This is a genomic window from Pantoea sp. JK (assembly GCF_026130245.1).
Classification (GTDB): domain Bacteria; phylum Pseudomonadota; class Gammaproteobacteria; order Enterobacterales; family Enterobacteriaceae; genus Pantoea; species Pantoea trifolii.
The window spans coordinates 1-115056 of record NZ_JAINFN010000011.1 but is presented as its reverse complement, the minus strand read 5'-3'; the positions used below and the strand labels follow the sequence as shown (position 1 = coordinate 115056).

Here is a 115056-nt window from a genome sequence, read left to right as displayed (position 1 = left end):
TCTCACCTATTACGGCGAGAAACAGAAACAGCATCTCTACACCATCAGCGATGAGCAGTTGCGTCCGTACTTCCCGGAAGCGCGCGCGGTGAGCGGCTTGTTCGAGGTGGTTAAACGCATTTACGGCATCACCGCCAAAGAGCGCAAAGACGTCGATGTTTACCATCCAGACGTGCGCTTCTTCGACCTGTTCGACGAAAGCGGTGAACTGCGCGGCAGCTTCTATCTCGATCTCTATGCGCGCGAACACAAGCGTGGCGGCGCGTGGATGGACGATTGCGTCGGCCAGATGCGTAAAGCCGACGGCAGCCTGCAAAAGCCGGTGGCCTATCTCACCTGTAACTTTAACCGTCCGCTGCAGGGCAAACCGGCGCTGTTCACGCACGATGAAGTGATCACGCTGTTCCATGAATTCGGTCATGGTCTGCATCATATGCTGACGCGCATCGAAACGCCGGGCGTATCCGGTATCAGCGGTGTGCCGTGGGATGCCGTCGAGCTGCCAAGCCAGTTTATGGAAAACTGGTGCTGGGAGCCGGAAGCGCTGGCGTTTATCTCCGGCCACTACGAAACCGGCGAGCCGTTGCCGAAAGAACTGCTGGATAAAATGCTGGCGGCGAAAAACTATCAGGCGGCGCTGTTTATCCTGCGTCAGCTGGAGTTCGGCCTGTTCGATTTCCGTCTGCATACCGAGTTCGATCCTGCGCAAGGCGCACGCATCCTCGAAACCCTGCGTGAAGTGAAGAAGCAGGTTGCCGTGGTGCCAAGCCCGGAATGGGGCCGTTTCCCGCACGCTTTCAGCCATGTGTTTGCTGGTGGTTATGCGGCCGGTTATTACAGCTATCTGTGGGCCGACGTGCTGGCTGCCGATGCCTATTCGCGCTTCGAAGAAGAGGGCATTTTCAACCGTCAGACCGGTCAGTCGTTCCTCGATAACATCCTGACGCGTGGCGGTTCCGAAGAGCCAATGGAGCTGTTCAAACGCTTCCGTGGCCGTGAGCCGCAGCTCGATGCAATGCTGGAACACTACGGAATTCAGGGATAAGCCGGCTTGTGAAAATTGGTTTAATTGATGAAACAGGCGCCGGAGACGGCGCCTTATTACATTTAGCCGAGCGCTGGGGTTTGCAGCAGGACGATCAGGCAACGATGGCGCTGGTGTTAACCGCCGAGCACCTTGAGCTGCGTAAGCGGGATGAGCCGAAACTCGGCGGCATCTTCGTGGATTTCGTTTCGGGCGCGATGGCGCATCGGCGCAAGTTTGGCGGCGGTCGCGGCGAAGCGGTGGCGAAAGCGGTCGGCATCAAAAGCGGTTATCTGCCAGATGTGGTTGATGCGACGGCCGGTTTGGGGCGCGATGCGTTTGTGCTGGCGGCGCTGGGCTGTCGCGTGCGCATGCTGGAACGTCATCCGGTGGTCGCGGCCTTGCTGGACGATGGTTTGCGTCGCGGTTATCAGGATGCGGAGATTGGCGGCTGGCTGCGCGATCGGCTTACGCTGCTGCACGCCGTTAGCCAGCAAGCGCTGAGCGATATCACGCCAGCGCCGGATGTGGTTTATCTCGATCCGATGTATCCACATCGCCAGAAAAGCGCGATGGTGAAGAAAGAGATGCGCGTGTTTCAGTCTTTGGTCGGTGCGGATGACGATGCGGATGCGTTGCTGGAACCGGCGCGTCGGCTGGCGAAGAAGCGCATTGTGGTGAAGCGTCCGGATTATGCGCCGCCGTTAGCGGGCGTGGTGACGCAGGATGCAGTGGTGACCAAAAGCCATCGTTTTGATATTTATCCGCCGCTGAGGTAGAGCGAGTGGTTTTGAGGAGGGTCGCCATGAATGGCGACCCTACGGTTACTCTTCGTCTTCGTCGCGCAGCGGAACAATTAACATGTCGATATGCACGGTGTTAATCAACTGGCGCGCCGATGACATCAGCTTGCTCCAGAAGTCCTGATGGTGACCACACACCACCAAATCCACATCATATTTCTTAATCGCATCCACCAGCACCTGGCCAAGATCGCCGCTGCCGCTCAGGGTTTCACTGATCGGATAACCGGCGTTAATTGACAGCTCTTTCAGCGCGGTGTGCGTCTCTTCAGAAATACGCTTCTGCATGTCGCCCAGATTGACATCAATCAGCCCGGTGTAGAGGTCTGAATAGTTCACATCAACGTGGATCAGCGAGATTTTTGCATCATAAGGACGGGCCAGCGAAACGGCTTTATCAACCAGCAACTGGCTTTCCGGGGAAAGGTCTACTGCAATCAGGATGTGTTTATAAGCCATGATAAAACTCCTTTCTCAAGATTCGGGGCAATCTTCCTGCTTTCACGGTCGGCGATTCCTTTGCGCGAGACGGCGATGAAGCGCCACCAACCAACTATTTCAGCCTTGCAGGCGGTTTTTGTTATGTCCTGAGTATAGCCAGAGTTGTTAACAAATGCTGCAAGCGCAAGTTCGCTTGTGAGGAAGATCAAGCGTTATCGGCTTTTTCACTCGCCCTGAACGAAAATCATCGCTGGAAAAAAATTCAACAGATCTCCTACACTGAAAATAAGTGCCACTGCCATATGCGTTGCGCACTCAGGTTCGCATAACAACAATGCAATCGACATCATTCAGTGGCTGGTTTATTTCCCGTGCGGCGTCTACAGCAATTCCCCGCTGCGTTCGACGTCGTTGCGGCTCCAGCCGGGAGGGGAACATGATCAGCACTATCGCGCTTTTTTGGGCTCTGTGTGTGGTTTGTCTGGTGAATATGGCGCGCTATTTCTCTTCTTTGCGCTCACTTTTGGCCGTTTTGCGCGGTTGCGATCCGCTGTTATATCAATACGTGGATGGTGCGGGTTTCTTCACGTCGCACGGGCAGCCAAGTAAGCAGGTGCGGCTGGTGCGCTATATCTGGGAGAAGCGCTATCACGATCATCATGACGACGAGTTCATTCGCCGCTGTGAGCGCGTGCGCGGACAGTTTGTGCTGACCAGCGGGCTCTGTTTTTTGGTGGTGGTGAGTTTGATTGCGATGGCGATCTGGCAATAAAAAAGGGCGACATCGCGTCGCCCTCGAATATTTCTGCGCTTTGCTTAGATCAGTTTCAGTGCAATCCAGTAGAGCGAACCCGACAGCAAAATACATACCGGCAAGGTGAACACCCACGCCATAGCGATATTTTTGATGGTGCGACTCTGCAATCCACCGCCATCGACCAGCATAGTACCGGCCACCGACGACGACAGAATGTGCGTGGTAGAAACGGGCATACCGGTGTAACTGGCCACGCCAATCGATACTGCGGCCGTCACCTGCGCCGACATCCCTTGCGCATACGTCATGCCTTTCTTACCGATTTTCTCACCAATGGTGGTGGCAACACGACGCCAGCCAATCATGGTACCGATGCCGAGCGCCAGCGCCACAGCCACAATAATCCAGATCGGTGCGTACTCAACGGTGCCCAGCAAATCGCTTTTCAGCTTGTTGAGGAAGCGCTTATCTTCCGCGCTGGTTTCCGGCAGCTTGGCCACTTTATCCACGGTATCGGAAACGCACAGCAGCAGACGACGCATCTGGCTGCGTTGATCAACCGTCAGCTGATCATAGCTCTGCAGGTTGTTAAGCAGCAGCTGCGCACGATCGATAGCCTGCAGCGCACGGCTGCTGTCGCAATGGAACTCCTGCGGACCGCCAAGCGATTCATCCGGCGTTGGCACCACAGGCGGCGCCAGCTGCATCATGTGCGTCAGCGACTCGTTGTGCTGCTGATAATACTGCTCCAGATGATTGACGGCATCGCGGGTGCGGGTGATGTCATAACCTGATGCATTCAGGTTCACCACAAATCCCGCCGGCGCGACGCCGATCAGCACCAGCATAATCAAGCCAATGCCTTTCTGACCATCGTTAGCGCCGTGTGAGTAGCTCACGCCAATCGCGGAAACGATCAGGGCAATGCGCGTCCAGAACGGAGGCTTTTTCTTGCCATCAATCTTTTCACGGTCAGCAGGCGTCATATGGATGCGTGAACGTTTGGTGGTTCCGCTCCAGTAGCGACGCAGGATAAAGATCAGACCGCCTGCAATCACCAGACCTACAATCGGTGAAAGAATCAGGGACATGAAGATATTGATGACTTTCGGCAGGTTGAGCGCGTCAACCACCGAGGTGCCGGTCATCAGGGCGTTGGTGAGACCAATACCGATGATAGCGCCAATCAATGTGTGAGAACTGGAGGCGGGCAAACCCAAATACCAGGTGCCGAGGTTCCAGATAATCGCGGCCAGCAGCATGGAGAAGACCATAGCCAGGCCGTGGGCCGAACCGACATTCAACAGTAAATCGGTCGGAAGCATGTGAACGATGGCGTACGCCACGCTCAATCCACCAAGCAAAACACCTAAGAAGTTGAAAACACCCGCCATGACAACCGCCAGTTGCGCCCGCATCGCACGGGTATAAATGACAGTCGCGACCGCGTTAGCAGTGTCGTGAAAACCGTTGATTGCTTCGTAAAACAATACAAACAGCAGAGCAAGAATCAGTAACAGGCTGGTACTGAGGTCGAGACCAGCAAACAGATGTAGCATAAACGTTACGCCATTTTGGGAGGACATGAACGCGGCGCATTATCTGCGACAACGTGCGCGATATGAAAGAAAAATATAGCTCTTTATTGTCTTAAAATTGTAATGCAGCGTATAGATTTAGCTGAAAACGGCTAAAAATTAGTGAGTTACATTATGACACATTTACGGCATTTTTTTGAAGCTGGCGCTAAAAGCCGCAAATCCCTACAATCAGCGCCTTTCAGGCAAGGCGGATAAAAGCAGTGGAAAAGTTTGACGTTATCATTATTGGGGCAGGCGCAGCCGGCATGTTCTGCGCGGCGCAGGCGGGACAATTGGGTCGTCGCGTATTGCTGCTGGATAACGGCAAAAAAGCCGGTCGCAAGATATTGATGTCGGGTGGCGGTCGCTGCAACTTCACCAACATGCATACCGAGCCCGCTGCGTACCTGTCGCACAACCCGCATTTCTGTAAATCGGCGCTGGCGCGTTACAACCAGTGGGATTTCATCGATCTGGTCAATCGTCACGGCATTGCGTATCACGAGAAAACGCTCGGGCAATTATTCTGCGATGATTCCGCGCAGCAGATTGTCGATCTGCTGTTGAAAGAGTGTGATGCCGGGCAGGTGACGCTTCGCTTGCGCAGTGAAGTGCTGAGCGTCGAGCGCGACGACAGCGGCTATACCTTACAGCTGAACGGTAATTTGGTGCAGGCCGAAAAACTGGTGATCGCCAGCGGCGGGCTCTCGATGCCGGGCCTCGGCGCCACGCCGTTTGGCTACAAAGTGGCGGAGCAGTTCGGCCTGAAAGTGTTCCCGACGCGCGCGGCGTTGGTGCCGTTCACGCTGCATAAACCGCTGCTGGAACAGCTCAACACGCTGTCGGGCGTCGCGCTGCCCACCACCATCACCGCGCAGGATGGCACCTTATTTAAAGAGGCGATGCTGTTTACCCATCGCGGCTTATCGGGCCCTGCGGTGCTGCAAATCTCCAGCTACTGGCAGCCGGGAGAATTCGTCACCATTGATTTATCACCCGCCACCTCGCTGGATGATTTCATTCATGTGCAGCGCGAAGCGCATCCCAACCTCAGCCTGAAAAACAGCCTGGCGAAGATTCTGCCAAAACGGTTGGTTGAGGTGCTGCAGGAGCTGAAGCAGATTCCTGACGTCACGCTGAAGCAGCTGAACAGCAAGCAGCAGGGCGAGCTGGTTAATACGCTGCATCAGTGGCGCGTACAGCCGAACGGTACCGAAGGCTATCGCACCGCCGAAGTGACGCTGGGCGGCGTTGACACCACCCAGCTGTCATCAAAAACCATGGAAGCGCGCGATGTGCCTGGCTTATTCTTTATCGGCGAAGTGGTGGACGTTACCGGCTGGCTGGGCGGTTACAACTTCCAGTGGGCATGGAGCTCGGCCTGGGCGTGCGCGCAGGCACTTTAATTCACGTCGCTATCATGGCGCGCTTCACTCTTCAGCGGATAAACCTATTCATGTTAAAACTCAAATACATTGTGCCTTTGCTGATCGTCATCAGTGCTGTGGTTTGGTGGCTGATGCCGCACTACAGCGATGAGGATAAAGGTTATTACATCGCCATGTTCTGTACGCTGACTCACGATGGGCGCGGCAATGCTCCGCAAGATATGCAGCAGATTATTGAAGGCAGTAATTCCGATTACGCATTGCAGAAGGTGCATTTCCAGCAAGGCCTGGCAGAGCATCTGCAAACGGTTTGGCAGGATTTGTCGCCGCAACAGCAGCAGCAAGCGCGGCAGGAAAGTTTATCCTGCCGCCGGTTGATGTCTGAGAAATTGCTACCGGGCCAGCCGGTTCAGTGATCATTGCACTGGCAGCGTAAGCATCTACAGCTTTGCTGCCATTTCAAGAAGCAACTCAACACCTCCCCGCTGCAATATCGCAAAACTTTTCGCGGCAGATCCTGACGTCAATTTTGCGAGATGCCCGCATCCGTCTGAACGTTACTTGTTGTACTAATTGATATTTTTCGCAATGCCGCGCAAAATATCAACACTTACATGGCGCAACAATCGCTCGCTGAGGAAGATGTCGGCTTATGCCTCACCTCAAATCAAGAGCTTCACGGATGACACTCGCGATGATGAATACACACAAAGCTTTTAAAGCACTGCAGCTGGCCGGCGTCAGCGATCAGCAAGCCGAAGCCATGGTCGAGATCTTTACCGAAATGCAGCAGGACAATGCGTTATCTCGTGCCGATTTGATGAAGGCCGGAGAAGGCATTACAGGGAGTATTAAAGAACTGGATGTTCGACTTACTGGTGCTATTAAAGATCTCGATTTTCGCTTAAGTGGCGCGATTAAGGACATTGACGAACTAAAAGCTGACGTCAAACAACTCAAAGCGGATGTTGCCGCGCTGAAAACCGATATGCGCTGGATAAAGCGTTTGTTAATGGTGATGACCACTACGATGGTCATTGCAGCGATCAAATACATTTTCTCTTAAATTTCCTGATTCTGCGCTGCGAGTACAGCCGACTGTACTTGCAGCGCGGCGCGATTCACATTCCCGCACACGCGCTGCCGCCAAACGCACTGTGCGCCACGTAATTTGAAGCGGCGCACACTTCTCAGAGGTTAAAACCACAACACTGCGCTCCAGATCATCAGACTGGAGTCCAGCATGTTGGAAATTACGCCTGTCCCTGCGCTGACGCGCGCCATTGCGATTCTCGAATTTATTGCCCAGCACGGACCGTGCAGTGCCGCCGAGATCATTGAAACGCTGGCGCTTCCCAAAAGCAGCGCCTATCTGCTGTTCGCTGAACTGAAAAAACAGCGTCTGATCACCATCGATCGTAACAACAATTACTGCCTGTGGACACGGCTGGTGGAGTTTGCCGGTCACGCGTTGCAGCACATGGATATTCGCGATATCGCGCGTCCACGTTTGACGCGCTTAATGCAGCACACCAATCTGCTGTGCCACCTCGGCATCCTCGATGGCGGCCACGCCTGTTACATCCTCAAACTCGAATCTGCCGCCACCATCAGCGTGCGCTCGCACGAAGGGAAAAGCCTGTCGCTCTATCGCTCGGGCATTGGCAAATGTTTACTGGCCTGGCAACGGCCTGAAGAGCAGGAACGTATTATCAGCGGCCTGCGCTTTGTGGCGGTGACGCCAACCTCGCTGCGCAATGCCGACGCGCTGCGCACTGAGCTGGCACGCATTCGCCGTCAGGGCTGGAGCTTTGATAACGGCGAAGATTATCCCGATGTGCGCTGCGTTGCCGCGCCGATTTTCAATGCCCGCCAGCAGTTAGTCGCTGCCATTTCTCTGGTGGGTACCCGACTCGAGATTGACGACGACAAACGCGATTACCTTGCTGGTCAGGTGATTGCCTGCGCCCGCGATATTTCCCGTCTGCTGGGCTGGCGTAGCCCGGCGGAAAAGCACGCCTCATAACCAGGAGAAGAGCATGTCCCTACCTAAAATTAAAACTGTCCGCGCCTACTTTGCCGGTGGCGCTACCGCTGATAAAGCGGCGGCTGGCGGCGATTATCACGATCAAGGTGCCAATCACTGGATTGACGACCACGTCGCCACGCCAATGAGCAAATACAAACAGTATGAACAGTCACGTCAATCCTTTGGCATCAATGTGTTAGGCACGCTGATTGTTGAAGTTGAAGCCGATAACGGTCAAACCGGTTTCGCCATTACTACCGGTGGCGAAATGGGCTGTTTCATCGTGGAAAAGCATCTCAATCGTTTCCTCGAAGGGCGCTGCGTCAGCGACATCAAACTGATTCACGACCAGATGATGAACGCCACCATGTACTACGCCGGATCGGGTGGGTTGGTGATGAACACCATTTCATGTGTCGATTTGGCGCTGTGGGATCTGTTTGGCAAAGTCACCGATCTGCCGGTCTACAAACTGCTGGGCGGCGCGGTGCGCGATGAACTGCAGTTCTATGCCACCGGCGCGCGTCCGGATCTGGCGCAGAAGATGGGCTTTATCGGCGGCAAAATGGCGGTGCAGTGGGGACCGCATGATGGCGATGAAGGCATCCGTAAAGAGGTGGCACGCATCGCTCACTATCGCGAAACCTGCGGCCCGGATTTCTGGCTGATGCTCGATTGCTGGATGAGTCAGGACGTCAATTTCGCCACCAAACTGGCGCACGCCTGCGCACCTTATAACGTCAAGTGGCTGGAAGAGTGTTTGCCGCCGCAACAGTTCGAAGGTTACGCACAGCTGAAACAGCAAGCGCCGCAGGGCATGTTAATCACCAGCGGCGAACATCACGGCACGCTGCAATCGTTTCGCACGCTGGCAGAAACCGGCATCGATATTCTGCAGCCGGATGTGGGTTGGTGCGGCGGCCTGACAACGCTGGTTGAGGTAGCGGCGCTGGCGAAATCACGCGGCCAGCTAGTGGTGCCGCATGGCTCTTCGGTCTACTCGCATCACGCGGTGATCACCTTCACCAACAGCCCCTTCAGTGAATTCCTGATGACCAGCCCGGATTGCAGCACGCTGCGTCCACAGTTTGATCCGCTACTGATCAACGAACCGGTGCCGGTTAACGGTCGTATGCACAAATCGGTACTGGATAAACCGGGCTTCGGCGTGGAACTGAATCGCGATGGACTGAAGCGTCCTTATCAACACTAATCGCAGCGGCTGCGGCGACGCGTCGCAGCCGTGCGTGAGGGTTTTACCATGGATAATCTGGTGTTAAGCGCGGTTAAAAAGAACCGCGCACGTCTTATTCCTTTCATGTTGATGCTCTACGTGCTGGCGTTTCTGGATCGCGCCAACATCGGTTTTGCCAAAGAGGCGTATCAACTGGATACCGGCCTGAGTAATGAAGCTTACGCGTTAGGTGCCGGAATCTTCTTTGTGGTGTACGCGCTACTTGGCGTACCGGCTAATTTGTTAATGAAGCGATTCGGTGCACGCAGCTGGATTGGCGGCACCACGCTGCTGTGGGGATTTCTTTCTGCGGCGATGGCATTTGCAGATACCGAAGCCAAATTCCTGCTGGTGCGCACCTTGCTCGGCGCTGCTGAGGCGGGTTTCTTTCCCGGCATGATTTATCTCACCTCGCTGTGGTTCCCGCAGCAGCAGCGCGCCAGCGTTATGGGGCTGTTTTATATGGGCGCGCCGCTGGCGTTGACCCTGGGTTCACCGCTTTCTGGCGCACTGCTGGAAATGCACGGCGTGCTGGGCCATCCCGGCTGGTTCTGGATGTTTATCATTGAAGGATTGCTGGCGGTAGCGGCCGGTGTTTTCACCTTCAGCTATATCGACGATACGCCGGCAAAAGCGCGTTTTCTCAGCGCCGAGGAGAAACAGGCGCTGCAACGTCAGCTGGACAGTGAAGAGCAGCAAAAGCCGACGTCACATCTGCGTGATGCGCTGCGCAATGGTCGCGTCTGGCAACTCGCCATCATCTACATGACCATCCAGATTGCGGTATATGGACTGATCTTCTTCCTGCCATCGCAAGTGGCGGCGCTGTTGGGCACCAAAGTCGGTTTCCTCGCCTCGCTAGTGGCGGCGATTCCGTGGGTTGCCGCGCTGTTTGGCACCTGGCTGATTCCACGCTACTCCGACCGCAGCGGCGAGCGTCGCCGGGTGGCGGCGTTCACCTTGCTGGCGGCGGCGGCTGGGATTGGTTTGTCCGGATTGGTTTCACCGCTGTTGGCCATCATTGCGCTTAGCGTCGCGGCGGTGGGGTTTATTGCCGTGCAGCCGGTGTTCTGGACCATGCCGACGCAGCTGCTTTCTGGTACCGCGCTGGCGGCTGGCATCGGCTTCGTCAACTTGTTTGGCGCCGTGGGTGGCTTCCTCGCGCCGCTGATTCGCGTAAATGCCGAGATGCAATTTAACAGCAGCGCCGCCGGATTGCTGGCGCTGGCGCTGATTGCCGCCATCGGTTCACTCATTATCCTCAGCCTGAAAGTGGAGCGTCAGTTGCCGCACTCTCAGCAGGCAAGTCATTGAGTAAGGAGAAGCTATGCAGGACCCATTAAAAAATCCTTTCAAAGCCGGATTGGCCCAAGGTGAAACGCAGATAGGCTTGTGGCTGAGCAGCACCTCGTCGTATCTGGCCGAAATTGCTGCCACCAGCGGCTACGACTGGCTACTGATTGATGGCGAACACGCCCCGAATACCGTGCAGGATCTCTATCATCAATTGCAGGCGGTCGCGCCTTATCGCAGCCAGCCGGTGATTCGTCCGATTGAATTCCAGACCGCGCTGATTAAGCAGGTGCTGGATATCGGTGCGCGTACCTTGCTGGTACCGATGATCGATAGCGCCGAGCAGGCAAAAGCGCTGGTGCAGGCGACGCGTTATCCACCTTACGGTACGCGCGGCGTCGGCGCTGGCGTGGCGCGGGCGGCACGTTGGGGACGCGTGGAAAATTACATGGCGTGCGCCAATGAAGAGTTGTGCCTGTTGATTCAGGCCGAAAGCAAAACGGCGATTGATAATCTGGATGCGTTACTGGAAGTAGAAGGCGTTGACGGGATATTTATTGGCCCGGCAGATTTATCCGCTTCATTAGGTTATCCCGATAATGCCGCGCATCCTGAAGTGCAGAAGGTGATTGAGCACAGTATTAAACGCATCCGCAGCGCAGGAAAAGCGGCCGGTTTTCTGGCAGTGAATCTTGAAATGGCAGAACGCGCCATTAGTTGGGGGGCAAACTTTGTTGCTGTCGGTGTGGATACCATGCTTTATACCGATGCGCTGGATAATCGGCTCGCGCATTTTAAAAAGCGTTTAATCGCGCCGAATAAATCGAACTACTAAATGAGTAAACGGATGGTGCGCCATCCGTTTTTCATTGATGAAATAGCTCATTTAATTGAAATTAATAAGTCTGTTGACGTTAAAAGGCGTTAATAAAAGATCAGTTATTTATCAACGCATCACACAACCGATTCGGGGTGGAAATCTATCGTTGCGCGCTAGCGGCGTAACAATATCTTTAGCACGTTCTGTGGCATCAAAACCCGCTTGACGACACAGCATGCAGGGATCGTTACTTTCACGCATTGCTTGTTTGGTTTCATCATCGAGCTGGCGCTTGCGGCAATACAGCGGTGTGCAGCCTAATACATGCTTAAACGACCGGGTAAAGGATTGCTGACTTTCGAAATGATATTTGACCGCCAGACTGATAATCGGCACGTTGCTGGCTTTTAAGTCATTGATACAGTGAACCAGTTTCTTTTTGCGGATGTAGCGTGCCAGCGTTTCATTGTGATAGCGGGCGAAGAGTTTCTGCAAATACCATTTAGAATAGCCGGACTTTAGTGCGATATCATCGATGCTTAAACGTTGATCCAGATTAGCCATAATCCATTCGGTTACCGAATCAATTACCCCTTCATTGTATTTTTGCTGTGTCATCATAGTCCTCCATTAACACGCACAGAGTGTAATTTAATTAATCTTTCCAATCTGCAATTAATGTAAAGTTTTCTGATTATTGAGCTATTTTGTTATTTGTCATCAAGACCGGTCTTGGTTTTGGTGAATTTACAGCTTTTCTTGTTGTGATGGTGTTGAATATTTATCGTAATAACTGGCGTTATTATTAACTCAAATTTTTCATCACGTTGTGATGCTTAATAGTAAAAGGCGTGTTTTTTTGGCGGCACACTTCATCAATACTTAACGCGAATTAACGTGCCAGACTGAAGGTTTTCACTCTTGAGGAATGGCGCTATGGATTTTCGTTTCAAGCCAAAACAGTCACTTGCCGTTATTCTGGCATCAATCGCGCTCTGCGTTACCGCCCCGGCGCTCGCTGCCAATGTGTATGGCGAGCAGTTGGAGGGCTTCAACTATCCCTATCCTTTGCAGCACTTTAATTTCACCTCGCAGCAGCAAGCGCTGAGTATGGGCTATATGGATGTCAAACCTACGCAGCAGGCCAACGGCAAAACCGTGGTGCTGATGCACGGCAAGAACTTCTGTGGCGCAACCTGGGACGACACCATCAAAGCGCTGAGCCAGAAAGGGTATCGGGTGATTGCGCCGGATCAGATTGGCTTCTGCAGCTCAACCAAACCCGCTAACTATCAATACACTTTCCAGCAGCTGGCGCAGAACACCCATCAGCTGTTGCAGCAGCTGGGTATCGACAACGCCATTATTGTTGGGCATTCCACCGGCGGCATGCTGGCGACGCGCTATGCGCTGATGTACCCACAGCAAACGCAGAAGCTGGTGCTGGTCAATCCCATCGGTTTAGAAGACTGGAAAGCCAAAGGCGCGCCGTGGCGCTCGGTGGATCAGTGGTATCAACGTGAACTCAAGCTGGATGCGGCGGGTATCAAGAAGTATGAACAGCAGACTTATTACAGCGGCCAGTGGAAGCCGGAGTATGACAAATGGGTCGATATGCTGGCCGGACTGAACAGCGGACCGGGCCACAAAAAAGTGGCGTGGAACTCGGCGTTAATCTACGACATGATTTTCACACAGCCGGTTTATTACGAATTTAAAGATCTGCGCGTGCCAACCACCTTAATGGTCGGTACCGCCGATACCACGGCAATTGGCAGCGATATCGCGCCGCCGGACGTGAAAGCAAAACTCGGTCATTACAACGTGCTGGGCAAGCAGGTGGCGCAGCTGATACCCGGCGCTCGCTTAATCGAATTCCCCGGCATGGGCCACGCGCCGCAAATGGAAGAGCCGCAGAAGTTTAATCAGACATTAATCGCTGATTTAGCTGGCAATTAACCGCAGGGTCGCCATTTATGGCGACCAACATCAACTCAGCTTCTTTTTCCCATTCTTAGCGGCGTACATCCGTTCATCGCTACCTTCCAGCAATTGTTCCAGCGATTGCGGATGGTCAGGATCGAACTCAACAATGCCCGATGAGAAGTGCAGGGCGTAACGCCGCTCCAGATTCTGGGTTTGCTCTTGCAGGAAACCATCAAAGCGCGCTAACACGCCTTCGGCATCGGCGAGCTGTAAGCCGTTAAACAGCACCACAAACTCATCGCCGCCCAAACGGGCAAAGATATCCGCGTGGCGGAAACTCACTTTCATGGCATCGGCAAAATCCATCAGCGCGCGGTCGCCTTCGCGATGGCCGAGCGTATCGTTAATGGCTTTAAAGCGATCGAGATCGAGGAACGTCAGGCTGGCGGGTAACTGCTTCACCTGGCACTCATTCAGCGCCAGCTGGCCGAGCGTCATAAAGCCACGGCGATTGGTGATTTGCGTCAATTCATCGGAGGTCGCGGTCTGGAAAGCCACCAGCTCCGCTTCCGCCATCGCAGCCAAATCGCGCAGGGTGTGGATATCGTCTGCATCGAACTGGCGCGCATGGTGATCGATAATGCACAGCGTGCCGACTTTAGCACCGGCAGGCGTACGCAACGGGCAACCGGCGTAGAAACGCACCGGATTATCGCTGTTATTTACCAGGGGATTATCGTGGAAGCGTTCATCTTCGAGGGCATTCTCCACCACCATCACATCATCCTGCAGCACGGCGTGGCCGCAGAAAGAGGTATTGCGCGGTGCGGTGGTAGCAGCGTAACCGGCCGCCGATTTGAACCACTGATGGTCCTCTTCCAGCAGGCTGACTAGCGCGACGGGCACGCCAAACAAACGACGGGCAAGGCGGGTTAATCGGTCGAAACGCTCTTCTGCCGGCGTGTGCAGAATGTTGAGCGCACGTAACTGGGCCAGACGATGTGACTCGTCCGCAGGCAGTGCAGGTGCTTTCATCGCGTGACTCTTATTAATTATGGAATGACTGAAACACTGGTGTTGGTGCCATAAAGGCTGAAAGCGCCTGGCAGCGGGATGCGATGTCCGATGCCAGGCGTAATGATAATCAGAGCACTTTTTGCTCGGCGAGATCAAGGGCAAAATAGCTGAAAATGAGATCGGCGCCGGCACGTTTAATCGCGCCCAGGCTTTCCAGAACCACATTACGTTCGTCGATGGCACCCGCCTGTGCGGCGAATTTGATCATCGCGTACTCGCCGCTCACCTGGTACGCCGCCAGCGGCAACGTGGTGCGTTCGCGAATATCGCGCAGGATATCGAGGTAGGCACCCGCCGGTTTCACCATTAGTGAATCTGCGCCTTCCGCTTCATCAAGCAGCGACTCGCGCAGCGCTTCACGGCGGTTCATTGGATTCATCTGATAAGTCTTACGATCGCCTTTCAGCGCGGTGCCTGCGGCTTCACGGAACGGGCCGTAGAAGGAGGAGGCGAACTTCGTCGAATACGACATGATGGCGGTATCGGTGAAGCCGGCGGCGTCGAGCGCCTGGCGGATGGCTTTCACCTGGCCATCCATCGCGGCAGAAGGGGCGATAAAGTCGGCACCGGCTTGTGCAGCCACCACGGCTTGCTTACCGAGGTTAATCAGCGTTTGGTCGTTATCAACGCCGTGATCGCACAGTACGCCGCAATGGCCGTGGCTGGTGTATTCGCAGAAACAGGTATCAGACATCACGATCATTTCTGGCACGGTATCTTTGCAGATACGCGACATACGGGCCACCAAACCGTTTTCGTTCCAGGCATCGCTGCCGGTGGCATCGGTGTGATGGGAAATGCCGAAGGTCATCACTGAACGGATACCCGCTTTGGCGATACGTTCGATCTCATACGCCAAACGTTTCTCGGGAATACGCATCACGCCCGGCATGGCATTTATCGGCACGTAATCGTCCACGCCTTCTTCAACGAAGATAGGCAGCGCCAGATCGTTGATGCTGAGGTTAGATTCCTGGAACATTTCGCGCATTGACGCGCTTTTACGCAGCCTTCTTGGGCGCTGGATCAGATTAAATTCAGACATGCTCTACAACTTATGCAGGTTAAAAAAGTGGCAATAGTTTACCCCTTTTCGGCACTGAGCATGAAGGATTGTGTGCGGAAACGAAAACTCCCGCCGGGCGGCGGGAGTGGGGAAGATTACTCGTTGATGTCCGGATGCTGCTGCACCAGGTTTTTACGTTTCGCCTCAAGCTTGGCGATCTCGTCATCAATATCTTCGATTTTCTGCTCGATGTTGTCGTGATGCTCCTGCAGGATTTCACGTGCTTCATCCATGTCCGACGCGGCTGGCGTGGCACCGCGCAGCGGCTTGTTGGCGGTCTCTTTCATGTAGATACCGGTAATCAAACCAATCACCGCGACAACCATCAGGTAGTAAGCCGGCATGTACAGATTGTTGGTGGCTTCCACTAAATAAGCGGCGAATGTCGGTGTTAAACCGGCAATCAGCACCGAAATATTGAAGGCACTTGCCAATGCGCTGTAGCGAATGTGGGTGGGGAACATCGCAGGTAGCGATGATGCCATTACACCGGTAAAGGCGTTTAAGATCACGGCCATCAGCAACAGACCGGCAAAAATCAGACCCAGCACGCCGCTGTTAATCAACATGAAGGCCGGAATCGCGAAGGCAAACAGTGCGATACTGCCGATGATGACAAACGGACGACGGCCAAAGCGGTCGCTTAGCATGCCCATTACTGGCTGCACAAACAGCATACCCATCATGATGGCGATAATAATCAACACGCCGTGATCTTCCGAGTAGTGCAGATTATGCGACAGATAACTCGGCATGTAGGTCAGTAGCATGTAGTAGGTCACGTTGGTGGCAATCACCAGACCAATACAGGCCAACAGGCTTTTCCAGTGTTTGGTCGCGATCTCTTTAAACGACACTTTCGGGCCATCGCGCAGACCTTCACGGTCGCCCTGTTCCAGTTTATCAACGTGCTGCTGGAACGCTGGAGTTTCTTCCAGCGCATGACGCAGATACAAGCCAATGATGCCCAGCGGCAGCGCGATGAAGAACGGAATGCGCCAGCCCCACTCAAGGAACTTCTCTTCACCGATGATGGTGGAGATCAGGACTACAACGCCCGCACCCAGCACGAAGCCCGCAATCGAACCGAAGTCGAGCCAGCTGCCCATAAAGCCGCGCTTACGGTCAGGCGAATACTCGGCGACGAAGATCGATGCGCCGGTATATTCACCGCCTACCGAGAAGCCCTGCGCCATTTTTGCCAGCAGCAGCAGGATCGGTGCCCAGATGCCAATGGAGGCATAAGAGGGTATCAAGCCAATACAGAAGGTACTGATCGACATGATGACAATGGTGATAGAGAGAATTTTCTGGCGACCATATTTGTCGCCCAACATGCCGAAGAACAAACCACCGAGTGGACGAATCAGGAACGGAACTGAGAACGTACCCAGTGCAGCAATCATCTGTACACTTGGTGAAGCATCCGGGAAGAACACCTTACCCAGCGCATAAGCCACAAAGCCATAAACACCAAAATCAAACCATTCCATCGCGTTGCCCAGCGAGGCTGCGGTAATGGCTTTACGTAAACGGGAGTCATCGATAATCGTGACATCATCAATCCCGATAGGTTTTACACGCTTCCTACGTAGTTTCATGCAGATACCCTGTATTGGAATTCGAAAAATCCTCAACGCTGCGGACTCAATAAATGCCAACAGTCCGCGGCGTTGAGAAAATTAAAGCATAGCCGGGAAATAACGTTTTTCCCTGGCCTGCCGGGCAATTATTAGGGGGGTAATGATTGCCAACCGCGACAGAGTATACCGATTTAGTGTGATATTTGTCATGTTTACCCCATTAACTGGCTATTTTTTAGCTAATGCTGTGGCGTAAACGCGCCTAAAAAAGGGGATTAAATCACGTATCAATCAGTGGTAAACGTGCGCCCTTAGTTGAAACTACATATACTTGCGTAAGTTGCTTTTTTGGAAATCAGGTTACATATGGCGCGCTTTGTTTTATTTGCCAAAAGTCTCTGTTTTGATGCCGATCAACAGGTGTTTTATCCGCTCAATTCTCCTGCACAACGCGTGGCGCTAAGTCCACTGCAAAGCGCAGTGTTACGTCGCGTGTTAAATGCACAAGGAAAATTGGTACGCAATCAGGCGCTGCATGTCCTGTTTCAGCGCGAACCCTCAGATACTCCCTTTGCCGATCGGCTAACCTATTCAATTACCGAGATTAACCGTCTTGCGCAGCAGGCTCATGCGCCGGGCGCCGTCATTCATCAGGTGCCGCTGATTGGCTGTGTGCTGGCAGAACAGGTGGATGTGGAATCCTGCAGTGATGTTGCAGCGCCTGCGGCTGAAGTTGAAAAGCCGGTCACGCCGCAGCCTGAACCTGTTAAAAAAGCGGTCGCCGTGAAGAAAAAATCATGGCTGTTACGCGGAATAGTGTTGGCAGTATTACTGATCAATGCGGTGCTGGCGCTGGTGGCACGCCAGGAGTTTGCTCCAACCAAGCATGCAGGCACGCAATACAAATTTTATGGTCAGGAGGCGCAAACGCAGATCTTTATCGCTGAAGGCCTTTCCGCGAACTCTTTTATCGTTAGAGATGCTCTGCGACGTTTCAAAGAGTTAAAGCCTCATCTAGCGAATGGCGCGACGACGCCCTTACTCTATATTAATCAGAGCCGCACCCGGGTTCATACCAGCGCTTTTCTCTGCGCCAGACCGATCGCGCAAAAGGATAATGAGTGCATTTCGTGGATGGTGTTTGTTCAGGAGCTTCCGGATGCGTAAAGCATTGCTGAGTTTGGCCGTTATTGTTGTATTCATCCTTCCCTGGGCGTTGGTGCTATTGGTTCGTCCAGTTGAACCTGTGCCAGAATGGTGTGAAGTCCCATATCGCATTGATAATCAAGGAAAACCATCGGGTATGATTAATGCTATTATGCATACTCGTTTTAAAGCGGATGGCAGTGGTTCATCAATGCTGATGGGCACGGTCATAGTGCAAGATCGCCAATATCGGCTGAACCGCGTTTCTGTCAGCAGCTGGCATCGTCAGGGGGATTTCATGTTGGTGAATACCCGTAAAGTGCAGGTAATGGCTGATGACACGGTGCCCGAGGCACTTGCAGTGCAGATACTTTTCACCTCTGCGCGAGAGTCACACAATGATTATTATCAGATGTATCAACTCCCGAACGGCGATCAAATAATCAATTATTCTGGCATGCCGCGGCTTTATTGCCATACCTGATTGCTGCGCAAATAAATAAGAAAAACTTATCATTAAGTGAGGCGGTAAGCACCGCTTGCCAGTTTGTAAGCATTCAGTAATACTCTGCCGCCGTGCTTTGGTGGAGTGTTCATGTCGAGGAAAAACGCCCAGTCTTTTAAGAATCCCTGGCTGTCGATGATCGACAGTGTAGAAATGAATCTTATCAATCTTGTGCCTGCGGCACCGCGTACGGCTGCCGTTTCCAGTACCTCGATTGAGTGGATTAACTGTGGCGAACGTGCCGATGCGCAGCTGGCATTATTGGCGCAACAACCCGATGAACTGCTGCAACGCCTGAAAAGCTGGCGTCAGGCCGGATTACTCTCCAGCCAGGCGATGGAGAGTTTTCGTCAGCTGCAACGGCTGACACAAACCAGCATCGCACGTAACCAACCCATCACGCAGCTTGATGAATATCAGCAATTAGTGGGCCAGTTAACGCCGACGCTGGAGCGCATTAATCAACGTCTTAACGCCCAGCGCGATTTGCCGAATGGCGCGCTGGCGGAAGATAGCCTCGAAGTCGCGCTGCGTATTGCTGAAAAACGTCGCGCAGGCCGTTTAGAGTAACGAGCGCAGCGGCGCACCGGTCAACCATCCCTGAATATCTTCCACCGCCTGCGTAAAGTAGGTGCGGTAATTGCTGTCGGCAACATAGCCGAGATGCGGCGTCGCCAGCACATTCGGCAGCAGACGCAACGGATGATCCGCAGGAAGCGGCTCCTGTTCAAACACATCCAACCCCGCACCGGCTAGCTGGCCTGATTGCAGCGCAGCGATCATCGCCTGTTGATCAACAATCCCGGCTCGCGAGGTATTAATCAGTAGCGCGCCAGGCTTCATCTGCGCCAGCGCCGCCGCATCGACCAAATGGCGTGAGCGCTCGCTTAACACCAGATGAATCGACACCACATCGCTGCTGTTGAGCAGCGCTTCCAGCGAAGGCGAGCGCTCAACGCCACACTCGGCGGCGCGTTCAGCGGTTAAATTCTGGCTCCACGCACACACGCGCATGCCAAACGCCTGCGCCACTTTTGCCATCTCGCCGCCAATTTTACCCAGTCCGAGCAATCCCAGCGTTTTGCCCTGCAGACTCATGCCTAAGGTGTGCTGCCACGCGCCGTTGCTGCGCAGGGCCAGATTCTCAGGCACGATATGGCGCGCCAGCCCAAGCAGCAATCCCCACGTCAGTTCCAGCGGGGCCGCGCTGCTGCTGGCGGTGCCACATACCGCGATATAGCGTTCTGCGCAGGCATCTAAATCAATAGAGGCATTACGCATGCCGGAAGTGACCACCATTTTCAGATTAGGCAAACGGCCAATCAGCTCGGCGCTGAGCGGCGTGCGTTCACGCATCACCACCAGAATGTCGGCGTGGGCGATGTGCTTAACCAGTTGATCCTGGTCGGCGACATGTTCAGTCAGGGAAGTGGTGTTAACCAGTGGGGCGAGAGACGCCCAATCGGCAAGCGACTGGGCGATGTTCTGGTAATCATCAAGAATGATGCAGTTCAGGCTCATGATGTTCCTCAGCGAGAAGTGGCTTGTGTCCTTGCTCGCTGAGCCAGGCACGCAGCCGGTCATTATCCAGCGGACGGGCATAATAGTAGCCCTGAATAAATATCACACCACGCTGCCGTAAGTACTCAAATTGCGTTGCGGTCTCTATGCCTTCGCCGAGTACATCCAGTTCCAGCTTGTGAGACAGATTAATAATCGCATCCAGTACCGGCGTTTCGACGTCGAGGCCTTCGATGGCGTTAATAAAGCCGCGATCGATTTTCAGATAATCCAGCGGGAAGGTGAGCAGATAGGTCAGCGAGCAGTGGCCGGTGCCGAAATCATCGATTGCGACTTTCATGCCCTGCGCGCGCAAATGACGCAGCTTACGCGCCACCATTTCACCATCTTCAATCAGGCTACGTTCGGTCAGCTCAAGCGTGATACACAGCTGTTTATCTTTGATGCGCTCAGCAAACAGCTCGATATCTGCCACGAAATCGGCATGTTGCAGATGTTCTGCTGCCAGATTCAGCCCGATGTGGAAACCGGGTTCGACCTGCCAGCTCTGAATATCTTCAGCCATCAGCTCCAGCAGATGCTGCGTCAGCGGCACAATCATGCCTTCGGCTTCAGCGGCGCTGATAAAGATATCCGGGCGAATCATGTCGCCGTTTGGCCGCTGCCAGCGCAGCAAAGCTTCGGCACCGGCGCAGGCGTGTAATGTATTGCTGTAAACCGGTTGATAGTGCACCGAGAACTGGCGAGCGCGGATGGCGCGGCCAATCTCATCGTGCCAGGAGATACGGCGACGCAGCCAGTTAGCGGTGAGAATCATCAGCAGAATCGAAAAAATCGCCGCCATCGGCAGGAAGATGAACAGTGCCTGACGCCAGGCTTTCAGCAACTCAGAAGCCGGAACGGTCACATTAACGGTGATGGGATAGCGGCTGGAGTCGGCCTGAAAAGATTCACTATTCATGTACAGCATAGGCCGCGTGTCAGTCGGTCCGCTGGCGATCACCGCACCGCCGCTAAATTGCAGGCTCATGTGGTAGCCACGCGATCCGCCGATAGCGTTCATAAAGTCCATCAAATATTGGCCATCGATGACCGCCCAAAAACCGCTGGTATCGGGGAGCTCGCGCACAAACACCACGGCGGGACGATTCTGGACGCCGTAGGTGCCGCGCACCGAGATGCTCCACCAGGCTTTGCCGGTAATCGGCGGCGGCTGCAGCATCATTTCCGTTAATGTGCCGTGTTGCAGGCCAAAGGCGGACGAGCAGCTGATGTCGCCGCCTTTCAGCATACCAATGGATCGGAAATAGGGATTGAGCGTGCCGGCGCGCTGCAGCTGATCTTCGATTTTTGCGCAAGGTTGATAGTGATACTGACGCAGCTCAGTGATCATATCCCATGCGTTATCACTCATCTTTTCAGCCTGAGTGAGCAAGGTATTGGCGGTGGAAATCTGCTGTTGGTGGACGGTGTGGCGCGCTTCGATGGCGGTACAAAGGATGCCGAGCACCAAGGGTAACAACCCGGCGCAGACGATTAAGAGCCAGCCAAAATCGTGATGTCGTTTTTTCAGTGGCACCAGACAATCCTCGGTGGGTTTACGCCGTGCATAAGCTGCGGTTGCGGCGTCAGCAGCATACCATTTTCACTGGGCTGTGTAGGGTAGCGATTTAAGAATAAACCGGTCTGATACAGGTCAATGATCAATCTCACTTTGCGTTTACTGACAATGTTTTGCCGTTATTGGCATTTCCCAGCGGCAAAAACGCTATGCCACGATGTTAGGTAAGCACATTGACCTGAAATGAGGAGTGGAAATGAGCACTGAAACCCTGGATGTGACATCGTTACGGCAGCGCATCAGCGAAGGCGAATGGCAGGCGCGCACCAAGCTAGCACAGGCTTACCATCTGGCGGCGAAGCTGCGCTGGACCGACCATATTTACACCCATTTTTCCCTGCGCGTACCGGGCCATCAGCCGCACTTCCTTATCAACGCTTTCGGTCAAACCTTCGATGAAATTCAGGCGGAAACGCTGGTGAAAATCGACATCGACGGCAATATTATTGACGACCCAACCGGGCTGGGAATTAACCTCGCTGGTTTTGTTATTCACAGTGCGATTCACCGCGCACGTCCCGATGCGCACGCCGTGTTGCACACTCATACCGCCGCAGGCATTGGCGTCTCGGCACAGCGAAACGGCCTGCTGATGATTTCGCAACACAGCACCCGTTTCCATAATCGCCTCGGTTATCACGATTACGAAGGTATCGCGCTGGATCTCGACGAGCAGCAGCGTATCGTTGCCGATCTTGGCGATCTCAACGCGCTGATTCTGCGCAATCACGGTCTGTTAACCAGCGGCGGCAGCATCGAAGAAGCCTTCTACAACCTCTATTACCTTGAGCGCGCCTGCCAGGCCCAGCTGGCGGCACAATCGGGCGGCGCGGATCTGATCATCCTGCCAGATGCCGTTGCCGAGAAAGCCGCGCAGGCGTTTGATAACAGCATTCGCCAGCGCAAATATCAGCTGCACTGGGATGCTTACATCCGTCAGCTCAACCGCAACGCACTTTGAGAATCTCCCAATGAAATGGCTGAAACCGGTAGTTTCTGCGCTGCTGCTGTGCGCGGCGTTTGGCAGTCAGGCGGCGCCTGATTTGAGTAAAGTTACGCTGGTGCTGGGCGATCAGGCGCGCAATCTGCGTTCGCTGATCGAAGCGGCAGATGTGATGAAAGACGCGCCTTATCAATATCGCTGGGCGAATTTCCAGGGAGCGGCACCGCTGTTTGAAGCGCAGCGTGCCGGTGCGGTGGACACCTCGTACGCGGGTGATTTGCCGGTACTGATGGCGGCGTCGGGTGGCGTACCGCTGAAGATTATCGCTACCAATGTGGGAGATGCCGGCTCGAATGGGCTGATTGTGCCCGCTGACTCGCCGATCCACAGCGTGAGGGATCTGGCCGGCAAGCAGGTCGTCGTCTCGTCGGCGCGCGGCAGTATTTCGCAGCACTTGCTGTATGAGGCGCTGGAAGAGGCGAAAGTGCCGCGTGATACGGTGCCGGTGCGTTTTGTGTTGCCGACCGACGCCAGCGCGGCGTTCAACTCAGGACAGATTGCCGCGTGGGCGACCTTCGATCCCTATTTAGGCATTGCCGAAAAGCATGGCGCGCGTCTGCTGCGTGACGGCAAAGGGTTGACGACCGCGCTGTCGTTTGTCACCGCCACGCAAAGCTCGCTCGACGATCCCGCCAAGCGCGCGGCGATTGCGGATTTCACTCATCGTTTGGCCAATGCGCGTGAATGGGCGCTGGCGCATCCGCAGCAGTATAACGAAGTTTATGCGCAGTTAACGCGCCTGCAACCGGCGGACGCGCAGCAGATTACTGCGCGTATTTCCCACGGCGTGCGTGGCGTGACGCCAGATGATGTGGCGAAGGTGCAGAAGGTGTCGGACTTGTTCAGCGAGCTGAATATCCTGCCAAACAAAGTCGATGTGCAGGCAATTACCGATAACAGCGTGTTTCAATAAGCGGCGTAGGGTCGCCATTTATGGCGACCTGGCTGTTATCGCGCCCGTTTACCCGGCCGCCCATTACCCAACATAATCGCCAATCGGCTGCCGCCCGGCGTGGTTTCCATCAAAATCTTGGTCACGCTGGTGAGCGGCACCGACAATAACATGCCAACCGGGCCCAGCAGCCATCCCCAGAAAATCAACGACAGAAACACCACCAGCGTCGACAATCCCAGCCCGCGTCCCATTAATCTTGGCTCCAGCATATTGCCGAACACCATGTGAATCGCGCTGAACAGCGCCGCCACCAGCATGGCGTCATAAATATTATTCAGCACCAGCGCCTGAATAAACGGCGGGATGCCGGCGATGATCGGGCCGATATTGGGGATGAAATTAAGGATGAACGCCACCACACCCCAGAACAGCGCGAACTTCACGCCGAGCAGCAGCAGCGACAGCCAAACGGCGACGCCGGTAATCAAACTCACCAACGTTTTCAGCGCCAGATAGTGCGTCACGCCTTTCAGCGCACGGTGCAGACCGGCGATGCGGATCTGCGGATTGACCATCGCGTTACGCATTTTATACGGCAGATGGCGCACCTCAAACAGCATAAATACCACGGTAAGAATCAGCAGCAGCACGTTGGTCATCGCGCCGGACAGCTGTTTCAACACCGATGTGGCCATGTCCATCACCACGTTGGGATCGAGGCGTGCCGCCAGCGCTTCGGTAGAGATGTTGATATGAAAACGCGCGGCAAAATGTTGCACTACGGCCAGCTTTTGCTCCAGCATGGTGCGGATTTGCGGATAGGTATCACTGAAGTCACTGGCCGAACTGGCAAGTACAGCAATAAGTAACAGCACGACGATAAAAATCACGCTGATCACCAAGGTAATCGCCAGGCCACGTTTGACGCCGCGCCGCATCAGCATTGTGACCAGCGGATTGAGCACGATTGCCAGGAAGCTGGCCAGTAAGAAGGGCACCAGAATGTCCGAGGCGGCGCGAATGCCCGCCAGAATAATCACCAGCATCGCCAGTTTTACCAGGATGTTCTGGCCAATTTTTTCCTGTAGCAGGTTGTTCATTCTCTCTCCTGAGACGGTTTTTGCTCAGGAGAGTGTAGTTGATGGAAATTAACCATCTGTTTTTTAAGATAAAGAGAAATCCGGATCGCCGTGCCGTAGGGGCGCCATTTATGGCGACCGCCATTATTATCATCACCGGGCCTGACGCCTCATCAATACCGTCGCAGCCAACATCAAACTCAAACTGGCGAATAGCGTCAGCGTGGCCATCGCCATGCCTTGCCCGACCGAACCTTGTTCGAACTGACGCCAGATAAAGATCGCCACGGTTTGCGTGCCTGCCGGCGCCAGTAGCAGCGAGGTCACCAGCTCGCGCGACGCAACGGCAAACACCATCATCATCGCCGCCAGCAAGCTGGGAGCGACCAGCGGCAGCACAACCAGCCGCAGCGCCTGCAAACGTGATGCGCCGTGCACGCGCGCCGCCGGTTCCAAGGTTGGGGCCAGCTGACGCAGCGCGCTACTGACATAGCGCACCGGCCACGGCAGCAGCAAACAGCTGTACGACAACAGCAGAATAAACATCGTGTTATAGGGCGAAACCGGCCAGAAACCGCGGTTCCACAGCAGAATCAAACCCACGCCAACCACCACGCCGGGCATCGCCGCAGGCAGCAGCGCCAGGCCATCCATCATTGCCAGCAAACGGGTTTTTCCTTCCGATACGCGCCACGCAATGAGAAAACCCAATGCGCCGGTCAGCAGCGCTGCGCCAAGCGCCAGGCCAATGCTGGTGGAGAAGGCCGCCAGCGCATCGCCTTGCTGACTGAACAACGCGCCGAAGTGGCGTAGCGTCAGATTACTGAGATGCAATCCACCGGAGAGCGTATTCAGTAAGCCGCTCAGGGTCATCGCGCCGAGCGGCAGCACCACCGCCAGCAGCACGGTGACAGCAAAAGGCAGCAGCATCAGGTTTTGTAAGCGTCCGGCATGCGCCAGTTCCTGAGTAACAGGTTTACCGCCAACCGCCGTGACATTGCTGCTGCCGGTCAGTTTGCGCTGCAGCAGCCACGCCGTGAGCGCCACCAGGCTCAGCATCAGCGACAGCGACGCCGCGCCGGGCAGATCGATCGGCCAGTCGGCGAGTTTGGTTTCAATACCCACGGTCATCAGCGTCAGCTTCGCTTGCGCACCCAGCGCTGCGGGCACGCCGTACTCCTCAATCGCCAGCGTAAACGCCAGCAGCACGCCACCCGCCAACGCCGGTAAGGTAAGCGGCAAGGTGATGTGCCAGAAGCCACGCCACGCCGATGCGCCGTGCACGCGCGCTACCCAGGCAAGGCGTTGCCCGCTCGCCAGCAGCGAACGCGACACCGCGAAATAGACCACCGGAAAGATGTTCAGCGTCATCACGCCAATCATGCCGCTGCTGCTAAATAGCAGGCTGTCGAAGTTGATGCCGGTGAGTTGTTCGATATAACCGTTGCGTTGCAGCGCCAGCGTCCATGACAGCGCCACAATATAGGGCGGCGTCAGAAACGGGATCAGAAACAGCAGATCCCACAACGCCGCGCCCGGCAGGCGGAACAGGCCGCGCAGTGCGCCGAGCGGCAAGCCCAGCAGCAAACTGCACAGCGCCACGCCGCCGCCGATTTTCAGCGTGCCCAGCCACATCGATGCCAGCTGCGGATCGTCCATCAGTGCCGGGAAGGCGCTAAAAGCGCCGCGCCAGCTGCCTTCGCCGAAGTACGGAAACAGCGCTTGCAGCACGATAAACAGCAGCGGCAGCGCCACCAGCAGCAATAACGCCAGCAGAATCAAGCCATTCAGGGCACGCGACATCGTTTACTGTCCGAACAAGGCGCCAAAGCGCTTCAGCACCGCCGAGCGCTCACTGCTGCCATCCTGATTGGTCGGCAACAATTTGATCTCGGTGAACAGCGGACGTTGCGCTTTGATATCGGTACGCGCTGGCATTAGCCAGGCTTTCGCCACTTGTTCCTGACCTTCATCGGACAGCACGTAATCGACGAATTTCTTCGCATCATCTACGTGCTGGCTGCTTTTCAGGATCATCATCGGACGCGGCGCGACCACGGTGCCGTTTTCCGGGAAGATCACCTTCACGCTTTCGCCCTGCGCGATGTTGTTATAGGTGACGTAGTCGACCGCGCCAAACACCGCCGCTTTCGCGCCTTGCAGCACCGGCGTCACCGCCTGCGCATTGGGTCCGCTCATCACCATGCCGTTGGCTTTCAACTGGTCAAAAAGCTGCCAGGCTTTTTCGCCTTCGCTGTTTTGCAGGCCAATCAGCAGATCGAGTGATGCGCCAGACAGCGCCGGATCCGGCGTGGTGACTTTGTCTTTAAAGGCGGGCGCGGTGAGATCCTGCCAGGTTTTCGGCTCTGGCGTGTTGCTTTGCGTATTCCACACGATACCGAGCGCAGAGATGCCCTGCGCGACATAGTTAGCGGTTTTGAACTGATCCGGCACCTTCGCCGCATTGGCACTTTCGAAAGGCTGCAACCAGCCGCGCTGTTGCAGATCTTCGGCGGTATCCCACGAAGCCGAGATCAACACATCGGCCTGCGGATTGGCCTGTTCCGCTTCCAGCCGTGCCATCACTTTGCCGGTGGTGGCCTGGAAAATATTCACTTTGATGCCGGTCTGTTTTTCAAATCCGGCGGCAAGGCTTTTCGACAGCGAACCCGGACCGGCGGTGTACACCGTCAGCGCCTGGGCATCGTTGATCATGATGGCGGAAGTCAAAATCATCGCGCTGATGGCTCCTGTTTTAACTGACTTGAGAGATGGCATTGCGGTCCCCTGATAGGTGAGTAACGGAAACAATCTGGCCCTGCGCCAGGTGAATGATACGGTCGGCCAGCGTGTTGGCTTCCTCGCGATCGTGCGTAACGTAAACAGCGGTGATACCCGCCGCGCGCAGCAAATCCGCCATGGTGTGAACCAGGGTTTCACGCAGGTCGCGGTCGAGGTTGGAGAGCGGTTCGTCGAACAGCAGAATGGCCGGTTTCGCCACCAGCGCCCGCGCCAGCGCCACGCGCTGCTGCTGGCCGCCGGAGAGCAGCGCCGGTTTGCGATCGCCAAAATCAGCGAGGCCAACCTGAGCCAGGGCGGCATCGGCCTGTTGTCGCGCGGCGGCTTTTTTCATGCCGCGCATGCGCAGCGGAAAGGCGACGTTTTGTGCCACTGACATGTGCGGCCACAGCGCGTAATCCTGGAACACCATGCCGAGGTTACGCTGCTCCGGCGCATCGCAGTGGCGCGGCGAGGCCACGCAGCGTTCGCCAATCCACAGTTCACCTGCGCTTGGCTGCAGCAAACCTGCCAGCAGTTTCAAAAGCGTGCTTTTGCCACAGCCGCTCGGACCGAGCAGCGCCAGGATTTCGCCTGCGGGAATGGTCAGGGAGAGATCGTGCAGAATAGTCAGGTTACCCACCGACCATCTGAGATTTTTCAATTCAATAGGCAGCGCCGCATGCGTCATCGGCCACCTCCCGCGAAGGAGTCAGCGTTACGCACGCGCGCCTGAGAAATCAGGGGCGTCATCAGATTGTTATCCTCTTTGGGATTTGATTGAGGGCGAGTCTACGAGCGCGATATGACGAAATGATGACCGTAAAACTGGGCATTTCACTGATGCGGATAACACCAAATGGCGTATAGTTATCCTCTTGTTATAAAAATTCCGTCACCCACGAGCGCAATCACTCATGCCTGACTCGCCTGCCGCCGCACCTGAACACGGTCGTTTTCGCCTCAATTTACTGATCCTTTCCATCGTGAAGTTTAACTTTGCCAGCTATCTCACCATCGGCTTGCCGCTGGCGGTGCTGCCCGGCTTTGTCCATGACGGGCTGGGCTATAACGCCTTCTGGGCCGGATTGGTGATCAGCCTGCAATACATCGCCACGCTGCTCAGCCGTCCGCACGCCGGACGCTATGCGGATCTGTGGGGGCCGAAAAAAGTGGTGGTGCTGGGGCTGGTGGGCTGTTTGTTGAGCGGCATCTGTATTCTGCTCTCGGCGCTCAGCGATGGGCAGGGCGTGCTGAGTCTGGTGTTGCTGTGTCTGGGGCGCGTGATTCTCGGCGTGGGGCAAAGCTTCTCTGGCACCGGCACCTCGCTGTGGGGCGTGGCGCGCGTCGGTTCGCTGCATATTGGCCGGGTGATTTCGTGGAACGGCATTGTCACCTACGGCGCGATGGCGATTGGTGCGCCACTTGGCGTGGTGATATTCCGCAGCGGCGGCTTGCTGCTGCTCTCCAGCATCATCATCGCTATTTGCGTGCTGGCGATTGCGCTGGCGCTGCCGCGTGCGCCGGTGAAAGGCAGCAAAGCCAAGCCGCTGCCGTTCCGTGACGTGCTGAGCAAGGTATACGGCTTCGGCCTGATTCTGGCGATGGGTTCCGCCGGATTTGGCGTAATCGCTACCTTCATCACGCTGTTTTATCAGGATAAAGGTTGGGACGGCGCCGCCTTCGCGTTGACCATGTTTAGCGCCGCGTTCGTCGGCACGCGCCTGCTGTTCCCGAATGCCATCAATAAGCTTGGCGGTTTGCGCGTGGCGAGTATTTGCTTCGCGGTAGAAGCGGTTGGTCTGTTTCTGGTGGCCGGTTCGTTCGATCCCTGGATGGCGAAGATGGGCGCATTCCTCACCGGCGCGGGTTTCTCGCTGGTGTTCCCGGCGATTGGCGTGGTGGCGGTGAAAGTGGTGCCGCAGCAGAATCAGGGCAGTGCGCTCGCCACCTATACCGCGTTTATGGATTTGTCGCTGGGTATCACCGGGCCGATTGCCGGTTTCATCATGAGTTACGCCGGCGTGTCGCTGGTCTATTTCCTCACCGCGCTGCTGGTGTGTTTAGCGCTGTTTTGTACGCTGCGCATGATTAAGCGCATGCCGGAAGATCCGGTGGTGGAGGTTAAAGAGAACGCGTAATTGGCGGTCGCCATTAATGGCGACCCTACGGGTTTCGTAGGGTGCGCATTCATGCGCACCTGGTTTAGTAATGATGAATGGTGTAAAAAAAAGGCCTCCGACCGAGGCCCAACACTAACAAAATGTGTCATTAGACACAGATAAGGGTTCTTTTAGGCTTGCAGCAACTCAATGCTGTAGCGAATTTGGCGTTCAATCTCAGCGGTATTCCATATCTCCAGCGATGAGGCAAAGGGCTCAAACGCGTAAACGCCTTTGTAGCCCAGCATCTCCAGACGTTTCACCTGCGCCACGCTGTTTAGCACATCGCGGTCGCTGAGCATGATGCGTTCTTCATCGGTCAGTTGCGCCGTCGGGCGGGTATCTTCCACGCCAGACAAATGCACCAGTCCAATATGATTGATATCAATCTCCTGCGGGAACTCGTTTTCGGCGTTTTCATACAGATGATGATGGAACGTATCGAGCAGCACTTTGAACGGTACTTTGGCCTGCTGAATCAGCTTTTGCGTTTGCACCGCCGAGCGCAGCGAACTGACCGGGAAGCCCAGCGGTTCCACCAGCCCCTGAATGCCATATTGCTCAAAGCGCGGTGCCAGCACCTGCAGCGCTTCCAGCGTCTGCTGGTGCGAGATCTCAATCCCTTCATTCAGCGGACACATCACCAGCGCTTTTGCGCCGATGGCTTGAGCTTCCTGCAGCAGCGCGTCGGCTTTTGCCAGCAACGCCTCATCAGCACGATTAAACGGATAGAGCGCGTTAATCGTCACGATTTCAATGTGGTACTTATCCGTTAGCGCTCGCAGCTGCGCCACGCTGAGATCATCGGTGACCTTGCCGCTCTGCATGTCATTACGCAGTTCAACCTTGCTCAATCCCAGACGCTGCACCAGCTGAAAGAAAGCTTCCAGCGACAGCCTGGGCGCAATTTTACGGTTAATACAGAAACGGGTTGGATCGATGGCCATAGGCGGCTCCTGTAAACGGATACGGATTAGGTGCTGCAAAGAAAACATTTATTTCATTATTATTGAATTATGAAATATCAGATATTGGATCTGCCTCGCAAAAATTTCATATTTCGTTTCGCGTTACATGTTGAAGCTGGATTTCAGACACAAATTCTGTGCGCGCAACGGCTTAGCAGTGATGCAGTTTGGCAGGCCTATAGCGCCAGCAGGGAAGCGCTACGGGCGGATTTGCACCCGGCTGTCAGCACAAGCGGAAAAAATGCGATCCATGCCGCTAAAAGGAAATTTTCCAAAAAGAAGTATTTGAAAAATTCATTTCATTACTATAGCTTCATAGCACGCTTTAAGTATTGCCTGCACACGCAGCGTCGCGGTTCGAACGGGCTATCTGCAGGGAACTTCACATCTAAGAGGCAACGACATGACTATCGTAGGAAACTTTATCGGCGGCAAAATTACCCACAGCGCCAGCAATGAAACCATTCCCGTGTACGATCCGGCGACCGGCAAAGTCGTGCGTGAACTGACGCAGAGCACCGCTGCTGAAGTAGAGCAGGCGATTGAAGTCGCTCATGCCGCGTTCCCGGAATGGTCGAAAACCGCGCCGTTGCGTCGTGCCCGTGTGATGTTCAACTTTAAAGCGCTGATGGAAAAACATCGCGAAGAGCTGGCGGCACTGATCGTGTCTGAGCACGGCAAAGTGTGGTCCGATGCGCTGGGTGAACTGACGCGCGGTATCGAAGTGATCGAGTATGCCTGCGGTATTCCACATCTGATTAAAGGTGAAAACTCACCAAGCGTGGGCACCGGCGTTGATAGCTACTCGCTGATGCAGCCGGTCGGCGTTGTGGCGGGTATCACACCGTTCAACTTCCCGGCGATGGTGCCTCTGTGGATGTTCCCCATCGCGCTGGCGTGCGGTAACACCTTTATCCTCAAGCCACCGGCGCTGGATCCATCCGCTTCTGTGCGCATGGCCGAACTGCTGAAAGAAGCCGGTCTGCCGGATGGCGTTTTCAACGTGGTGCATTCCTCTAACGAAGATGCCGAGCAGCTGTACAAAGATCCGCGCATCGCCGCAGTCAGCTTCGTCGGTTCTTCCGGCGTGGCGGAGCACATCTACAAAACTGCCAGCGCCCACGGTAAACGTGTGCAGGCGTTCGGCGCAGCGAAAAACCACGCCATCGTGATGCCCGATGCCGATCTTGATGCCACCGTGAACGCCATTATGGGCGGCGCGTTTGGTTCAGCCGGTGAACGCTGCATGGCGCTGCCCGTTGTTGTCGCCGTTGGTGACGACACCGCGGACAAATTGATTGCGCGTCTGACGCCGCTGATCAAAGCGCTGCGCGTCGGTCCTGGCATCCAGAAAGGTGCCGAAGAGAATGAAATGGGGCCGGTGGTTTCTGCTGCGCACCAGAAGAAAGTGCTGGGCTACATCGACAAAGGTGAGCAGGAAGGCGCGAAGCTGGTGGTTGATGGCCGCGGCATCCAGGTTGCTGGCCATGCAGAAGGTTACTATGTTGGTGGCACGCTGTTCGACAACGTGACTTCGGATATGACCATCTGGCGCGAAGAGATCTTCGGACCGGTGCTGAGCATCATGCGTTCCAGCGATTACGACAGCGCATTGCAACTGGTGAACAGCCACGAATTCGGTAACGGCAGCGCCATCTTCACCAGCAACGGCCACACCGCGCGTGAGTTCGTGCAAAACGTCGAAGCCGGCATGGTGGGCGTTAACGTGCCGGTTCCGGTACCAATGGCGTTCCACAGCTTCGGCGGCTGGAAGCGTTCGGTGTTTGGTGCGTTGAACGTGCACGGTCCAGACGGCGTGCGTTTCTACACCCGCATGAAAACCGCCACCGTGCGTTGGCCGAGCGGCCAGCAGACCGTCTCTGAGTTCAGCATGCCGACGCTGGGCTAATTTCGCTCAACAAGGAGGAACAGGATGTCTCTGATTTCGAAAGCGCAAAAACCCGACAGCAACGGTCGTATCCAGCACGTCACGCCGGAAAGCGCGGGCTGGGAATACGTCGGCTTTGATGCCTATCTGCTGAAAAAAGGGCAGAGCCTGAAGCTGAGCAGCGGCGACAAAGAGCTCTGCCTGGTGCTGGTGGCGGGCTTTGCTTCGGTGAAAACCCGTCACGCCGAATTCCCCAATCTCGGTAAGCGTCTGTCGCCGTTTGAACGCATTCCACCTTACTCGGTTTACGTCCCGCATAACGACGAAGTGGAAGTGTATGCGGATAGCGATCTGGAGCTGGCGGTGTGTAATGCACCGAGCAGCGGCAACCTGCCGGCGCGACTGATTGCGCCGGAAGATGTTGGCGTTGAGCAGCGTGGTAAAGGGCGTAACCAGCGTCTGGTACACAACATTCTGCCAGACAACAAAGAGGCCGACAGCCTGCTGGTGGTGGAAGTGTATACCGACGAAGGCGCGACCAGTTCGTACCCAAGCCATAAGCACGACCAGAAAGACAGCCCGGACGAAACCTATCTGGAAGAGACGTATTATCACCGTTTCGATCCTGAACCGGGTTTCGCCATGCAGCGCGTGTATACCGACGACCGTTCACTCGACGAGTGCATGGCGCCGTATAATCGCGATGTGGTGACGGTGCCGCGTGGCTATCATCCGGTGGCGACCATTGCCGGTTACGATAACTACTATCTCAACGTGATGGCGGGTCCAAAACGTCTGTGGAAATTTACCTGGGAGAAAGATCACGCCTGGGTGAACAGCGACCAGTATCCGCGTTCGTAGATTGCGCATCAATGTAAGAAGGGCAGCCAGGTGGCTGCCCTTTTTTGTTAGCTGCTCGACTCTGCGAAGAGATTATTCGCTGGCCACGTTGTTGTTCAGCGCCAGCGACACGGCAAGCGTCTGTGCCAGACACAGTGAGGCGACCTGCGAACGGAAGCCATCCACTTGCGCTTCACGCACCACAAAACACACATCGCTGAAGGCGGCCAGCGGGCTGACCTGACTGTCGGTGATGGCAATCAGATGCGCGCCACGTTTGGCACCTAGCTCAACCAACTCCACCGCTTCACGCGCGTATGGCGAATAGCTGATGGCGATCACCACGTCTTTCGGGTTCACCATGCTCAGCTGCTCGGTGAACATGCCACCGAGGCCGTCGATCAGGAACGCACGACGCTCCAGATGGCGCAGCGCATACACCAGATACGATGCGACGCTGAATGAGCGACGCAGGCCGATGATGTAGATGTTCTCGGCTTCATCGAGCATTTTCACCGCGCGGTTGAGCTGGTCTGGATTGACCTGCATTGCCAGCTGTTGCAGCGCCTGGCTGTTGACCATGGTGAAGACGTTGAGGATTTCGGCCGGGCTCTCAGGTGAGGTGGCGCTGTCGTCGGTGGCTGTCTGGCGGAACAGACGTGCGCGCTCGGTGTAGTTCACGGTCTCTTCCATCAGGTGCTGACGGAAAACCTGTTTCATTTCGTTGAAGCCGCTGAAGCCAAACGCGTTGGCAAAGCGGATCAGTGTGGAAGGCGGTACATCCGCATGTTGCGCGATAGAGGCAACGGTATCGAAAGCGATGCTGTTACTGTTATCAAGGATATAACGAGCCACCTGCTTCAGGCGTTTGCTCAGCGTCTCATAGCGACGACGGATCTCGTCCTGTAACAAGGTTAATTGCGTTGGATTATTGGTCATTACTTCGGCCCGCTAAAAAAGAAAATATGGCTGGATAATGAGCGCTATAGTACCAGATGGATGGAAAATTTCATTTGTTTGACATCATCGTGACGCTTATTTCATCGGTTTATGAAATGCCTCACAAAATATGCAGGTTTCCCCTCACCCTCACCCTCTCCCGCAAGCGGGCGAGGGAACCGACCGCGTGAATGTTTTGTTGCTTACTCACATGTGGCTGCGTCTCCCTCTCCCTGTGGGAGAGGGCCGGGGTGAGGGCATCAGCCCGCAGAAGAAACAAAAAAAGCGGCCAAAGCCGCTTTTTCCAAACCACAACACTTAACCGCGCACAGCGCGCCAGTAGCCGATCAACCGCAGGTAGTTACCTTTCACGGTCTCAATCAGCGCCTTGTCATCCAGCTCGCCTTGCAGCCACTGGCGCGACGGCTGGCCGAAGATGGTGCGACCTACTGCGAAACCCTTCACCCACGGCGCTTGCGCGGCGGCGGCGAAACCGGCTTTCAGCGTCTCTTCTGGCGCATCAAGGCCCAGCAGCAGAATGCCGCGGCAGTGCGGATCGTTCTGCTCGATGAGCCCGCTGATCGCCTGCCAGCTCTCTGCAGACAGCGGCGGCAGTTTCCACCAATCCGGCTGAATGCCAAGGCTGTAGAAGTGGCTCAGCATGTCGTAATAGTAAGATTCGTTACGGTCCGGATTGCTCTCCGGCAGAATCAGTTCCAGCAGCAGTTCATGCCCGCTCTTATTACAGCCATTCCACACGTCGAGAACCAGATCATCCTGCTCTTTACGCAGTTCAGCGCTGTCGTGCGGATGGTAGAACACCAGGCATTTCACTACGTGCTCGGCTGGCCAGTCGACCAGCTGTGAGCCGATGTTGCCGTGCTCCAGGCGCAGCGGACGTGAACTTGGCAGCTCAATCGGACGTCCAATCCACCAGTTTTTACCGGTAATCGCGTTCAGCGCTTTCTGGCCGTAAGTGGTATCCGCAAGAATGCCGCTCTTCTCATTCAGGCCGGCTTCATTCGCCGCTTCTTCTGCAGCACGCAGCAGCAGCAGTTTCAATTGTGGAATGCGTTCTTCGCTGACGCCCGCTTCGCGAGCCATATCAGCCAACTGCTTGCGATGGTCGAAGGCGAAGACATTCAGCTCCGGCCATTGCTGTTTACGCGTGGTGACGCGATGCAGGTGATTGAGACGCGCATCGAGATCCGGACGTTTCACGTCTTTATCGCGACTGAGGAAATCATCCAGCTCTTCTTTGGTTGGCATCGCCGGTGCGCAGCCGTGGCGCGACACCACCAATGCGCCACAGGCGTTGGCGTAACGGCACGCTTGCTCCCAGCTTTCATCGTTCAGCCAGCCGCGCAACAGGCCAGACATAAAGGCATCGCCCGCGCCCAGCACGTTCAGCACTTCTACACGCACGCCACTCTGCAGTTTGGTCTGTTCCCAGCTATCTGGGATCTCGCCTTCAAACACCACGCAACCCAGCGGACCGCGTTTGCACACTAATGTGGCCTGGCTCGATTTACGCACATTTTTCAGCGCGGTCAGCGTATCGGTGCTGCCACCGGCGATATGGAACTCTTCTTCCGTTCCGACCACCAAATCGAAATAGTGCAGCACTTCCTGCAGCTGTTGCGTCACTTCGCCCGATTCAATGAAACGCGTTTCGCCGTCACCAAGCGAGGTGAGTCCCCACAGCACCGGGCGATAATCAATATCCAGCGCGGTGCGCAGGCCGTTGCGTTTGGCGATATCCAGCGCTTTCAATACTGCGGCGCGCGTTTGTGGATGTGACAGGTGCGTGCCGGTAACGGCGACCGCACGTGAAGAGGTGATGAACTCTTCGTTAATATCTTCCGGCACCAGCCCCATATCGGCGCAGTTGTCGCGGTAGAAGATCAGCGGGAAGCTCTCTTCATCTTTGATCCCGAGGATCACCAGTCCGGTCAGGCGATGCTTATCGGTAATCAGGCCATCGGTGTTGCAGCCAGCACGTTGCAGCTCTTCACGCAAAAAGCGGCCGTTATGTTCGTCACCCACACGCGCCAGCATCGCCGATTTCAGGCCCTGAATGGCCGTACCGTAGGCCACGTTGCCGGAAGATCCGCCGAGATATTTGTTGAAGCTGGTCATATCTTCCAGGCGTGATCCAATTTGCTGACCGTAGAGGTCGACGGCGATGCGTCCGATACAAATCACATCAAGCCGCTTCTGTTGTGTACTCATACCTATTGTTTCCTTCTGTGATAAGCAGACACTGCGGGCGCTGCCGCCCAACGTCGAGCGCTTTGCTTCCGGGTTCTCAAGGTGCCTGATTGGCTTTGGTCGCAGTATGAGGAATAAAAATTCCAAATTCAATATGAAATGAAACATCCATCACGATTTTGTGAGCCAGGTAAAACTCTGACCAGGCCGCAAAGCGGCGTCGGAATCGTTGGGAGTTTCAGTGATAGTCAGGCTTGTGAGCCAGGTCTCAGGAAAGTGCTGGCGAATCAAGGAAGCTACTGAAGTGAAATGAAATTTCGTTATGACCGGCAAATGACCTTTTATTGTTCCACTTTTCCCCCTTTCGCGACTCGCGCAGCCCACGTTTCATTGCTGAATTTGATCTCCATCGCAAAATGAAATGTTTCTTCTGTAATCGTGTTTAATGAAAAAAATATTTGTTTATAATCGCCTCACGTTTCACTTAATCCGCGGGCGCCGTGAACGGCAGTTTTTACCCGAACCGCGATGTACCTCGCCGCAGGTACCAGCATGTAAAGGAAGAAGCATATGGGCACAATCAGACTCACCACTGCACAGGCGCTGGTAAAATTTCTCGATAACCAATACCTGAACGTTGACGGCGTTGAAACCAAATTTGTGAAAGGCATTTTTGCCATTTTCGGTCACGGCAACGTGCTGGGATTGGGACAGGCGCTGGAGCAGGACAGCGGCGATCTGGTGGTGCATCAGGGCCGTAACGAGCAGGGCATGGCGCACGCCGCCATTGGTTTTGCCAAGCAGTCGCTGCGTCGTCAGATTATCGCCTGTACTTCATCGGTCGGACCCGGCGCAGCCAACATGATTACCGCTGCCGCCACCGCGACTGCCAACCGCATTCCTTTATTGCTGCTGCCAGGCGATGTGTTCGCCACGCGCCAACCGGATCCGGTCTTGCAGCAGATCGAACAGAGCCACGATCTCAGCATCAGCACCAACGACGCGTTCCGCGCGGTGAGCAAATACTGGGATCGCGTTAGCCGTCCAGAGCAGCTGATGACCGCCTGCATCAACGCCTTGCGCGTGTTGACCGATCCCGCAGAAACCGGTGCGGTGACGATTGCGCTGCCGCAGGACGTGCAGGGCGAAGCCTGGGACTTCCCGGAATACTTCTTCCAGAAACGTGTGCATCGTCTGGATCGCCGTCTGCCAACTGCCGCGCAATTAGAAGATGCGCTGGCGCTGATTGCGCGCAAACACAAGCCGCTGATCATTGTTGGTGGCGGCCTGAAATATTCCGACGCGGGTAATGCGCTGCTGAAATTTGTCGAGCGCTTCAACATTCCGTTTGCCGAAACTCAGGCCGGTAAAGGCACCATCGTTTCCGATCACCCGCTGAATGTCGGCGGCGTGGGTGAAACCGGCTGTCTGGCCGCTAACCTGCTGGCGAAAGAAGCCGATCTGGTGATTGGTATCGGTACGCGTTACACCGACTTCACCACCGCGTCGAAATGGATTTTCCAGAATCCGGACGTCAGCTATCTGAACCTCAATGTCAGCAATTTCGACAGCTACAAGCTGGATGCGGTGCAGCTGCTGGCGGATGCGCGTGAAGGTTTAACCGCGCTGGAAAGCGGTCTGCAAGGTTTTGAAAACCACTGGGGCGGCCAGATTGAGCTGTCGCAAAGCAAACTGCTGAAAGAGACGCAGCGCGTCTATGCCGCGACCTATAACACCGACGATTTCATTCCGGAAATCGCCGACCACGCCGATCGCGAAGCGCTGTTTGCGGAGTTTGAGCGCCTGACGAAATCGGTGCTGACGCAGAGCAGCGTGCTGGGCACCTTAAACGAGCAACTCCCAAAGGATGCGGTGATTGTCGCGGCAGCGGGCAGTCTGCCGGGCGACCTGCAGCGCGTGTGGCGCACCAAAGATTACAACTCGTACCACGTTGAGTACGGCTACTCCTGCATGGGTTACGAAGTGAATGCCGCGCTGGGCGTGAAGCTGGCGCAGCCGCAGCGTGAAGTTTACGTCATGGTTGGTGATGGCTCGTTCATGATGCTGCACTCCGAGCTGGTCACGTCGATTCAGGAAGGGGCAAAAATCAACGTGGTGCTGCTGGATAACATGACCAACGGTTGTATCAACAACCTGCAGATGGAACACGGCATGGACAGCTTCACCACCGAGTTCCGCTTCCGTAATCCGGAAGGCGGTAAGCTGGATGGCGGCTTTGTGCCGGTGGACTTCGCGGCAATCGCCGGCGGTTACGGCTGCAAAACCTACCGCATCACCACGCTGGAGCAGCTGGAAGCCGCGCTGATCGATGCGCAGAAGCAGACCGTTTCCGTGCTGTTCGACATCAAAGTGCTACCTAAAACCATGGTGCACAAATACTTCAGCTGGTGGCACGTCGGTGTGGCGCAAACCTCTACGTCAACGCGCACGCAAGAAGTGGCCGACAACCTTAACGTGCATATCGAACAAGCACGTAAGTACTAGCTCTTTTTTAGGCCGGCGTTCGTCGGCCTTGCTTAACCCTTACTCTTCCGACTCTACATCTACAGGTGTAATTATGACGCTCAAACTCGGTGTAATTGGTACCGGTGCAATTGGTCAGGAACACATTCGTCGCTGCAATAACGTTTTGCAGGGTGCGAAAGTGGTGGCGGTTTCTGATATCAACGTGGAAGGTGCGCGCGCTGCGCTGCAACGTCTTAATATCGAAGCCGAGGTTTATCAGGATGGTCATCAGGTGATCAACTCACCAGACGTTGACGCCGTGCTGGTGACGTCCTGGGATCCGACCCACGAAGAGTTCACGCTGGCGGCCATCGCGGCCGGCAAACCGGTGTTCTGTGAAAAGCCGCTGGCGCTGAGCGCTGAAGGTTGCCGACGCATTGTCGATGCCGAGATCAAACACGGTAAACGTCTGGTGCAGGTTGGCTTTATGCGCCCGTACGATACCGGCTATCGCGCGCTGAAAAAAGTGATTACCGACGGTGAAATCGGCGAGCCGCTGATGCTGCACTGCGCGCACCGCAACCAGAGCGTCGGTGAGAATTACACCACCGACATGGCGATCACCAACACCCTGATTCACGAGCTGGATGTGCTGCGCTGGCTGACGGAAGACGACTACAAAACCGTGCAGGTGGTGTTCCCGCGTACCACCTCGAAGTCTCACGCCAAGCTGAAAGATCCGCAAATCGTGCTGTTTGAAACGCAGAAAGGCATCCGCATTGACGTGGAGATCTTCGTTAACTGCGCGTACGGCTACGACATTCAGTGTGAAGTGGTGGGCGAAGAGGGCATCGCGAAGCTGCCTGAGCCTTCGGCGATTCAAACGCGCAAAAACGCGCGTCTTGGCGTGCCGCTGCTGACCGACTGGAAAGATCGTTTCATCGATGCGTATGACGTTGAGCTGCAAGCGTTTATCAATGACGTGAAAGACGGCCAGCTGACCGGACCTTCTGCCTGGGATGGTTTTGCTGCTTCCGTGGCCGCCGATGCCTGCCAGAAAGCGCAGAACAGCGGCGCAATCGAGCCGGTTACCATGCCGCCGCGTCCGGATTTCTACGCCAAATAACTGAGCTGTGCGCTAAATACTCCTCGGCGGCTCAGCGGCCGCCTCTGTGAATCAGGGACAACAAGATGAACAAAGACAACGTTAAACTGGCGATTGCGCCAATCGGCTGGACCAACGACGACATGCCGGAGCTGGGCAGCGAAAACACCTTCCAGCAAACCGTCAGTGAAATGGCACTGGCAGGCTTTACCGGCAGCGAAGTGGGCAGCAAATACCCGCGCGATCCGGCGATTCTCAAGCCGATGCTGGATATCCGTGGTATTCAGATCTGCAACGCGTGGTTCAGCACCTTCTTCGCCAACGGTGAAAAAGCGAAAACCATCGACGAATTCACCAATCACATGAACTTCCTGCATGCGATGGGCGCGCGGGTGATTGGTTGCTCTGAGCAGAGCAAAAGTATTCAGGGCACCACGCTGGCGGTGCTGGAGCAGAAGCCGATTTTCACGGATGAAGAGTGGCGCTTAACGGCGGAAGGCTACAACGAACTGGCGGAGATCGCCGCGAAGAAAGGCATGCGTTTGACGCTGCACCATCACATGGGCACCGGCATCCAAACGCCAGCTGAGATTGATCGCTTTATGGAAATGACCAATGAGAATGTTGGCCTGCTGTACGATACCGGCCACATCTACTATTCCGAAGGTTCACAGCAGGCAATGCTGGATGTGCTGACCAAATATCTGCCGCGTATTTTCCATGTGCATCTTAAAGATGTGCGCGACAGCGTGGTGGCGGAAGTGCGCGAGAAATCGCTGTCGTTCCTTGATGGCGTGAAGAAAGGTACTTTCACCGTGCCGGGCGATGGCGTGATCGATTTCAAACCGGTGTTCAAAATCCTCGACGATTACGGCTATAAAGGCTGGATGGTGGTGGAAGCGGAACAGGATCCGGCGCTGGCCAATCCGTTCGAATATGCGGTGAAAGCGCGTAAATACATCCGCGAGAATGCGGGTTTGTAAACGAGTAGACATTAAAAAGGTCGCCATGAATGGCGACCCTACGTAAACGGGGCGTCATTTACGACGCCCCGTTTTTATATTATGACGCTAACGACAACGCCGGTTTCTGTGCGTTAACCGCCAGCCACTCAGCAATGCGCGCCTGCTCGGCGGCGCTCAGCCACATACCTTGTTTGGTACGACGCCAAATCGCATCATCCAGCTCGCGCACCCATTCGTTTTTCACCAGGTAACGCAGCTCGGCTTCATAGAACTCGTGACCGAAGTTCTCGCCCAAATCGTCGATGCTCTTCACGTCTGCCAGCAGCTCTTCGGTGCGGCTGCCGTAAGTACGGGCAAAGTGACGCGCCATACCTTCGCTGATAAACGGATAGCGACGACGCAGGCCAGCGGCGTAATCATCGCGTGAACCGGAGAAATCACCGCCCGGCAATACCGCGTTTTTGGTCCATGCTGGGCCGATGTTCGGGTAGTACTTGGTCAGTTTCTCCAGCGCATGTTCCGCCAGCTTGCGATAGGTGGTCAGCTTGCCGCCGAATACCGACAGCAGCGGTGCCTGGCCGTTGTCGTCATGCACATCCAGCGTGTAATCGCGGGTGATGGCCTGCGGTGAGTCCGATTCGTCATCGCACAGCGGGCGCACGCCCGAGTAAGTCCAGACGATGTCATCTTTGCTCAGCTGTTGTTTGAAATGTCCGTTGAACACCTTCAGCAGGTAGCTGATTTCGTTGTCATCGATCTTCACGTCTTTCGGATCGCCTTTGTACTCCACGTCGGTGGTACCGATGATGGAGAACTCATCCATCCACGGAATGACAAACACGATACGGTTATCTTCGTTCTGCAGGATATACGCCTGCTTTTCGCGATGTACGCGCGGCACCACGATGTGGCTGCCTTTGATCAGACGAATGCCGTACGGCGATTTCAGCTTCAGGCCATCGTCGAAGAACTCTTTTACCCACGGACCGGCCGCATTGACCAGACCTTTAGCGCGCCAGGCGTAGGTTTTGCCGGTATCAATATCTTCGGCTTCTACCATCCACAAACCGGCTTCACGCCAGGCGCGGGTCACGCGAGTGCGGGTGCGAACTTCGCCGCCCTGTTTTTCCACTTCCTGCGCATTGAGAACCACCATGCGCGCATCATCAACCCAGCAGTCAGAATATTCGAATCCGCGCGTGATCTCCGGCTTGAGGGCCGAATCCGCGCCAAAACGCAGGCTTTTGCTGCCCGGCAGCGTGGTGCGTTTGCCGAGGCGATCGTACATAAACAGGCCCATGCGGATCATCCACGCTGGACGCAGATGCGGACGGTGCGGCAGACGGAAGCGCATTGGGAAGGCGATATGCGGCGCCATTTTCAGCAGCACTTCACGTTCTGCTAAGGCTTCGCCTACCAGGCGGAATTCATAGTGCTCAAGGTAGCGCAGGCCGCCGTGAATCAATTTCGAGCTGTTGGAGGAGGTTGCACAGGCCAAATCCCGCGCCTCCAGCATCAGCACCGACAGTCCGCGTCCTGCAGCGTCCACTGCAATGCCGGCTCCGTTAATGCCGCCGCCGATCACGATCAGGTCTTTGGTTTCCACGTCATCTCCTCCGATGTTCGGAATAGTTCTAAAATGTTCGTTTTCGAGCGTAATAATAATCGGAAACCAACATCGACGCCAGCGGTTAACTGAATAAAAACATTTTTGCGTGATATAGCTAACATTCCGACAGGAAAAAAATCACATAACCCTATAAGTTGTCAGGTTATCGCGGCGGCTTCTCAGGTTAAACTAGGCGCTAATTGTGACGAAGTAATGAGAGACACCATGGAAACCTTCGAGTGTATTAATGTCCTGCAGGCGCAAGAGCATCTGGCACAAGGTGCGCAGCTGGTGGATATCCGTGATCCGCAGAGCTTTATGATGGGCCACGCGGCGGGTGCGCAGCATCTGACCAATGACAATCTGGCGGATTTCATTGCCAACGCGAATCAGGCATTGCCGGTGCTGGTGATGTGCTATCACGGCAACAGCAGCAAAGGCGCGGCGCAGTTTTTGCTGGGCCAGGGATTCAGCGCAGCGTACAGCATTGACGGCGGATTTGACGCCTGGCGCGCGGCATTCCCGGCGCAGGTTGCCCTCGGTGACGCCTAAGCCCATCGCATAAGGAAGGAGAGCACCGCATGATGCGCATCACCCAGTTTAACAATCCGCGCATGGCGCAGGCGTTTGTCGACTATATGGCGACACGCGGCGTGACGTTACGCATTGAGCGCGAAAGCCACTTCGTCATCATGTTGGACGATGACAGTAAGTTTGAGATGGTCGAAAACGAACTCGCGCAGTTTGTGCGCGATCCCAACCATCCGCGCTATCAGGCTGCCAGCTGGCATAGCGGCAGCACCGAAAGTGGCTTGCGCTACGAGCGCACCCACATCTGGTCGAGCATTCGCGAACGCGCAGGTCCGCTCACCATGACCCTCATGATCGCCTGCATCGCGGTGTTTATTCTGATGCAGATCGTCGGTGATGATGTGGCGCTGGATTGGCTGGCGTGGCCGGCGGACTCTTCGCAATATTTCCAGGTGTGGCGCTGGTTTAGCCATGCGTTGCTGCACTTCTCGCTGCTGCATATCCTGTTCAACCTGATGTGGTGGTGGTATCTCGGCGGTGCGGTCGAGAAGCGTCTCGGCAGCGGTAAGCTGTTTGTGATTATGCTGATCTCCGCGCTGCTGACCGGCTGGATGCAGGCCAAGTTTAGCGGCGTGCTGTTTGGTGGCTTGTCGGGCGTGGTTTACGCGCTGATGGGTTACTGCTGGCTGCGCGGCGAGCGCGATCCCGAAAGTGGTATTTATCTCGAACGCGGCCTGATTGGCTTCGCGGTCGTCTGGTTGGTGATTGGCTGGTACGGCGCATTTGGCCTGTCGATCGCCAACGCCGCGCACGTCACCGGCTTGCTGGTGGGGTTAGCGATGGCATTTGTTGATACGCGTAAGATCACGCGTCGTTAGCAGCACCAATAAAAGAAGCGGCTACGAGCCGAGGAGAGAGATGTGAAGCAGACGCAACGTCATGACGCCATTATCGATCTGGTCCGGCGTCAGGGATATGTCAGTACCGAAGAGCTGGTGGATCACTTTGAAGTCAGCCCGCAAACCATTCGGCGTGACCTGAACGACCTGGCCGATCAGAACAAAATTATGCGCCATCACGGCGGGGCGGCGCTGCCGTCCAGCTCAGAAAACACCGCATGGCAGGATCGTAAGATGATGTGGTCGGCGGAGAAAGCGCGTATCGCCGAGCGTGTGGCGAGCCAGATCCCTGATGGCGCCACGCTGTTTATTGATATCGGCACCACGCCGGAAGCGGTGGCGCATGCGCTGCTCAATCACAACAATCTGCGCGTCGTCACCAACAACCTCAACGTAGCGATTCTGCTGATGGCGAAACCGGATTTCCGCGTAATTATCGCTGGCGGCGAAGTGCGCACGCGCGATGGCGGCATCATGGGCGAAGCGACGCTGGACTTCATTTCGCAGTTCCGACTCGATTACGGCATTCTCGGTATCAGCGGCATTGATATGGATGGTTCGCTGCTGGAGTTCGATTATCACGAAGTGCGCACCAAACGCGCCATTATCGAAAACTCGCGCTGCGTGATGCTGGTGGTGGATCACTCGAAGTTTGGCCGCAATGCGATGGTCAACCTCGGCAATATGAGCCTGATTGATTACATGTATACCGATCAAAGCCCGCCGGCCAGCGTGCTGAAAGTGATTGAGCAGCACGAAGTTCACCTCGAATTGTGTTGATCGCGTGGTAAACGGTCGCCATGAATGGCGACCGTTCGACACCCAGCGTGCACGATTTTTTTCCTGGTACTGACATTTCCCTGTCGCTTTTTTCTGCGCCCCCAGCTTTACTTATCCATTCACCTCTTGCGCTCGCCCCGGCTTTACCGTTAACGGACTCGAAGGGATTGATATGTCGCAGCAAAAATTCAATAAAACACGTTTCGACGCCGCTCTTACCCGCCAATGGCAACATCTTGGACTCACTTCCGCTCAGCAAATGACACCGCACCAATGGTGGCAAGCGCTGAGCAGCGTGCTGGCAGAAATGCTGGCGACGCAGCCACCTGCGCCACCTAAACAAGGGCAGCGTCACGTCAACTATCTGTCGATGGATTTTCTGCTGGGGCGTTTAACCGGCAACAATCTGCTTAATCTTGGCTGGTACAACGAGGTGCAAGCCGCGCTGGCGGAACATCAGATTGAGCTGAGCGAACTGCTGGAAGAGGAGGTGGATCCGGCGCTCGGCAACGGCGGATTGGGGCGCTTAGCCGCCTGCTATATGGATTCGATGGCGACCGTTGGCCAGGCCGCGATGGGCCACGGTCTCAACTATCAATACGGCCTGTTTCGCCAGAGGTTTGCCGACGGACAGCAGCAGGAAGCGCCGGATGACTGGCAGCGCGATCGCTATCCGTGGTTCCGCCATAACGCCGCGCTGGATGTGCAGGTTGGCCTTGGCGGCAAGGTCAAAGAGAATCACGATGGCAGCATCCTCTGGCGACCTAAAATTCACCTCAAAGGCGAAGCCTGGGATTTGCCGGTGGTGGGTTATCGCAACGGCATCACGCTGCCGCTGCGACTGTGGAAAGCCTGCAGCGCGCAGCCGTTCGATCTCACCGCGTTTAACAACGGCCAATGCCTGCAGGCCGAGCAGCAAGGCATCGAAGCCGACAAGCTGACCAAAGTGCTCTATCCCAATGATAATCATGCCGAAGGTAAGCGACTACGCCTGATGCAGCAGTATTTCCAGTGCGCCTGCGCGGTGGGCGATATTTTGCGGCGCCATCATCTCGCCGGGCGCGCCATTCGCACTTTGCCCGATTTCGAAGTGATCCAGCTTAACGACACGCATCCTACCATCGCCATTCCGGAGATGCTGCGCGTGCTGTTGGACGAGCATCAATTGAGTTGGGACGATGCGTGGCACATCACCAGCCGCACCTTTGCCTACACCAATCACACGCTGATGCCGGAAGCGCTGGAGCGTTGGGATGAGAAGCTGGTGCGTGACCTGCTGCCGCGCCATATGTTGATCATCCGTGAGATTAATCGCCGCCTGAAAAAGGTGGTGAAGCAACAGTGGCCGGATGACAAAGCCACCTGGCACAAGCTGGCGGTGGTGGCTGACGGTCAGGTGCGCATGGCGAATCTGTGCGTGGTGAGCTGTTTCGCCGTCAACGGCGTGGCGGCGCTGCATTCCGAGCTGGTGGTGAAAGATCTGTTCCCGGAATATCACCGGCTGTGGCCGAATAAATTCCATAACGTCACCAACGGCATTACGCCGCGCCGCTGGTTAAAACAATGCAACCCGCTGCTATCGACGCTGATTGATGACAGCTTGCAGGTTGAGTGGGCCAACGATCTTGATGCGCTGGCGTGGCTGGCACCGTTTGCCCGCAAAAAAGCGTTTCGTCAGCAGTTCCGCGACATCAAGCAGCAAAATAAGCAGCGCTTAACGCTCTACATCAAGCGCGTGGCCGGCATTGATATCAATCCGGATGCGCTGTTTGACGTACAGATCAAGCGGCTGCACGAGTACAAACGTCAGCACCTCAGTTTGCTGCATATGCTGCACTGCTATCGCCAGCTGCGCGATAACCCGGATAACCCCGACTTTGTGCCGCGCGTGTTCCTGTTTGGCGCCAAAGCCGCGCCCGGCTATTACCTCGCCAAAAACATCATCTATGCCATCAACAAAGTGGCGGAGGTGATTAACAACGATCCGCGCGTCGGCGATCGCCTCAAAGTGGTGTTTATCCCGGATTACCGCATCACCGCCGCAGAGTTGATGATTCCGGCCGCCGATCTCTCCGAGCAGATTTCTACCGCCGGTTATGAAGCGTCCGGCACCGGCAATATGAAGCTGGCGCTCAATGGTGCGCTCACCATTGGCACGCTGGACGGCGCTAATGTGGAGATTGCCGAAGCGGTGGGCGCGAAGAATATCTTTATCTTCGGCAACAGCGTGGACGAAGTGAAGGCGCTGAAAGCGGGCGGCTACAGCCCGAAAAAGCTGCGCAAACAGAATCCTTATCTGGATGGATTGCTGAAGGAGCTGGAGAAAGGCAAGTTCAGCGACGGCGATAAGCACGCGTTTGATCTGATGCTGCAGAGCCTGACCAAAAATGGCGATCCCTGGCTGGTGCTGGCTGACTTTGATGCCTACATCGCCGCACAGCAGCAGGTGGAAGCGCTGTGGAAGAATCAGAACGCCTGGACGCGCGCGGCGATCCTCAATACCGCTCACACCGGCCGTTTCAGTTCTGACCGCTCGATTCGCGATTACCAGCAGCGGATTTGGCAGACGGCACGATAATCGATATTTCGGTCGCCATGAATGGCGACCCTACAAATTTCGGAGAAGCAATGACGCTTAACAAGCTGGATCAGGCGGCACAGGATGCTGGCATTTCGCTGCGCTTTATTAACGCTCACGGCGAGTCGGAAACTATCAGTGATGAGACAAAACGCGCGCTGCTGGCGGTCATGGAAACGCCCACCGGCAAAGCGCCACCGCTGCCGCCGGTGCAGGTCTTTGCCGCACGCAGCAAACGCCAATTGACGCCACAAGGCAGCGGCACTTTTTCCTGGCAGCTGCAAACCGAACAGGGCAAAAGCTTCAGCGGCGAGGTGCAGGGCGGCGAATTGCTCACGCTGCCGCCGCGTCTGTCACAAGGTTATCACCTGCTCACATTGCGCAAAGGCCGCCAGCAGTGGCAGACGCGCATTATCATCGCGCCGCGACGTTGCTTTATCCCCGAATCCATCGAGCAAGGCGAGAAACTGTGGGGCGCGCTGGTGCAGCTTTACACGTTGCGATCGGATGACAATTGGGGCATCGGTGATTTCGGCGACTTAGCGCACATGCTGGAGAAGGTCGCCGATTATGGCGGTGATTTTGTCGGCCTCAATCCTTTGCATGCGCTTTATCCTGCACAGCCAGAGAATGCCAGTCCTTACAGCCCAAACTCGCGCCGCTGGCTTAACGTGTTGTATATCGACGTTAATCGGCTGGAAGATTTCCAGCGCAGCCAGTCAGCCCAGCGTTGGTGGGCAAGGGCGAAAACACGCCAGGCGCTGGAGCAAGCGCGCGCGGCCGAGTTTGTCGATTACAGCGCAGTGGCCGAACTGAAATTGACCGCGCTGCGCTTTGCCTGGCAGCGCTTTCAGCCTCGCGCCGCTGACGATGCTTCGTTCCAGCAATTTATCGTCGAGGGCGGCGATCATCTGCGTTATCAGGCGGCGTTTGATGGCATTCTTGCCGAGCGCAGCCAGCAACATCCCGATGAATGGGGCTGGGCGCACTGGCCGGAAGGCTGGCGCAATGCCTTGTTGCCGGAGGTGCAGCAATGGTGCGCGCAGCACGAAGATGAGATTCAGTTCTGGAGTTGGTTGCAGTGGGTAGCGCAAGAGCAGTTCGCCATCTGCTGTCAGATCAGCCAGGAACTTGGTATGGAAGTGGGATTATATCGCGACCTGGCGGTCGGCGTGGCGCAGGGTAGCGCGGAAACCTGGCAGGATCCGGAGCTTTACAAGCTTGGTGCATCCGTCGGCGCGCCGCCGGATCGTCTCGGTCCGCAGGGACAAAACTGGAGTTTGCCGCCGCTCGATCCGCATGTGATGCGCGCGCGTGGCTATCAGCCGTTTATCGATCTGCTGCGCGCCAACATGCGCGACTGCGGCGCACTGCGCATCGATCACGTCATGGCGTTGCTGCGTTTGTGGTGGATCCCCTACGGCGAAAGCGCGGATAAAGGCGCTTACGTGGCGTATCCGGTGCACGATCTGCTGGCGATCCTCGCGCTGGAGAGTCAGCGCCATCGCTGCATGGTGATCGGCGAAGATCTCGGTACGGTGCCGAAAGAAATCGTCAGCCTGCTGCGCAACAGCGGCATTTTCTCGTGGAAAGTGTTGTTCTTCGAGCAGCACGGCGATGGCAGTTACCGTCAGCCGCACGAGTATCCCGCGCAGTCGATTGCCAGCGCCAGTACCCATGATTTGCCGACGCTGGCGGGATTCTGGGGATTTAAGGATCTTTCTCTGGGGCACAAACTGGGCTTGTACAAAGAGAGCGTGTTGATTCCCTTGCTGGGACAAAGGGATGAACAAAAACAGGCGCTGTTGGATGCGCTGCATCAGATGAATACGTTGCCTGCGCGCCACAGCAAAGTGGCCAGCCGAGTGTCCTTCACGCCGGTGCTCAATCGCGGCTTCCACCGCTATCTGGCGCAAACAAACAGCGCATTACTGGGGTTGCAACCAGAGGATTGGCTGGCTATGACCTCGCCGGTCAACGTGCCGGGCACGGTAGATGAATATCCGAACTGGCGGCGCAAGTTAAGCGTCACATTAGAAGAGATGTTCAGAGGAAAAGTGCCGGGCTTGCTAACTGCGGTCAATACAGGGCGCAGGAAGCGTTAGAGAACGCGCGGCAGCGTCGGGTCGCTGCCGCGTGCTAAATCAGTAGTACGAGTGTTCGCCGCGCTGGTGCTCGGTCAAATCACGCACGCCTTTCAGCTCAGGGAAGGCTGCCAGCAGCTCTTTCTCGATGCCATCTTTCAGCGTCACGTCGATCATCGAGCAACCGTTGCAGCCACCGCCGAATTGCAGAATGGCGATGCCGTCATCGGTGATTTCCATCAGCGATACGCGACCGCCGTGGCCAGCCAGCTGCGGGTTAATCTGCGCTTGCAGCAGATATTCCACGCGTTCCACCATCGGCGCATCGTCAGAGACTTTACGCATTTTGGCGTTTGGCGCTTTCAGCGTCAGCTGCGAACCGAGGTTGTCGGTAACAAAGTCGATTTCCGCGTCATCGAGGTACGGTGCGCTCAGTTCATCAACATAGGCGGACAGTTTTTCGAACTTAAATTCGGTATCAGTCGCTTCTACTGCATCGGGTGGGCAGTAAGAAACACCGCATTCTGCGGTTGGCGTACCCGGATTAATGACGAATACGCGAATCTGAGTGCCATCTTCTTGTTTGGACAGCAATTTTGAGAAGTGCTCTTGCGCAGCATCAGTAATAACGATCATGGCGATTGCTCAATAGTTGACTAAATTACTTGGTTATAATACGCCCAACACCGACGCTCTACAAGGTACGGCACAGGCAACCAATGTGTACGCTGGCCGCGCCTTGCGCCAGCAGGATGCGGCTAATTTCCGCCACGGTACTTCCGGTCGTCACAACATCGTCGATAAGCAGGATATGGCGTCCGCGCACCGGTATTTCAAGGCGAAAGGCACCGCGCAGATTCTTTTTGCGCGCGCTGGCGCTCAATGAATGCTGGACTGCGCCGTGTCGTACACGCTTGACCCCTTCGCGATAGTCACAGCCCAGCCAGCGAGCCAGCGGTTTTGCCAGCAGCGCCGCCTGATTGTAGCCGCGTTGCCAGGCGCGCCGACGATGCAGCGGTACGCTCAGCACCAAATCTACACGCGGCAGCCGGTAATCACGACGCATTGTTAACAATTTTAACAAAATCAGCCGCGCCAGCATCACTCTGAGTGCGGTTACGCGAGAAAACTTCAGCTGCTGCACCCAATCGCTCAGCGGCGGCAGGTAATCGCTGACGCAGCTTAAGCTCTGCCACGGCGGCGGACGGCGCAGGCAGCGCCCGCACGGTTGCGTTCCGCTGGCCGGTAACCCGCAGCACGGACAGAGTGCCGGCAGGCGCGGAATTTGCTGTACGCAGCGGCTGCACAAACCGTGGCTGGCAATCTGCAGCGGCAGGCGGCATAGCCAACACAGTGCCGGGATTGGTAGCATAGCGACCTCCTTTTCACTTTTCCGGAGTGTAACCGATGAGTTCGCTTTACTGGCACACCGCAGGCACGGGCGATCGCGATCTTGTGCTGCTGCACGGCTGGGGTTTGAATGCCGAAGTGTGGCAAAACATGATTCCGCGACTCAGCCCGCATTTTCGCCTGCATCTGGTGGATCTGCCGGGCTTTGGCCGCAGCCAGGATTTTGGGCCGCTGACCTTAGCGGAAATGGCGCAACAGTTGTTGCCACAGTTACCCGATCGCGCAGTGCTGCTAGGCTGGTCGCTGGGCGGATTAGTTGCTAGCCAGCTGGCGTTAACCCAGCCGCAGCGCGTTGCAGCGCTGATCACAGTCGCCTCATCGCCGTGTTTTACCGCACGTGATCAATGGCCGGGGATTAAGCCCGAAACGCTGCAAAGTTTTCAGCAGCAGCTGAGTACTGATTTCCAGCGCACCGTGGAGCGTTTTTTGGCGCTGCAAACCATGGGCACGGAAAATGCGCGGCAGGATGCACGCCAGCTGAAAGAGGTGGTTTTATCGCAGCCGATGCCGACGGTTGAGGTGCTGGAAGGGGGATTAGAGATTTTGCGTCAGGATGATCTTCGTGTCGCGCTCGACGATCTGCCGCTGCCGTTCCTGCGCATTTACGGCTATCTCGATGGGCTGGTGCCGCGTCGTATCGCAGAAGAACTGGATGCTCGCTGGCCAGATTCATCCTCGGTGGTGTTGGAGAAAGCGGCGCATGCGCCTTTCATTTCTCACCCGGATGAATTTACGCAGCTGATCACGGAGTTTACCGCAGCCACATAAACTGCCACGCAGCCAGCGTCAAAGGCTGGCTGCCATCCAGCTTATCCCCGCTAATCACATCCTGCACAAGCCGCGTCAGCGGTAATTGCGTCGTCACCTCATGACTGCTGAGATTAAACACGCACAGCAAACCCTCTTCGCTGTCCGGCTGATGGCGACGCAGCACCAGCAAGGTATTCTCGCTCTCCAGCAGCGTCATCGGGTTATCGGGATGAAATGCGGATTGTCGGGTACGTAGCTGAATCAGTGCGCTAAGGCGTTCATACACCTGCTGACGTAGCGGATTGCCGCCGCTGATCCACTGCTCCATTTCATGCAGGTCGTATTTCTGACGATTGATGGCGCGGTTGTGACCCGCCGCGCGCACGCCGTCGTTATCGTTGCGCGAGCCGAGAATGCTTTGAATGTAGATCGCCGGTACGCCGGGAAACGACAGCAGAATCGCATGCGCCAATAGAAAGCGACGCAGTCGCGTGTCATCGTCATCGTCTTGCTGATTCAGCGCATCAAAATAGGTGACGTTGATTTCGTATGGGCTGGTGGTGCCATCAGCATTGTTCTTGTACGAGACCAGCGCGCCTTCCAGCGCCAAATCACGCACCAACGCCACAATCTCCACTTCCGACAAAATGCCGCGTGCCGGATTGAGTCCAATACCGTCGTGCGAGGCGAGAAAGTTAAAGAAAGTGGTGGTGCCGCCGCCCAAATCCAGCGTGCTGGCCCACTGACGCAGCGCACATGCCGATCCGGAATGAATGGCGTGCAGCACCAGCGGCGGCAGCGAAAACTGATACACCATTTGCGCTTCATCTTTGCCGTTGCCGAAATAGCTGATGTTGTCTTTATGCGGCACGTTGGTTTCGGTGACGATCACCGTGCCGGGCGCGACTTCATTGGCGATGGCGCGAAACAGCTTCACCAGCTGATGCGTTTTCGGCAGGTGAATGCAGTTAGTGCCCGGCGTTTTCCACATGTAGCCGACCGCGTCGAGCCGCACATAATCCGCGCCTTTGATCAGGTAATCGAGCAGCACATCAACCATGCAAATCAGCACTTCCGGATTGCCAAAGTTGAGGTCGATTTGGTCGGCGCTGAAGGTGGTCCAGATATAGCGCGTTTCGCCGTTGGCCATTGCAAACGGCGTCAGTAGCGGCGAAGTGCGTGGGCGCGTCACCGCGCTGAGATCGGTGGCGGGCGGCATGCTGATAAAGAAATCATCCCAACCGGGATCCAGCGCCAGAAAGTGCTGAAACCAGCGGCTGTGCGCCGACATGTGGTTGCAGACAAAATCGAACATCAGGCGCGTTTCGCTGTGCAGTGCGCTGATGTGCTGCCAGTCGCCGCAGATCGGATTGACCTGGTGATAGTCGATAACCGAGAAGCCATCGTCCGAAGAGTAGGGAAAGAACGGCAACAGATGCACCAGGTTGAAAGTGGATTGCAGATGCTGCTGATAAAAACGCGAGAAGCTGGCGAGGGTTGGCTGTTCGGGTTCACGGAACTGATCGGCGTAAGTGATCAGCACCACATCTTTCTCATCCCAGTGTGCCTTGCGCGGCAGTTTTACCGTATCGCGCGCGGCACGAATGTGCGAAAGCAGACGTTCACGTGCCGCGACCGGAAAGCTGCCGTGATAAATCTCATCGATTAAGGCGTTGATAATATCCATTGGATCGCAGGGCCACGCGGCAGGTCATTTTTTCAAAGCGTAGATGGACGAGCAGATTTATCAAGGCGGTATGCGCGCGGAGACGGGATGTCTCCGCGCGTGTTTAAGGCAGGAACTTAACGCTTTTTGAAGGCGGCGGCGAGCGCATCACCCATGGCGCTGTTGCCCGCCGGAGCGCTGGCCGGTTTGCCACGGCCTTTGTTATTGGCCGCCGGACGCGTGTTCTCTTTACTGGCATTGCGGCTGCCGCGCGCATTGCTTTCACCGGGCTGCTCATCCAGACGCATGGTGAGCGCAATACGCTTACGCTGCATATCCACTTCCATCACCTTCACTTTGACGATATCGCCCGCCTTCACCACCTGATGCGGATCTTCAACGAACTTGTCGGAAAGGGAAGAGATGTGCACCAAACCATCCTGATGCACGCCGATATCGACGAAAGCACCGAAGTTGGTGACGTTGGTGACGGCGCCTTCCAGCACCATGCCCGGCAGCAGATCGTTAAGCGTTTCCACGCCTTCAGCAAATTGCGCGGTTTTGAACTCCGGACGCGGATCGCGGCCTGGTTTTTCCAGCTCTTTGATGATGTCTGTGACCGTTGGCAGGCCGAAGCGCTCATCGGTGAAGTCGCGTGCATTGAGATCGCGCAGACCGCCTGGATTGCCCATCAACTCATTCAGCGCCTGCTCGGTGGCGGCCAGAATGCGCTCGACCAGCGGATAGGCTTCCGGGTGCACGGTTGAGGCATCCAGCGGGTTGTCGCCGTGGTTGATACGCAGGAAGCCCGCGCACTGCTCAAAGGCTTTCGGCCCGAGGCGGCTCACCTTCAGCAGCTGCTGACGGTTCTGGAAGCGGCCATTTTCATCGCGCCAGCTGACAATATTCTGCGCCATCATGCGGGTTAAACCGGCCACGCGGGTGAGCAGCGCCACAGATGCGGTGTTGAGATCGACACCGACGGCGTTCACGCAGTCTTCCACCACCGCATCCAGCTTCTTCGCCAGCTGGCTTTGGCTGACGTCGTGCTGATATTGGCCTACACCGATCGATTTCGGATCGATCTTCACCAGCTCGGCGAGCGGGTCCTGCAGGCGACGTGCGATGGAAACCGCGCCACGAATCGACACGTCGAGATCCGGGAACTCCAGCGCCGCCAGCTCAGATGCGGAATAGACCGATGCACCGGCTTCACTGACAATCACTTTCTGCGCGTTGATTTGCGGGAACTGCTTCTGCACGTCGAGGAAGAAACGCTCGGTCTCGCGCGAGGCGGTGCCGTTACCAATCGCCACCAGTTCAACCTGATGTTTCGCGCACAGCGCGGCCACGGCCGTCGCCGCTTTCGCCGCCTGGCCAGTATGCGGGTAAATAGTATCGGTCGCGACCAGCTTGCCGGTGGCATCCACCACCGCAACTTTCACACCGGTACGCAAGCCCGGATCGAGGCCCATGGTGGCGCGCATGCCGGCAGGCGCGGCCATCAGCAGATCGTGCAAGTTACGGGCAAACACGTTGATGGCTTCATCTTCGGCGCGTTCACGAATAGTGCCCATCAATTCGGTTTCGAGGTGCAGCAGCACTTTGATGCGCCATGTCCAGCTCACCACCGCTTTACGCCAGCTATCCGCCGGTGCGTTATTCAGGCGCAGCTTGAGGTGTTCGGCAATCAGCGTTTCGCCATAGCTTTCACGCGGGGCTTCGTCGAACTGCGGATCGGCATTCAGCGACAGCTGCAGCACGCCTTCGTTGCGGCCACGGAACATAGCCAGCGCACGGTGCGACGGGACGCCGCTCAGCGCTTCGTGGTGATCGAAGTAGTCGCGGAATTTCGCGCCTTCTTCCTCTTTACCTTCCACCACGCGTGCTACCACATGCGCGTTCTTCCACAGATATTCACGCACTTTCGCCAGCAGCGTGGCGTCTTCGGCAAAGCGCTCCATCAGGATATAGCGCGCGCCATCCAGCGCAGCGCGCACGTCGGCGACACCTTTGTCGGCATCAACGTAGCTGGCGGCCAGCTGCTCCGGATCCTGCGATGGATCCTGCCACAGCGTGTCGGCCAGCGGTTCCAGACCGGCTTCAATGGCGATCTGTCCGCGCGTACGGCGCTTCTGTTTGTACGGCAGGTAAAGGTCTTCCAGCTCGGTTTTATTCAGCGTGCTGTTGATGGCGGTGGCGAGTTCAGGCGTGAGTTTGCCCTGTTCGTCGATGGATTTCAGAATCGACTGGCGACGATCGTCCAGCTCGCGCAGATAACTCAGACGGCTCTCCAGCAAACGCAGCTGGGTGTCATCGAGTCCGCCGGTCACTTCCTTACGATAACGTGCGATAAACGGCACGGTGTTCCCTTCATCAAGTAAGCGAACGGCAGCATCAACCTGGTCGGCGCGTGCCTTCAGCTCGCCTGCGATAATCTGGCTCAGTGAATCTTTCATCATCATTAACAATGCTTACACAGGGTTGGAAATAGCGGACAGTTATACGGAATGAGGCCGAAAATTGCCAGCCGGTGGCCCGTGAATCCGTCTTTTTCTGAATGCAGCGCGCGCAATCTTGCTGATGGTCAATCGGTCGCTTATTGTTAGCCTCTTTGCTGCGAAGAACCGCCGTCACCACGAGTTGAAGTCATGAAAACCCAACTGATTACCCGCGAAGGCTATAACAAGCTGCGTGCCGAACACGACCATTTGTGGAATGAAAAGCGTCCGGAAGTGACCAAAATCGTCTCATGGGCGGCCAGCCTCGGCGATCGCTCCGAAAACGCCGATTACACCTACAACAAGCGTCTGCTGCGCCAGATCGATCGCCGGGTGCGCTATCTGCGCAAATGCCTCGCCGATCTGAAAATTGTGGATTACGCGCCGCAGCAGGAGGGCAAAGTGTTTTTCGGTGCCTGGGTGCAAGTGGAGAATGAGCAGGGCGATGTGAAGCGCTTCCGCATTGTTGGCCCGGATGAAATTTATGGCGAGACGATGAAAGAGTACATCTCAATTGATTCGCCGATGGCGCGCGCGCTGATCAAGAAAGAAGTGGATGACGAAGTGGTGGTCAACACGCCGGAAGGGCAGAAGTTGTGGTTCGTTAACAGCATTGAATATGTGAAAGAGACGCCATAGCGGGGCGTTATGAATGGTCTGCTAAGGGTGAAGCGGTCGCCACGAATGGCGACCCTGCGATTGACATTATTTACCGGCTTGGGTTGCGGTGGTGGTTGAGGTGCCGCTGCCGCCTTTATCGCCGCCGCCCATGGTCGCCAGCGCCACGCCGAGCAGTGCGCCCACGGCGCCAACACCGATCGCGTCTGAGTTACCTTTCGCCGTGGTGGATGCTTGCGCGCCAGCTGCTTCGCCTGCACTGGTCGCCGCCTGAACCTGGGTGAAGCTGGTCAGTACCAGTGCGCCCAGCAGAATTAGGTTTTTTTTCATTTTTCTCTCTCCACATGAACTCAATAGCCGCAGTGTCAGAGATCGCGTGGTGAGAAGAAAGGGCTGTTTATTGCCTGATTTATCAGCCTTTATTTAATGCTGGTCTTGTTTGTTTTCGTCGTGGAATTGTTCCGAGAGCAGTTGCGGGGCCGAAAGCGAAATCACGGAATTTTATGCTGTCCTCCGCACACTGAAAGCGTATTCCACACCATCACCTTAAGCCAAATCGCCCTGAGCGCTTCTCTGGCGGCGGGATTTTTTGTCATGAACCAGTAACAGAAAGAAAATACGCCAAATTTTCAGATAAGCGCTAAGCGGCTTGAAAGCACAGATAAAAAACGCGAAGCGAAGCGCATTTCAGGGCTAAAAATAAATATAAGCTGCTGTTTAATATGCTTTGTAACAATTTCGGCTAGAATATAAACCATTAATGACTGTCACACTGAGGCCTCTTTTTTTAACAATATTGGCTCAGGCAATGGCGCCTTTGGGAGTTGAACATGCAAGAGAACTACAAAATTCTGGTCGTCGATGATGATATGCGTTTGCGTGCGTTGCTGGAGCGCTATCTCACCGAGCAGGGCTTTCAGGTGCGTAGCGTTGCCAACGCCGAGCAAATGGATCGACTGTTAACCCGCGAATCCTTCCACTTGATGGTGCTTGATTTGATGTTGCCGGGCGAAGATGGTTTGTCTATCTGCCGCCGTTTGCGCAGTCAAAGCAACCCGATGCCGATTATCATGGTCACCGCGAAAGGCGAGGAAGTGGATCGTATCGTCGGTCTGGAAATCGGCGCGGATGACTACATTCCAAAACCGTTTAACCCGCGCGAGCTGCTAGCGCGTATTCGTGCCGTATTGCGTCGTCAGGCCAATGAGCTGCCAGGCGCGCCATCGCAGGAAGAAGCGGTTATCGCTTTCGGTAAGTTCAAGCTGAACCTCGGCACCCGCGAGATGTTCCGTGAAGATGAGCCAATGCCGCTGACCAGCGGTGAGTTTGCCGTGCTGAAAGCGCTGGTCAGCCATCCGCGTGAGCCGTTATCGCGCGATAAGCTGATGAACCTGGCACGTGGTCGTGAATACAGCGCCATGGAACGCTCCATCGACGTACAGATTTCGCGTCTGCGCCGCATGGTGGAAGAAGACCCGGCGCATCCACGTTACATTCAGACCGTTTGGGGTCTTGGCTACGTATTCGTTCCGGACGGCAGCAAAGCATGAGGCGATTGCGCTTCTCACCCCGCAGTTCGTTTGCCCGCACCTTGTTATTGATTGTTACCTTGCTGTTCGTCAGCCTGGTAACAACCTATTTGGTGGTGCTCAATTTCGCCATTCTTCCCAGCTTGCAGCAGTTCAATAAGGTCCTCGCGTACGAAGTGCGTATGTTGATGACCGATCGGCTGCAGCTGGAAGATGGAACGCAGTTGGAAGTGCCGCCGGCCTTCCGACGCGAAATTTATCGTGAGCTGGGCATCTCGTTGTATACCAACGCGGCGGCGGAAGAGAGCGGTTTGCGCTGGGCGCAACATTACGAATTTCTCAGTGAGCAGATGGGCCAGCAGCTGGGCGGTCCCACCGATGTCCGTGTCGAGGTGAATAAAAACTCGCCGGTGGTGTGGCTGAAAACCTGGCTGTCGCCAGATATCTGGGTGCGCGTGCCGCTCACCGAAATCCATCAGGGCGACTTCTCACCGCTGTTCCGCTACACGCTGGCGATTATGCTGCTGGCGATTGGCGGCGCCTGGCTGTTTATCCGTATTCAGAACCGACCCTTGGTGGATCTGGAGCATGCGGCGTTACAGGTTGGTAAAGGCATTATTCCGCCGCCGCTACGTGAATATGGCGCGTCGGAAGTGCGTTCGGTGACGCGGGCGTTTAACCAGATGGCGGCCGGTGTGAAGCAGTTGGCTGACGATCGTACCTTGCTGATGGCGGGGGTCAGCCATGACTTGCGTACGCCGTTAACGCGTATTCGTCTCGCTACTGAGATGATGGGCGAGCAGGATGGTTATCTGGCGGAGTCGATCAACAAAGATATCGAAGAGTGCAACGCGATCATCGAGCAGTTCATCGATTATCTGCGCACCGGTCAGGAGATGCAGACCGAACGCGCCGACCTGAACAGCGTGCTGGGCGAAGTGGTGGCGGCAGAGAGCGGCTACGAGCGTGAAATTGAGAACGCGGTGATGTCCGAGGAGTTGATGCTGGATATCAACCCGCTATCCATCAAGCGCGCGCTGGCGAATCTGGTGGTCAACGCAGCGCGTTACGGCAACGGATGGATTAAGGTCAGCAGCGGCAAGGAGCTGAACCGCGCGTGGTTCCAGGTGGAAGATGATGGTCCGGGCATCAAGCCGGATCAGCTTCAACATCTGTTCCAGCCGTTTGTGCGCGGCGACAGCGCGCGCAGCACCAGCGGCACCGGCCTCGGTTTAGCGATTGTGCAGCGTATTATCGATGCGCATGAAGGTTCACTGGAGATTGGTGATAGCGATCGCGGCGGATTACGGATTCGTGCCTGGTTGCCGATTCCGGAAGGTAATAGCAGTACGGCGGTGGTGAGTATTAATCATAGTGCGTGATACCCGGCGGGCATTTATGCCCACCGGGTTTTCACATTACAACTGCGGACCCGCCTGAACTAGCGCTTTACCCGCATCGTTATCGGTATACTTCTCAAAGTTCATAATAAAGCGCTGCGCCAGATCCTGCGCGGCATGCTGCCAGGCCGCTTCTGTCGGCCAGCTGCGGCGCGGATCGAGAATCGCGCTATCCACCTGCGGCAGAACTTTAGGCATCTGCAGGTTGAACACCGGCAAGGTTTCAGTCTCAACCTCATCCAGCTCACCGGCCAGAATCGCGTTGATGATGGCGCGCGTGTCTTTCAACGAAATGCGCTTGCCGCTGCCGTTCCAGCCGGTATTCACCAGATACGCCTGCGCACCTGCCGCTTCCATCCGCTTCACCAGCACGTCGGAATATTGCGTGGGGTGCAGCGTCAGGAACGCCGCGCCGAAACAGGCGGAGAAGGTGGGCGTTGGCTGCGTAACGCCGCGCTCGGTACCGGCCAGTTTGGCGGTAAAGCCAGACAGGAAGTGATATTGCGTCTGTTCCGGCGTTAAGCGTGAAACCGGCGGCAGTACGCCAAAGGCATCAGCGGTGAGGAAAATCACCCGCTTCGCATGGCCCGCTTTGGACACCGGCTGCACGATGTTTTCGATATGCTCAATCGGATACGAGACGCGGGTGTTCTCGGTCTTGCTGCCGTCCGCATAATCCACGCTGCCATCAGCGCGCACCACCACGTTTTCCAGCAGCGCATCGCGACGAATCGCGCGGTAGATTTCCGGCTCCGCCTGCTCAGACAAGTTGATGGTTTTGGCGTAGCAGCCACCTTCAAAGTTGAACACGCCATCGTCATCCCAGCCGTGTTCGTCATCGCCAATCAGCTGGCGATCCGGATCGGTGGACAAAGTGGTTTTGCCGGTGCCGGACAGGCCGAAGAACACCGCTACATCGCCCGCTTTACCGACGTTAGCCGAACAGTGCATCGAAGCGATGCCTTTCAGCGGCAGCAGGTAGTTCATGATGGCGAACAGACCTTTCTTCATCTCGCCGCCGTACCAGGTGCCGCCAATCAGCTGCATGCGCTCGGTCAGGTTGAAGGCGACGAAGTTCTCGGAGTGCAGACCTTGCGCCTGCCAGTCTGGATTGGTGCACTGCGCGGCGTTCATCACCACGAAATCCGGTTTGAAGTCAGCCAATTCGGCTTCGCTCGGGCGGATAAACATGTTTTTAACGAAGTGCGCCTGCCAGGCCACTTCCATCACGAAGCGCACGCTGAGGCGCGTGTCGGGATTGGCACCGCAGAACGCATCGATCACAAACAGACGTTTGCCGGAAAGCTGCTGGGTGCAGCGATCTTTCAACGCCTGCCAGGTTTCCTGTGACAGCGGCTGGTTATCATTCTTGCCGTTGCCGACATCGTTCCACCACAGCGTGTGGCGCGTGGTGTCGTCCCGAACGATGTACTTATCTTTTGGCGAGCGACCCGTGAAGATGCCGGTATCCACGGCAATAGCACCGCTCTGCGTCAGAATGCCTCGCGCATAACCTTCCAGCTCTGGGCGAGTTTCTTCCTGAAACAGGGTGTCGAAATCAGGGTTATACACCACTTCGGTGGTGCCGCTGATGCCCATAGAGGCGAGGTCTTGCGATGTCAGGCCGTTAACGCGCATGTGACTGCTCCTTTAATCGGTATCTGTTACTGCATATTTTTTATGGGGTGATTCTGCTGCCTGCCTGCATAGCCACGCAGGGCAGATCGCGCGCAGTGTACTCTTCTGAGCACGGCGGAAAAGAGAAGATAGTCAGAAATGCGAGCTGGAACGTGACAAGTAGAGAAATCTGCCACTTATGAAACTAAAGTCAGCGTTATTTAGCTAATAACCGTGATAAATGATAGGGATACGTTCAGCAGGAAAGCGGGCGGATGAACCGCCCGGCAGATAATTAATGCACTTGATCGCTGTTGTTGGTTGGCGCGTTGCGAAGGGCGGCAATATCCACCGCATCGAACACGTAATGCGAATTGCAATAGTCGCAATTCATGTCGATTTCGCCATCCTCTTCGAGGATTTCGTTTACTTCTTCCACTGGTAGCGTGCTCAGCACTTCGCCACAGCGCTCGCGTGAACAGGTGCACTTAAAGCTCACCGGCGTTGGGTCAAACACCGTGGCTTCTTCCTGATGGTACAGACGCCACAATACGTCGGTGGCGGGCAATTCGATTAACTCTTCGCTCTTCACGGTTTCGGTCAGCGTAGCGAGGTGATTGAAATCATCAAGGCTCGGCTCTTGCGCTGGCAGCACCTGCAGCAGAATACCGGCTGCGCCTTTGTCGCTGGTGCGAATAAACAGGCGCGTTGGCAGCTGCTCAGAACGCATGAAGTAATCTTCCAGACAACCCGCCAGCGTATCCGCTTCCAGGCCAACCACGCCTTGATAGCGCTCGCCTTTCTCTGGCGAGATGGTGATCACCAGATAGCCGTTGCCGACCATCTCTTTCAGGCTGCTGCCCGGTGCGATCTCCGCGTCTTCTTGCACGCGCGCCACGCCACGCAACTCCTGACGGTTATTACCGTTGATCACCGCCAGCGTCAGCGGACCGTCGCCCTGCAGCTGCACCGTGATATCACCGTCAAACTTCAGCGTTGCCGTCAGCAGGCTGGTGGCCACCAGCAGCTCGCCCAGCAAAGTTTTTACCGGCTCAACGTAGTCGTGATTTTCGACGATTTCACGCCAGGTTTCGGTCACATTTACCAGCTGGCCGCGCACGGCGACGTTTTCGAACAGGTAACGGTGCAGTTGATCGTTTGTAGACATAGTGTTTCTCTCGTTGGGGCGCGTTATTTATCGCCCGACAATTTAAATTTCATCAGATCGCGGCGCTCTTTTTTATCCGGGCGGCGATCGGGGTGCGGCATAGTTAAGGAATTCATCTTGCGCGCCAGTGCGGTTTTCTCACGCTTGTCGATGCTGGCGGCGGTTTCGGCATACAGCGCTTGCGCTTCACTTGCGGGACGACGTTGATCGGTCACTGCGGTGATCACCACCGTGCGCTCATCGTTGCCCTGACGCAGCGTTAATTCGGCATTCAGCTCCACCAGTTTGCTTGGCTTGCTGCGCTGGCCGTTGTAGTGCACTTTGCCGCCTTCAATCATTTCTCGGGCGATGGCACGCGTTTTATAGAACCGAGCGGCCCACAGCCATTTATCGAGGCGCACGCCTTCGCTCACTTTCTCTTTCATGGTATTGCGGCTCCTGCTTTAACGCAGCGTCTCACACAATTGACGATAATCACGTACCGCCGGATGACGCTGGAAAGATTGATCGGGCCGACCGGAATCCGGATTGCTGACGCCTAAGCACCAGCGAATGCCCCAACTTGTCGCTGCATCCAGAATCGCTTCGCTGTCATCAATGAATAGCGTGCGCGCGCTGTCAAACGCAGTATGTTGCTGAACGGCCTGCCAGAGACGCGGATCCTCTTTCGGATATCCAAAGGTATGGGTGGAAAGTAATAAATCAAGGTGGGCAGCCAATCCGGTCTGCGCCAGTTTCACATCCAGATTGTAGGGATGCGCATTGGTCAGCAGAATGGTGCGTTTACCTGCGGCACGCAGCGCCTGCAACAGCGGCAGCGTATCTTCACGCATCGCCGCACGGTGGCGCTTTTCCCACGTCATGGCGCGAATATCCAGCGCCAGCTCCTGCGACCAGTAATCAAGACAATACCAGTTTAGCGTATGCACCACGGCCTGATACTTCTGCTCAATCAGCTGATGCGCTTCGCCCAGCGTGATGGCGCGTTCGCGGCTCAGGGTTTCCGGCACGTGTTCCAGCCAGAAGTGGCGGTCGAAAGCGAGATCGAGCAAGGTGCCGTCCATATCCAGCAGCACGGTATCAATCTCTGACCAGTTAAGCGTAACCTGCATTTTCTTTCTCGCCGCAAAAAAGTGGGCGACAGGGTAGCACAGAAGGGAAGGGCTCAGAACAGCGAGCGCACGCTCTGCATAGTGTTCAGATTGTGGTTGAAGCACTTGTCGTAATACTGCTGAATTTCCGCCATGCGCAGGCGATTACGATGAATACGACGCAGCGCCAGCAAGCCGTTGATCACCGCGCTGGCAATCAGCACCAGCATCAACAGCGCGGTACCCAAATAGCGCCACTGCGCCATGGCATCCGGCTCGTTATGCAGCGCGATATGGCGTGTGCCGTTGGCATCGGTAGTAATGCTGGTGATGATACCGCTGGCGGCGAACGGCGTGTGCAGCAGCATGCCGGACATGCGTTGCAGTTCGCGCCATTGTGAAGGTGCATCAAGATCAAACAGCGCGACCGACGGTTGCGGCTGCGTCACCATCTGACGACCTTCATCACTGACAATCAGGAAGCCACCCGGCGGCGGGCTGTTAAGGTTTTCCGCCGCGCGACGCGTTTCACGCGCGAAGAAGCTGGACGTGGCGGTGTTCACCAGATTTTCCAGCGCTTCGGCACTCACCGGACGCAGCAGCACGTTCATGCCATTCAGCTTGCCGGAATCCGCGCGGTGAATCAGTGAATCCCAATCTTTGGCGTTGCCGAGATTCACCAGCGCATTTTTCAGGCGTACACAATCCTGCTGCTGGCTGCACAAATCCTGGGTTTTCAGCACCAAATCGGAGAAGTCATCCAGCAGAATCATGCCGGATTTTTGAATCGCCGAGGCCAGCTGCGGGTTGAGTTTGGGATCGGTATTAGTTTCCGGATGCAGCTGGCGCGTGGTGGTGTCGAGCAGCGCCGAGGCTTTATCGATGATGTCCGATTGCGGCTGTGGCAGCGGCGCGGCGTTATTCCAGTAAATCGCCGAGCAGTCGAACGGCATGTAAGCGTAGCTGCGATTACTTTGATAATTGCCCGGTACCGAACACATGCCGGTGCCAGCCACTTTCAGGCTGTCGCCGATGTGCAGCGGCAGCGCATTCAGCTTATCCACGCTATTCACTTCGATGCTCTCGGTGCCTTTGACCCACGCAAGGCTGAGTTTGATCGGCATGCTGAGAGGAATCCAGGTGAACAGCATCACCAGCACCAGCAGCGAACCGCATGCCAGCACCAGATTTTTACGCCAGCGCTGCACCGGGAAGTTACGTACTTCGTCCTGCAACGACAGGAAACGACCCTGACGCACCACCTGACGATTGAGATACATCTCGACGTCGGTGGTCTGGCCTAAATCGTGTGCGACATATGGCTGCCAGTGTGCGGGATAGATTAAATCGATAATACCCAGCGAGATGTTGCTCTGCTCCTGATTGGATTCACCAAACAGGCCCCAGCGCTTAGGCGCACCGCGCAGGCAATGCACATCGCGCAAACCTTTGGCGCCAGGGAGGCGATAGAGGAACCACAGGCTGACGGCGATCATCAGGCAGCCGAGCAGGGCAATCCAGCCCATCAGGCTGCCGGGCAACACCAGACTCAGGAAGAACAGCAGGAACGCGAAACAGATGACCACCGCTTCACGCGTGCCGTCGGCGCGTGACAGTTGATACTCTTCCGCGGTCTCTTTGCGTACCTGCAGCAGCTCAACGTTTTCGCTCTCTTCTTTGCGAATCGACGCGTTAGTGGATATCGGACGCACCAGCGGCGGCAGCGCCGGTTGTTCCACGGCGTAATTCACCAGCGAATGGCCGTTGAGTGAAATCACCAGCGGCAGCGTTTGCGTGCGGATCAGCTCTACGTAGTTCTCTTCGGCGATGTACTGTTCCCATAGCGGCGGCAGATGCACTTCGACTTCATCGAGGTAGTAGCGCCATTTCTGCGGATCGTCGGTAGAGAGGCCGTAGCGGGTGATGGAGCGGGTGACAGGATAAACATTGTTGCTTTGCGCGGTGAGCGTCAGCGCTTCAGGTTCGCGCGACTTCTTTGCCGAGCGTGCGCTGCTGTGTTGCTGCTGTTTGGCGATGAGCGCGATGTACTTTTCAACGGCAGTACGTTCTTCGTCGGTGAGCTTGCGATTAGGCGGACTGATAAACGGCAGCGGTTTCGCCAACGGCGGACGATGCCGCATAGCGTACCAATAGCCGATACCTGCTAAGAGGGAACAGGCGAGCATGACAGCCAGAATGACAATATAAGTGCTCATGCTTTGCTCAATCCAGCCAAAAAACTGCCTTCACGTTAACGATTTACTCCCGGTGAATCCATCAATACAAGTCAATTTTGGCGAGCAGATGTCATTCTGACAAGGGAAAAGTCAGATAAAATAACGCGCAAAATCATTTAATTATAGTTTGTTAGATTATTCCTCAACGGGATGTTAACCAGACATGACTCAATTAAATATCGGTATTTTCTGAATTTAACAATACACCGTTGACTTATTGTGAATTTTTAACTGCATAGATAACAAGAAGTTGTTAGCAGCCGTAAGTGAATATGTGTCACCATAGTTTACTTACGCTGCGTGTCGCACAATAGTTCTGGCTTCGGTATGCTGGCGTCATCACGTTTCACAGGGTTGTGCTAAGTTTGAGGCTGATATGAAAACCCCAATGAAAAAACCTGACATCCTCAATGTGGCAGCGGTGGCCCGCTCCCGCCTGTTCACTATCGAAGCGGTCGATCTCGCTTTCAGCAACGGCGCGCGCCGCGTCTATGAACGCATGAAACCTTCCGATCGTGAAGCGGTGATGATTGTGCCGATTATTGGCAATGACGTGATCCTGATTCAGGAGTACGCCGTCGGTCTGGAAAGTTACGAACTGGGCTTTCCAAAAGGGCTGATCGATCCTGGCGAAAGCGCCTTTGAAGCGGCCGATCGCGAACTGAAAGAAGAAGCGGGATTTGGTGCCACCAAACTGGAAGCGCTGGGCAAGCTGACCATGGCGCCCTCATATTTCTCCAGCAAGATGAACATTGTGGTGGCGGAAGGGTTGTACGAAGAGAAGCTGGAAGGTGATGAGCCGGAGCCGCTGATCGTCCATCGTTGGCCGCTGAATAATCTGCTGGCGCTGCTGGATGAACCGGACTTCCGCGAAGCGCGTAACGTCAGTGCGCTGTTTATGGTGCGCGAGTGGCTGGTGAAGCAGGGCCGTTTAAGCTACTAAATTTCATCATGCTATAAAAAAGAAAGCCGGCAAATTTGCCGGCTTTTTTGATCAGAACAGTTCGTGGCTTTGGCCGTTGTCCATGATGGTGGTGCCCACATCATGCACCGAATACTCCGTCGGCTGCGTGCCGTTGATGAAGTACTCCTGACGCGAGTTGCCGCCATTGGCCAACTTGCCGGTGCCGCGATCGATGTTAACGGTGACCACGCCATCTGGCGGTGTCAGCGGCTGCACCGGCACGCCTTCCAGCGCGGATTTCATATAGTCATCCCATGCTGGCTGCGCACTCTTCGCGCCGCCCTCGTAACCGGAGATCTGATCCGGAATCGCGCCTGACATGGTTGAGCGACCCAGCGCGCGTGAATCATCGAAACCAATCCACACTGATGTCACCACGCCCGGACCGTAACCGGAGAACCACGCATCTTTTGAGCTGTTGGTGGTACCGGTTTTGCCGCCGATATCATTACGCTTCAGGTCACGACCGGCACGCCAGCCCGTCCCCATCCAGCCCGGCTCGCCGAAGATGTTGGTGTTCAGCGCGCTCTTGATCAGGAATGACAGCGGCGTGTTGATCACGTGCGGGGCATACTGCTGCTCGCCACCCGGCTGCGGTTGGGCAGGAACTTGCTCCAGCTCCGGCTGCGGCACGGTTTGGTTCTGCGATTGATCGGAAGTCGCGACATTCTCGACGCTCTCTTCGTTCAGCGCGACCGACTTTTTGGTATCGCCATAGATTACCGGCAAGTTGCACTGCGGACAGGCAATTTTCGGTTTCTCTTCAAAGATCACGCCGCCTTGTTCGTTCTCAATCTTAGTGATGAAGTACGGATCAACCAGGAAGCCGCCGTTCGCCATCACCGCGTAGCCGCGAACCACCTGCATTGGGGTAAAGGACGCCGCGCCTAAGGCTAACGATTCGGTATGCACGATGTTCTGCGCCGGGAAGCCGAAACGCTGCAGATATTCCGCCGCATAATCCACACCCATCGCACGCATCGCACGCACCATCACCACGTTTTTCGACTCGCCTAAGCCCTGACGCAAACGGATTGGGCCCGCATAAGTAGGCGGTGAGTTCTTCGGACGCCAGTCGGCACCTGCACCGGCATCCCAGCGCGAAATCGGTACGTCGTTGAGAATCGATGCCAGCGTTAAACCGCGATCCATTGCTGCGGTATACAGGAATGGCTTGATGTTGGAGCCCACCTGGCGCAATGCCTGGGTCGCGCGGTTAAACATGCTTTGGTTAAAGTCGAAACCGCCGACCAGTGCGCGCACCGCACCATCTTCTGGGTTGAGTGACACCAGCGCGGAGTTCACCGCCGGAACCTGGCCGAGCCACCAGTCGTCATTCACTTTGCGCACCCAAATCTGCTGACCGGCTTGCAACACCTGCGTCACGCTGCGCGGCGTTGGGCCTTGCAGCGTGTCAGATTTGTAAGCACGCGCCCAGCGTACGCCCGCCATATTCAGCGTGACGCTGCTGCCATCTTTCAGCATTGCTGTGGCTTGATCGGCGCTGGCGCTGGTGATCACCGCAGCATTCAGCGGTCCGTAAGTCGGCAGATTTTTTAGCGCGTTCTGGATGCGGGTTTGATCCCAGCTCGCTTCGCCCACTTTCCACAGCACATTGGTCGGGCCGCGATAGCCGTGGCGCATGTCGTACGCCATCACATTGTTTCGCACCGCCTGCTGTGCCGCTTCCTGCAGATGACGAGTGACGGTGGTGTAAACCTTATAGCCATCTTCATAAGCGCGGTCGCCGTAACGCTTCACCATCTCCTGACGCACCATTTCACTTAAGTAAGGTGCAGAGAAGGCGATTTCCGGACCGTGATAGCTGGCCGCCAGCGGCGTGTTGCGCGCGTCGTCATATTGCTGTTGCGTGATGTAGTTTTGATCCAGCATACGGGCCAGCACCACATTGCGACGCGCCAGCGCACGCGTATGAGAATAGAGCGGGTTGAAGGTCGAAGGGGCTTTCGGCAATCCTGCAATCATCGCCATTTCACTCAGCGACAGTTGATCAATAGGTTTACCAAAATAGACCTGCGCCGCCGCGCCCACGCCGTACGCGCGATAGCCGAGATAAATCTTGTTGAGATAGAGCTCAAGAATTTCATCTTTGCTCAGCAGCTGTTCGATACGGATCGCGAGGAACGCTTCCTTAATCTTACGCATCAAAGTGCGTTCCGGGCTGAGGAAGAAGTTACGCGCCAACTGCTGAGTAATGGTACTGGCGCCCTGCGAGGCGTGACCGGACATCAGCGCAATGCTGGCTGCACGGAAAATCCCCACTGGGTCGACACCGTGATGCTCGTAGAAACGGCTATCTTCGGTGGCAATAAACGCTTTGATTAACTCAGGCGGCATCTGTTTCAGAGTCAGCGGGACACGGCGCTTCTCACCGTATTGGGCGATCAGATCGCCATCCGCGCTGTAAACCTGCATAGGAGTTTGCAGGCGCACATCTTTCAATGTGTTCACATCAGGCAGCTGCGGCTCTATGTATTTGTACAAACCATAAACCGTGCCGGCTCCCAGCAAAATGCAACACACTGCAAGGATCAATAAATACTTTACGAACTTCACCTGAGAATTCCCATCTGTTGTCGTTTGAGCAGTTTATAAGCAACCGCGCGGTAGTATAAAGACAAGCCTGACGCTTTGATATACCCGCCATAATTGAAGTTGGCCGGGTATTGGAGCTCATTACCTTCAATGATAAGGAGATCATGCGTATGGCTTTTCAGCGCTGGCAAATTGGACTGGACATCCAAAACGGGCAACTGTGCGCCCTTGGCATCGAACGTCGACGTCATGGTTGGCAGTTGCGACACTGGTGGCAACAAACGCTGCCGCAAGATACGTTAAGAAACGGCGTGCTGCAAACCACGCCTGCGTTACTGGATATGTTAGGGCGCTGGCAGCGCCATCTGCCGAAACGCTATTCACTGCGCGTTGGCCTGCCGCCGCAGTTGGTATTGCAACGTACTTTGCCCATGCCGGAAACCTCGCTGCGTGAACCCGCGCTAGGGCGCTATGTAGCGGCTTCCGCACAGCGCCTGTTTCCCGTCGAGCCTGCTTCGCTGTCGCTGGATTATCGCTCGCCGGGCAAGGATGCTTCGCTGTGCGTCACCGCCGCGCGGCGCGAGGTGATTGCGCAATGGCTGACGCCGCTCAAGCATGCCGGTCTGCGCCCGGACGTGTTCGAACTGAGCAGCCTGGCGCTGACGCAGATCGCCATGCGCCTGCCGTTACGCCACAACCAGTTATTGATTCATCCGCTAAGCGATCACTGGCTGTGGACGCTGGCGGGTGAAAGTGCCACTTCAGGCTCGGCCACCGAACCTCTCACCCTCTCGCAGCTGCGCGAAACCTTCCCGCAGATGGAAAGCGTATTCTGCACCTCAAACCAGGTGTTGCCCGAGGAGCAGGTTAAACGCTGTAAACCGTTTTCACTGCTGCATTATCTGCAACCGCCGCTGCCCACGCAGGAAGGTATTTTTGCCATCGCGCTTGGGCTGGCGCTGCGCCCGGAGGATGTCTGATGCTGGCGGTTAACCTGCTTCCCTGGCGCATTCAGCAATCGCAGCGGCGGCGCCAGCAGAGCATCTCGCTGCTCTTACTTACGCTGGCGGTGACTTTGCTCATCCTCTCATTGCTGTGGTGGCGCGGTGTCAGTGCGCGGCAGCAACAGACGAACGCGCTGATGGAAATTACTTATCTGCTCAATGCGCTGCAGCAACAGCTGGAACAGCAGCAATCGCTGTTGCAGCTGCGTGAATCACTACTTAAGGCGCAGCAGGAACAGCTGCAGCGGCAAGAGCAGCATCAGCGCTGGCAGCATTTTTGGCAGCAACTGCCGCAGTTGATGCCTGACACCTTGTGGCTGAATCGCCTCGAGCGACGGCAAGGGCAACTGGTGCTGGAAGGGCAGGCGCAGAGCATGGCGGCAGTCAGTGATTTCCGTCGTCAGCTCATCACCCAGCCGCTGTTCAGCAGCGTAAAGCAGGGCGGCGTGAAGCGCGAGGCGGGCGGCGACTATCGCTTTGCTTTACATGCGCGTGTGCAGGAGGCGACAGATGAATGAACTCCTGCAGCGCTGGCTGATGCTAACGCTACCGCTGCGTATGGTGTGGCTGCTGATGTTATCGCTGCTGCTGTTTGCGCTGACGTGGATTGTGCTGCTTTGGCCGCAGCAGCAGATGCATGAAGCGCAAGCGCGGCAGATGGAACAGATGCGGCAACAGCAGCAACAGCGGCTAAAGCAACTGGCTTCACTTCCGGCGATTGATGCCTTGCAGATCGAGATTAGCCAGCTTCAGCAACTCACGAAAGATGCGGGTAATCAGCAAACGCTGGAGCGAATCGTGGCGGCGCGCGGCAGCCAGCTGGAAGCCTGGCATCCGGATAGCCAGCCGCAACAGCTGCAGTTAAGGCTGATCTGGCCGCAATTTCTGCCGCTGTTTAGCGAATTAGCCAACACCCGATTACCGGTGCCACAACGCTTTCAGCTGCACGCCGAGCAGGGCGTATTGAATACGCAACTTTGGCTGGAGAGTGACGATGCGGAGTAGCGCATTACTGTTATTGCTCTGTAGCTCGCTGGCGTTGGCGCGCGACCCTTTTCAGCCGCTGGCAGAAACACTGTGTCAGGCGCAGGTTGCTGCTCCAGAAGGCTGGCGTTTGCAGGGCATTATTGGCATGGCGCCGCACTACGTGGCGTGGCTGGTGTCGCCACAAGGCAAAAGCCATCGGCTGAAAGATCAAGCGCCTTTCCCCCAGCCGCCCTGGCAGGTCGTGCAGCTTACGTCGCGCACGCTGGTGCTGAGTGCGGCACAAAGCTGCACACCACAGCAAATCACATGGGTAATAAAAGGAGGTTTTTATGAAATGGATGACGTTACTGATGCTGCTGTGTCTGAGCATGCCGCTGCGCGCTAATAACGACCGCTTAAGCCTGACGTTTGATGATGCGCCGGTTGAACGTATTTTGCAGGCGCTGGCCGATTATCAACAGACCAACCTGCTGATTGCGCCAGGCGTTGAAGGTCGGTTATCGCTGCGCTTAGACAATGTTGGCTGGGATCGCGCGCTCGCGTTGGTAATGAAGTTAGCAAAACTCACCGTGGTGCAGGAAGAGGGCGTTTTGCTGGTCTACCCGGAAAGCTGGCAGCAGTTACAGGTGCAACAGGAAAAGGAGGAACGCGAGGAGGAAAAACAGCAAACGCCGCTGGAGCAACAAACTGTGACACTGCATTACGCCAGCGCCAGCGATATTTATCGCAGTCTGCAAGCCGAGGGTTCGTTGATGACGCCGCGCGGCCGCGTCACGGTCGATAGCCGCACCAACAGTTTGCTGCTGCGCGACACGGCTGAGGCGCTGCGTGACACCGAACGCTGGTTAAAAGCGCTGGATTTACCGCTCGAGCAGGTTGAGCTCACCGCGCACATCGTCACCATCAATGAAGAGCATCTGCGTGAGCTGGGCGTGAACTGGGGCACGTCACCGGCAGAAGTGGTGACGCAGGCGCTTCGCAACCCGTTGCTTGAGATCCCACTAGCGGTGAGCAATCCGGCGTTTCGCGCTGGCGTGACGTTGGGCCAGGTCAGCGGCGAGTTGCTCAACCTCGAGCTGAGTGCGCTGGAGCAGGAGAATCAAATCGAAATCATCGCCAGTCCGCGCTTGTTTACCTCGCATCAGCAAACCGCCAGCATCAAGCAGGGCACGGAAATCCCTTATGAGGTCAAATCAGGCAACAGCGGCGCGACGGCTATTGAATTTAAGGAAGCGGTTTTGGGTATGGAAGTAACACCGGTGGTGCTGGGAAATGGCCGCATCCAGCTCAAATTACGGCTGAGTCAGAACTTGCCGGGACGCAGTCTAAACATTGGCGACAATCAGGTGCTGAGTATTGATAAGCAGGAGATCGAGACTCAGGTAACGCTGCGCGATGGCGAAACCTTAGCGCTGGGCGGCATTTTCCAGCAGCAGCGTTCGCTGAGCGAAAAACGTGTGCCCGGGCTTGGCGATCTGCCGTTACTGGGCAATTTGTTCCGTCAGCAAACCGATGAGCAGAAGAAAAAGGAGCTGGTGATCTTTATTACTCCCCGACTGGTCAGGGAAGCAGCGCTTACTGCCGGATAAAGCGGAAAATTCGCTCTGTGAGGCCAACTGCGTTGACGCAGGGCTGGAATTAGCTTACAAGGTTTAGCGATTTTCAAAACGGTGTAACGGAACGCGGCAGAATAACCTTCCGAATGACGTTGGTCACAAGCGATACTGACGTCAAAAGAAATATCTCCAAAATAATTCGAGCTCCAGTAAGACGTTAAATGAGTGAATGCACTGTGCTTACATCGGTAAGCGATTACAGTGGATGACCCCGGCCAGCGTGCCTGTAGCACGAAATATAGCGGATTAGCGGAGGTGCGTTACCGTCTCGCGAACCACAGACCGGTCCTGTTAAGAGGTCGCCGGGGGCAATTTATTCGGTTGCCAAACGGCCATGAGTGTTGAGATAATTTTCCGTCTGACTCTTGTTAACGCTCATGAGGTCTCAGTTCCTGTCCCGCCAGCTACGCTGAACGCGGGGTATCATCAACGAATTCTTAGTAATACCGATAAAATGGCAGAGAAACGCAATATCTTTCTGGTTGGGCCGATGGGTGCCGGCAAAAGCACTATTGGTCGTCAGTTGGCTCAGCAACTCAATATGGAATTTTTCGATTCCGATCAGGAAATTGAGCGACGCACCGGAGCGGATGTAGGCTGGGTATTTGATGTGGAAGGCGAAGAAGGCTTCCGCGATCGTGAAGAAAAGATCATTAATGAGCTGACCGAGAAGCAAGGCATTGTCCTCGCGACCGGTGGCGGCTCAGTCAAATCCCGCGAGACCCGTAATCGTCTCTCCGCCCGCGGTGTGGTCGTATACCTTGAAACCACCATCGAAAAGCAACTTGCTCGAACCCAGCGTGATAAAAAGCGTCCGCTGTTGCAGGTTGAATCACCGCCGCGTGAAGTACTGGAAGCGCTCGCAGGTGAACGTAATCCGCTTTATGAAGAGATCGCTGATGTCACTATTCGCACTGACGATCAAAGTGCAAAAGTGGTGGCCAATCAGATCATCAACATGCTGGAAAAGAACTAATCCAGCGCCCTGAGGGCTCAGCAATAGGTATCGGTCATCATGGAGAAGATCACTGTCTCACTCGGGGATCGCAGTTACCCCATCACCATCGCTGCCGGACTGTTTAACGATCCGGCTTCTTTTTGGCCGCTCAAAGCAGGCGACAATGCCATGCTGGTGACAAACCAGACACTGGCGCCGATCTATCTTGAATCACTGTCAGCGCTGCTCAGCAATGCCGGCATTAAGGTAGATCAGGTCATTTTGCCTGATGGTGAGCAGTACAAAACGCTGGCGGTGATGGACGAGGTATTCACCGCGCTGCTGAAAAAGCCGCACGGTCGTGATACCACGTTGATTGCACTGGGTGGTGGCGTGATTGGTGACTTGACCGGCTTTGCTGCGGCCAGCTATCAACGTGGCGTGCGCTTTATTCAGGTGCCGACCACGTTGTTGTCTCAGGTTGACTCCTCCGTCGGTGGAAAAACCGCGGTTAACCATCCACTCGGCAAAAACATGATTGGGGCGTTTTATCAGCCCGCGTCTGTCGTGGTGGATACCCTTTGCCTGGCCACTCTGCCACCGCGCGAATTAGCGTCCGGTCTGGCGGAAGTGATCAAATACGGCATTATCCTTGATGGCGAATTCTTCCAGTGGCTGGAGCAGAACCTTGATGCTCTGCTGGCGCTGGATGAAACAGCCCTGGCTTACTGCATCCGTCGCTGCTGCGAGTTGAAAGCAGAAGTGGTTGCGGCTGATGAACGCGAAACTGGCGTACGTGCACTGCTCAATCTGGGCCATACTTTTGGTCATGCGATTGAAGCACACATGGGCTACGGCAACTGGCTGCACGGCGAAGCAGTGTCAGCTGGCATGGTGATGGCCGCACGTACCGCTGAACGTTTAGGGCAGTTCACCTCTGCTGAAACCGATCGCATTATCGCGCTGCTACTGCGTGCTGGTTTGCCTGTACATGGCCCAGCGAGCATGGCGGCGGAAGATTATTTGCCACACATGATGCGCGATAAGAAAGTGCTGGCGGGCGAGCTGCGTCTGGTGCTGCCTCTCGCTATTGGCCGCTCTGAAGTGCGTGGCGGTGTGGCACATGATATGGTGCTGGCAGCAATCAACGATTGCCAGAAACCCTGATTATTAGAAGTGAGTGGTGATGCGGCGTGTGGGAAGCGCGTCGTTTTACGGAGGAGGCTAAATGGATGAGTTCAAACCGGAAGACGAGTTAAAACCTGACGCCAGTGACCGCCGTCCGACGCGGCCACGCAAATCGTCTTCTGCGCCGAAAGTGAAAGTACCGGTTTCTCGTCAACATATGATGATGGGCATTGGTATTTTGGTTCTGCTGTTGGTGGTGCTGGGGATTGGTTCAGCATTAACCGGCCCAGACGAGAAGAAACCTGCAAACAATACCGCAAATAACGGCGCGGCACCTTCTGCCGGTGGCAGCGAAAAGAATATCGACCTTTCGGGATCGACGTCCATGAGCGGCCAGCAAAACGCCACGCCTTCTGCTGATGGCAGCGCACCGCAAAACACAGCGGGCACGGCTGCACCAGCGAGTAGCGACGGCCAATCCATTTCGATGCCATCAGTCTCCTCTACGCCGACGCAAGCTGCGCCTGTGGATACGCCAGCCAATCAGCAGCGTGTCACGCTGCCGGGCGATCTGAATACTGCGCTGAACAATCAGCAAGGTTCTGTCGATGCCGCAGCACAAGGCGCGCAGGGTAATAGCTCGTTGCCAACCGCACCGGCCACGGTCAGCGGCAACGGTAAAGCGATTACGCCGCCAGCCATGCGTTCAGAGACCCCCGCGCGCACCAGCAACAGCGGTACACGCGAGACGCACGCGTCGACGCCGCACAAAACAGCGGCCGCCACTAAACCGGCACCCGTGAAAGAGAACAACACCCGCACCACCGCGACGCGTAATTCCGCACCTGCCAGTTCGAGCGGTGCCAGTAAATCGCTGCCTTCGGGCGGAAACTACACGCTGCAGTTAAGTGGCGCGTCGAAAGAAGAGAGCCTGAACGCCTGGGCGAGAAAACAGAACCTGAGCGGTTATCACGTGTATAAAACCACGCGTAACGGCGAGCCTTGGTATGTGTTAGTGAGCGGTGCTTACGCCACGCCAGCCGATGCGAAACGCGCCGTGGCATCGCTGCCAGCGGAAGTACGAGCAGCTAATCCATGGGTAAAACCGCTTAGCCAGGTGAAGAAAGAAAGTCAGTAATTGATGTGGGGCCGTAAACATGCGGCCCCGTTTAAAGCGCAGAGCTGCTGTCGGTTTCACCACAGCCAATAATTAAGATGTAATAACCACGACAGCATGAAAAAAAATCGCGCTTTCCTGAAATGGGCCGGAGGAAAATACCCGCTCCTTGATGACATCCGTCGTCATTTGCCACAAGGTGATTGTCTAATTGAACCCTTTGTCGGCGCCGGTTCCGTGTTCCTCAACACCGATTATGACCGCTATCACCTGGCGGACATCAACGGTGATCTCATCAATCTGTATAACATCGTCAAAACGCGAACTGCGGCTTTCATAGAAGACGCGCGTCAGCTCTTCAACGCTGAAGGCAACACGGCAGAAACCTACTACGCGCAGCGCATCGCCTTTAATGCGAGCAAAGATGAATATCAGCGCGCGGTGCTGTTTCTGTATCTCAATCGCCACGGTTATAACGGTCTGTGCCGCTACAATTTGCGCGGTGAGTTTAACGTGCCATTTGGTCGTTATCGCAAGCCGTACTTCCCGGAAGCGGAGCTGTTATGGTTTGCCGAACGGGCGCAAAAAGCGACCTTTGTCTGTGAATCGTACGATGTTACTCTGAACAACGCCGTTGAAGGCTCAGTGGTTTATTGCGATCCGCCGTATGCACCGCTCTCGGCGACAGCGAATTTTACCGCTTACCACACCAACAGTTTTAGTCTGCGCGAGCAGCAGCATCTGGCGGAACTGGCCAATAAGCTGGCGCAGCAAAACCGCATCCCGGTACTGATTTCAAATCACGATACGCTGCTCACGCGTGAGTGGTATCAGAATGCGGATTTACACGTAGTCAAAGCCCGGCGTTCCATCAGCCGAAGCATAAGTGGTCGCACGCAAGTCGACGAACTGCTGGCGCTTTTCCGCTAGCTTGTTTCGTCCGCGACCAAGGCATTACGCCAGCTCAGGCTGGCGCACAAAATTGGGAGAATCGGATGAAACAATTTTTACTGGCCCCTTCAATTCTGGCTGCTGACTTCGCGCGCTTGGGTGAAGACACCGCCAAAGCGCTGGCGGCAGGTGGTGATGTGGTCCATTTCGATGTGATGGATAACCACTACGTTCCCAATCTGACGATGGGGCCGATGGTGCTGAAAGCGCTGCGCGATTACGGCATCACTGCACCTATTGATGTGCATCTGATGGTTAAACCTGTGGATGCATTGATCCCGGAATTCGCGAAAGCCGGCGCCACCTTCATCACTTTCCACCCGGAAGCCAGCGAGCATGTTGATCGCACGCTGCAGCTGATCAAAGAGCACGGCTGCAAAGCGGGTCTGGTATTCAACCCTGCGACGCCGCTCGACTACCTCGACTATGTAATGGATAAGCTGGATATCATTCTGCTGATGTCGGTGAACCCAGGCTTCGGCGGTCAATCCTTCATTCCTGGTACGCTCGACAAACTGCGTCAGGCGCGTCGCCTGATTGATGAGAGTGGCTATAACATCCGCTTGGAAGTGGATGGCGGCGTGAAGATCGATAACATCGGCCAGATTGCTGCCGCCGGTGCCGATATGTTTGTGGCCGGTTCGGCGATCTTTGGTCATCCGGATTACAAAAAAGTGATCGATGAGATGCGTGGCGAACTGGAGAAAGTTAATGGCTCATTTCACTGATATCCGCGCGCTGGCGTTTGACCTCGACGGTACGTTGGTCGACAGCGCGCCCGGTTTGTCACAAGCCATCGATCATGCGCTGAGCGATCTGCAGCTGCCGCCGCCGGGTTTGGCATTGGCCTCGACCTGGATTGGTAACGGCGCCGACGTGATGATGACCCGCGCGCTGACCTGGGCGCTGGGACGCGAGCCGCATGCCGAAGAGCAACGCGATGCACGTGCGCTATTTGATAAGTATTACGCGCAAACGGTGGAAGCGGGCAGCACGCTATTCCCGCAGGTGAAAGAGACGCTGGCGGCCTTGCAGGCGAAAGGTCTACCGCTGGCGATCGTCACCAACAAGCCCACGCCGTTTGTGGCGCCGCTGTTGAAGTCGCTCGGAATTGCCGAGTACTTCACGCAGATTATCGGCGGTGATGACGTGATTGTGAAAAAGCCCCATCCGGCAGCCATTTTCCTCGTCCTTGGTCATTTTGGCGTGCTTCCGGGACAATTGCTGTTTGTCGGCGATTCCCGCAATGATATTCTCGCGGCCCAGGCGGCAGGCGTACCGAACATCGGTATGACATTTGGCTACAACTACGGTGAGCCGATTGCGACAAGCCAACCCGATTTAACTCTCGACTCTTTTGACGAACTTTTGCCCGCTATCGGGCTGTGATTATCAGGACATAACATGAGCAAACCCATCGTTTTCAGCGGCGCCCAGCCTTCCGGTGAACTGACCATTGGCAACTATATGGGTGCGCTGCGTCAGTGGGTGCAGATGCAGGATGATTTCCACTGCATTTACTGCATCGTCGATCTGCACGCCATCACCGTACGTCAGGATCCCACCGCGCTGCGTAAAGCTACGCTGGATACCTTAGCGCTCTATCTTGCCTGCGGCATCGACCCGGCGAAAAGCACCATCTTTGTTCAGTCGCACGTGCCAGAGCATGCGCAGCTGAGCTGGGTGCTGAACTGCTACGCCTATTTTGGCGAGCTGAGCCGCATGACGCAGTTCAAAGATAAATCCGCGCGTTACTCGGAAAACATCACTGCAGGCCTGTTTGATTATCCGGTGCTGATGGCGGCCGATATCCTGCTGTATCAAACCAATCAGGTTCCGGTTGGCGAAGATCAGAAGCAGCATCTGGAGCTGAGCCGCGATATCGCCCAGCGTTTCAATGCGCTGTATGGCGATGTGTTCAAAGTGCCTGAGCCGTTCATTCCGAAATCGGGTGCACGCGTGATGTCGCTGCTTGAGCCGACCAAGAAAATGAGCAAGTCAGACGACAACCGTAACAACGTGATTGGCCTGCTGGAAGACACCAAAGCGGTGGTGAAGAAGATCAAACGCGCGGTGACTGATTCCGCCGAGCCACCAGTGGTGCGCTACGACGTTAAAGAGAAGGCCGGCGTTTCTAACCTGCTGGATATTCTCGCGGGCGTGACCGGTAAAAGCATTGCGCAGTTGGAGCAAGAGTTCGAAGGCAAAATGTATGGCCACCTGAAAGGTGAAGTGGCTGAAGCGGTTTCCGGCATGCTGACCGAACTGCAGGAGCGTTATCATCGTTTCCGTAACGACGAAGAGCTGCTGAATCAGGTGATGCGTGATGGCGCAGCGAAAGCCCGCGCCCATGCGCAGGAAACGCTGAAGAAAGTGTACGAAGCGGTAGGCTTTGTCGCACAGCCGTAAGCGGCTAGCGGGATAGAACAGAACGGCGGGTCATTTTGACCCGCCGTTTTTTATTTGATGCGATGTAACGCCAGTTCCGCGCCATCCCAGAACAAGCGGGCGTTACCGTCTGCCAGCACGCTGATCACCGCGCCTGGCGCAGGTCCCCAAGCCTGGTTGCCACAGCTCACATTGAAGCCATAACGGAAGGTGAAATCACGATCCTGGCCTGCGCCATTGGCGGCGCTAAGACGTGGTTTAGCGTTGCAGTTATCGACGGAAGGATTGATGCTGCGCTCGGCTGTGCCGCGCGTCCAGGTTATCGCATTTGGCTTAAACGCCACGCGCGCGCCCATAAACTGCGGATCATTCTTGATATAGATCTGACCCATTTCCTTCTTTGGCTTTACTGCCACTACCTGCCATTCACCCACCACGTTCGACCAGGTAACGGGTGCAGCGGTAGCAACCACGCTCAACGGCAATAAAAACGCGCAAATCAGTGAAGCAACGCGCATGGAAACTCCTTATTGATGAGAAAGATGGCCTGTAGTCTGGCGACAAAGCGCAGCGCTGTACAGTTTTTTGCCGTGTCAGAACCAGCGTAACTGTGAACGCAGTTCCACTACGCGACCAACAATAATCAGAGCCGGACTGGCAAACTGCTGTGCCAGCGTTGCCAGTTCCGCCAGCGTTGCGGTCTCTACGCGCTGCTGCGGCGTGGTACCGTTCTGCACAATCGCCACCGGCATCGCGGCATCCATGCCGTGTTGCAACAGCTGCTGCTGGATTTCCGGCGCCTGTGCCAGCCCCATATAGAACACCAGCGTTTGCTGTTCTGCGGCCAGCTTGCGCCACTCGATTTCGCCATGCTGCTGCAAATGACCGGTGACGAAACGCACGCTCTGCGCGTGGTCGCGATGCGTCAGCGGAATGCCGCTGTAGGCGGAGCAGCCCGAGGCGGCCGTAATACCCGGCACCACGCTAAAAGGGATGTGGTGCTGCGCCAGCAGTTCCAGCTCTTCACCACCGCGGCCGAAGATAAAGGGATCGCCGCCTTTTAGTCGCACTACGCGCTTGCCGCTCTGCGCCTGCTCAAGTAAAACCTGGTTGATCTGCGATTGCGGTACGCAGTGATTGCCGGCTTGTTTGCCGACAAAGACGCGCTCCGCATCGCGGCGGACCAGATTGAGAATCGGCTCGGAGACTAAGCGGTCATACACCACCACATCGGCCTGCTGGATATGCTGCAAGCCTTTCAGCGTCAGCAGCCCCGCATCGCCCGGCCCGGCGCCCACCAGCACCACTTCGCCTTGCTGCGACAGCGGCGCATCGAACAGGGTTTCGACGATGTGTTCCGCGCGTGGCCGATCGCCATTCGCCAGGGTTTGCGCCAGCCGATCGCTGACGAAGAAGCGCTCCCAGAAAGCACGCCGCTGCGCCATGCTGTTAAAGGTACGTTTGACGCGACTGCGCAGCGATCCGGCTAATGACGCTAACTCACCAAGATGTTGTGGCAGCATCGCTTCGAGTTTTTCGCGCAGTAAACGCGCCAGCACCGGCGCGCGACCGCCAGACGACACGGCAATCATCAGCGGCGAACGATCGACAATCGATGGCATTATCGCGCTGGCTTCCTGCGGTGCATCCACCAGATTGCAGAAGATGCGGCGCAACTCCGCCGCATCGCCAACTTGCTGATTCACCGCATCATCATCGGTGGCGGCAATCACCAGCCAGCAATCTTCGAGCCAGTGCTCATCAAATGCGCCGGGTAATAAGGTCACCTTTCCCTGTTGTGCCCACTGCTGAAAAGCGGGGGAGAAATCCAGCGCGCCAACCTGCAAATCGGCACCAGCGTCCAGCAGCAAACGCGCCTTGCGTTCTGCTACATCGCCACCGCCCACCAGCAAACAGCGCTTGCCTTGCAGGCGGCAAAACAGCGGAAAGTAGTCCATAGCTCATCCTGAAAAAGCCCGCGTGAGGCGGGCTGAAAAAATGTTATGCCGTTTTGAGCGGCGCGGCTTGCGCTTCGGCCTGCGGGCGCTGCGTCTGCGGTGTGGCGTACCAATAACCGAGCCCCATCAGCACCATGCCGGAGAACATATTGCCCAGCGTCACCCACAGCAAATTGTGGCCGATGCCGCTCATTGTGAAGTCCGCATTATGCTGACCAAACCACGACAGCGCAAAGACCGTCATGTTGGCAATCGAGTGTTCGTAGCCGGAAGCGATGAACGCCAGCAAACACCACCAGATGGCGATGAACTTCGCCGTGCCTTCGGTACGCACCGCCATCCAAATCGCCAGACACACCAGCCAGTTACACAGCGCGCCTTTAAAGAACAGCGCCATGGTGGTCTGCGTGGTTTTCGCCAGCGCCGCGCTGTGCAGCAGCGATCCGGCATTCGGCAGCAGCGGACCTGCCGCATAGTAATAAATCAGCGCGACCAATACTGAACCGACAAGATTGCCCAGCCAGGTTTGCGGCAGCACGCACCACATCTGACCTTGCTTGATGCTGCCCGCTTTCACGCCGATAGTCAGGAACATGGTATGACCGGTGAACAACTCGGAACCGGCGATGATCACCAGCGTTAAGGCTATGCCGAAGGTCGCGCCCATCAGCAGCGGGCGATAAGCCGGCTCGACCAGATTGCCGAGCGTGAAGATCAGGATAATCGCCAGGCCAACATAGGCGCCCGCCATCGCCGAGCTGATCCAGAAGGCCAGCGGGCTGTGCTGCGCGGTACGCACAATGCGCGCCGCGTTGGCGGCGCATTTATTCAGGGTGTCAGTAAACATAGTGACGTCTCATAAAGTGAAGGAATGCAGTCAGGCGCAGATCTCAACCTTGCCATCGCTCACGCGCACTGGATAGCTCACCACCGAGCGCGCTTCGTCTTCCAGACAAAGGCCATCGCTCAGGCGGAAGCGCTGTTTCTTCAGCGGACTTGCCACCCACAGCGCCTGCTGGTGCTCGGCAATCAGGCCGCGTGACAACACGCTGGCCTGGGCGAAAGGATCGATATTGCTTAAGGCGTAGAGTTGCTCATCGTCACGCGGACGGAAGATAGCAATTTGCTGGCCGTTGATCAGCGCGCATACGCCGGTCGCAGGCAGAATTTGGCTGAGTTCACACACCGAATGCCACTGGCTCATGCGTCGATCTCCTCAATCAGAGTGACCGCAATGCGCTCGGCGGGTTGCGCCGGACGATGCTGATCGCGTTGGTTGATATGCTGTACCAGCGGATCGCGCCGATCGCTGTTGATAAAGGTATTGAAGTGCGACTGCTGCTGTGGGTTTTGTACCGTTGCGGTCCACTCACATTCCACCGCCGCACGCAGACGCGCCAGCTCGGTTTCCAGCTGTGTATTCAGGCCGAGTTTGTCATCGATAATTACGCTGCGCAGATAGTCGATGCCGCCGTCCATGCTTTCCAGCCACAGCGAGGTGCGCTGCAAGCGGTCGCCGGTGCGGATGTAGAACATCATGAAGCGGTCGAGGTAGCGCAGCAGCGTATCGCGATCGAGATCGGCGGCCAGCAAATCGGCGTGACGTGGCTTCATGCCGCCGTTGCCGCAGACATACAGGTTCCAGCCTTTCTCGGTGGCGATGATGCCAACGTCTTTGCCCTGCGCTTCGGCGCATTCACGTGTGCAGCCGGAGACGCCAAACTTCATCTTGTGCGGGGTGCGAATGCCTTTGTAGCGATGCTCAAGCTCAATGCCGAAGCCGAGGCTGTCGCCCACGCCAAAGCGGCACCAGACGCTGCCGACGCAGGTTTTCGCCATGCGCAGCGCTTTGGCATACGCTTGTCCGGTTTCAAAACCGGCATCGATCAGCTGCGTCCAGATAGCCGGCAGATCGTCGCGCTGCGCACCAAACAGGCCAATACGCTGCGAGCCGGTGATCTTGGTGTAGAGATTGTACTGGCGCGCCACGGCGCCAATCGCCATCAATCCTTCCGGCGTGATTTCACCGCCGGCCGAACGCGGGATCACCGAGTAAGTGCCATCTTTCTGGATATTGCCGAGGAACAGGTCGTTGCTGTCCTGCAGCGGTGCGAGCTGTGGCTTCAGCACATATTCGTTCCAGCAGGACGCCAGCAGCGAACCGACCGTCGGTTTACACACTTCGCAGCCGTAGCCCTGACCATATTTCGCCAGCAGCGCGTCGAATGATAAAATCTCTTCCACGCGAATCAGGTGATACAGCTCCTGACGCGAATAGGGGAAGTGCGCACACAAATGATTGTTAACTTCGATGCCCTGACGGCTCAGTTCAGCGTTCAGCACCTGAGTAATCAACGGAATACAGCCGCCGCAGCCGGTTCCGGCGCGGGTTTCGGTTTTCAGCGCCGCAACGGTGTGGCAACCGCCTTGCACCGCTTTGACGATATCGCCTTTGCTGACGTCGAAGCAGGAGCAGATTTGCGCGCTGTCCGGCAGCGCATCAGCGCCCATCACCGGTTTCTCGCCGCTGCCCGCAGGCAGGATCAGTAAGGCCGGATTTTCCGGTAACGCGATGTTATTCAGCGCCAGCTGCAGCAGATTGCCGTAATCGCTGGTGTCACCGACTAACACTGCGCCGAGCAGCGTGCGGTTATCTTCGCTAACGATCAGCCGCTTATAGATATTTTTCTGCTCGTCGAGCCACACGAAGCTGCGCGCGCCCGGCGTGCGGCCATGCGCATCACCAATGCCACCGACATCAACGCCCAGCAGTTTCAGCTTGGCGCTCATATCCGCGCCGGCAAACACGTTATCGCGGCCAACCAACCGGTCGCTGGCGACCTGCGCCATTTTGTAGCCCGGCGCGACTAAGCCATAAATACGGTTCTGCCAGGCGGCACATTCACCAATGGCGAAGATGTTTGCATCGCTGGTCTGGCAGTGATCGTCGATGGCGATACCGCCGCGTGCGCCCAGCTGCAGGCCGCACTGTTTGGCCAGCTTGTCCTGCGGGCGGATGCCGGTGGAGAAGACGATGAAATCGACCTCCAGCGCGCTGCCGTCAGCAAATTCCAGCGTTTTGCCGCCTTGTGGATGATGGACGATTTGCTGGGTGTTTTTGCCGGTGTGAACGAACACGCCCATCTGCTCAATCTTACGGCGCAGCTGTTCACCGCCTTGAGGATCAAGCTGTTCCGCCATCAGCACCGGTGCGAACTCAATGACGTGGGTTTCGACGCCGAGATTTTTCAGTGCGCCTGCTGCTTCCAGCCCTAGCAGGCCGCCGCCAATCACCGCGCCGCGTTTGCTGCGACGTGAACAGGCTTCAATGGCGTTGAGATCTTCAATGGTGCGATAGACATAGCAATCGCTGCCTTCCGCGCCTGTGATTGGCGGAATCCACGGATAAGAGCCGGTGGCGAAAATCAGCGTGTTGTAATGCACCGCGCGACCGGTATTCGAGTGAATCAGTTTTTCGTCGCGGTTGATGGTGATGGCGCGTTCGCCAAGCAGCAGATTAACCTGATGCTTTTCATAATAACCTTCGCGAACCAGCGAGAGTTCTTCGGCGGTGTGATGGGAAAAATAGGCGGAAAGGTGGACGCGGTCATAGGCGACGCGGGGCTCTTCACAGAAAACGGTTATCGCAAACTCACTGGATTGATCTTTGTCGATAAGTTCTTCTATAAAGCGGTGGCCGACCATGCCGTTGCCAATAATAACGACACTGTGCTTGCTCATGCTTGCCTCAAAAATTGCGGTATCTGCGCCTACCTTAACGCGGCGCTTTTGACGCTTATTGATGTACATCAAGCGCGCCCCTATATACCTATTTTGAGGTATGTAGCTGATTTTGAACGAATTAGTTAAGTGGCTTATTTGTTTGGTTATTGTTCTGGTCGCCATAAATAACGACCCTACGTTGGTTTCCCTTTTTCATGCTAGCTTTAGGCTTTGCGTTTAACAGGAGTACGGCATGGCAAACCCGTCACTGAAGTGGATCAACAACCTGCGCTTAGCGGGCCAGCAGGGCTTGTGGCAGATCGAAATCGATAACGGCAAGATTGCGCAGATTCGCCCGCAGCCGCCGCAAACCGCAGCACAGCCGGACTCGCTGGATGCGGAGGGCGGGCTGGCGAGCGCGCCATTTATCGAGCCGCATATTCATCTCGATACCACGCAAACCGCCGGCGAACCCGCCTGGAACCAATCCGGCACGCTGTTTGAAGGCATCGAACGCTGGGCGGAGCGCAAAGCGTTGTTGAGCCGTGACGATGTGAAACAGCGCGCGCAACAGACCTTGAAGTGGCAAATCGCCAACGGTATTCAGCATGTGCGTACTCACGTGGATGTCTCCGATCCCACGCTCACCGCGTTAAAGGCGATGCTGGAAGTGAAAGCGGAAATGGCGCCGTGGATCGATATCCAGATTGTGGCGTTTCCGCAGGAAGGCATTCTCTCTTATCCCAACGGTGAAGCGTTGCTGGAAGAGGCGCTGCGCATGGGCGCGGATGTGGTGGGCGCGATTCCGCACTACGAATTCACCCGCGAATACGGCGTGGAGTCGCTGCATAAAACCTTTGCGCTGGCTAATCGCTACGATCGGCTGGTGGATGTGCACTGCGACGAGATCGACGATGAGCAGTCGCGCTTTGTGGAAACCGTGGCGGCGCTGGCGCACCGTGATGGCAACGGTGAGCGCGTCACCGCCAGTCATACCACGGCGATGCACTCCTACAACAATGCCTATACGTCGCGGCTGTTCCGTCTGCTCAAGCTTTCTAACATCAACTTTGTTGCCAATCCGCTGGTGAATATCCATCTGCAAGGGCGCTTTGATAGCTATCCAAAACGTCGTGGCATCACGCGAGTGAAAGAGCTGCTGGAAGCAAACATCAACGTCTGTTTCGGGCACGATGATGTGTTCGATCCCTGGTATCCGCTCGGCACTGCCAGCATGTTGCAGGTGCTGCATATGGGATTGCATGTTTGCCAGTTGATGGGCTACGAGCAGATTAATAATGGCTTGCAGCTGATCACCACGAACAGCGCCAAGACCATGCAGCTGGCGAATTACGGTATTGAGGCAGGTAATGATGCCAGTTTGATTATTCTGCCGGCGGAGAGTGGATTTGATGCGGTGCGGCGGCAGGTGCCGGTACGTTATTCAGTGCGTAAAGGCGTGTTGGTGGCAGCGACGCAGCCCGCCAGCAGCGAGATCTATTTAGCGGAAAAAGAAGCGGTAACCTTCAAACGCTGAGGAGCAGGGCGGACCGAGGTCCGCCCATCAAACTTAGTGCGTTACGTGGCCGTGCTGGCGATGTTTGGTCACAAAGCCGAGCAGAACACACATCACAAACACCACGGCGTACAAACCGTTAGCGGTAGAGAGCGCGGCATGTGCGCCACCTTGTGCCACGATTGGGCCGGTCACCACGAACGTCAGCATGGTGCCGACGGTGCCGCAGGTCAGGATGAAGTTCACCAGCTTCGGTGAAGAGACCTTGGTTTGCAGCGATCCCAGCGTGATGATGGTGGTGTAAATCGCGCTTGAGCTGAAGCCCAGCGTCATGATGATCCAGTGCAGCATGCTGGCGTCTTTAGAGGTGACGAACCAGTACATCAAACCGGTTGCCAGTGCGGCCAGCACCATCAGGATGCGTTGCAGATCGAAGAAGCGCAGCACGAAGCTGAACACCCACATGCCGACCATGTACGCGGTCCAGAAGTTACCCACCAGCTGACCGGCAGCGGCGATATCCATGCCCATCGATTTGGTGGCGTATTCGGGCACCCATGAAATAAAGCCGAGCTGGCCGAGGATGTAGCACAGCGCCGCAATCGACAGGAACAGCACGCCGATGCCCCATTTCTCTTTCTCAACGCCTGGCTTAGCGGCTTCGCTTTTCAGTACCGGGAACTCAATGAACAGCGTCAGCACAAAGATGGCGACATAAATGATACCGATGCAGGCGTACACCCAATACCACGGCAGCGCGCGCGCCAGCAGAATACCGGCGATGATCGGGAAGATGGTGCCCGCCATGCTGAAGAACGAATCGGTAAACAGCAGACGTGCGCCACGCTGACGGCCATCGTACAGATGAGTGATCAGGAAAGTACCGATCGACATGGTGATGCCGCTCACCACGCCGAGAATGAACATGCACAGCGAGAAAACGGTGAGATCGTGGCTGGTCATCAGACCCGCAACGGCGAGAATCATCAGCACGAAGCCAAAGATCAGCTGACGCTTCAACGGCACAATCACCATCAGCCAGGCGTTCAGGAACACCGACACCAAAATGCCCGCATTAAGGAATGTGAAGGTGTTGCTCATTTCTGAAATAGGGCGCTGGAAATACTGCGCGATATTGTCCAGCACCATACCGGTAACGATCACCAGTGCGCCAGTGAGCGCATAGGAGAAATAGCTAATCCAGGTAAGGCCAATGCGATTACGGTTTGTCATGTTCTGAACCTGTTAAGCGCCGAGATTGGCAAAAAGTGTCATGAATTGTAAGTGTTGCTGTGATCTTAATAAACAACGAGTGTAACAAGGCGGAAATATTTCATTGAGAGTGTGATTTTCGTCACGCAAATGATTGCGTGGCGGCAAAAGTATGACAATAGCAACATCCGCGTAAATATCGGTAAAACGCTGGCTCTTGGATCACATGCTCTTTACAATCAATCTCGTTTTTGAGCTAGCTCTCCATGGTAAGGAATCTTTCATGCTTAAACGTACTTTGACAGCGGCGGTTGCCCTGTTAGCGCTCTCTTCTGTATCTTCTGCCGCGCTTGCCGCAAAAGGGGATCCACATGTGCTGCTCACCACCTCTGCGGGCAATATTGAACTCGAGCTTAACAACCAGAAAGCCCCGGTTTCGGTGAAAAACTTCGTTGATTACGTCAATAATGGTTTTTACAACAACACCATTTTCCACCGCGTGATCCCTGGTTTTATGATTCAGGGCGGCGGCTTCACTACCGATATGCAGCAGAAGCAAACGGTAGCGCCGATCAAGAACGAAGCTGACAACGGCTTGCGTAATCTGCGCGGCACCATTTCGATGGCGCGTACCGCAGATAAAGATAGCGCCACCAGCCAGTTCTTCCTCAACGTAGCCGACAACGCCTTCCTCGATCACGGTCAGCGTGATTTCGGTTATGCGGTGTTTGGTAAAGTTGTGAAAGGCCAGGATGTGATCGACAAGATTGCGCAGGTCCCGACTAAAGATGTCGGTCCGTACCAAAATGTGCCGTCAAAACCGATTGTTATCCTCTCCGCCAAAGTCCTGCCTTAATTCTGAAACGCGCCGTTTTTCACTGGCGCGCCATTTGCTCTCCGGCAAAGCAAAAAATTGCTGCTTATACTTAGGGCTCACTGCTTGCCGGAGGCGCTATGACTAGCAAACTCACTGAGAAACAGAAAGCCACTTTGTGGCAGCAGCGCCGTGCTGCGAGCTACCAATCCAGCTGTCGACTGGCCGGATATTCCTATAGTGAAGCTCTTATCGATGCCGAACATGCTGAGGAGCGACTTGAGTCGCTGAGGAGGCAATATGGTGGATAACAGCTTAGCAGTACGCGATCCCTATTTGTGGCACAACGACAATGTGTTGAAGAATCGCCTCGATATTCATGATGAAGCCCAACTGCGTAAAGCGGAACTGGCGTTCAGCGCCGCGCGCCTGGCGACAGTAGAACTTGGCCAGCGCAGCATCGGTTTGCCACGTCTTTGCCATATTCATCGCACGCTGTTTCAGGATCTCTACAGCTGGGCAGGAGAATTGCGCACCATCGATATCTGGCGCGATGAAACGCCGTATTGTCATTGCGAATATATCGAGAAAGAAGGCAATACGCTGATGCAGGCGCTGGAGGAAGAGCGCGGCCTGGCTGACCTTGAGCAGGAAGCGTTCGTGGCGCGTATCGCACATTATTACTGTGAGATCTTCGTGCTGCATCCGTTCCGCGCCGGCAATGGCCGCGCGCAGCGCATCTTCTTCGAACAGTTGGCACTGCATGCCGGTTATCAGCTTTCCTGGGAAACGCTCGAACGCGATGCGTGGCGCGCTGCGATCTCGGCGGGCGTCGCCGGCGATCTGGCACCGCTTACCGCGCAGTTTGCGAAAGTGGTGAGCCCGGCGAACTAAAATAGGTAGAATAGCGCCGCTTTTACTGGCCTGAGGGCGCTATGCTGCTGCTAATCGATAACTACGACTCCTTCACCTGGAATCTCTACCAGTACTTTTGCGAACTGGGCGCGGAGGTGCGCGTGGTGCGTAACGACGCCATTACGCTGGATGAGATGCAAGCGCTGCCGCTGACGCATCTGGTGATTTCGCCGGGTCCGTGTACGCCGGATCAATCGGGCATTTCGCTTTCGGCGATTCGCCATTTCGCCGGGCACGTGCCGATCCTCGGCGTTTGCCTTGGGCATCAGGCGATTGCGCAAGCCTATGGCGCACAGGTGGTGCGCGCGCGCCAGGTGATGCATGGCAAAACCTCCCTGATCCAGCACACCAACCAAGGTGTGTTTCGCGATCTGAATAATCCGCTTACCGTGACGCGCTATCACTCATTGATTGTGGCGCGCGATACGCTGCCCGCTGAGTTTGAAGTCACCGCGTGGACCCTGCGCGACGGCCAGCCGGATGAGATCATGGGTTTCCGCCATCGCACTTTGCCGCTGGAAGGCGTGCAGTTCCATCCGGAAAGCATCCTCAGTGAGCAAGGGCATCAGCTGCTGGCTAATTTCCTCAACGCGTAACTTATGTTTGCCTTCGTGTGATTTTTTATGCATATTTTGTGATTATATTTTCACATCAGCTCAACAAATAACCCGATGAGGTCATCAATGGCAGCGGAAAAACTAGCGGTAACCCGGGAAACGTTCGATAACGTTATTTTGCCTGTTTATGCACCTGCGCAGTTTGTGCCGGTAAAAGGTAAAGGCAGCCGAGTGTGGGATCAGCAGGGCAAAGAGTATATCGATTTCTCTGGCGGCATCGCGGTGACTGCATTGGGCCATTGTCATCCGGCGCTGGTGGAAACGCTGAAAACCCAGGGCGAAACCTTGTGGCACACCAGCAACGTGTTCACCAACGAACCAGCGCTGCGTCTGGCGAGTAAATTGATTGCCGCGACCTTTGCCGATCGGGTGTTTTTCGGTAACTCCGGCGCGGAAGCCAACGAAGCAGCATTCAAGCTGGCGCGTTATTACGCCTGCAAAAAACACAGCCCGTTCAAAAGCAAAATTATCGCCTTCCATAACGCCTTCCACGGCCGCACGCTGTTCACCGTGTCGGTTGGCGGCCAGCCGAAATACTCCGATGGCTTCGGTCCAAAACCGGCGGATATCGTGCATGTGCCGTTCAACGATCTCAATGCGGTAAAAGCGGTGATTGATGATCACACCTGCGCCATCGTGGTCGAGCCGATTCAGGGCGAAGGCGGCGTAATGCCGGCCACGCCAGAGTTTATGCAAGGTCTGCGCGCGCTGTGCGATGAACACAATGCGCTGCTGGTGCTGGATGAAGTGCAGAGCGGTATGGGACGTAGCGGCAAACTGTTTGCGTATGAGCATTACGGTATCAAGCCCGATATTATTACCAGCGCGAAAGCGCTGGGCGGCGGTTTCCCGGTGAGCGCGATGTTGACTACCAACGAAATCGCCTCGGTGATGGCGCCGGGCGTTCACGGTACCACTTACGGCGGCAATCCGCTGGCCTGTGCCATCGCTGAAACGGCGCTGGATATCATCAACACGCCAGAAGTACTGGAAGGCGTTGAAGCACGTCGTCAGCAGTTCGTTGAAGCGCTGCAAGCCATCGACAGCAAATTCGCTATCTTCAGCGAGATTCGTGGCAAAGGGCTGCTGATTGGTGCCGCGCTGAAGCCGCAGTTCGCCAGCAAAGCGCGTGACATCCTCAACGCTTCCGCAGCGGAAGGGCTGATGATTCTCACCGCCGGTACCGACGTGATCCGTTTTGTGCCGTCGCTGGTGATTGAACCTACCGATATCGCCGAAGGCATGACGCGTTTCGCCAGCGCGATTGAAAAGGTGCTGGCCGCTTAATCCGCTTTCGGACGTAACACCTTGAGCCAGCGGCCATGATGCGGTCGCTGGCTCCACGCCAGCGAAGAGATGGTGTGCATCACGTTGAGGTGCTGCAAAATCCGCTTCACATGCTGTTCGACAATCGTCACCGGCCCTTCATTGAGATTCTCCGGTGCTTCCAGAATATTGCTGTCGTTGCCCGGCCCATCATACGCCAGTCGCTGCTGACAACGCTGCAGCGCGATTTCACAGGATTGCAGATAACGTTCCGCCAGCTTGGCCGTCAACATGGTGTGCTCACGCGCCAGAATCGTCATGGCGTTAATATGCTCGACGATGAACTGACTGTGCGTAACCCACATGCGCATATCTTTCAGGTATTGCAGATTAAAGCCTGGTTCGCTCGATGCCTGGTTCAATGAGTTGAACAGCGCGTTGTGCGCCTGATTAACCTTCATGCGCTGATAAGCCAGTTTCTCCGGCGACTGTTCCGGGCCTAACAGCATTCGCAGCGCTTCCTGATAGGCTTCCAGCGCATCGTGCGCGTTCTTGCGCAGCAGTCCGCTTTGCCACTGTGGCCACAGCCAAATCATCCCGGCGAAGGCAATCAAACAGCCCATCAAGGTATCCATCATGCGCGGCAGCAGAAACTGTGCGCCGTTGAGCGACAGCAGCTGCAGCGAATACACCGCCGTGACGGTGAAGCCAATCATCGACCAGCCGTAATATTTCCGCGTGATCAGATAACTCGCCAGCGTGATCCCTAGCATAAACAGCAGCGTGATCGATTCCGGCACCGCCAGCTGGAGCGACGCGGCGGCGATCAGCAATCCGGCAAAAGTGCCCAGCGCACGGTGCTGGATGCGCACGCGCGTCGCGCTGTAACCGTTCTGGCTGACGAACATGATGGTCATCAGAATCCAGTAAGGTTTGGGAATGTTGAAGAACAGCGCCAGCGCGCTGCCAAACATCAGCATCACGGCAAAGCGTGCCGCGGTGCGTAACGCGGTGGATTTGAATGACAGATAACTGCGCAGCGCCGGTAATAGCGGTAAGCGGCGCTGGCGATCGGCCATCAGGTCTCGCGTGTAGAGCGGTTTCTGCGTACGCAACACGCGGGCGATGCGGCTGAAGTGATACAGGCAGAAGTTGCCGACCGGATTATCCGGATGCTGGCGCGCAATTTTCTCCAGCGCGCCGAGCTGTTTCTCCATGTGAAAACGATCCGGCAGCTGATGGTAGAGAATCGCATCCGCCAGCACGCGCAGCCGCGCCGAGATGATTTTGGCGTTCCAGCGAATCACCGCTTCGGCGTGGCTCTCCTCAACCAGCTTCTGCACCTCTTCGGGCTGATGCAAACTCACCGAGATGTGTTCCTGTAAATCCAGCGCCACCTGGAAAGCGCGCGTCAGGCGTTTGTGGCTGTTATCGCGGCTCGCCGACAGCATGTGCATTTGCTGGTAACAGGTGGTGATGAGATCGACTGCCTTTTGCTGGCGCGCCAGCAGCGGCGGCAGCGCTTTCTCCGGATCGGTCAACTGCGTCAGTAAGGTGTATTTAGCATCGCAATAATCGGCCAGCTCGCGGAACAGCAGGCTGAGCGACTCGCGCATCGGCTGCTCTTTCCACAGCCAGAACCAGAACCAGTTGAACAAGCCGTACCACAGCGTGCCGCCAATGTAGAGCAGCGGCGGCACCCATATCGGCATACGTCCCACTAAGCTGAGCGTAAAGATGGCGGCGATGAGTGTGGCAGGCAGCAGGCGTGCATGCAGCGGACCGATTTCGCCGGTCACGCCAATCAGCAGCGGCAGCGCCAGCAAAATCAGCGGCAGCGGAATCTGGTAAGCGGTGAGGATTTGCATCAGGAAACTGCCGGTGGCAAACAGCGAACCACCCACAATCAGGCGTTTGAAGAAGCGTTTGTGCGGCGTATCCAGACCCGCCATGTTGCAGCAGGCCGGCACTAACGAGAACAGCAGCCCTTTTTGCAGATCGCCAAACAGCCAGCCGAGAGCCACAGGCAGGCACAGCACCAGCGTTTGCCGCAGCGCATAGTTAACTTCGGGATGATAGATGATTCGACGCCACATCAGCTCATCGCAAATAGAAACGGCGCGATGTTGCCATCACGCCGTGGGTGAGAAGAAATTAGCGGGTGCCGTAAACGACGATGGTTTTACCGTGTGCAGAGATCAGGTTCTGATCTTCCAGCATTTTCAGGATACGACCCACGGTTTCGCGTGAGCAGCCCACGATCTGACCAATCTCCTGACGGGTGATTTTGATTTGCATCCCGTCTGGGTGAGTCATCGCATCTGGCTGTTTGGCCAGATTTAGCAGCGTTTGCGCGATACGTCCGGTGACATCGAGGAAGGCAAGGTTGCCCACTTTCTCAGATGTCACTTGCAGACGACGCGCCATTTGCGACGAAAGTCGCATTAAAATATCCGGGTTTACCTGAATCAGCTGACGGAATTTTTTGTATGAAATTTCAGCCACTTCGCAGGCAGACTTCGCACGTACCCAGGCACTACGTTCCTGGCCTTCTTCGAAAAGACCGAGTTCGCCGATGAAATCTCCCTGATTGAGGTAGGAGAGAATCATCTCTTTGCCTTCTTCATCTTTAATCAGTACCGCTACGGAACCTTTTACGATGTAGTACAGCGTTTCCGCTTTCTCACCCTGATGGATGAGCGTGCTTTTGGATGGATATTTGTGAATATGGCAATGGGACAGGAACCATTCGAGTGTAGGGTCTGTTTGCGGTTTGCCGAGAACCATTCGCTATTATCCTCTGTTGTAATCGTGCCCAAAACACAGGGGGCATTTTTCCCTGTCAGGCGGTTTAATCGTCGAGCGTTTCCAGTAAAGGAAAAATTATTCCGGGTGGACTCTTAAGCTACGCTTTTGATTCTTCCGGCCTTCGTCTGTGATGACGAAAATATTTTCAGCACTGTTTGTAGCACAGCTTTTGCGAGCTGTCTTGTGTTGTCTCGCTTCAGCAGAAGGGGGATTACTCTGGATTGCTGTTTGTCAGGTGAAAGCGTACTCTGGCGGCAAAACCGCCGCTTCAGGAGAGAGAATAATGCAGGCACGAGTGAAATGGGTGGAAGGTCTTACCTTTCTCGGAGAATCCTCATCTGGCCATCAGGTATTAATGGACGGTAATTCCGGTGATAAAGCGCCAAGTCCAATGGAGATGGTGCTGATGGCCGCGGGCGGCTGTAGCGCCATTGATGTGGTGTCGATCCTGCAAAAAGGGCGCAGCGATGTGGCGGATTGCGAAGTGAAACTCACTTCAGAACGCCGTGAAGAAGCGCCACGCATTTTTACCACCATCAACCTGCATTTTATCGTCAGCGGCAAAGCGTTGAGCGATAAAGCGGTTGCGCGCGCGGTTGACCTGTCAGCGGAAAAATATTGCTCGGTGGCGATCATGCTGGGTAAAGGCGTGGAAATTACCCACAGCTATGAGGTTGTCGAGTTGTAATCGGTCGTAGGGGAGGCATTCATGCCTCCCTTTTCACCGCCCGCACCAAACCTATTCAATCCGCTTCCCTTCAATCAGTCGCTGTACCAGCGGCAGCATAATCAGCTCCATCGCCAATCCCATTTTGCCGCCCGGCACCACCAGGGTATTGATGTGGGAAATAAACGATCCCTGAATCATCGCCAGCAGATAGGGGAACGCGATGCCTTCCAGGCCACGGAAATGAATCACCACGAAGCTTTCGTCGAGCGAGGGAATTTCGCGGGCGGCAAACGGGTTTGAGGTATCAACGGTCGGCACGCGCTGGAAGTTAATGTGGGTGCGCGAGAACTGCGGCGTGATGAAGTTAATGTAATCCTCCATCGAACGTACCACCGAATCCATTACTGCTTCGCGTGAATGGCCGCGCTCGCCGGTGTCACGCACTAGCTTCTGAATCCACTCAAGGTTAACAATCGGCACCACACCAACCAGCAGATCGACATGCTCCGCCACATTTTGCTGCTGCGTCACCACGCCGCCGTGCAAACCTTCATAAAACAGCACATCGGTGTTTTCCGGCAGCGGCTGCCACGGCGTGAACGTGCCCGGCACCTGATTCCACGGCACCGCTTCATCGTAGGTGTGCAGATATTTGCGTGATTCGCCGAGGCCGGTTTGACCGTAATGTTTGAACGTCTGCTCTAATAGACCGAAATCATTGGCTTCCGGGCCGAAGTAGCTGATATGGCGACCGAGATCGCGTGCTTTGCGGATCGCCATGTCCATTTCCGGACGCGTGAAGCGATGGAAACTGTCGCCCTCGAGTTCCGCCGCATGCAGGTTCAGCTGCTGGAAAATCTTACGGAAGGCGAGGCTGGTGGTGGTGGTTCCGGCGCCGCTGGAACCGGTGATGGCAATAATTGGATGCCTGGCTGACATAACAGAGCTCCCTGTGAAGTCCGGCGATGAGCATTGTTACCACGAATTGCCGCGGGGTGCATCAGCCGCGAAATTCACCCTTCGGCATAATATTGATCGATTCATGCAGTTCCGACCACACCAGCACCACGTCGCCGCGCTCCAGCTGGCGGCGCACGTCGGCGACTTTTTGCAGCAAACTGCGTTCCTGCTCGCCGTAATCGGTGCCTTCGCGTAACACGAAGGTTTCAATCAGATTTTCCAGCGTCTCCGCTTCGAGTTGTTGCCAGGGAATAATCACTATTACACATCCAGATAAGTTGAGAGCCAGTCGGGCACGCGTTGTTCCAGCCACATTTTCGGTTTAAGCAAGGTGCCGCCGACAAAGCCGACATGGCCACCTTGCTGCGTCAGCTGATACTGAATGGAGGCTGACAGCTGGTCAGGTTGCGGGATCACGGCATCAGTCATAAAGGGATCATCCTGCGCATGAATGATCAGCAGCGGTTTACGCACGCCAGTGAGCAACGGCATCGCGCTGGCTTGTTGATAATAGTCGCTGGCGTCAATAAAACCGTGCGCACGTGCCGTTATGGCATCATCGAATTCGCGTAAGCGGCGGAAAGCGCGTAACTGGCTGAGATCGACCGGCAGCGTGCCGGGCCAGGCGTGCAGTTTGCGCGTAGCGTTCTTTTTTAGCCGCGTCAGCAAATAGTGCTGATAGAAGCGAGAAAAGCCAACATCCAATTTGCCGCTGCACGGTTCCAGTGCCAGTGGCGCTGAGATGGCGATGCCGGCATCAATCGGCACATCGTGACCTCGCTGACCCAGCAGGCAAGCGAGCATGTTGCCGCCCAGCGAAACGCCGACTGCAGCGGTCGGCACGCTGCCCCATTCACGCTGCAGCCAGTTAAGGAAGTAGGTGGCATCTTCGGTTTCACCGGAGTGATAGATGCGCTTCAAGCGATTAGGCTCGCCGCTGCAGCCGCGAAAGTGCATCACCACCGCCAGCCAGCCGCGCGCCTGACACGCCTGCATCAGGCCATGCGCATACGGGCTGCGAAAGTTGCCTTCCAGGCCGTGAAACATCACCATGCGCGGCTTGTGACGTGCCTGCGCCGGATCTTCGCTCCACGCTAAATCGACAAAATCGCCGTCCGGCAGGTCAAGACGCTGCCAGTGCGGACGCAACGTGACGCGGCGGCGCAGAATACGCGGCAGCAGTGTTTGCAAATGCGCGTTACTGAATCCGCGCAGGGGGGTAAAGCGCTCGCCGCTGGGGCGATCAAAATAGCTTGGGTAAAGGCTTGTCTGATGCATAAGTCGCTGATAGCTTCGATGGGTTGTTCGCTTTACTGGGTGAGGAGCACCCGAATATACATGGAACTGAGTCTTTTTTTATCAATGTTAGGTTTTCTTTGGGTCGCGGCCATCACGCCCGGGCCCAATAATATGTTACTTACCGCCTCGGGTGCTAATTTTGGCTTCCTGCGCACCATTCCGCTGCTCATTGGTATCATGATTGGTATGCAAGTCATGTTGCTGATGGTGGCATTCGGCATCGGCGGTCTCATCCTGCTTTATCCCTCGCTGCATCTGATTCTGAAGATTGCCGGTAGCCTTTATCTGCTGTGGCTGGCGTGGAAAATCGCCAGCGCCGAGTATGAAAAGCTGGAAACCGATGATGTGACGGTGAAGCAGATGCCGTTCTGGCAAGGCGGCTTGCTGCAGCTGATCAACCCGAAAGCCTGGCTCATGGCCCTCGGCGCAGTGGCCAGCTTCAGCCTGGCAGGCAGCGAATATCTGCATTCGGTGCTGGCCATTAGCCTCGGCATGTTCATGGTGAACGTGGTTTCTGGGGTGATCTGGATGGGCTTTGGCTCGCTGATTGGACGTCTGCTGCGCAGCCCGCGCGCGTGGAAAATGTTCAATCTGGCGATGGGCTTGCTCACCGCCGCGTGCGTATTGCTGATTTGGCGCTGAATTAACTGGAAGCGCGTTCAACGCGCTTCCACGGCAACACTTCATGAACCACCGACGAGTTGGGTTGGCGGATGCGTTGGACCAGCAGCTGTACGCTGCGCGCGCCCATGCGATTCATCGGTTGCTCAATCGTCGTCAGCGGTGGATTCAAACTGCTGGTAAAGTTGATGCCATCAAATCCTACCACCGCTAAATCTTCCGGCACGCGCAAGCCCGCCTCCAACGCCGCGTGTATTACGCCAACCGCCAACACATCTGATACCGCGAATACCGCATCCGGCCGTTCCGGCTGCGTCAGCAGTTCGCGCAATGCCGCACTACCCGCTTCACAGGTGATATTCTCGGCGTAGGCCACACCGCACCAGCTGAGATCCAGCTGCTCCAGCGCCGCACGATATCCCTCTTCACGCTTATGTGAATAGAGGTAACGCATATCACAGTTCACCAGCGCAATGCGGCGTCGGCCTTTGTTCGCCAGATAACGCACGGTTTCGCAAGCCGCTTCTTCATTATCAATCGCCACACTTGAGGCGGCGATCGCCGGATCGTATTCGGCACACTGAACCCAAGGCGCATCGCCAATCAATTCTTTCAACTCTTGCAGGGTACTGGCGGCATCCATGGTGATCACGCCATCCACCACTTTGCCACTCAGTAGCGCAATGTAAGCCGCTTCGCGTCGCAATTGCGATCCTGAGTTACACAGCAGAATGTGGTAACCCTGCGCTTCCGCTTCGGCTTCAATGCCCTGAACCACGCGTGAGCAGAACGGATTGGTGATGTCGGGAATCAGCACTAACAGCATATGGCTTTGTGAGGTGCGCAGCTGGCGCGCCAGTAAGTTGGGTTGATAGTCGCAGATGTCGATGGCCGCCAGCACTTTGGCGCGCGTATCCGGGCGCACGCCGGGATTCTGGTTCAAAACCCGTGAAACGGTGGCTTTGGACACACCAGCCAGGTGTGCGACTTTCTCAATCGACATGGATTCAAGACCGTAAGTAAAAAGTGAAAAATGAGATGTCTATCAATATCACAGCTGCCATGTGAGCGCGTGACATATTTACCGATTTCCCTTCTCTTTCCATTTGCACTTTCTGCATAGCCTTGCCCAATGTTGATCTAAGAACCGATCGTCATTAGGGATAATTTTTAATTCCTTTGTGAAATTACTCTTGCTGGAGAAACTGCGCAGACAAAAACACATTGGGGTGAATGATGATGGCGATGAAAAAAACAATAACGGCGGTCGCAGCGGCTCTGGCCCTGATGGCGTTCCAGGCGCAAGCGGTCAACGTTACCGTGGCGTATCAGACGTCGGCGGAACCAGCCAAAGTGGCGCAGGCGGATAATACCTTCGCCAAAGAGAGCGGTGCTACCGTCGACTGGCGCAAATTTGATAGCGGAGCCAGCGTGTTGCGTGCTCTGGCATCGGGCGACGTCCAGATTGGTAATATCGGTTCCAGCCCGCTGGCGGTCGCCGCCACGCAAAAGCTGCCGATTGAAGCTTTCCTGCTGGCCTCTCAGCTCGGTAACTCCGAAGCGCTGGTGGTGAAGAAAACCATCAACGATCCTAAAGACCTGATTGGCAAGCGCATCGCCGTGCCGTTCATCTCGACTACGCACTACAGCTTCCTCGCCGCGCTCAAGCATTGGGGCATCAAGCCTTCGCAAGTGACCTTAGTCAACCTGCAGCCGCCGGCGATTATTGCTGCCTGGAAACGCGGTGATATTGACGGCGCTTACGTCTGGTCTCCGGCGGTCAACGAGCTGGAGAAAGATGGCAAGGTGCTGACGGACTCTTCGCAGGTCGGCAAGTGGGGCGCGCCAACGCTTGATGTGTGGGTGGTGCGTAAAGACTTTGCGCAGCAGCATCCAGAAATCGTCACCGCCTTTGCCCGCAGCGCCGTTGAAGCGCAGCAAGCTTACATTGCCAATCCAGATCAATGGCTGAAGCAGTCAGACAACCTGAGCAAGCTGGCGCGCCTGAGTGGTGTACCCGAAGCGGATGTGCCGGTGCTGGTGAAAGGCAACACGTACCTCACCGCGCAGCAGCAGGTGGAGCAGCTCGGCAAGCCGGTGAACAAGGCGATTGTCGATACTGCCGGCTTCCTGAAAGAGCAGGGCAAAGTGCCAGAAGCGGATAGCGATTACAGCAGCTTCGTCACCACGCGCTTCGTTGCACCCTTAGTGAAATAACCGGAGGCCGTATGCTCAACATCACCCATCTCAATGCGCGTTACGCCGGACAACCCGCGCTACAGGACATCAACCTGCAGCTGGGCAGCCGAGACCTGCTGGTGGTGTTGGGCCCTTCCGGCTGTGGCAAAACCACGCTGCTGAACCTCATCGCCGGTTTTCTGCCGCTGGAATCTGGCAGCATTACGCTGGATGGCAACAAGGTGGAAGGACCGGGCGCGGAACGCGGCGTAGTATTCCAGAATGAAGGCTTGCTGCCGTGGCGCAATGTGATTGATAACGTTTCGTTCGGTTTGCAACTGGCGGGGATGGCGAAGGCAGAGCGTCATACCATCGCACGCCGTTTGATCCGCAAAGTAGGACTGGAAGGGGCAGAACAGCGTTTTATCTGGCAGCTCTCTGGGGGTCAACGTCAGCGCGTGGGCATTGCGCGTGCGCTGGCGGCTGATCCTCAGTTGCTGCTGTTAGATGAGCCGTTCGGTGCCCTGGACGCCTTTACCCGCGAACAGATGCAAACTCTGCTGCTAACGCTGTGGCGTGATACCGGCAAACAGATTCTGCTGATCACTCACGACATCGAAGAAGCGGTGTTCCTCGCCAGCGAACTGGTGCTGCTGTCGCCGGGACCGGGCCGCGTGGTCGAGCGTTTGAAACTCGACTTCGGCCAGCGCTTCGCCGCCGGGGAAGCGTGCCGCAGCATCAAATCCGATCCGGCGTTTATCGAACGTCGCGAATATGTACTGAACCAGGTGTTTTCCCAGCGTGAGGCGTTTATATGAGTGCGGTGATTGATGAGAAAACCCAAGCGCGTCGTCGCGGATTGCGCTGGCCGTTCTCGCGCCAGTTCTCACTCAGCCTTCTCAGCGTTGGCTTGTTGCTGCTGCTGTGGTGGGCGATAACCGCGCTCGGCTTAGTGGCGCCGCTGTTTTTACCGCCGCCGCAAGTGGTGCTACAGAAGCTGATCTTGATTGCCAGCCCGCAAGGCTTTATGGATGCCACGCTTTGGCAGCACTTGGGCGCTAGCCTGGCGCGCATGCTGGTGGCGCTGTTCTTTGCCGCGCTGATTGGCATTCCGGTCGGCATCGCCATGGGCCTGAGCCCGGCGATTCGCGGCTTGATTGATCCGCTGATCGAACTTTATCGCCCGGTGCCGCCGCTGGCTTATCTGCCGCTGATGGTGATCTGGTTTGGCATCGGCGAAACCTCGAAGATTTTACTGATTTATCTGGCGATTTTCGCGCCGGTGACCTTATCGACGCTGGCCGGTGTGAAGAATGCCCAGCAGGTACGGATTCGCGCGGCACAGGCGTTGGGCGCATCGCGCTGGCAGCTGCTGCGCTTCGTGATTCTGCCCGGCGCGCTGCCGGAAATCCTCACCGGCTTGCGCATTGGTCTCGGCGTAGGTTGGTCAACGCTGGTGGCGGCGGAACTGATTGCCGCTACGCGTGGACTCGGCTTTATGGTGCAGTCGGCCGGTGAGTTCCTCGCCACCGACGTGGTGCTGGCCGGGATTGCCGTGATTGCCCTGATTGCTTTTGGCTTAGAACTGGGTCTGCGCGCTTTGCAGCGCCGACTGACGCCCTGGAATGGAGAACAGCAATGAACGAACGACTTTCTTTTACCGCTTTGGGCCCGCATATCGGGGCGCAGGTTAGCGGTGTCGATCTCAGCCGTCCGCTGAGCGATGCCCAGTTTGAACAGCTTTATCATGGCCTGTTGCGCCATCAGGTGCTGTTCCTGCGCAATCAGGTGATTACCCCGGAACAGCAGCGCGCGCTGGCGATTCGCTTTGGCGATCTGCATATCCATCCGGTCTATCCGCATGCGGAAGGCGTGGAAGAGATCATCGTGCTGGATACGCATCAGGATAATCCGCCGGATAACGACAACTGGCACACCGATGTCACCTTTATTCAAACGCCACCGGCAATTGCGATTCTGGCGTCCAAACTGTTACCGGAGAGCGGCGGCGATACCTTGTGGTCAACCGGCATTGCGGCTTATGAAGCGCTTTCTGAGCCGTTTAAAACGCTGTTGAATGGGCTGCAGGCGGAGCACGACTTTAAGAAGTCATTCCAGGAGTACAAATACCGTAAAACCGAGGAAGAGCATCAACGCTGGCAGCAAGCGGTGGCCAAAAATCCACCTGTGCAGCATCCGGTGATTCGTACGCATCCGGTGAGCGGCCGCAAGGCGCTGTTTGTGAATGAAGGGTTTACCACACGTTTGCTGGGCTTAAGCGAAAAAGAGAGCGATGCGCTGCTTAACTTCCTGTTCTGGCATAGCGCCAAACCGGAGTTCCAGGTGCGCTGGCGCTGGCAGGAGAATGATGTGGCGATCTGGGATAACCGCGTGACGCAGCATTATGCCAATGCGGATTATTATCCGGCGCGAAGAGTGATGCATCGTGCGACGGTGTTGGGGGATAAGCCGTTTTAAGTTGGATGGTGCACGCTGTCCCCCATCCCGGCCTTCCCCCGTAAACGGGGGAAGGAGACGCCGCCACATGCAGCTTCATCACTGACATGTGGCAGCATCTTCCTCTCCCATTTATGGGGGAGGACCGAGGAGGGGGACAGCGCGCACAATCAACCCGCCAGCATTTGCTCCAGCTGTTCCTGCGCATCCAGCCATGCCATTTCGACCTCTTCCAGCGCGGCTTTACTCTCAGCCTGACGCTGCAGCGCCACGTTCAAATCGGCTTTGCGGCTCTGATCGTAAATCGCGCTGTCGGCCAGTTGCGCTTCCGCATCACTGAGCTGACTCTGCCACTTCGCCATCTGCTTCTCGAGTTTCTCGATCTCTTTACGCAGCGGCTGCGTTTGTGCACGCAGCTCGGCGTCGCGGCGTTTCTGGTCTTTACGCGATTGCGCGCTGTTGCCGTTATCCTGCTTCGGCGCGGCATCCTGTTGTGCTTGCTGCTTCTGCAGATCGCTCAGCCACTGCTGATAATCTTCCAGATCGCCCTCAAACACATCGACCTTACCGTCGTGCACCAGATAGAGATCGTCGGTGGTGGCGCGCAACAGATGACGATCGTGCGAGACCACCACCAACGCGCCTTCGAAATCAATTAGCGCTTCGGTCAGCGCCTGACGCATATCAAGATCGAGGTGGTTAGTCGGTTCATCGAGCAGCAGCAGGTTTGGGCGCTGCCAGACAATCAATGCCAGCACCAGACGCGCTTTTTCGCCGCCGGAGAAGCGTTCAGTGATTTCGCTGACTTTATCGCCCTGGAAGCCGAAGCCACCAAGATAATCGCGCAGCTGCTGCTCAAGCACTTTCGGTGCGATGCGTGACAAATGCTGCAACGGCGATTCATCGGCGCGCAGATATTCCAGCTGATGCTGGGCGAAGTAACCGAGCTTGATGCCTTTCGCCAGGCCAACTTTGCCATCCAGCGCCTCGAGCTCACCGGCGAGCAGTTTGATTAGCGTCGATTTACCCGCGCCGTTACGGCCCAGCAGGCCAATACGCGAACCCGGCACAAGGTTAAGTTTGATGGCGTCGAGAATGATGCGCTCGCCATAACCGGCGGTGACGCGTTCCATCTTTAGCAACGGATTCGGCAAACTTTCTGGCGCGCGGAAACTGAAGCTAAACGGGTTATCGACGTGTGCTGGCGCAATCAGCTCCATGCGCTCCAGCATTTTGATGCGGCTCTGCGCCTGCTTCGCTTTGGTGGCCTGCGCGCGGAAGCGATCGATATACTTTTGCAGGTGCGCCACTTTTTCCTGCTGGCTCTGGAACAGCGCTTGCTGTTGCGCCAGCTTGGCGACGCGTTGACGTTCGAACGAGCTGTAGTTGCCGGTGTATTCAAACATCGTTTGCTGTTCGATGTGGATGATCTTATCGACCACCGGATCGAGGAAGTCGCGGTCGTGCGAAATCAGTACCAGCGTGCCTTCGTAGCTTTTCAGCCAGCGTTCAAGCCAGATCACGGCATCAAGATCGAGGTGGTTGGTCGGTTCATCGAGCAGCAGCAGATCGGAACGGCACACCAGCGCCTGCGCGAGGTTGAGGCGCATGCGCCAGCCACCGGAGAAATCGCTCACCGGCCGCATTAATTGTTCCTGGCTAAAGCCCAAACCGTGCAACAAACTTGAGGCGCGAGCAGGTATGCTCCACGCCTGAATCGCATCCAGCTTGCCGTGCACCAGGGCGATGACGTTGCCATCGTTGCGCCCATTGGCGTCGGCTAATTCAGATTCAAGCTGACGATATTCACGGTCGCCGTCGATAACATACTCCAGCGCGGGTTTGCTCAGCGCCGGGGTTTCCTGATTGACCCACGCCAGCGCCCAGTTGCTTGGGAAGGTGGCGTTACCTGCATCGCTGCTGATCTCGCCCTTCAGCAATGACAGCAGCGTCGATTTGCCGCAGCCGTTTTTACCCACTAAGCCCACTTTCTGGCCAGGGTTTATGGTGGCTGTTGCGTTATCCAGCAGCACATTGGTGCCGCGGCGAATTTGTAGTGCTGAAAAGACAATCATAAGCGCCGTATCGTCAGAATATGTTAATTTACCGGCAACATAATTCGAGAAAATTTGTTGCGTCGAGCATGGTAGCGGAATTCCTGTGCCGTGACGACGCTTTGGAGGGGAACGATGTCGCAGCCACCCAAAATATTGCTGCTTTACGCCCATCCGGAATCACAGGATTCGATTGCTAATCGGGTTTTGCTGCAGTCGGCTATGGAACTGGACCACGTCACGGTGCACGATTTATACGCCCACTATCCGGATTTCTTTATTGATATTCACCATGAGCAACAGTTGCTGCGCGAACATCAAATCGTTGTATTCCAACATCCACTTTATACCTACAGCTGCCCGGCGCTCCTGAAGGAGTGGCTGGATCGTGTGCTGTCGCGCGGCTTTGCCAGCGGTCCGGATGGCAATGCGCTGGAAGGCAAATACTGGCGCAGCGTGGTGACCACCGGCGAACCGGAAGCGGCGTATCACCCTAGCGGCCTGAATCGCTATCCGATGAGTGACATCATGCGTCCGTTTGAGCTGACGGCGCAGATGTGTCGCATGCACTGGATGACGCCGATGGTGATTCACTGGGCGCGTCGGCAGACGCCGGAAGTGATGCGTAATTTTGCGCGAGCATACGGTGACTGGCTGGCTTCACCGCTGCCGCAAGGAGGTGTGTGATGGAAGGCGAAACGTTACTGACGGCGGGCGTCATTTATCTGGTTGCGGCGGTGCTGATTGTGCCGATTGCGGCGCGTCTCGGCATTGGCGCGGTGCTGGGCTATTTGCTGGCCGGTATTGCGATTGGTCCGTGGGGATTGGGTTTCATCAGCGACGTTGAGGAGATTCTGCACTTCTCCGAACTCGGCGTGGTGTTCCTGATGTTCATCATCGGGCTGGAACTGAACCCGTCGAAACTTTGGGCGCTGCGCCGTTCTATCTTTGGCGTGGGCGCCGCTCAGGTGCTGATCTCCGCCGCCATTCTCGGTGGATTGCTGTGGCTGACCGACTTTAGCTGGCAGGCAGCGGTGATTGGCGGTATTGGCCTGGCGATGTCTTCCACAGCGATGGCGCTGCAGCTGATGCGCGATAAAGGCATGAACCGCAGTGAATCGGGGCAGCTCGGTTTCTCGGTGTTGCTGTTCCAGGATTTGGCGGTGATTCCCGCGTTGGCATTGGTGCCACTGCTGGCGGGCGGCGATAGCGGTCACGTTGACTGGTTGAAAGTCGGGATGAAAGTGCTGGCGTTCGGCGGGATGCTGATTGGTGGCCGTTATCTGCTGCGCCCGATTCTGCGCTTTATTGCCGCATCCGGCGTACGCGAAGTGTTTACTGCCGCGTCGCTGCTGCTGGTGCTGGGTTCGGCGCTGTTTATGGACGCGCTCGGCCTGTCGATGGCGCTGGGTACTTTTATCGCCGGTATTCTGTTGGCGGAAAGTGAATACCGCCACGAGCTGGAAGTGGCCATCGAACCGTTCAAAGGCTTGCTGTTGGGCTTGTTCTTTATTTCGGTTGGCATGGCGCTGAATCTCGGCGTGCTTTATACCCACATCACTGAAATTTTGCTGGGCGTGCTGATTCTGGTGACGGTGAAAACGCTGGTGCTGTATGTGCTGGGGCGCATTTATGGCCTGCGCAGTTCAGAGCGCCAGCAGTTTGCCGGTGTGTTAAGCCAGGGTGGCGAATTTGCCTTTGTGCTGTTCTCGGCAGCGTCATCGGCCAAAATGTTCAGCGGCGACCAAATGCCGCTGCTGCTGGTAACGGTGACGTTGTCGATGATGACCACGCCGCTGCTGATGAACGGCATCGACCGTTTACTGGCGCATCGCTTTAATGAACCCGATGAAAATGCCGAGAAGCACTTTGTCGAAGACGATCAGCCGCAGGTCATTGTGGTGGGCTTTGGTCGTTTTGGTCAGGTGGTTGGCCGTTTGCTGATGGCGAACAATAAACGTATTACGGTGCTGGAGCGCGATATCTCGGCGGTGAGCCTGATGCGTAAATATGGCTATAAGGTTTATTATGGCGACGCCACCGAGCTGGAGCTGCTGCGTGCGGCGGGCGCGGAGAATGCGCAATCCATCGTCATTACCTGCAACGATCCGGAAGATTCGATGACCATCGTGCAGCTGTGTCAGCAGCACTTCCCGCAGCTGGAAATCCTGGCGCGTGCGCGTGGACGTGTTGAGGCGCACGAACTGTTGCAGGCGGGCGTCACGCTGTTCTCACGTGAGACGTTCTCCAGTGCGCTGGAGCTGGGCCGCAAAACGCTGATCTCGCTGGGCATGCATCCGCATCAGGCGCAGCGCGCACAGCAACATTTCCGTCGTCTGGATATGCGCATGCTGCGTGAACTGGTGCCAAGCCATGATGACAGCGCGCAGGTTTCACGTGTGCGTGAGGCGCGGCGCGAGCTGGAGGATATCTTCCAACGCGAAATGCAGCACGAAAAACGCCAGTTCGACGGCTGGGATGACGAGTAGATCTATACTTACTTAATCCGTTCATTAACGACGGCAGGAAACAGTATGCGTAAACGCTTTATAGCCGGTGCGGTTTGTCCAAAGTGCCAGGCAAAAGATACCTTGGCGTTGTGGCGTGAAAACAACGTTGAAGTGGTGGAATGTGTTCAGTGCGGTCATCAGATGCGTGAGGCTGACAAGCAGGTGCGCGATCAGATTCGCACTAACGAGCAAGTGATCGGCGTTTTTCATCCTGAGTAGCGCAATGGCGCAGCTTTTTTTAAGCTTGAACTTACAGCGGGATTGAATTCCGCTACAATCGGCGCCATTAACGCTGAGCAGTATGCCGCAACACTATTGGCATCCTCAGTCTTGAACCTTTCTGGTTGGTTTATTGCACGCAAAATTGACCAATGGGACGGGATCTTAGTTCTCAACGGTTAGGAGATATCATGAAAGTAGCAAAAGACCTGGTGGTGAGCCTGGCGTATCAGGTTCGTACCGAAGACGGTGTGTTGGTTGACGAGTCACCGGTGAGTGCACCGTTGGACTATCTGCACGGTCATGGTTCCCTGATTTCTGGTCTGGAAAAAGCGCTGGAAAATCATGATGTAGGCGATAAGTTTGACGTGCATATCCCGGCGAACGACGCTTACGGTCAATACGATGACAACCTCGTACAGCGCGTACCAAAAGACGTGTTCATGGGCGTTGATGAACTGCAGGTTGGCATGCGCTTCCTGGCAGAAACCGATCAAGGTCCAGTACCGGTTGAAATCACCGAAGTTGAAGATGAGCACGTGGTGGTTGATGGTAACCACATGCTGGCGGGTCAGAACCTGAACTTCAACGTGGAAGTTGTGGCGATTCGCGCAGCGACCGAAGAAGAGCTGGCGCACGGTCACGTGCATGGCGCGGATGGTCATCATCACGATCATGACCACGACCATGGTCACGATCACGGCCAGGGCGGCTGTGGCACTGGCGGTTGCGGCTGCAGCCACTAATCAGTGTGATGCTGGCAAGGCCACCTTCGGGTGGCCTTTTCTTTTAGTAATGCGGCGGCGGCGTTTCTTCTGACTGTGATGCGATCATCGACGGCGCGCTATCTTTCACTTTATCGATTAACAGACGGACTTGCTCACGCAGTCTGATCATCTCCAGCTCATGCTGAACCACCGTTTGATTGAGCTGATCGATGGTGTATTCCTGAAAAGCCAGCTTGCTCTCCAGCGCCTCAAGGCGTTGTTCCCATTCTGTTGGTTGCATGATCTTTCCTCATCTTGCGGTGCTGCGCGTTAATCTGTTTCGGGCGTGATTCTACGGCGTTTCGCTTCAGAATCACCTGATATTTTACCTTTCCGCGTCATGCTGCATTGAAACGGCGCATAACGCCTATATCTCTGATGAAACTTCCTGAAGCAAAAAAGGTCGGAGGTTAAACGGGTAATTACATTGTGGGAGTGTTCGCCGCTGCCACGTAAAGTTATAGTGTGGGCCTCAGTCCGCAATGATTCCCGAGGTTAGAGGCTTCGGTTTTGGAGAAAGGATGAATTCACTGTTTAAAGTCACATTGTTAGCTACCACCATGGCCTTCGCGCTGAATGCACCGCTGGCAATGGCAGCAGAAACCGCCGCTGCTCCAGCAGACGCCGCTCAGGCCGCGCCGCAAGCACCGAAAAATGCTGCCTTCAAAAACGAAGATCAGCAATCAGCCTATGCACTTGGCGCGTCCCTTGGTCGCTACATGGACAACTCTCTGAAGGAACAAGAGAAGCTGGGCATCAAACTGGATAAAGATCAGTTGATCGCGGGTGTTCAGGACGCCTTTGGCGGCAAGAGCAAACTCTCTGATCAAGAGATCGAGCAAACCCTGCAGGCCTTTGAAGGCCGCGTGAAAGGTGCAGCTCAGGCGAAGATGGAAAAAGACGCGAAAGAAAACTCCGATAAGGGCTCTGCTTACGCTGACAAATTCGCCAAAGAAAAAGGCGTGAAGAAAACTGAATCTGGCCTGCTGTATCAGGTAGAGAAAGAAGGTACCGGTGACGTACCAAAAGACAGCGACACTGTGGTGGTGAACTACAAAGGTACGCTGATCGACGGTACTGAGTTCGATAACTCATATACTCGTGGCGAGCCGCTGTCGTTCCGTCTGGACGGTGTGATTCCGGGCTGGACCGAAGGTCTGAAGCACGTGAAGAAAGGCGGCAAGATCAAGCTGGTGATCCCACCGAACCTGGCTTACGGCAAAAATGGCGTTCCGGGTATTCCGGCTAACTCCACGCTGGTGTTCGATGTCGAACTGCTCGACATCAAGCCAGCGCCGAAAGCGGATGAAAAAGCGCAGGCTCCAGTCGCTGGCGATCAGAAAGCGCAGTAATCTGAACTTTCTGCACCACGCCGCCTACGGGCGGCGTTTTTATTTCGGAGATAGAGGTAAAGGTCTGGCTAAAGACCATGACATTTGCCAGACTAACGCCTGCTTAACTATCACCATATGAGTCTGCCCCAATGCTGTCGAGACAGGCTCCAGCCATTTAGGGTAATGTCTTCGATGTCTAATCCATTCAATCCCGGTGAACTGACTGACTTCGATTTACTGGAGCAACGTCCGTTCGAGCAAGCAGACTACGATATCCTCAAATCCTACGAAGCCGTTGTCGATGGCCTGGCGATGCTAATTGGCTCGCACTGCGAAATCGTGTTGCACTCGCTGGAAGATTTGAAGTGTTCTGCGGTGCGTATCGCCAACGGTGAACATACCGGGCGTAAAGTGGGTTCGCCGATTACCGATTTGGCCCTGCGTATGCTGCACGATATGCACGGCGCAGACAGCAATGTCTCCAGAGCCTACTTCACGCGCGCGAAAAGCGGCGTGCTGATGAAATCGGTCACTATCGCGATTCGTAATCGTCAGCAGCGCGTCATTGGCTTGCTGTGCATCAACATGAACCTCGACGTGCCGTTCTCACAAATTATGTCGACTTTTATGCCGCCGGAAATGCAGCAAGTGGATTCCAACGTCAATTTTGCCAGCTCGGTGGAGGACCTGGTGATGCAGACGCTGGAGTTCGCAATAGAAGAAGTGAGCGCTGACCGTAACGTTTCTAACAATGCTAAGAATCGGCAGATCGTGCTCAATATGTATGAGAAGGGCATTTTCGACATCAAAGACGCGATTAACCAGGTGGCCGATCGCCTTAATATCTCCAAGCACACCGTTTACCTCTATATTCGCCAGTTTAAAAGCGGTGATTTTCAGGGGCAGGATCGCTGATGCGCTACACCTTGCTGGTCACCGGACCGGCATACGGCACGCAACATGCCAGCAGCGCGCTGCTGTTTGCGCGTGTGCTGATAAAGTCCGGACATCAGCTGGAAAGCGTGTTCTTCTATCGTGAAGGCGTGTTGAACGCCAACCAGCTGAGCGCGCCGGCCAGCGATGAAGTGGATATGGTGCGTGAATGGCAGCAGCTGCGTGCTGAAAGTGGCGCCGCTCTGAATATCTGCGTGGCGGCTGCATTACGACGTGGCGTAACCGACGCGCAGGAAGCCGCGCGCTTACAACTGGCGGGCAGCAATTTACAGCCAGGTTTTGAACTCAGCGGTTTGGGCGCACTGGCTGAAGCCGCGCTGAGCTGCGATCGTCTGGTGCAATTCTGATGAACCGCGTGGCGTTTCTGTTTACTCAGGCACCGCACGGAAGTAGTGCGGGCAGGGAAGGGCTGGATGCTGTGCTGGCGACGGGCGCATTAAGCGAAGATATCGGTCTGTTCTTTATCGGGGATGGCGTGCTGCAGCTCAATTGCGACCAGCAGCCTGAGCAGATTCTGGCGCGCAACTACATCGCGACCTTTGGCGTGCTGGCGCTGTACGATATCGATCAGTGTTTTGTCTGCGCCGATTCGCTGTTGGCGCGCGGACAAAGTTTGACGGCTGAACGCGTGCTGGCTGCTGAGGTGCTGGATGCTGCATCGCTACGCGAAAAGCTGGCTACCTATCATCGTGTTATTCGATTCTGAGAACTGATCATGCTTTACACGTTGCTGCAATCTCCCTGGCAATGCGATCTCGATAGCCTGCTGCTTTTATTGCAGGAAGGCGACGATCTGCTTTTATTGCAGGATGGCGTAACTGCCGCATTGGCTGGCAGCCAGGTGTTAACCAGGCTGAGCGCATCGCCGGCTGCGCTGTGGGTATTAGAAGAAGATGTGGCGGCGCGCGGCCTGATTGAGCAAATTTCGACCAAAGTAGCACGTTTAGACTATACTGGTTTCGTTGCGTTAACAGCAAAGCACCAACAACAAGTGGCCTGGTAAGAGCGAAAACCTGGTTATTTCTTGACACCCTTTTGACACAGCCCTAAAATTCTGCCTCCTCGTAGTAATACGAGGCGATTTATTACGTGTTTACGAAGCAAAAAGCTAAATCCCAGGAGCTATTTAATGGCAACAGTTAACCAGCTGGTTCGCAAACCACGCGTACGCAAAGTTGCAAAGAGCAACGTGCCTGCGCTGGAAGCTTGCCCGCAGAAACGTGGTGTATGTACTCGTGTGTACACCACTACCCCTAAAAAACCAAACTCAGCACTGCGTAAAGTTTGCCGTGTGCGTTTGACTAACGGTTTTGAAGTTACCTCCTACATCGGCGGTGAAGGTCATAACCTGCAGGAGCACTCCGTGATCCTGATCCGTGGCGGTCGTGTTAAAGACTTGCCAGGTGTGCGTTACCACACCGTTCGTGGCGCGCTGGACTGCTCAGGTGTTAAAGACCGTAAGCAGTCACGCTCCAAGTACGGCGTGAAGAAGCCAAAGGCTTAATGGTTCTCCGTTAAGTAAGGCCAAACGTTTTAACTTAAATGTCAAACTAAACTCGTAGAGTTTTGGACAATCCTGAATTAACAACGGAGTATTTCCATGCCACGTCGTCGCGTCATTGGTCAGCGTAAAATTCTGCCGGATCCTAAGTTCGGATCAGAGCTGCTGGCTAAATTTGTAAATATCCTGATGGTAGATGGTAAAAAATCTACTGCTGAATCTATCGTCTATACCGCGCTTGATACCCTGGCTCAACGCGCTGGTAAAGATGGCCTGGAAGCGTTCGAGGTTGCTCTCGAAAACGTACGTCCGACTGTCGAAGTTAAGTCACGTCGCGTTGGTGGTTCTACCTACCAGGTTCCAGTTGAAGTCCGTCCGGTTCGTCGTAATGCCCTGGCAATGCGTTGGATCGTAGAAGCTGCTCGTAAACGCGGTGATAAATCTATGGCTCTCCGCCTGGCGAACGAACTTTCTGATGCTGCAGAGAACAAAGGTACTGCAGTTAAGAAACGTGAAGACGTTCACCGCATGGCTGAAGCCAACAAGGCGTTCGCACACTACCGCTGGTAACAGCAACGTAGTTGTTATAAACCCAGCGGGCGTCCCAGTGACTCACCTGCTGGGCTTTTTTAACTTAGAACGTCTCAGAATCAGAGGAATCAAATGGCTCGTAAAACACCCATTGAGCGCTACCGTAACATTGGTATCAGTGCGCACATCGACGCCGGTAAGACTACAACTACCGAACGTGTTCTGTTCTACACCGGTGTAAACCACAAAATCGGTGAAGTTCATGACGGCGCAGCAACCATGGACTGGATGGAGCAGGAGCAGGAACGTGGTATTACCATCACGTCCGCTGCAACTACCTGTTTCTGGTCTGGTATGGCTAAGCAGTTTGAACCACACCACGTAAACATCATCGACACCCCGGGACACGTTGACTTCACCATCGAAGTTGAGCGTTCTATGCGTGTGCTTGATGGCGCAGTAATGGTTTACTGTGCAGTTGGTGGTGTTCAGCCACAGTCTGAAACCGTATGGCGCCAGGCTAACAAATATAAAGTTCCACGCATCGCGTTCGTTAACAAAATGGACCGCATGGGTGCTAACTTCCTGAAAGTTGTTGAGCAGATGCAAGTGCGCTTGGGTGCAAACCCAGTTCCACTTCAACTGGCTATCGGCGCAGAAGAAGGTTTCACCGGTGTTGTTGACCTGGTGAAAATGAAAGCGATCAACTGGAACGATGCCGATCAGGGCGTTACCTTCGTTTACGAAGATATCCCAGCTGATATGCAGGAACTGGCTGAAGAATGGCGTGCGAAGCTGGTTGAAGCCGCTGCTGAGGGTTCTGATGAGCTGATGGAGAAATTCTTCGGCGGTGAAGAACTGACAGAAGAAGAGATCAAAACTTCTCTGCGTAAGCGCGTACTGAAAAACGAAATCATCCTGGTTACCTGTGGTTCTGCATTTAAGAACAAAGGTGTTCAGGCGATGCTGGATGCGGTAGTTGAATACCTGCCAGCACCGACTGACGTTACCGCGATTAACGGTATGCTGGACGACGGTAAAGACACGCCGGCTGAGCGTCATTCCGATGACAAAGAGCCGTTTGCTGCGCTGGCGTTCAAAATCGCTACCGACCCGTTTGTTGGTAACCTGACCTTCTTCCGCGTTTACTCTGGTGTTGTTAACACCGGTGACACCGTGTACAACCCGGTTAAGTCAAACCGTGAGCGTCTGGGCCGTATCGTTCAGATGCATGCGAACAAACGTGAAGAGATCAAGGAAGTTCGTGCAGGCGATATCGCCGCTGCGATCGGTTTGAAAGACGTAACTACTGGTGACACCCTGTGTGACCCAGACAACGTCATCATTCTTGAGCGTATGGAATTCCCTGAGCCGGTAATCTCTATCGCCGTTGAGCCGAAAACCAAAGCTGACCAGGAAAAAATGGGTCTGGCTCTGGGTCGTCTGGCGAAGGAAGATCCATCATTCCGTGTATGGACTGATGAAGAAACCAACCAGACCATCATCGCTGGTATGGGTGAGCTGCACCTCGACATCATCGTTGACCGCATGAAGCGTGAATTCAACGTTGAAGCGAACGTCGGTAAACCTCAGGTTGCTTACCGTGAAGCGATTCGCGCGAAAGTTACCGATATCGAAGGTAAACACGCCAAGCAGTCAGGTGGTCGTGGTCAGTACGGTCATGTTGTTATCGACATGTACCCACTGGAGCCAGGTGTGAACCCGAAAGGTTACGAATTTGTCAACGATATCAAGGGCGGTGTGATTCCAACTGAATACATCCCTGCGGTTGATAAAGGTCTCCAGGAGCAGCTGAAATCAGGTCCACTGGCTGGTTATCCGGTAGTTGATCTGGGTGTTCGTCTGCACTTCGGTTCATACCATGATGTCGACTCCTCTGAGCTGGCGTTTAAACTGGCTGCATCTTTGGCCTTTAAAGATGGCTTTAAGAAAGCACAACCAGTGCTGCTTGAGCCAATCATGAAGGTTGAAGTAGAGACTCCGGAAGAGAACACCGGTGACGTTATCGGTGACCTTAGCCGTCGTCGTGGTATGCTCAAAGGACAGGAATCTAACGCTACTGGCGTTCAGATCCATGCTGAAGTTCCGCTGTCTGAAATGTTCGGATATGCAACCCAGCTGCGTTCTCTGACCAAAGGCCGTGCTTCTTACTCCATGGAGTTCCTGAAGTACGATGATGCGCCGAACAACGTCGCTCAGGCCGTTATTGAAGCTCGTAGCAAATAAGCTACGGTTTAAAAATTGTGAACTGATGCCTTCATGACTCATGAAGGCACAACGTAAGGAATTATCGCCATGGCGAAAGAGCAATTTCAGCGTAACAAACTGCACGTAAACGTCGGCACCATCGGTCACGTTGACCATGGTAAAACCACTCTGACTGCAGCAATCACCACCGTTCTGGCTAAAACCTACGGCGGTAAGGCAAGCAAATTCGACGAGATCGATAAAGCGCCAGAAGAGAAAGCACGTGGTATCACCATCAACACTTCTCACGTTGAATATGAAACCCCGACTCGCCACTATGCGCACGTTGACTGCCCAGGCCACGCCGACTATGTGAAAAACATGATCACCGGTGCTGCGCAGATGGACGGCGCGATCCTGGTTGTTGCTGCGACTGATGGCCCTATGCCACAGACCCGTGAGCACATCCTGCTGGGTCGTCAGGTTGGCGTTCCTTACATCATCGTGTTCCTGAACAAGTGCGACATGGTTGATGATGAAGAGCTGCTGGAACTGGTTGAGATGGAAGTACGTGACCTGCTGTCAGCATATGACTTCCCAGGCGACGACACCCCAATCGTTCGTGGTTCTGCTCTGAAAGCGCTGGAAGGCGAAGCTGAGTGGGAAGCTAAAATCATTGAGCTGGCTGAGCATCTGGATACTTATATCCCAGAGCCAGTTCGTGCAATCGACATG

The 115056-nt window shown here is 55.6% G+C and carries 110 protein-coding genes (1 of these 110 only partly in view); 69 read left to right on the top strand and 41 right to left on the bottom strand.

What is annotated here, in order from left to right:
- Positions 1-1045, top strand: the 3' portion of a protein-coding gene (prlC, locus tag PanJK_RS20955) for an oligopeptidase A (protein ID WP_110867662.1). 998 nt of this gene lie to the left of the window's left edge; the window shows 1045 of its 2043 coding nt (coding positions 999-2043); its start codon lies beyond the left edge, outside the window; the stop codon is at positions 1043-1045.
- A gap of 8 nt (positions 1046-1053) precedes the next feature.
- Positions 1054-1803 carry a 16S rRNA (guanine(1516)-N(2))-methyltransferase RsmJ gene (gene rsmJ, locus PanJK_RS20950; RefSeq protein ID WP_265302625.1) on the top strand — a complete coding sequence of 250 codons (750 nt, stop codon included), beginning with the start codon at positions 1054-1056 and terminating at the stop codon, positions 1801-1803.
- Positions 1804-1848: 45 nt separating this feature from the next.
- On the opposite strand, the gene uspA is transcribed toward rsmJ, so the two are convergent.
- Positions 1849-2286 (bottom strand): universal stress protein UspA, encoded by a 438-nt coding sequence (uspA, locus tag PanJK_RS20945; RefSeq protein ID WP_007889892.1) that lies wholly within the window; start codon positions 2284-2286, stop codon positions 1849-1851.
- A 418-nt stretch (positions 2287-2704) separates the two neighbouring features.
- Between uspA and uspB the strand changes: the two genes are divergently transcribed.
- On the top strand, positions 2705-3040 hold the full coding sequence (gene uspB / locus PanJK_RS20940) for a universal stress protein UspB (protein WP_008108136.1): 336 nt from the start codon (positions 2705-2707) through the stop codon (positions 3038-3040).
- A gap of 44 nt (positions 3041-3084) precedes the next feature.
- On the opposite strand, the gene pitA is transcribed toward uspB, so the two are convergent.
- The gene (gene pitA, locus PanJK_RS20935) at positions 3085-4584 is read right to left on the bottom strand and encodes an inorganic phosphate transporter PitA (RefSeq protein WP_265302759.1); all 1500 of its coding nucleotides are present in this window, start codon (positions 4582-4584) and stop codon (positions 3085-3087) included.
- Positions 4585-4826: 242 nt separating this feature from the next.
- Here pitA and PanJK_RS20930 point away from each other — a divergent pair, with 242 nt between their 5' ends.
- The 7 genes from PanJK_RS20930 (at position 4827) to yfaU (ending at position 11384) form a co-directional block, all read left to right on the top strand.
- On the top strand, positions 4827-6011 hold the full coding sequence (locus tag PanJK_RS20930; protein WP_265302621.1) for an NAD(P)/FAD-dependent oxidoreductase: 1185 nt from the start codon (positions 4827-4829) through the stop codon (positions 6009-6011).
- 50 nt (positions 6012-6061) lie between these two features.
- Positions 6062-6409, top strand: a complete 348-nt coding sequence (locus tag PanJK_RS20925) for a hypothetical protein (RefSeq protein ID WP_256697724.1) — start codon at positions 6062-6064, stop codon at positions 6407-6409.
- Positions 6410-6675: 266 nt separating this feature from the next.
- Positions 6676-7059: a CCDC90 family protein gene (locus tag PanJK_RS20920; protein ID WP_265302618.1), complete on the top strand. Its 384-nt coding sequence runs from the start codon at positions 6676-6678 to the stop codon at positions 7057-7059.
- A gap of 177 nt (positions 7060-7236) precedes the next feature.
- Positions 7237-8019 carry an IclR family transcriptional regulator gene (locus PanJK_RS20915; protein WP_265302616.1) on the top strand — a complete coding sequence of 261 codons (783 nt, stop codon included), beginning with the start codon at positions 7237-7239 and terminating at the stop codon, positions 8017-8019.
- A gap of 13 nt (positions 8020-8032) precedes the next feature.
- Positions 8033-9235 carry an L-rhamnonate dehydratase gene (gene rhmD, locus PanJK_RS20910; protein ID WP_008108157.1) on the top strand — a complete coding sequence of 401 codons (1203 nt, stop codon included), beginning with the start codon at positions 8033-8035 and terminating at the stop codon, positions 9233-9235.
- Positions 9236-9283: 48 nt separating this feature from the next.
- Entirely contained in the window at positions 9284-10570 is a 1287-nt protein-coding gene (locus PanJK_RS20905) for an MFS transporter (RefSeq protein WP_265302613.1), read from the top strand.
- A 13-nt stretch (positions 10571-10583) separates the two neighbouring features.
- Complete coding sequence (gene yfaU / locus PanJK_RS20900) at positions 10584-11384, top strand: 2-keto-3-deoxy-L-rhamnonate aldolase (RefSeq protein ID WP_265302611.1); 801 nt, start codon at positions 10584-10586, stop codon at positions 11382-11384.
- Between the two features lie 111 nt (positions 11385-11495).
- On the opposite strand, the gene PanJK_RS20895 is transcribed toward yfaU, so the two are convergent.
- Positions 11496-11987 (bottom strand): helix-turn-helix domain-containing protein, encoded by a 492-nt coding sequence (locus PanJK_RS20895; RefSeq protein WP_265302757.1) that lies wholly within the window; start codon positions 11985-11987, stop codon positions 11496-11498.
- Between the two features lie 318 nt (positions 11988-12305).
- Here PanJK_RS20895 and PanJK_RS20890 point away from each other — a divergent pair, with 318 nt between their 5' ends.
- Positions 12306-13328 (top strand): alpha/beta fold hydrolase, encoded by a 1023-nt coding sequence (locus PanJK_RS20890; RefSeq protein ID WP_265302609.1) that lies wholly within the window; start codon positions 12306-12308, stop codon positions 13326-13328.
- 30 nt (positions 13329-13358) lie between these two features.
- On the opposite strand, the gene PanJK_RS20885 is transcribed toward PanJK_RS20890, so the two are convergent.
- The 3 genes from PanJK_RS20885 to proP all read right to left on the bottom strand — a co-directional run bounded on the left by PanJK_RS20885 (position 13359) and on the right by proP (position 17039).
- The gene (locus PanJK_RS20885) at positions 13359-14330 is read right to left on the bottom strand and encodes a sensor domain-containing diguanylate cyclase (protein ID WP_265302607.1); all 972 of its coding nucleotides are present in this window, start codon (positions 14328-14330) and stop codon (positions 13359-13361) included.
- 109 nt (positions 14331-14439) lie between these two features.
- The gene (gene hemB, locus PanJK_RS20880) at positions 14440-15417 is read right to left on the bottom strand and encodes a porphobilinogen synthase (protein WP_256697715.1); all 978 of its coding nucleotides are present in this window, start codon (positions 15415-15417) and stop codon (positions 14440-14442) included.
- Between the two features lie 116 nt (positions 15418-15533).
- On the bottom strand, positions 15534-17039 hold the full coding sequence (proP, locus tag PanJK_RS20875) for a glycine betaine/L-proline transporter ProP (RefSeq protein ID WP_256697714.1): 1506 nt from the start codon (positions 17037-17039) through the stop codon (positions 15534-15536).
- A gap of 462 nt (positions 17040-17501) precedes the next feature.
- Here proP and PanJK_RS20870 point away from each other — a divergent pair, with 462 nt between their 5' ends.
- The 3 genes from PanJK_RS20870 to PanJK_RS20860 all read left to right on the top strand — a co-directional run bounded on the left by PanJK_RS20870 (position 17502) and on the right by PanJK_RS20860 (position 19242).
- Complete coding sequence (locus PanJK_RS20870) at positions 17502-18188, top strand: hypothetical protein (protein ID WP_265302601.1); 687 nt, start codon at positions 17502-17504, stop codon at positions 18186-18188.
- The gene (locus PanJK_RS20865; RefSeq protein WP_265302599.1) at positions 18181-18651 is read left to right on the top strand and encodes a hypothetical protein; all 471 of its coding nucleotides are present in this window, start codon (positions 18181-18183) and stop codon (positions 18649-18651) included. Before PanJK_RS20870 ends, PanJK_RS20865 begins: the two co-directional genes overlap by 8 nt.
- Before the next feature lie 111 nt (positions 18652-18762).
- Positions 18763-19242 (top strand): hypothetical protein, encoded by a 480-nt coding sequence (locus PanJK_RS20860; protein WP_265302597.1) that lies wholly within the window; start codon positions 18763-18765, stop codon positions 19240-19242.
- Here PanJK_RS20860 and PanJK_RS20855 read toward each other — a convergent pair.
- Both PanJK_RS20855 and PanJK_RS20850 read right to left on the bottom strand, forming a co-directional pair.
- Positions 19234-20193 (bottom strand): D-2-hydroxyacid dehydrogenase family protein, encoded by a 960-nt coding sequence (locus tag PanJK_RS20855; RefSeq protein ID WP_265302595.1) that lies wholly within the window; start codon positions 20191-20193, stop codon positions 19234-19236. The genes PanJK_RS20860 and PanJK_RS20855 overlap by 9 nt on opposite strands.
- Positions 20168-21772 (bottom strand): EAL domain-containing protein, encoded by a 1605-nt coding sequence (locus PanJK_RS20850; RefSeq protein WP_265302593.1) that lies wholly within the window; start codon positions 21770-21772, stop codon positions 20168-20170. The genes PanJK_RS20855 and PanJK_RS20850 overlap by 26 nt, the downstream gene beginning before the upstream one ends.
- Before the next feature lie 238 nt (positions 21773-22010).
- On the opposite strand from PanJK_RS20850, the gene PanJK_RS20845 reads away from it, so the two are divergent.
- A complete protein-coding gene (locus PanJK_RS20845; protein ID WP_256697707.1) occupies positions 22011-22775 on the top strand; it encodes a class II aldolase/adducin family protein in 765 nt (254 codons plus the stop codon).
- 10 nt (positions 22776-22785) lie between these two features.
- On the top strand, positions 22786-23730 hold the full coding sequence (locus PanJK_RS20840; RefSeq protein WP_265302590.1) for an ABC transporter substrate-binding protein: 945 nt from the start codon (positions 22786-22788) through the stop codon (positions 23728-23730).
- A gap of 35 nt (positions 23731-23765) precedes the next feature.
- Here the strand turns inward: PanJK_RS20840 and PanJK_RS20835 are convergent, their stop codons facing one another.
- From PanJK_RS20835 to PanJK_RS20820, 4 genes are all read right to left on the bottom strand, one after another.
- Entirely contained in the window at positions 23766-24812 is a 1047-nt protein-coding gene (locus PanJK_RS20835; RefSeq protein WP_256697705.1) for an AI-2E family transporter, read from the bottom strand.
- A 132-nt stretch (positions 24813-24944) separates the two neighbouring features.
- Complete coding sequence (locus tag PanJK_RS20830) at positions 24945-26594, bottom strand: ABC transporter permease (protein WP_265302587.1); 1650 nt, start codon at positions 26592-26594, stop codon at positions 24945-24947.
- A 3-nt stretch (positions 26595-26597) separates the two neighbouring features.
- A complete protein-coding gene (locus PanJK_RS20825) occupies positions 26598-27569 on the bottom strand; it encodes an ABC transporter substrate-binding protein (protein WP_265302585.1) in 972 nt (323 codons plus the stop codon).
- Complete coding sequence (locus PanJK_RS20820; RefSeq protein ID WP_179453080.1) at positions 27547-28260, bottom strand: ABC transporter ATP-binding protein; 714 nt, start codon at positions 28258-28260, stop codon at positions 27547-27549. Before PanJK_RS20820 ends, PanJK_RS20825 begins: the two co-directional genes overlap by 23 nt.
- A 226-nt stretch (positions 28261-28486) precedes the next feature.
- Here PanJK_RS20820 and PanJK_RS20815 point away from each other — a divergent pair, with 226 nt between their 5' ends.
- Positions 28487-29710, top strand: coding sequence for an MFS transporter (locus tag PanJK_RS20815; protein WP_256697701.1), 1224 nt, complete (start codon positions 28487-28489; stop codon positions 29708-29710).
- A 152-nt stretch (positions 29711-29862) separates the two neighbouring features.
- Here the strand turns inward: PanJK_RS20815 and PanJK_RS20810 are convergent, their stop codons facing one another.
- A complete protein-coding gene (locus tag PanJK_RS20810) occupies positions 29863-30678 on the bottom strand; it encodes a TIM barrel protein (protein ID WP_265302579.1) in 816 nt (271 codons plus the stop codon).
- Between the two features lie 424 nt (positions 30679-31102).
- On the opposite strand from PanJK_RS20810, the gene PanJK_RS20805 reads away from it, so the two are divergent.
- The gene (locus tag PanJK_RS20805; RefSeq protein ID WP_265302576.1) at positions 31103-32608 is read left to right on the top strand and encodes a CoA-acylating methylmalonate-semialdehyde dehydrogenase; all 1506 of its coding nucleotides are present in this window, start codon (positions 31103-31105) and stop codon (positions 32606-32608) included.
- Positions 32609-32632: 24 nt separating this feature from the next.
- The gene (gene iolB, locus PanJK_RS20800) at positions 32633-33448 is read left to right on the top strand and encodes a 5-deoxy-glucuronate isomerase (RefSeq protein ID WP_265302573.1); all 816 of its coding nucleotides are present in this window, start codon (positions 32633-32635) and stop codon (positions 33446-33448) included.
- Positions 33449-33520: 72 nt separating this feature from the next.
- Here iolB and PanJK_RS20795 read toward each other — a convergent pair whose 3' ends face one another.
- Both PanJK_RS20795 and PanJK_RS20790 read right to left on the bottom strand, forming a co-directional pair.
- On the bottom strand, positions 33521-34366 hold the full coding sequence (locus PanJK_RS20795; RefSeq protein ID WP_192414806.1) for a MurR/RpiR family transcriptional regulator: 846 nt from the start codon (positions 34364-34366) through the stop codon (positions 33521-33523).
- Positions 34367-34684: 318 nt separating this feature from the next.
- Positions 34685-36598: a bifunctional 5-dehydro-2-deoxygluconokinase/5-dehydro-2-deoxyphosphogluconate aldolase gene (locus tag PanJK_RS20790; protein ID WP_256697697.1), complete on the bottom strand. Its 1914-nt coding sequence runs from the start codon at positions 36596-36598 to the stop codon at positions 34685-34687.
- Positions 36599-37147: 549 nt separating this feature from the next.
- On the opposite strand from PanJK_RS20790, the gene iolD reads away from it, so the two are divergent.
- The 3 genes from iolD to iolE all read left to right on the top strand — a co-directional run bounded on the left by iolD (position 37148) and on the right by iolE (position 41131).
- Complete coding sequence (gene iolD, locus PanJK_RS20785; protein ID WP_265302570.1) at positions 37148-39082, top strand: 3D-(3,5/4)-trihydroxycyclohexane-1,2-dione acylhydrolase (decyclizing); 1935 nt, start codon at positions 37148-37150, stop codon at positions 39080-39082.
- Positions 39083-39155: 73 nt separating this feature from the next.
- Complete coding sequence (locus PanJK_RS20780) at positions 39156-40169, top strand: Gfo/Idh/MocA family protein (protein WP_256697695.1); 1014 nt, start codon at positions 39156-39158, stop codon at positions 40167-40169.
- 65 nt (positions 40170-40234) lie between these two features.
- Positions 40235-41131 carry a myo-inosose-2 dehydratase gene (iolE, locus tag PanJK_RS20775; protein WP_256697694.1) on the top strand — a complete coding sequence of 299 codons (897 nt, stop codon included), beginning with the start codon at positions 40235-40237 and terminating at the stop codon, positions 41129-41131.
- Positions 41132-41210: 79 nt separating this feature from the next.
- On the opposite strand, the gene glpD is transcribed toward iolE, so the two are convergent.
- Positions 41211-42719, bottom strand: a complete 1509-nt coding sequence (gene glpD, locus PanJK_RS20770; RefSeq protein WP_265302566.1) for a glycerol-3-phosphate dehydrogenase — start codon at positions 42717-42719, stop codon at positions 41211-41213.
- A gap of 228 nt (positions 42720-42947) precedes the next feature.
- Between glpD and glpE the strand changes: the two genes are divergently transcribed.
- The 5 genes from glpE to malQ all read left to right on the top strand — a co-directional run bounded on the left by glpE (position 42948) and on the right by malQ (position 49615).
- Complete coding sequence (gene glpE, locus PanJK_RS20765) at positions 42948-43274, top strand: thiosulfate sulfurtransferase GlpE (protein ID WP_008107933.1); 327 nt, start codon at positions 42948-42950, stop codon at positions 43272-43274.
- A gap of 32 nt (positions 43275-43306) precedes the next feature.
- Entirely contained in the window at positions 43307-44131 is an 825-nt protein-coding gene (glpG, locus tag PanJK_RS20760) for a rhomboid family intramembrane serine protease GlpG (protein WP_265302755.1), read from the top strand.
- Positions 44132-44173: 42 nt separating this feature from the next.
- Entirely contained in the window at positions 44174-44932 is a 759-nt protein-coding gene (locus PanJK_RS20755) for a DeoR/GlpR family transcriptional regulator (protein ID WP_008107931.1), read from the top strand.
- Positions 44933-45104: 172 nt separating this feature from the next.
- Positions 45105-47510, top strand: a complete 2406-nt coding sequence (gene malP, locus PanJK_RS20750; RefSeq protein WP_265302562.1) for a maltodextrin phosphorylase — start codon at positions 45105-45107, stop codon at positions 47508-47510.
- 50 nt (positions 47511-47560) lie between these two features.
- Positions 47561-49615: a 4-alpha-glucanotransferase gene (gene malQ / locus PanJK_RS20745; RefSeq protein ID WP_265302560.1), complete on the top strand. Its 2055-nt coding sequence runs from the start codon at positions 47561-47563 to the stop codon at positions 49613-49615.
- A 39-nt stretch (positions 49616-49654) separates the two neighbouring features.
- Here malQ and nfuA read toward each other — a convergent pair whose 3' ends face one another.
- Positions 49655-50230 (bottom strand): Fe-S biogenesis protein NfuA, encoded by a 576-nt coding sequence (gene nfuA / locus PanJK_RS20740; protein ID WP_008107927.1) that lies wholly within the window; start codon positions 50228-50230, stop codon positions 49655-49657.
- 58 nt (positions 50231-50288) lie between these two features.
- Complete coding sequence (gene gntX, locus PanJK_RS20735) at positions 50289-50966, bottom strand: DNA utilization protein GntX (RefSeq protein ID WP_265302558.1); 678 nt, start codon at positions 50964-50966, stop codon at positions 50289-50291.
- Positions 50967-51001: 35 nt separating this feature from the next.
- Between gntX and bioH the strand changes: the two genes are divergently transcribed.
- The gene (gene bioH, locus PanJK_RS20730) at positions 51002-51772 is read left to right on the top strand and encodes a pimeloyl-ACP methyl ester esterase BioH (protein ID WP_265302556.1); all 771 of its coding nucleotides are present in this window, start codon (positions 51002-51004) and stop codon (positions 51770-51772) included.
- On the opposite strand, the gene PanJK_RS20725 is transcribed toward bioH, so the two are convergent.
- Positions 51756-53441, bottom strand: a complete 1686-nt coding sequence (locus tag PanJK_RS20725; RefSeq protein WP_265302553.1) for an alpha-amylase family glycosyl hydrolase — start codon at positions 53439-53441, stop codon at positions 51756-51758. The genes bioH and PanJK_RS20725 overlap by 17 nt on opposite strands.
- Before the next feature lie 116 nt (positions 53442-53557).
- Positions 53558-55879, bottom strand: a complete 2322-nt coding sequence (locus PanJK_RS20720; RefSeq protein WP_414858959.1) for a Tex family protein — start codon at positions 55877-55879, stop codon at positions 53558-53560.
- A gap of 192 nt (positions 55880-56071) precedes the next feature.
- Between PanJK_RS20720 and greB the strand changes: the two genes are divergently transcribed.
- Positions 56072-56560, top strand: coding sequence for a transcription elongation factor GreB (gene greB, locus PanJK_RS20715; RefSeq protein ID WP_061719740.1), 489 nt, complete (start codon positions 56072-56074; stop codon positions 56558-56560).
- Positions 56561-56626: 66 nt separating this feature from the next.
- On the opposite strand, the gene yjbE is transcribed toward greB, so the two are convergent.
- On the bottom strand, positions 56627-56869 hold the full coding sequence (gene yjbE, locus PanJK_RS20710) for an exopolysaccharide production protein YjbE (protein ID WP_256697683.1): 243 nt from the start codon (positions 56867-56869) through the stop codon (positions 56627-56629).
- A 500-nt stretch (positions 56870-57369) separates the two neighbouring features.
- Between yjbE and ompR the strand changes: the two genes are divergently transcribed.
- Positions 57370-58089 carry a two-component system response regulator OmpR gene (ompR, locus tag PanJK_RS20705; RefSeq protein ID WP_001157751.1) on the top strand — a complete coding sequence of 240 codons (720 nt, stop codon included), beginning with the start codon at positions 57370-57372 and terminating at the stop codon, positions 58087-58089.
- Positions 58086-59450 carry a two-component system sensor histidine kinase EnvZ gene (gene envZ / locus PanJK_RS20700; RefSeq protein ID WP_265302534.1) on the top strand — a complete coding sequence of 455 codons (1365 nt, stop codon included), beginning with the start codon at positions 58086-58088 and terminating at the stop codon, positions 59448-59450. Before ompR ends, envZ begins: the two co-directional genes overlap by 4 nt.
- Positions 59451-59486: 36 nt before the next feature.
- Here envZ and pckA read toward each other — a convergent pair whose 3' ends face one another.
- The 5 genes from pckA to PanJK_RS20675 form a co-directional block, all read right to left on the bottom strand.
- Positions 59487-61106 carry a phosphoenolpyruvate carboxykinase (ATP) gene (gene pckA, locus PanJK_RS20695; RefSeq protein WP_265302533.1) on the bottom strand — a complete coding sequence of 540 codons (1620 nt, stop codon included), beginning with the start codon at positions 61104-61106 and terminating at the stop codon, positions 59487-59489.
- Between the two features lie 274 nt (positions 61107-61380).
- Positions 61381-62253: an Hsp33 family molecular chaperone HslO gene (gene hslO / locus PanJK_RS20690; protein ID WP_256697678.1), complete on the bottom strand. Its 873-nt coding sequence runs from the start codon at positions 62251-62253 to the stop codon at positions 61381-61383.
- Positions 62254-62276: 23 nt separating this feature from the next.
- Complete coding sequence (gene hslR, locus PanJK_RS20685) at positions 62277-62678, bottom strand: ribosome-associated heat shock protein Hsp15 (protein ID WP_256697676.1); 402 nt, start codon at positions 62676-62678, stop codon at positions 62277-62279.
- A gap of 18 nt (positions 62679-62696) precedes the next feature.
- Positions 62697-63365 (bottom strand): GMP/IMP nucleotidase, encoded by a 669-nt coding sequence (gene yrfG / locus PanJK_RS20680; protein WP_256697674.1) that lies wholly within the window; start codon positions 63363-63365, stop codon positions 62697-62699.
- A gap of 53 nt (positions 63366-63418) precedes the next feature.
- Positions 63419-65560: an intracellular growth attenuator family protein gene (locus PanJK_RS20675; protein WP_265302532.1), complete on the bottom strand. Its 2142-nt coding sequence runs from the start codon at positions 65558-65560 to the stop codon at positions 63419-63421.
- A gap of 397 nt (positions 65561-65957) precedes the next feature.
- On the opposite strand from PanJK_RS20675, the gene nudE reads away from it, so the two are divergent.
- Positions 65958-66524 carry an ADP compounds hydrolase NudE gene (nudE, locus tag PanJK_RS20670; protein ID WP_265302531.1) on the top strand — a complete coding sequence of 189 codons (567 nt, stop codon included), beginning with the start codon at positions 65958-65960 and terminating at the stop codon, positions 66522-66524.
- Positions 66525-66575: 51 nt separating this feature from the next.
- Here nudE and mrcA read toward each other — a convergent pair whose 3' ends face one another.
- Positions 66576-69122 (bottom strand): peptidoglycan glycosyltransferase/peptidoglycan DD-transpeptidase MrcA, encoded by a 2547-nt coding sequence (gene mrcA, locus PanJK_RS20665; protein WP_256697668.1) that lies wholly within the window; start codon positions 69120-69122, stop codon positions 66576-66578.
- Between the two features lie 149 nt (positions 69123-69271).
- Between mrcA and pilM the strand changes: the two genes are divergently transcribed.
- The 12 genes from pilM (at position 69272) to trpS (ending at position 79250) form a co-directional block, all read left to right on the top strand.
- A complete protein-coding gene (gene pilM, locus PanJK_RS20660; protein WP_265302750.1) occupies positions 69272-70081 on the top strand; it encodes a pilus assembly protein PilM in 810 nt (269 codons plus the stop codon).
- On the top strand, positions 70081-70623 hold the full coding sequence (locus PanJK_RS20655; RefSeq protein ID WP_256697667.1) for a PilN domain-containing protein: 543 nt from the start codon (positions 70081-70083) through the stop codon (positions 70621-70623). Before pilM ends, PanJK_RS20655 begins: the two co-directional genes overlap by 1 nt.
- Positions 70616-71110, top strand: a complete 495-nt coding sequence (locus tag PanJK_RS20650; protein ID WP_265302529.1) for a hypothetical protein — start codon at positions 70616-70618, stop codon at positions 71108-71110. The genes PanJK_RS20655 and PanJK_RS20650 overlap by 8 nt, the downstream gene beginning before the upstream one ends.
- Positions 71100-71477: a DUF2531 family protein gene (locus PanJK_RS20645; RefSeq protein WP_265302527.1), complete on the top strand. Its 378-nt coding sequence runs from the start codon at positions 71100-71102 to the stop codon at positions 71475-71477. Before PanJK_RS20650 ends, PanJK_RS20645 begins: the two co-directional genes overlap by 11 nt.
- A complete protein-coding gene (gene hofQ, locus PanJK_RS20640; RefSeq protein WP_265302526.1) occupies positions 71422-72681 on the top strand; it encodes a DNA uptake porin HofQ in 1260 nt (419 codons plus the stop codon). Before PanJK_RS20645 ends, hofQ begins: the two co-directional genes overlap by 56 nt.
- A gap of 481 nt (positions 72682-73162) precedes the next feature.
- A complete protein-coding gene (aroK, locus tag PanJK_RS20635) occupies positions 73163-73684 on the top strand; it encodes a shikimate kinase AroK (RefSeq protein WP_008107887.1) in 522 nt (173 codons plus the stop codon).
- 39 nt (positions 73685-73723) lie between these two features.
- Positions 73724-74812: a 3-dehydroquinate synthase gene (gene aroB, locus PanJK_RS20630; protein ID WP_256697662.1), complete on the top strand. Its 1089-nt coding sequence runs from the start codon at positions 73724-73726 to the stop codon at positions 74810-74812.
- Positions 74813-74873: 61 nt separating this feature from the next.
- On the top strand, positions 74874-75911 hold the full coding sequence (locus PanJK_RS20625; RefSeq protein ID WP_256697660.1) for an SPOR domain-containing protein: 1038 nt from the start codon (positions 74874-74876) through the stop codon (positions 75909-75911).
- 96 nt (positions 75912-76007) lie between these two features.
- Positions 76008-76820: an adenine-specific DNA-methyltransferase gene (dam, locus tag PanJK_RS20620; RefSeq protein ID WP_008107884.1), complete on the top strand. Its 813-nt coding sequence runs from the start codon at positions 76008-76010 to the stop codon at positions 76818-76820.
- Between the two features lie 65 nt (positions 76821-76885).
- Positions 76886-77569, top strand: coding sequence for a ribulose-phosphate 3-epimerase (rpe, locus tag PanJK_RS20615; RefSeq protein WP_008107883.1), 684 nt, complete (start codon positions 76886-76888; stop codon positions 77567-77569).
- Positions 77553-78230: a phosphoglycolate phosphatase gene (locus PanJK_RS20610; RefSeq protein ID WP_061719727.1), complete on the top strand. Its 678-nt coding sequence runs from the start codon at positions 77553-77555 to the stop codon at positions 78228-78230. The genes rpe and PanJK_RS20610 overlap by 17 nt, the downstream gene beginning before the upstream one ends.
- Positions 78231-78245: 15 nt before the next feature.
- Positions 78246-79250 carry a tryptophan--tRNA ligase gene (trpS, locus tag PanJK_RS20605; RefSeq protein WP_154194058.1) on the top strand — a complete coding sequence of 335 codons (1005 nt, stop codon included), beginning with the start codon at positions 78246-78248 and terminating at the stop codon, positions 79248-79250.
- Between the two features lie 50 nt (positions 79251-79300).
- Here the strand turns inward: trpS and PanJK_RS20600 are convergent, their stop codons facing one another.
- From PanJK_RS20600 to nirB, 5 genes are all read right to left on the bottom strand, one after another.
- Positions 79301-79747 (bottom strand): hypothetical protein, encoded by a 447-nt coding sequence (locus PanJK_RS20600; RefSeq protein ID WP_265302525.1) that lies wholly within the window; start codon positions 79745-79747, stop codon positions 79301-79303.
- 75 nt (positions 79748-79822) lie between these two features.
- Positions 79823-81187, bottom strand: a complete 1365-nt coding sequence (gene cysG / locus PanJK_RS20595; protein ID WP_265302524.1) for a siroheme synthase CysG — start codon at positions 81185-81187, stop codon at positions 79823-79825.
- A 43-nt stretch (positions 81188-81230) separates the two neighbouring features.
- Positions 81231-82034: a nitrite transporter NirC gene (gene nirC, locus PanJK_RS20590; RefSeq protein ID WP_265302523.1), complete on the bottom strand. Its 804-nt coding sequence runs from the start codon at positions 82032-82034 to the stop codon at positions 81231-81233.
- Between the two features lie 30 nt (positions 82035-82064).
- The gene (gene nirD, locus PanJK_RS20585) at positions 82065-82391 is read right to left on the bottom strand and encodes a nitrite reductase small subunit NirD (RefSeq protein ID WP_265302522.1); all 327 of its coding nucleotides are present in this window, start codon (positions 82389-82391) and stop codon (positions 82065-82067) included.
- Positions 82388-84928 carry a nitrite reductase large subunit NirB gene (nirB, locus tag PanJK_RS20580; RefSeq protein ID WP_265302521.1) on the bottom strand — a complete coding sequence of 847 codons (2541 nt, stop codon included), beginning with the start codon at positions 84926-84928 and terminating at the stop codon, positions 82388-82390. Before nirB ends, nirD begins: the two co-directional genes overlap by 4 nt.
- 235 nt (positions 84929-85163) lie before the next feature.
- Here nirB and PanJK_RS20575 point away from each other — a divergent pair, with 235 nt between their 5' ends.
- Positions 85164-86447: a cytosine deaminase gene (locus PanJK_RS20575; protein WP_265302520.1), complete on the top strand. Its 1284-nt coding sequence runs from the start codon at positions 85164-85166 to the stop codon at positions 86445-86447.
- A 33-nt stretch (positions 86448-86480) separates the two neighbouring features.
- On the opposite strand, the gene tsgA is transcribed toward PanJK_RS20575, so the two are convergent.
- Positions 86481-87659 (bottom strand): MFS transporter TsgA, encoded by a 1179-nt coding sequence (gene tsgA / locus PanJK_RS20570; protein WP_008101801.1) that lies wholly within the window; start codon positions 87657-87659, stop codon positions 86481-86483.
- Between the two features lie 262 nt (positions 87660-87921).
- Between tsgA and ppiA the strand changes: the two genes are divergently transcribed.
- The 5 genes from ppiA to argD all read left to right on the top strand — a co-directional run bounded on the left by ppiA (position 87922) and on the right by argD (position 91271).
- Positions 87922-88494, top strand: a complete 573-nt coding sequence (gene ppiA / locus PanJK_RS20565; protein ID WP_008101803.1) for a peptidylprolyl isomerase A — start codon at positions 87922-87924, stop codon at positions 88492-88494.
- 98 nt (positions 88495-88592) lie between these two features.
- A complete protein-coding gene (locus PanJK_RS20560; protein ID WP_256697652.1) occupies positions 88593-88763 on the top strand; it encodes a YhfG family protein in 171 nt (56 codons plus the stop codon).
- On the top strand, positions 88753-89346 hold the full coding sequence (locus PanJK_RS20555; RefSeq protein ID WP_256697651.1) for a putative adenosine monophosphate-protein transferase Fic: 594 nt from the start codon (positions 88753-88755) through the stop codon (positions 89344-89346). The genes PanJK_RS20560 and PanJK_RS20555 overlap by 11 nt, the downstream gene beginning before the upstream one ends.
- Before the next feature lie 41 nt (positions 89347-89387).
- On the top strand, positions 89388-89963 hold the full coding sequence (locus PanJK_RS20550) for an aminodeoxychorismate synthase component II (RefSeq protein ID WP_265302519.1): 576 nt from the start codon (positions 89388-89390) through the stop codon (positions 89961-89963).
- A gap of 87 nt (positions 89964-90050) precedes the next feature.
- The gene (gene argD / locus PanJK_RS20545; RefSeq protein WP_256697649.1) at positions 90051-91271 is read left to right on the top strand and encodes a bifunctional acetylornithine/succinyldiaminopimelate transaminase; all 1221 of its coding nucleotides are present in this window, start codon (positions 90051-90053) and stop codon (positions 91269-91271) included.
- On the opposite strand, the gene PanJK_RS20540 is transcribed toward argD, so the two are convergent.
- Both PanJK_RS20540 and crp read right to left on the bottom strand, forming a co-directional pair.
- Complete coding sequence (locus PanJK_RS20540; RefSeq protein ID WP_265302518.1) at positions 91268-93346, bottom strand: YccS/YhfK family putative transporter; 2079 nt, start codon at positions 93344-93346, stop codon at positions 91268-91270. The genes argD and PanJK_RS20540 overlap by 4 nt on opposite strands.
- Before the next feature lie 58 nt (positions 93347-93404).
- A complete protein-coding gene (gene crp, locus PanJK_RS20535; protein WP_003852956.1) occupies positions 93405-94037 on the bottom strand; it encodes a cAMP-activated global transcriptional regulator CRP in 633 nt (210 codons plus the stop codon).
- 304 nt (positions 94038-94341) lie between these two features.
- Between crp and PanJK_RS20530 the strand changes: the two genes are divergently transcribed.
- A complete protein-coding gene (locus tag PanJK_RS20530; protein ID WP_008101814.1) occupies positions 94342-94746 on the top strand; it encodes an OsmC family protein in 405 nt (134 codons plus the stop codon).
- 51 nt (positions 94747-94797) lie between these two features.
- On the opposite strand, the gene PanJK_RS20525 is transcribed toward PanJK_RS20530, so the two are convergent.
- From PanJK_RS20525 to PanJK_RS20515, 3 genes are all read right to left on the bottom strand, one after another.
- The gene (locus PanJK_RS20525) at positions 94798-95667 is read right to left on the bottom strand and encodes a phosphoribulokinase (protein WP_265302516.1); all 870 of its coding nucleotides are present in this window, start codon (positions 95665-95667) and stop codon (positions 94798-94800) included.
- Between the two features lie 61 nt (positions 95668-95728).
- Positions 95729-95947, bottom strand: coding sequence for a YheU family protein (locus PanJK_RS20520; protein ID WP_256697647.1), 219 nt, complete (start codon positions 95945-95947; stop codon positions 95729-95731).
- 2 nt (positions 95948-95949) lie between these two features.
- Positions 95950-96966 carry a hydrolase gene (locus PanJK_RS20515; RefSeq protein ID WP_265302515.1) on the bottom strand — a complete coding sequence of 339 codons (1017 nt, stop codon included), beginning with the start codon at positions 96964-96966 and terminating at the stop codon, positions 95950-95952.
- A 60-nt stretch (positions 96967-97026) separates the two neighbouring features.
- Here PanJK_RS20515 and PanJK_RS20510 point away from each other — a divergent pair, with 60 nt between their 5' ends.
- The gene (locus PanJK_RS20510) at positions 97027-97629 is read left to right on the top strand and encodes a LysE family translocator (protein WP_008101822.1); all 603 of its coding nucleotides are present in this window, start codon (positions 97027-97029) and stop codon (positions 97627-97629) included.
- Between the two features lies 1 nt (position 97630).
- On the opposite strand, the gene PanJK_RS20505 is transcribed toward PanJK_RS20510, so the two are convergent.
- Positions 97631-98611 (bottom strand): LacI family DNA-binding transcriptional regulator, encoded by a 981-nt coding sequence (locus PanJK_RS20505; protein WP_265302514.1) that lies wholly within the window; start codon positions 98609-98611, stop codon positions 97631-97633.
- Positions 98612-98844: 233 nt separating this feature from the next.
- On the opposite strand from PanJK_RS20505, the gene tauA reads away from it, so the two are divergent.
- From tauA to tauD, 4 genes are read left to right on the top strand one after another with little or no spacing between them, the layout of a single operon-like run.
- Positions 98845-99825: a taurine ABC transporter substrate-binding protein gene (gene tauA / locus PanJK_RS20500; RefSeq protein ID WP_414858958.1), complete on the top strand. Its 981-nt coding sequence runs from the start codon at positions 98845-98847 to the stop codon at positions 99823-99825.
- An 11-nt stretch (positions 99826-99836) separates the two neighbouring features.
- Complete coding sequence (gene tauB, locus PanJK_RS20495; RefSeq protein ID WP_256697643.1) at positions 99837-100604, top strand: taurine ABC transporter ATP-binding subunit; 768 nt, start codon at positions 99837-99839, stop codon at positions 100602-100604.
- The gene (gene tauC / locus PanJK_RS20490) at positions 100601-101428 is read left to right on the top strand and encodes a taurine ABC transporter permease TauC (RefSeq protein ID WP_265302512.1); all 828 of its coding nucleotides are present in this window, start codon (positions 100601-100603) and stop codon (positions 101426-101428) included. Before tauB ends, tauC begins: the two co-directional genes overlap by 4 nt.
- Positions 101425-102264, top strand: a complete 840-nt coding sequence (gene tauD / locus PanJK_RS20485) for a taurine dioxygenase (RefSeq protein ID WP_265302511.1) — start codon at positions 101425-101427, stop codon at positions 102262-102264. The genes tauC and tauD overlap by 4 nt, the downstream gene beginning before the upstream one ends.
- 149 nt (positions 102265-102413) lie before the next feature.
- On the opposite strand, the gene PanJK_RS20480 is transcribed toward tauD, so the two are convergent.
- Positions 102414-104318: an ABC transporter ATP-binding protein gene (locus PanJK_RS20480; RefSeq protein WP_256697640.1), complete on the bottom strand. Its 1905-nt coding sequence runs from the start codon at positions 104316-104318 to the stop codon at positions 102414-102416.
- Between the two features lie 114 nt (positions 104319-104432).
- Between PanJK_RS20480 and kefG the strand changes: the two genes are divergently transcribed.
- The 4 genes from kefG to slyD all read left to right on the top strand — a co-directional run bounded on the left by kefG (position 104433) and on the right by slyD (position 107772).
- Positions 104433-104984, top strand: coding sequence for a glutathione-regulated potassium-efflux system ancillary protein KefG (gene kefG, locus PanJK_RS20475; RefSeq protein WP_256697638.1), 552 nt, complete (start codon positions 104433-104435; stop codon positions 104982-104984).
- Positions 104984-106786, top strand: a complete 1803-nt coding sequence (kefB, locus tag PanJK_RS20470; RefSeq protein ID WP_008101837.1) for a glutathione-regulated potassium-efflux system protein KefB — start codon at positions 104984-104986, stop codon at positions 106784-106786. Before kefG ends, kefB begins: the two co-directional genes overlap by 1 nt.
- A 45-nt stretch (positions 106787-106831) precedes the next feature.
- Entirely contained in the window at positions 106832-107026 is a 195-nt protein-coding gene (locus PanJK_RS20465; RefSeq protein WP_265302509.1) for a YheV family putative zinc ribbon protein, read from the top strand.
- 191 nt (positions 107027-107217) lie between these two features.
- Positions 107218-107772: a peptidylprolyl isomerase gene (slyD, locus tag PanJK_RS20460; protein WP_049851962.1), complete on the top strand. Its 555-nt coding sequence runs from the start codon at positions 107218-107220 to the stop codon at positions 107770-107772.
- A gap of 43 nt (positions 107773-107815) precedes the next feature.
- Here the strand turns inward: slyD and PanJK_RS20455 are convergent, their stop codons facing one another.
- Positions 107816-108034: a protein SlyX gene (locus PanJK_RS20455; protein WP_008102200.1), complete on the bottom strand. Its 219-nt coding sequence runs from the start codon at positions 108032-108034 to the stop codon at positions 107816-107818.
- 280 nt (positions 108035-108314) lie between these two features.
- Here PanJK_RS20455 and fkpA point away from each other — a divergent pair, with 280 nt between their 5' ends.
- The 9 genes from fkpA to PanJK_RS20410 all read left to right on the top strand — a co-directional run.
- Positions 108315-109145, top strand: a complete 831-nt coding sequence (gene fkpA, locus PanJK_RS20450) for an FKBP-type peptidyl-prolyl cis-trans isomerase (protein WP_008102198.1) — start codon at positions 108315-108317, stop codon at positions 109143-109145.
- A 174-nt stretch (positions 109146-109319) separates the two neighbouring features.
- Entirely contained in the window at positions 109320-110042 is a 723-nt protein-coding gene (locus PanJK_RS20445; protein WP_007886240.1) for a transcriptional regulator, read from the top strand.
- Entirely contained in the window at positions 110042-110428 is a 387-nt protein-coding gene (gene tusD, locus PanJK_RS20440; protein WP_265302508.1) for a sulfurtransferase complex subunit TusD, read from the top strand. Before PanJK_RS20445 ends, tusD begins: the two co-directional genes overlap by 1 nt.
- Entirely contained in the window at positions 110428-110787 is a 360-nt protein-coding gene (gene tusC, locus PanJK_RS20435) for a sulfurtransferase complex subunit TusC (RefSeq protein ID WP_265302507.1), read from the top strand. The genes tusD and tusC overlap by 1 nt, the downstream gene beginning before the upstream one ends.
- A gap of 9 nt (positions 110788-110796) precedes the next feature.
- Positions 110797-111084, top strand: coding sequence for a sulfurtransferase complex subunit TusB (gene tusB / locus PanJK_RS20430; protein WP_265302506.1), 288 nt, complete (start codon positions 110797-110799; stop codon positions 111082-111084).
- Positions 111085-111210: 126 nt separating this feature from the next.
- Entirely contained in the window at positions 111211-111585 is a 375-nt protein-coding gene (rpsL, locus tag PanJK_RS20425; RefSeq protein WP_006120575.1) for a 30S ribosomal protein S12, read from the top strand.
- A gap of 96 nt (positions 111586-111681) precedes the next feature.
- Positions 111682-112152: a 30S ribosomal protein S7 gene (gene rpsG / locus PanJK_RS20420; RefSeq protein ID WP_007886246.1), complete on the top strand. Its 471-nt coding sequence runs from the start codon at positions 111682-111684 to the stop codon at positions 112150-112152.
- Positions 112153-112245: 93 nt separating this feature from the next.
- On the top strand, positions 112246-114360 hold the full coding sequence (fusA, locus tag PanJK_RS20415) for an elongation factor G (protein ID WP_256697631.1): 2115 nt from the start codon (positions 112246-112248) through the stop codon (positions 114358-114360).
- 69 nt (positions 114361-114429) lie between these two features.
- On the top strand, positions 114430-115056 hold a 627-nt coding region (locus PanJK_RS20410; protein ID WP_265302505.1), incomplete at its 3' end, for a GTP-binding protein.

Bases quoted from the DNA above. Each gene is read 5' to 3' on its own strand.
- PanJK_RS20510 (WP_008101822.1), top strand. From the start codon at position 97,027: ATGGAACTGAGTCTTTTTTTATCAATGTTAGGTTTTCTTTGGGTCGCG.
- crp (WP_003852956.1), bottom strand. From the start codon at position 94,037: ATGGTTCTCGGCAAACCGCAAACAGACCCTACACTCGAATGGTTCCTG.
- PanJK_RS20915 (WP_265302616.1), top strand. From the start codon at position 7,237: ATGTTGGAAATTACGCCTGTCCCTGCGCTGACGCGCGCCATTGCGATT.
- PanJK_RS20885 (WP_265302607.1), bottom strand. From the start codon at position 14,330: ATGAAAGCACCTGCACTGCCTGCGGACGAGTCACATCGTCTGGCCCAG.
- envZ (WP_265302534.1), top strand. From the start codon at position 58,086: ATGAGGCGATTGCGCTTCTCACCCCGCAGTTCGTTTGCCCGCACCTTG.
- trpS (WP_154194058.1), top strand. From the start codon at position 78,246: ATGAGCAAACCCATCGTTTTCAGCGGCGCCCAGCCTTCCGGTGAACTG.
- PanJK_RS20825 (WP_265302585.1), bottom strand. From the start codon at position 27,569: ATGCCATCTCTCAAGTCAGTTAAAACAGGAGCCATCAGCGCGATGATT.
- PanJK_RS20805 (WP_265302576.1), top strand. From the start codon at position 31,103: ATGACTATCGTAGGAAACTTTATCGGCGGCAAAATTACCCACAGCGCC.
- fusA (WP_256697631.1), top strand. From the start codon at position 112,246: ATGGCTCGTAAAACACCCATTGAGCGCTACCGTAACATTGGTATCAGT.
- PanJK_RS20515 (WP_265302515.1), bottom strand. From the start codon at position 96,966: ATGCATCAGACAAGCCTTTACCCAAGCTATTTTGATCGCCCCAGCGGC.
- PanJK_RS20550 (WP_265302519.1), top strand. From the start codon at position 89,388: ATGCTGCTGCTAATCGATAACTACGACTCCTTCACCTGGAATCTCTAC.
- proP (WP_256697714.1), bottom strand. From the start codon at position 17,039: ATGAAACTACGTAGGAAGCGTGTAAAACCTATCGGGATTGATGATGTC.
- pckA (WP_265302533.1), bottom strand. From the start codon at position 61,106: ATGCGCGTTAACGGCCTGACATCGCAAGACCTCGCCTCTATGGGCATC.
- argD (WP_256697649.1), top strand. From the start codon at position 90,051: ATGGCAGCGGAAAAACTAGCGGTAACCCGGGAAACGTTCGATAACGTT.
- PanJK_RS20725 (WP_265302553.1), bottom strand. From the start codon at position 53,441: ATGGATATTATCAACGCCTTAATCGATGAGATTTATCACGGCAGCTTT.
- PanJK_RS20600 (WP_265302525.1), bottom strand. From the start codon at position 79,747: ATGCGCGTTGCTTCACTGATTTGCGCGTTTTTATTGCCGTTGAGCGTG.
- yfaU (WP_265302611.1), top strand. From the start codon at position 10,584: ATGCAGGACCCATTAAAAAATCCTTTCAAAGCCGGATTGGCCCAAGGT.
- ompR (WP_001157751.1), top strand. From the start codon at position 57,370: ATGCAAGAGAACTACAAAATTCTGGTCGTCGATGATGATATGCGTTTG.
- PanJK_RS20445 (WP_007886240.1), top strand. From the start codon at position 109,320: ATGTCTAATCCATTCAATCCCGGTGAACTGACTGACTTCGATTTACTG.
- iolE (WP_256697694.1), top strand. From the start codon at position 40,235: ATGAACAAAGACAACGTTAAACTGGCGATTGCGCCAATCGGCTGGACC.
- iolB (WP_265302573.1), top strand. From the start codon at position 32,633: ATGTCTCTGATTTCGAAAGCGCAAAAACCCGACAGCAACGGTCGTATC.
- yrfG (WP_256697674.1), bottom strand. From the start codon at position 63,365: ATGCAGGTTACGCTTAACTGGTCAGAGATTGATACCGTGCTGCTGGAT.
- uspB (WP_008108136.1), top strand. From the start codon at position 2,705: ATGATCAGCACTATCGCGCTTTTTTGGGCTCTGTGTGTGGTTTGTCTG.
- PanJK_RS20790 (WP_256697697.1), bottom strand. From the start codon at position 36,598: ATGAGTACACAACAGAAGCGGCTTGATGTGATTTGTATCGGACGCATC.
- greB (WP_061719740.1), top strand. From the start codon at position 56,072: ATGAAAACCCAACTGATTACCCGCGAAGGCTATAACAAGCTGCGTGCC.
- PanJK_RS20780 (WP_256697695.1), top strand. From the start codon at position 39,156: ATGACGCTCAAACTCGGTGTAATTGGTACCGGTGCAATTGGTCAGGAA.
- PanJK_RS20820 (WP_179453080.1), bottom strand. From the start codon at position 28,260: ATGACGCATGCGGCGCTGCCTATTGAATTGAAAAATCTCAGATGGTCG.
- fkpA (WP_008102198.1), top strand. From the start codon at position 108,315: ATGAATTCACTGTTTAAAGTCACATTGTTAGCTACCACCATGGCCTTC.
- PanJK_RS20675 (WP_265302532.1), bottom strand. From the start codon at position 65,560: ATGAGCACTTATATTGTCATTCTGGCTGTCATGCTCGCCTGTTCCCTC.
- malP (WP_265302562.1), top strand. From the start codon at position 45,105: ATGTCGCAGCAAAAATTCAATAAAACACGTTTCGACGCCGCTCTTACC.
- ppiA (WP_008101803.1), top strand. From the start codon at position 87,922: ATGCTTAAACGTACTTTGACAGCGGCGGTTGCCCTGTTAGCGCTCTCT.
- PanJK_RS20815 (WP_256697701.1), top strand. From the start codon at position 28,487: ATGCCTGACTCGCCTGCCGCCGCACCTGAACACGGTCGTTTTCGCCTC.
- malQ (WP_265302560.1), top strand. From the start codon at position 47,561: ATGACGCTTAACAAGCTGGATCAGGCGGCACAGGATGCTGGCATTTCG.
- PanJK_RS20835 (WP_256697705.1), bottom strand. From the start codon at position 24,812: ATGAACAACCTGCTACAGGAAAAAATTGGCCAGAACATCCTGGTAAAA.
- PanJK_RS20650 (WP_265302529.1), top strand. From the start codon at position 70,616: ATGAATGAACTCCTGCAGCGCTGGCTGATGCTAACGCTACCGCTGCGT.
- gntX (WP_265302558.1), bottom strand. From the start codon at position 50,966: ATGCTACCAATCCCGGCACTGTGTTGGCTATGCCGCCTGCCGCTGCAG.
- nudE (WP_265302531.1), top strand. From the start codon at position 65,958: ATGAAAACCCCAATGAAAAAACCTGACATCCTCAATGTGGCAGCGGTG.
- yjbE (WP_256697683.1), bottom strand. From the start codon at position 56,869: ATGAAAAAAAACCTAATTCTGCTGGGCGCACTGGTACTGACCAGCTTC.
- PanJK_RS20830 (WP_265302587.1), bottom strand. From the start codon at position 26,594: ATGTCGCGTGCCCTGAATGGCTTGATTCTGCTGGCGTTATTGCTGCTG.
- tsgA (WP_008101801.1), bottom strand. From the start codon at position 87,659: ATGACAAACCGTAATCGCATTGGCCTTACCTGGATTAGCTATTTCTCC.
- PanJK_RS20575 (WP_265302520.1), top strand. From the start codon at position 85,164: ATGGCAAACCCGTCACTGAAGTGGATCAACAACCTGCGCTTAGCGGGC.
- tauC (WP_265302512.1), top strand. From the start codon at position 100,601: ATGAGTGCGGTGATTGATGAGAAAACCCAAGCGCGTCGTCGCGGATTG.
- nirD (WP_265302522.1), bottom strand. From the start codon at position 82,391: ATGAGCCAGTGGCATTCGGTGTGTGAACTCAGCCAAATTCTGCCTGCG.
- PanJK_RS20920 (WP_265302618.1), top strand. From the start codon at position 6,676: ATGACACTCGCGATGATGAATACACACAAAGCTTTTAAAGCACTGCAG.
- PanJK_RS20655 (WP_256697667.1), top strand. From the start codon at position 70,081: ATGCTGGCGGTTAACCTGCTTCCCTGGCGCATTCAGCAATCGCAGCGG.
- PanJK_RS20860 (WP_265302597.1), top strand. From the start codon at position 18,763: ATGTCGAGGAAAAACGCCCAGTCTTTTAAGAATCCCTGGCTGTCGATG.
- tusD (WP_265302508.1), top strand. From the start codon at position 110,042: ATGCGCTACACCTTGCTGGTCACCGGACCGGCATACGGCACGCAACAT.
- hslR (WP_256697676.1), bottom strand. From the start codon at position 62,678: ATGAAAGAGAAAGTGAGCGAAGGCGTGCGCCTCGATAAATGGCTGTGG.
- PanJK_RS20465 (WP_265302509.1), top strand. From the start codon at position 106,832: ATGCGTAAACGCTTTATAGCCGGTGCGGTTTGTCCAAAGTGCCAGGCA.
- glpG (WP_265302755.1), top strand. From the start codon at position 43,307: ATGCGCATCACCCAGTTTAACAATCCGCGCATGGCGCAGGCGTTTGTC.
- aroB (WP_256697662.1), top strand. From the start codon at position 73,724: ATGGAGAAGATCACTGTCTCACTCGGGGATCGCAGTTACCCCATCACC.
- nfuA (WP_008107927.1), bottom strand. From the start codon at position 50,230: ATGATCGTTATTACTGATGCTGCGCAAGAGCACTTCTCAAAATTGCTG.
- PanJK_RS20560 (WP_256697652.1), top strand. From the start codon at position 88,593: ATGACTAGCAAACTCACTGAGAAACAGAAAGCCACTTTGTGGCAGCAG.
- PanJK_RS20840 (WP_265302590.1), top strand. From the start codon at position 22,786: ATGAAATGGCTGAAACCGGTAGTTTCTGCGCTGCTGCTGTGCGCGGCG.
- rpe (WP_008107883.1), top strand. From the start codon at position 76,886: ATGAAACAATTTTTACTGGCCCCTTCAATTCTGGCTGCTGACTTCGCG.
- pilM (WP_265302750.1), top strand. From the start codon at position 69,272: ATGGCTTTTCAGCGCTGGCAAATTGGACTGGACATCCAAAACGGGCAA.
- PanJK_RS20925 (WP_256697724.1), top strand. From the start codon at position 6,062: ATGTTAAAACTCAAATACATTGTGCCTTTGCTGATCGTCATCAGTGCT.
- aroK (WP_008107887.1), top strand. From the start codon at position 73,163: ATGGCAGAGAAACGCAATATCTTTCTGGTTGGGCCGATGGGTGCCGGC.
- tauA (WP_414858958.1), top strand. From the start codon at position 98,845: ATGATGGCGATGAAAAAAACAATAACGGCGGTCGCAGCGGCTCTGGCC.
- dam (WP_008107884.1), top strand. From the start codon at position 76,008: ATGAAAAAAAATCGCGCTTTCCTGAAATGGGCCGGAGGAAAATACCCG.
- PanJK_RS20890 (WP_265302609.1), top strand. From the start codon at position 12,306: ATGGATTTTCGTTTCAAGCCAAAACAGTCACTTGCCGTTATTCTGGCA.
- tauB (WP_256697643.1), top strand. From the start codon at position 99,837: ATGCTCAACATCACCCATCTCAATGCGCGTTACGCCGGACAACCCGCG.
- kefB (WP_008101837.1), top strand. From the start codon at position 104,984: ATGGAAGGCGAAACGTTACTGACGGCGGGCGTCATTTATCTGGTTGCG.
- PanJK_RS20540 (WP_265302518.1), bottom strand. From the start codon at position 93,346: ATGTGGCGTCGAATCATCTATCATCCCGAAGTTAACTATGCGCTGCGG.
- PanJK_RS20855 (WP_265302595.1), bottom strand. From the start codon at position 20,193: ATGAGCCTGAACTGCATCATTCTTGATGATTACCAGAACATCGCCCAG.
- PanJK_RS20480 (WP_256697640.1), bottom strand. From the start codon at position 104,318: ATGATTGTCTTTTCAGCACTACAAATTCGCCGCGGCACCAATGTGCTG.
- rhmD (WP_008108157.1), top strand. From the start codon at position 8,033: ATGTCCCTACCTAAAATTAAAACTGTCCGCGCCTACTTTGCCGGTGGC.
- PanJK_RS20895 (WP_265302757.1), bottom strand. From the start codon at position 11,987: ATGACACAGCAAAAATACAATGAAGGGGTAATTGATTCGGTAACCGAA.
- PanJK_RS20555 (WP_256697651.1), top strand. From the start codon at position 88,753: ATGGTGGATAACAGCTTAGCAGTACGCGATCCCTATTTGTGGCACAAC.
- PanJK_RS20610 (WP_061719727.1), top strand. From the start codon at position 77,553: ATGGCTCATTTCACTGATATCCGCGCGCTGGCGTTTGACCTCGACGGT.
- PanJK_RS20530 (WP_008101814.1), top strand. From the start codon at position 94,342: ATGCAGGCACGAGTGAAATGGGTGGAAGGTCTTACCTTTCTCGGAGAA.
- rpsG (WP_007886246.1), top strand. From the start codon at position 111,682: ATGCCACGTCGTCGCGTCATTGGTCAGCGTAAAATTCTGCCGGATCCT.
- PanJK_RS20455 (WP_008102200.1), bottom strand. From the start codon at position 108,034: ATGCAACCAACAGAATGGGAACAACGCCTTGAGGCGCTGGAGAGCAAG.
- PanJK_RS20905 (WP_265302613.1), top strand. From the start codon at position 9,284: ATGGATAATCTGGTGTTAAGCGCGGTTAAAAAGAACCGCGCACGTCTT.
- tusC (WP_265302507.1), top strand. From the start codon at position 110,428: ATGAACCGCGTGGCGTTTCTGTTTACTCAGGCACCGCACGGAAGTAGT.
- nirB (WP_265302521.1), bottom strand. From the start codon at position 84,928: ATGAGCAAGCACAGTGTCGTTATTATTGGCAACGGCATGGTCGGCCAC.
- kefG (WP_256697638.1), top strand. From the start codon at position 104,433: ATGTCGCAGCCACCCAAAATATTGCTGCTTTACGCCCATCCGGAATCA.
- glpE (WP_008107933.1), top strand. From the start codon at position 42,948: ATGGAAACCTTCGAGTGTATTAATGTCCTGCAGGCGCAAGAGCATCTG.
- PanJK_RS20865 (WP_265302599.1), top strand. From the start codon at position 18,181: ATGCGTAAAGCATTGCTGAGTTTGGCCGTTATTGTTGTATTCATCCTT.
- hofQ (WP_265302526.1), top strand. From the start codon at position 71,422: ATGAAATGGATGACGTTACTGATGCTGCTGTGTCTGAGCATGCCGCTG.
- PanJK_RS20525 (WP_265302516.1), bottom strand. From the start codon at position 95,667: ATGTCAGCCAGGCATCCAATTATTGCCATCACCGGTTCCAGCGGCGCC.
- tusB (WP_265302506.1), top strand. From the start codon at position 110,797: ATGCTTTACACGTTGCTGCAATCTCCCTGGCAATGCGATCTCGATAGC.
- PanJK_RS20795 (WP_192414806.1), bottom strand. From the start codon at position 34,366: ATGACCAATAATCCAACGCAATTAACCTTGTTACAGGACGAGATCCGT.
- iolD (WP_265302570.1), top strand. From the start codon at position 37,148: ATGGGCACAATCAGACTCACCACTGCACAGGCGCTGGTAAAATTTCTC.
- cysG (WP_265302524.1), bottom strand. From the start codon at position 81,187: ATGGACTACTTTCCGCTGTTTTGCCGCCTGCAAGGCAAGCGCTGTTTG.
- PanJK_RS20625 (WP_256697660.1), top strand. From the start codon at position 74,874: ATGGATGAGTTCAAACCGGAAGACGAGTTAAAACCTGACGCCAGTGAC.
- PanJK_RS20845 (WP_256697707.1), top strand. From the start codon at position 22,011: ATGAGCACTGAAACCCTGGATGTGACATCGTTACGGCAGCGCATCAGC.
- PanJK_RS20505 (WP_265302514.1), bottom strand. From the start codon at position 98,611: ATGTCGATTGAGAAAGTCGCACACCTGGCTGGTGTGTCCAAAGCCACC.
- pitA (WP_265302759.1), bottom strand. From the start codon at position 4,584: ATGCTACATCTGTTTGCTGGTCTCGACCTCAGTACCAGCCTGTTACTG.
- PanJK_RS20810 (WP_265302579.1), bottom strand. From the start codon at position 30,678: ATGGCCATCGATCCAACCCGTTTCTGTATTAACCGTAAAATTGCGCCC.
- uspA (WP_007889892.1), bottom strand. From the start codon at position 2,286: ATGGCTTATAAACACATCCTGATTGCAGTAGACCTTTCCCCGGAAAGC.
- nirC (WP_265302523.1), bottom strand. From the start codon at position 82,034: ATGTTTACTGACACCCTGAATAAATGCGCCGCCAACGCGGCGCGCATT.
- hemB (WP_256697715.1), bottom strand. From the start codon at position 15,417: ATGTCTGAATTTAATCTGATCCAGCGCCCAAGAAGGCTGCGTAAAAGC.
- slyD (WP_049851962.1), top strand. From the start codon at position 107,218: ATGAAAGTAGCAAAAGACCTGGTGGTGAGCCTGGCGTATCAGGTTCGT.
- tauD (WP_265302511.1), top strand. From the start codon at position 101,425: ATGAACGAACGACTTTCTTTTACCGCTTTGGGCCCGCATATCGGGGCG.
- hslO (WP_256697678.1), bottom strand. From the start codon at position 62,253: ATGTCTACAAACGATCAACTGCACCGTTACCTGTTCGAAAACGTCGCC.
- PanJK_RS20645 (WP_265302527.1), top strand. From the start codon at position 71,100: ATGCGGAGTAGCGCATTACTGTTATTGCTCTGTAGCTCGCTGGCGTTG.
- PanJK_RS20720 (WP_414858959.1), bottom strand. From the start codon at position 55,879: ATGAAAGATTCACTGAGCCAGATTATCGCAGGCGAGCTGAAGGCACGC.
- bioH (WP_265302556.1), top strand. From the start codon at position 51,002: ATGAGTTCGCTTTACTGGCACACCGCAGGCACGGGCGATCGCGATCTT.
- rpsL (WP_006120575.1), top strand. From the start codon at position 111,211: ATGGCAACAGTTAACCAGCTGGTTCGCAAACCACGCGTACGCAAAGTT.